The 115,343-nt window shown below is 43.2% G+C and carries 97 protein-coding genes, 1 pseudogene and 1 riboswitch (2 of these 99 only partly in view); of the genes and pseudogenes, 46 read left to right on the forward strand and 52 right to left on the reverse strand.

Annotation, left to right across the window (positions count from 1 at the left end; genetic code table 11):
- The 6 genes from thiB to rluA all read left to right on the forward strand — a co-directional run.
- Nucleotides 1–238 carry the 3' end of a thiamine ABC transporter substrate binding subunit gene (gene thiB, locus M1F05_RS16700; protein ID WP_206083715.1) on the forward strand. It extends 767 nt beyond the left edge of the window, so only the last 238 of its 1,005 coding nucleotides appear in the window; its start codon lies beyond the left edge, outside the window; it ends in the stop codon at nt 236–238.
- Entirely contained in the window at nt 214–1,818 is a 1,605-nt protein-coding gene (gene thiP, locus M1F05_RS16705) for a thiamine/thiamine pyrophosphate ABC transporter permease ThiP (protein WP_318825894.1), read from the forward strand. The genes thiB and thiP overlap by 25 nt, the downstream gene beginning before the upstream one ends.
- Complete coding sequence (gene thiQ, locus M1F05_RS16710) at nt 1,811–2,515, forward strand: thiamine ABC transporter ATP-binding protein ThiQ (protein WP_206083713.1); 705 nt, start codon at nt 1,811–1,813, stop codon at nt 2,513–2,515. The genes thiP and thiQ overlap by 8 nt, the downstream gene beginning before the upstream one ends.
- Before the next feature lie 62 nt (nt 2,516–2,577).
- A complete protein-coding gene (locus M1F05_RS16715; protein WP_375083673.1) occupies nt 2,578–4,929 on the forward strand; it encodes a DNA polymerase II in 2,352 nt (783 codons plus the stop codon).
- 382 nt (nt 4,930–5,311) lie between these two features.
- Entirely contained in the window at nt 5,312–8,218 is a 2,907-nt protein-coding gene (gene rapA, locus M1F05_RS16720; RefSeq protein ID WP_206083712.1) for an RNA polymerase-associated protein RapA, read from the forward strand.
- 228 nt (nt 8,219–8,446) lie between these two features.
- Complete coding sequence (gene rluA, locus M1F05_RS16725) at nt 8,447–9,097, forward strand: bifunctional tRNA pseudouridine(32) synthase/23S rRNA pseudouridine(746) synthase RluA (RefSeq protein WP_206083711.1); 651 nt, start codon at nt 8,447–8,449, stop codon at nt 9,095–9,097.
- A gap of 912 nt (nt 9,098–10,009) precedes the next feature.
- Here rluA and djlA read toward each other — a convergent pair.
- Entirely contained in the window at nt 10,010–10,825 is an 816-nt protein-coding gene (gene djlA, locus M1F05_RS16730; RefSeq protein WP_206083710.1) for a co-chaperone DjlA, read from the reverse strand.
- Nucleotides 10,826–11,006: 181 nt separating this feature from the next.
- Between djlA and lptD the strand changes: the two genes are divergently transcribed.
- The 6 genes from lptD to apaH all read left to right on the forward strand — a co-directional run bounded on the left by lptD (nt 11,007) and on the right by apaH (nt 18,069).
- Nucleotides 11,007–13,373 carry an LPS assembly protein LptD gene (lptD, locus tag M1F05_RS16735; protein WP_318826062.1) on the forward strand — a complete coding sequence of 789 codons (2,367 nt, stop codon included), beginning with the start codon at nt 11,007–11,009 and terminating at the stop codon, nt 13,371–13,373.
- Nucleotides 13,374–13,705: 332 nt separating this feature from the next.
- The gene (gene surA, locus M1F05_RS16740) at nt 13,706–15,058 is read left to right on the forward strand and encodes a peptidylprolyl isomerase SurA (protein WP_272516392.1); all 1,353 of its coding nucleotides are present in this window, start codon (nt 13,706–13,708) and stop codon (nt 15,056–15,058) included.
- Nucleotides 15,042–16,034 (forward strand): 4-hydroxythreonine-4-phosphate dehydrogenase PdxA, encoded by a 993-nt coding sequence (gene pdxA, locus M1F05_RS16745; protein WP_206083708.1) that lies wholly within the window; start codon nt 15,042–15,044, stop codon nt 16,032–16,034. Before surA ends, pdxA begins: the two co-directional genes overlap by 17 nt.
- On the forward strand, nt 16,031–16,840 hold the full coding sequence (gene rsmA / locus M1F05_RS16750; protein WP_206083707.1) for a 16S rRNA (adenine(1518)-N(6)/adenine(1519)-N(6))-dimethyltransferase RsmA: 810 nt from the start codon (nt 16,031–16,033) through the stop codon (nt 16,838–16,840). Before pdxA ends, rsmA begins: the two co-directional genes overlap by 4 nt.
- 18 nt (nt 16,841–16,858) lie before the next feature.
- The gene (gene apaG, locus M1F05_RS16755) at nt 16,859–17,236 is read left to right on the forward strand and encodes a Co2+/Mg2+ efflux protein ApaG (protein ID WP_047755704.1); all 378 of its coding nucleotides are present in this window, start codon (nt 16,859–16,861) and stop codon (nt 17,234–17,236) included.
- A 2-nt stretch (nt 17,237–17,238) separates the two neighbouring features.
- The gene (apaH, locus tag M1F05_RS16760) at nt 17,239–18,069 is read left to right on the forward strand and encodes a bis(5'-nucleosyl)-tetraphosphatase (symmetrical) ApaH (protein ID WP_206083706.1); all 831 of its coding nucleotides are present in this window, start codon (nt 17,239–17,241) and stop codon (nt 18,067–18,069) included.
- A 61-nt stretch (nt 18,070–18,130) separates the two neighbouring features.
- Here apaH and folA read toward each other — a convergent pair whose 3' ends face one another.
- Nucleotides 18,131–18,628: a type 3 dihydrofolate reductase gene (gene folA / locus M1F05_RS16765; RefSeq protein ID WP_206083705.1), complete on the reverse strand. Its 498-nt coding sequence runs from the start codon at nt 18,626–18,628 to the stop codon at nt 18,131–18,133.
- A 249-nt stretch (nt 18,629–18,877) separates the two neighbouring features.
- Here folA and M1F05_RS16770 point away from each other — a divergent pair, with 249 nt between their 5' ends.
- Nucleotides 18,878–19,492: a LysE family translocator gene (locus M1F05_RS16770; protein ID WP_206083704.1), complete on the forward strand. Its 615-nt coding sequence runs from the start codon at nt 18,878–18,880 to the stop codon at nt 19,490–19,492.
- 66 nt (nt 19,493–19,558) lie between these two features.
- Here the strand turns inward: M1F05_RS16770 and ftsP are convergent, their stop codons facing one another.
- The 7 genes from ftsP to nudF all read right to left on the reverse strand — a co-directional run bounded on the left by ftsP (nt 19,559) and on the right by nudF (nt 29,343).
- Nucleotides 19,559–20,977: a cell division protein FtsP gene (gene ftsP / locus M1F05_RS16775; protein ID WP_206083703.1), complete on the reverse strand. Its 1,419-nt coding sequence runs from the start codon at nt 20,975–20,977 to the stop codon at nt 19,559–19,561.
- Nucleotides 20,978–21,328: 351 nt separating this feature from the next.
- The gene (locus M1F05_RS16780; RefSeq protein WP_206083702.1) at nt 21,329–22,069 is read right to left on the reverse strand and encodes a 1-acylglycerol-3-phosphate O-acyltransferase; all 741 of its coding nucleotides are present in this window, start codon (nt 22,067–22,069) and stop codon (nt 21,329–21,331) included.
- A 97-nt stretch (nt 22,070–22,166) separates the two neighbouring features.
- Complete coding sequence (gene parC / locus M1F05_RS16785) at nt 22,167–24,422, reverse strand: DNA topoisomerase IV subunit A (RefSeq protein ID WP_206083701.1); 2,256 nt, start codon at nt 24,420–24,422, stop codon at nt 22,167–22,169.
- 34 nt (nt 24,423–24,456) lie between these two features.
- A complete protein-coding gene (gene parE, locus M1F05_RS16790) occupies nt 24,457–26,352 on the reverse strand; it encodes a DNA topoisomerase IV subunit B (RefSeq protein ID WP_206083700.1) in 1,896 nt (631 codons plus the stop codon).
- Nucleotides 26,353–26,439: 87 nt separating this feature from the next.
- On the reverse strand, nt 26,440–27,021 hold the full coding sequence (yqiA, locus tag M1F05_RS16795) for an esterase YqiA (protein ID WP_206083699.1): 582 nt from the start codon (nt 27,019–27,021) through the stop codon (nt 26,440–26,442).
- A gap of 6 nt (nt 27,022–27,027) precedes the next feature.
- Nucleotides 27,028–27,867: a 3',5'-cyclic-AMP phosphodiesterase gene (gene cpdA / locus M1F05_RS16800; RefSeq protein ID WP_206083698.1), complete on the reverse strand. Its 840-nt coding sequence runs from the start codon at nt 27,865–27,867 to the stop codon at nt 27,028–27,030.
- An 837-nt stretch (nt 27,868–28,704) separates the two neighbouring features.
- Nucleotides 28,705–29,343 carry an ADP-ribose diphosphatase gene (nudF, locus tag M1F05_RS16805; RefSeq protein ID WP_206083697.1) on the reverse strand — a complete coding sequence of 213 codons (639 nt, stop codon included), beginning with the start codon at nt 29,341–29,343 and terminating at the stop codon, nt 28,705–28,707.
- A gap of 309 nt (nt 29,344–29,652) precedes the next feature.
- On the opposite strand from nudF, the gene tolC reads away from it, so the two are divergent.
- The 3 genes from tolC (at nt 29,653) to M1F05_RS16820 (ending at nt 33,319) form a co-directional block, all read left to right on the forward strand.
- The gene (gene tolC, locus M1F05_RS16810) at nt 29,653–31,044 is read left to right on the forward strand and encodes an outer membrane channel protein TolC (RefSeq protein WP_206083696.1); all 1,392 of its coding nucleotides are present in this window, start codon (nt 29,653–29,655) and stop codon (nt 31,042–31,044) included.
- A 400-nt stretch (nt 31,045–31,444) separates the two neighbouring features.
- Nucleotides 31,445–32,149 (forward strand): DUF1190 family protein, encoded by a 705-nt coding sequence (locus M1F05_RS16815; RefSeq protein WP_047755625.1) that lies wholly within the window; start codon nt 31,445–31,447, stop codon nt 32,147–32,149.
- Nucleotides 32,150–32,155: 6 nt separating this feature from the next.
- Entirely contained in the window at nt 32,156–33,319 is a 1,164-nt protein-coding gene (locus M1F05_RS16820) for a glutathionylspermidine synthase family protein (RefSeq protein WP_206083695.1), read from the forward strand.
- Nucleotides 33,320–34,162: 843 nt separating this feature from the next.
- On the opposite strand, the gene ygiD is transcribed toward M1F05_RS16820, so the two are convergent.
- The gene (ygiD, locus tag M1F05_RS16825; RefSeq protein ID WP_206083694.1) at nt 34,163–34,987 is read right to left on the reverse strand and encodes a 4,5-DOPA dioxygenase extradiol; all 825 of its coding nucleotides are present in this window, start codon (nt 34,985–34,987) and stop codon (nt 34,163–34,165) included.
- Between the two features lie 1,010 nt (nt 34,988–35,997).
- Entirely contained in the window at nt 35,998–36,651 is a 654-nt protein-coding gene (gene ribB / locus M1F05_RS16830) for a 3,4-dihydroxy-2-butanone-4-phosphate synthase (RefSeq protein ID WP_206083693.1), read from the reverse strand.
- A 158-nt stretch (nt 36,652–36,809) separates the two neighbouring features.
- Nucleotides 36,810–36,960, reverse strand: a riboswitch (FMN riboswitch).
- 273 nt (nt 36,961–37,233) lie between these two features.
- Here ribB and M1F05_RS16835 point away from each other — a divergent pair.
- Together M1F05_RS16835 and ubiK are read left to right on the forward strand one after the other, a co-directional pair.
- Complete coding sequence (locus tag M1F05_RS16835; protein WP_206083692.1) at nt 37,234–37,932, forward strand: DUF3592 domain-containing protein; 699 nt, start codon at nt 37,234–37,236, stop codon at nt 37,930–37,932.
- Between the two features lie 179 nt (nt 37,933–38,111).
- A complete protein-coding gene (ubiK, locus tag M1F05_RS16840) occupies nt 38,112–38,378 on the forward strand; it encodes a ubiquinone biosynthesis accessory factor UbiK (protein ID WP_206083691.1) in 267 nt (88 codons plus the stop codon).
- 34 nt (nt 38,379–38,412) lie between these two features.
- Here the strand turns inward: ubiK and M1F05_RS16845 are convergent, their stop codons facing one another.
- The 4 genes from M1F05_RS16845 to M1F05_RS16865 all read right to left on the reverse strand — a co-directional run bounded on the left by M1F05_RS16845 (nt 38,413) and on the right by M1F05_RS16865 (nt 44,469).
- Nucleotides 38,413–38,769, reverse strand: a complete 357-nt coding sequence (locus M1F05_RS16845) for a type II toxin-antitoxin system HicB family antitoxin (RefSeq protein ID WP_206083690.1) — start codon at nt 38,767–38,769, stop codon at nt 38,413–38,415.
- Between the two features lie 360 nt (nt 38,770–39,129).
- Nucleotides 39,130–40,557, reverse strand: a complete 1,428-nt coding sequence (gene hldE / locus M1F05_RS16855; protein WP_206083689.1) for a bifunctional D-glycero-beta-D-manno-heptose-7-phosphate kinase/D-glycero-beta-D-manno-heptose 1-phosphate adenylyltransferase HldE — start codon at nt 40,555–40,557, stop codon at nt 39,130–39,132.
- Nucleotides 40,558–40,647: 90 nt separating this feature from the next.
- The gene (gene glnE / locus M1F05_RS16860) at nt 40,648–43,494 is read right to left on the reverse strand and encodes a bifunctional [glutamate--ammonia ligase]-adenylyl-L-tyrosine phosphorylase/[glutamate--ammonia-ligase] adenylyltransferase (protein ID WP_206083688.1); all 2,847 of its coding nucleotides are present in this window, start codon (nt 43,492–43,494) and stop codon (nt 40,648–40,650) included.
- 12 nt (nt 43,495–43,506) lie between these two features.
- Nucleotides 43,507–44,469: an inorganic triphosphatase gene (locus tag M1F05_RS16865; RefSeq protein ID WP_206083687.1), complete on the reverse strand. Its 963-nt coding sequence runs from the start codon at nt 44,467–44,469 to the stop codon at nt 43,507–43,509.
- Between the two features lie 280 nt (nt 44,470–44,749).
- On the opposite strand from M1F05_RS16865, the gene M1F05_RS16870 reads away from it, so the two are divergent.
- Both M1F05_RS16870 and M1F05_RS16875 read left to right on the forward strand, forming a co-directional pair.
- Nucleotides 44,750–45,364, forward strand: coding sequence for a TIGR04211 family SH3 domain-containing protein (locus M1F05_RS16870; protein ID WP_206083686.1), 615 nt, complete (start codon nt 44,750–44,752; stop codon nt 45,362–45,364).
- Nucleotides 45,365–45,376: 12 nt separating this feature from the next.
- A complete protein-coding gene (locus M1F05_RS16875; RefSeq protein ID WP_206083685.1) occupies nt 45,377–46,621 on the forward strand; it encodes a multifunctional CCA addition/repair protein in 1,245 nt (414 codons plus the stop codon).
- 40 nt (nt 46,622–46,661) lie between these two features.
- On the opposite strand, the gene folB is transcribed toward M1F05_RS16875, so the two are convergent.
- A complete protein-coding gene (gene folB / locus M1F05_RS16880; RefSeq protein ID WP_206083684.1) occupies nt 46,662–47,021 on the reverse strand; it encodes a bifunctional dihydroneopterin aldolase/7,8-dihydroneopterin epimerase in 360 nt (119 codons plus the stop codon).
- A gap of 107 nt (nt 47,022–47,128) precedes the next feature.
- Here folB and plsY point away from each other — a divergent pair, with 107 nt between their 5' ends.
- Together plsY and M1F05_RS16890 are read left to right on the forward strand one after the other, a co-directional pair.
- On the forward strand, nt 47,129–47,785 hold the full coding sequence (plsY, locus tag M1F05_RS16885) for a glycerol-3-phosphate 1-O-acyltransferase PlsY (RefSeq protein WP_206083683.1): 657 nt from the start codon (nt 47,129–47,131) through the stop codon (nt 47,783–47,785).
- A 277-nt stretch (nt 47,786–48,062) separates the two neighbouring features.
- Complete coding sequence (locus M1F05_RS16890) at nt 48,063–49,595, forward strand: PAS domain-containing methyl-accepting chemotaxis protein (protein ID WP_206083682.1); 1,533 nt, start codon at nt 48,063–48,065, stop codon at nt 49,593–49,595.
- A 59-nt stretch (nt 49,596–49,654) separates the two neighbouring features.
- Here M1F05_RS16890 and tsaD read toward each other — a convergent pair whose 3' ends face one another.
- Nucleotides 49,655–50,674, reverse strand: a complete 1,020-nt coding sequence (gene tsaD, locus M1F05_RS16895) for a tRNA (adenosine(37)-N6)-threonylcarbamoyltransferase complex transferase subunit TsaD (protein ID WP_206083681.1) — start codon at nt 50,672–50,674, stop codon at nt 49,655–49,657.
- A 454-nt stretch (nt 50,675–51,128) separates the two neighbouring features.
- On the opposite strand from tsaD, the gene rpsU reads away from it, so the two are divergent.
- From rpsU to rpoD, 3 genes are all read left to right on the forward strand, one after another.
- On the forward strand, nt 51,129–51,344 hold the full coding sequence (gene rpsU, locus M1F05_RS16900; protein WP_001144069.1) for a 30S ribosomal protein S21: 216 nt from the start codon (nt 51,129–51,131) through the stop codon (nt 51,342–51,344).
- Nucleotides 51,345–51,513: 169 nt separating this feature from the next.
- Nucleotides 51,514–53,259: a DNA primase gene (gene dnaG / locus M1F05_RS16905; RefSeq protein WP_206083680.1), complete on the forward strand. Its 1,746-nt coding sequence runs from the start codon at nt 51,514–51,516 to the stop codon at nt 53,257–53,259.
- A gap of 105 nt (nt 53,260–53,364) precedes the next feature.
- Nucleotides 53,365–55,302, forward strand: coding sequence for an RNA polymerase sigma factor RpoD (gene rpoD, locus M1F05_RS16910; protein WP_272516315.1), 1,938 nt, complete (start codon nt 53,365–53,367; stop codon nt 55,300–55,302).
- 227 nt (nt 55,303–55,529) lie between these two features.
- Here the strand turns inward: rpoD and M1F05_RS16915 are convergent, their stop codons facing one another.
- The 3 genes from M1F05_RS16915 to M1F05_RS16925 form a co-directional block, all read right to left on the reverse strand.
- Complete coding sequence (locus tag M1F05_RS16915) at nt 55,530–56,993, reverse strand: MFS transporter (protein WP_206083678.1); 1,464 nt, start codon at nt 56,991–56,993, stop codon at nt 55,530–55,532.
- 165 nt (nt 56,994–57,158) lie between these two features.
- A complete protein-coding gene (locus M1F05_RS16920; protein WP_206083677.1) occupies nt 57,159–57,557 on the reverse strand; it encodes a hypothetical protein in 399 nt (132 codons plus the stop codon).
- On the reverse strand, nt 57,558–58,889 hold the full coding sequence (locus tag M1F05_RS16925) for an MFS transporter (RefSeq protein WP_206083676.1): 1,332 nt from the start codon (nt 58,887–58,889) through the stop codon (nt 57,558–57,560).
- Between the two features lie 100 nt (nt 58,890–58,989).
- Between M1F05_RS16925 and M1F05_RS16930 the strand changes: the two genes are divergently transcribed.
- Complete coding sequence (locus tag M1F05_RS16930; RefSeq protein ID WP_206083675.1) at nt 58,990–59,889, forward strand: LysR family transcriptional regulator; 900 nt, start codon at nt 58,990–58,992, stop codon at nt 59,887–59,889.
- A gap of 50 nt (nt 59,890–59,939) precedes the next feature.
- Here M1F05_RS16930 and M1F05_RS16935 read toward each other — a convergent pair whose 3' ends face one another.
- The 8 genes from M1F05_RS16935 to M1F05_RS16970 form a co-directional block, all read right to left on the reverse strand.
- Nucleotides 59,940–61,235, reverse strand: coding sequence for an MFS transporter (locus M1F05_RS16935; protein WP_206083674.1), 1,296 nt, complete (start codon nt 61,233–61,235; stop codon nt 59,940–59,942).
- 93 nt (nt 61,236–61,328) lie between these two features.
- Nucleotides 61,329–61,790: a RidA family protein gene (locus M1F05_RS16940; RefSeq protein WP_206083673.1), complete on the reverse strand. Its 462-nt coding sequence runs from the start codon at nt 61,788–61,790 to the stop codon at nt 61,329–61,331.
- 9 nt (nt 61,791–61,799) lie between these two features.
- Nucleotides 61,800–62,960: a M20 family metallopeptidase gene (locus M1F05_RS16945; RefSeq protein ID WP_206083672.1), complete on the reverse strand. Its 1,161-nt coding sequence runs from the start codon at nt 62,958–62,960 to the stop codon at nt 61,800–61,802.
- A 15-nt stretch (nt 62,961–62,975) separates the two neighbouring features.
- The gene (locus M1F05_RS16950) at nt 62,976–64,043 is read right to left on the reverse strand and encodes an alanine racemase (protein ID WP_206083671.1); all 1,068 of its coding nucleotides are present in this window, start codon (nt 64,041–64,043) and stop codon (nt 62,976–62,978) included.
- Nucleotides 64,044–64,054: 11 nt separating this feature from the next.
- Complete coding sequence (locus M1F05_RS16955) at nt 64,055–64,714, reverse strand: transcriptional regulator (RefSeq protein ID WP_206083670.1); 660 nt, start codon at nt 64,712–64,714, stop codon at nt 64,055–64,057.
- A 265-nt stretch (nt 64,715–64,979) separates the two neighbouring features.
- Nucleotides 64,980–66,089, reverse strand: a complete 1,110-nt coding sequence (locus M1F05_RS16960; RefSeq protein ID WP_154633311.1) for an ABC transporter substrate-binding protein — start codon at nt 66,087–66,089, stop codon at nt 64,980–64,982.
- An 84-nt stretch (nt 66,090–66,173) separates the two neighbouring features.
- Nucleotides 66,174–68,375, reverse strand: coding sequence for a TonB-dependent siderophore receptor (locus M1F05_RS16965; RefSeq protein WP_206083669.1), 2,202 nt, complete (start codon nt 68,373–68,375; stop codon nt 66,174–66,176).
- A 233-nt stretch (nt 68,376–68,608) separates the two neighbouring features.
- A complete protein-coding gene (locus M1F05_RS16970) occupies nt 68,609–68,782 on the reverse strand; it encodes a hypothetical protein (protein WP_375083682.1) in 174 nt (57 codons plus the stop codon).
- A 379-nt stretch (nt 68,783–69,161) separates the two neighbouring features.
- Here M1F05_RS16970 and M1F05_RS16975 point away from each other — a divergent pair, with 379 nt between their 5' ends.
- The gene (locus M1F05_RS16975) at nt 69,162–70,721 is read left to right on the forward strand and encodes a S8 family serine peptidase (protein ID WP_206083668.1); all 1,560 of its coding nucleotides are present in this window, start codon (nt 69,162–69,164) and stop codon (nt 70,719–70,721) included.
- 26 nt (nt 70,722–70,747) lie between these two features.
- Here the strand turns inward: M1F05_RS16975 and M1F05_RS16980 are convergent, their stop codons facing one another.
- The 6 genes from M1F05_RS16980 to M1F05_RS17005 all read right to left on the reverse strand — a co-directional run bounded on the left by M1F05_RS16980 (nt 70,748) and on the right by M1F05_RS17005 (nt 76,637).
- Nucleotides 70,748–71,356: an ATP-binding cassette domain-containing protein gene (locus M1F05_RS16980; protein ID WP_206083806.1), complete on the reverse strand. Its 609-nt coding sequence runs from the start codon at nt 71,354–71,356 to the stop codon at nt 70,748–70,750.
- A 14-nt stretch (nt 71,357–71,370) separates the two neighbouring features.
- On the reverse strand, nt 71,371–72,147 hold the full coding sequence (locus M1F05_RS16985; protein ID WP_206083667.1) for an ATP-binding cassette domain-containing protein: 777 nt from the start codon (nt 72,145–72,147) through the stop codon (nt 71,371–71,373).
- Nucleotides 72,141–72,953 (reverse strand): ABC transporter permease, encoded by an 813-nt coding sequence (locus tag M1F05_RS16990; protein ID WP_206083666.1) that lies wholly within the window; start codon nt 72,951–72,953, stop codon nt 72,141–72,143. Before M1F05_RS16990 ends, M1F05_RS16985 begins: the two co-directional genes overlap by 7 nt.
- On the reverse strand, nt 72,950–73,933 hold the full coding sequence (locus M1F05_RS16995) for an ABC transporter permease (protein WP_404461248.1): 984 nt from the start codon (nt 73,931–73,933) through the stop codon (nt 72,950–72,952). The genes M1F05_RS16990 and M1F05_RS16995 overlap by 4 nt, the downstream gene beginning before the upstream one ends.
- Nucleotides 73,918–75,495, reverse strand: coding sequence for an ABC transporter substrate-binding protein (locus M1F05_RS17000; RefSeq protein ID WP_206083664.1), 1,578 nt, complete (start codon nt 75,493–75,495; stop codon nt 73,918–73,920). The genes M1F05_RS16995 and M1F05_RS17000 overlap by 16 nt, the downstream gene beginning before the upstream one ends.
- Nucleotides 75,496–75,749: 254 nt before the next feature.
- On the reverse strand, nt 75,750–76,637 hold the full coding sequence (locus M1F05_RS17005; protein ID WP_206083663.1) for an AraC family transcriptional regulator: 888 nt from the start codon (nt 76,635–76,637) through the stop codon (nt 75,750–75,752).
- Nucleotides 76,638–77,331: 694 nt separating this feature from the next.
- On the opposite strand from M1F05_RS17005, the gene M1F05_RS17010 reads away from it, so the two are divergent.
- The 8 genes and pseudogenes from M1F05_RS17010 to M1F05_RS17045 form a co-directional block, all read left to right on the forward strand.
- On the forward strand, nt 77,332–78,168 hold the full coding sequence (locus M1F05_RS17010) for an urease accessory protein UreD (protein WP_206083662.1): 837 nt from the start codon (nt 77,332–77,334) through the stop codon (nt 78,166–78,168).
- A 22-nt stretch (nt 78,169–78,190) separates the two neighbouring features.
- Entirely contained in the window at nt 78,191–78,493 is a 303-nt protein-coding gene (locus M1F05_RS17015) for an urease subunit gamma (protein ID WP_206083661.1), read from the forward strand.
- A gap of 8 nt (nt 78,494–78,501) precedes the next feature.
- Nucleotides 78,502–78,825, forward strand: a complete 324-nt coding sequence (locus M1F05_RS17020; protein ID WP_206083660.1) for an urease subunit beta — start codon at nt 78,502–78,504, stop codon at nt 78,823–78,825.
- A gap of 2 nt (nt 78,826–78,827) precedes the next feature.
- Nucleotides 78,828–80,531 carry an urease subunit alpha gene (gene ureC, locus M1F05_RS17025; protein WP_206083659.1) on the forward strand — a complete coding sequence of 568 codons (1,704 nt, stop codon included), beginning with the start codon at nt 78,828–78,830 and terminating at the stop codon, nt 80,529–80,531.
- A 21-nt stretch (nt 80,532–80,552) separates the two neighbouring features.
- Nucleotides 80,553–81,038: an urease accessory protein UreE gene (gene ureE / locus M1F05_RS17030; protein ID WP_206083658.1), complete on the forward strand. Its 486-nt coding sequence runs from the start codon at nt 80,553–80,555 to the stop codon at nt 81,036–81,038.
- Nucleotides 81,039–81,059: 21 nt separating this feature from the next.
- Entirely contained in the window at nt 81,060–81,725 is a 666-nt protein-coding gene (locus tag M1F05_RS17035) for an urease accessory protein UreF (protein ID WP_206083657.1), read from the forward strand.
- Nucleotides 81,726–81,736: 11 nt separating this feature from the next.
- On the forward strand, nt 81,737–82,354 hold the full coding sequence (ureG, locus tag M1F05_RS17040; RefSeq protein ID WP_125890373.1) for an urease accessory protein UreG: 618 nt from the start codon (nt 81,737–81,739) through the stop codon (nt 82,352–82,354).
- A 164-nt stretch (nt 82,355–82,518) separates the two neighbouring features.
- Nucleotides 82,519–82,659, forward strand: a pseudogene (locus M1F05_RS17045) (IS3 family transposase); the annotation flags it as partial.
- Between the two features lie 43 nt (nt 82,660–82,702).
- Here M1F05_RS17045 and M1F05_RS17050 read toward each other — a convergent pair.
- Nucleotides 82,703–84,067 (reverse strand): MFS transporter, encoded by a 1,365-nt coding sequence (locus tag M1F05_RS17050; RefSeq protein WP_206083656.1) that lies wholly within the window; start codon nt 84,065–84,067, stop codon nt 82,703–82,705.
- Nucleotides 84,068–84,582: 515 nt separating this feature from the next.
- Between M1F05_RS17050 and M1F05_RS17055 the strand changes: the two genes are divergently transcribed.
- From M1F05_RS17055 to M1F05_RS17065, 3 genes are read left to right on the forward strand one after another with little or no spacing between them, the layout of a single operon-like run.
- Complete coding sequence (locus tag M1F05_RS17055; protein WP_206083655.1) at nt 84,583–86,238, forward strand: signal transduction protein; 1,656 nt, start codon at nt 84,583–84,585, stop codon at nt 86,236–86,238.
- Nucleotides 86,239–86,260: 22 nt separating this feature from the next.
- On the forward strand, nt 86,261–87,088 hold the full coding sequence (locus M1F05_RS17060; protein ID WP_206083654.1) for an SDR family oxidoreductase: 828 nt from the start codon (nt 86,261–86,263) through the stop codon (nt 87,086–87,088).
- On the forward strand, nt 87,082–88,008 hold the full coding sequence (locus M1F05_RS17065) for a dihydrodipicolinate synthase family protein (protein ID WP_206083653.1): 927 nt from the start codon (nt 87,082–87,084) through the stop codon (nt 88,006–88,008). Before M1F05_RS17060 ends, M1F05_RS17065 begins: the two co-directional genes overlap by 7 nt.
- 38 nt (nt 88,009–88,046) lie before the next feature.
- On the opposite strand, the gene M1F05_RS17070 is transcribed toward M1F05_RS17065, so the two are convergent.
- The 5 genes from M1F05_RS17070 to M1F05_RS17090 all read right to left on the reverse strand — a co-directional run bounded on the left by M1F05_RS17070 (nt 88,047) and on the right by M1F05_RS17090 (nt 94,295).
- Entirely contained in the window at nt 88,047–89,054 is a 1,008-nt protein-coding gene (locus M1F05_RS17070) for a substrate-binding domain-containing protein (RefSeq protein ID WP_206083652.1), read from the reverse strand.
- Between the two features lie 148 nt (nt 89,055–89,202).
- Nucleotides 89,203–90,879, reverse strand: coding sequence for a dipeptide ABC transporter ATP-binding protein (locus M1F05_RS17075; RefSeq protein WP_206083651.1), 1,677 nt, complete (start codon nt 90,877–90,879; stop codon nt 89,203–89,205).
- A complete protein-coding gene (locus M1F05_RS17080; RefSeq protein WP_241016817.1) occupies nt 90,879–91,682 on the reverse strand; it encodes an ABC transporter permease in 804 nt (267 codons plus the stop codon). Before M1F05_RS17080 ends, M1F05_RS17075 begins: the two co-directional genes overlap by 1 nt.
- 59 nt (nt 91,683–91,741) lie before the next feature.
- On the reverse strand, nt 91,742–92,695 hold the full coding sequence (locus M1F05_RS17085; RefSeq protein WP_206083805.1) for an ABC transporter permease: 954 nt from the start codon (nt 92,693–92,695) through the stop codon (nt 91,742–91,744).
- Nucleotides 92,673–94,295: an ABC transporter substrate-binding protein gene (locus tag M1F05_RS17090; RefSeq protein WP_206083649.1), complete on the reverse strand. Its 1,623-nt coding sequence runs from the start codon at nt 94,293–94,295 to the stop codon at nt 92,673–92,675. Before M1F05_RS17090 ends, M1F05_RS17085 begins: the two co-directional genes overlap by 23 nt.
- Nucleotides 94,296–94,804: 509 nt before the next feature.
- Between M1F05_RS17090 and purB the strand changes: the two genes are divergently transcribed.
- The 7 genes from purB (at nt 94,805) to M1F05_RS17125 (ending at nt 101,564) form a co-directional block, all read left to right on the forward strand.
- Entirely contained in the window at nt 94,805–96,169 is a 1,365-nt protein-coding gene (purB, locus tag M1F05_RS17095; protein ID WP_206083648.1) for an adenylosuccinate lyase, read from the forward strand.
- 13 nt (nt 96,170–96,182) lie between these two features.
- Complete coding sequence (locus M1F05_RS17100) at nt 96,183–96,722, forward strand: GNAT family N-acetyltransferase (RefSeq protein ID WP_206083647.1); 540 nt, start codon at nt 96,183–96,185, stop codon at nt 96,720–96,722.
- The gene (locus M1F05_RS17105; RefSeq protein WP_206083646.1) at nt 96,719–97,519 is read left to right on the forward strand and encodes an amino acid ABC transporter substrate-binding protein; all 801 of its coding nucleotides are present in this window, start codon (nt 96,719–96,721) and stop codon (nt 97,517–97,519) included. The genes M1F05_RS17100 and M1F05_RS17105 overlap by 4 nt, the downstream gene beginning before the upstream one ends.
- 62 nt (nt 97,520–97,581) lie before the next feature.
- Complete coding sequence (locus M1F05_RS17110; protein WP_206083645.1) at nt 97,582–98,253, forward strand: amino acid ABC transporter permease; 672 nt, start codon at nt 97,582–97,584, stop codon at nt 98,251–98,253.
- A gap of 9 nt (nt 98,254–98,262) precedes the next feature.
- Complete coding sequence (locus tag M1F05_RS17115) at nt 98,263–99,024, forward strand: amino acid ABC transporter ATP-binding protein (protein WP_206083644.1); 762 nt, start codon at nt 98,263–98,265, stop codon at nt 99,022–99,024.
- Between the two features lie 45 nt (nt 99,025–99,069).
- Nucleotides 99,070–100,233, forward strand: a complete 1,164-nt coding sequence (locus M1F05_RS17120; RefSeq protein ID WP_206083643.1) for an amidohydrolase — start codon at nt 99,070–99,072, stop codon at nt 100,231–100,233.
- Nucleotides 100,230–101,564 carry an MmgE/PrpD family protein gene (locus M1F05_RS17125; protein ID WP_206083642.1) on the forward strand — a complete coding sequence of 445 codons (1,335 nt, stop codon included), beginning with the start codon at nt 100,230–100,232 and terminating at the stop codon, nt 101,562–101,564. Before M1F05_RS17120 ends, M1F05_RS17125 begins: the two co-directional genes overlap by 4 nt.
- A gap of 50 nt (nt 101,565–101,614) precedes the next feature.
- On the opposite strand, the gene hypE is transcribed toward M1F05_RS17125, so the two are convergent.
- From hypE to hypF, 12 genes are all read right to left on the reverse strand, one after another.
- A complete protein-coding gene (hypE, locus tag M1F05_RS17130) occupies nt 101,615–102,640 on the reverse strand; it encodes a hydrogenase expression/formation protein HypE (RefSeq protein WP_206083641.1) in 1,026 nt (341 codons plus the stop codon).
- A complete protein-coding gene (gene hypD, locus M1F05_RS17135; protein WP_206083640.1) occupies nt 102,641–103,753 on the reverse strand; it encodes a hydrogenase formation protein HypD in 1,113 nt (370 codons plus the stop codon).
- Nucleotides 103,737–104,033 carry a hydrogenase maturation factor HybG gene (gene hybG, locus M1F05_RS17140; protein ID WP_206083804.1) on the reverse strand — a complete coding sequence of 99 codons (297 nt, stop codon included), beginning with the start codon at nt 104,031–104,033 and terminating at the stop codon, nt 103,737–103,739. Before hybG ends, hypD begins: the two co-directional genes overlap by 17 nt.
- The gene (gene hypB, locus M1F05_RS17145) at nt 104,024–105,103 is read right to left on the reverse strand and encodes a hydrogenase nickel incorporation protein HypB (RefSeq protein ID WP_206083639.1); all 1,080 of its coding nucleotides are present in this window, start codon (nt 105,101–105,103) and stop codon (nt 104,024–104,026) included. The genes hybG and hypB overlap by 10 nt, the downstream gene beginning before the upstream one ends.
- Before the next feature lie 89 nt (nt 105,104–105,192).
- On the reverse strand, nt 105,193–105,534 hold the full coding sequence (gene hypA / locus M1F05_RS17150; RefSeq protein WP_206083638.1) for a hydrogenase maturation nickel metallochaperone HypA: 342 nt from the start codon (nt 105,532–105,534) through the stop codon (nt 105,193–105,195).
- Entirely contained in the window at nt 105,534–106,019 is a 486-nt protein-coding gene (gene hybE / locus M1F05_RS17155; RefSeq protein ID WP_206083637.1) for a hydrogenase-2 assembly chaperone, read from the reverse strand. Before hybE ends, hypA begins: the two co-directional genes overlap by 1 nt.
- Nucleotides 106,012–106,506, reverse strand: coding sequence for a HyaD/HybD family hydrogenase maturation endopeptidase (locus M1F05_RS17160; protein WP_206083636.1), 495 nt, complete (start codon nt 106,504–106,506; stop codon nt 106,012–106,014). The genes hybE and M1F05_RS17160 overlap by 8 nt, the downstream gene beginning before the upstream one ends.
- Nucleotides 106,506–108,209, reverse strand: coding sequence for a hydrogenase 2 large subunit (gene hybC, locus M1F05_RS17165; RefSeq protein ID WP_206083635.1), 1,704 nt, complete (start codon nt 108,207–108,209; stop codon nt 106,506–106,508). The genes M1F05_RS17160 and hybC overlap by 1 nt, the downstream gene beginning before the upstream one ends.
- On the reverse strand, nt 108,206–109,393 hold the full coding sequence (hybB, locus tag M1F05_RS17170) for a Ni/Fe-hydrogenase cytochrome b subunit (RefSeq protein ID WP_206083634.1): 1,188 nt from the start codon (nt 109,391–109,393) through the stop codon (nt 108,206–108,208). Before hybB ends, hybC begins: the two co-directional genes overlap by 4 nt.
- A complete protein-coding gene (gene hybA / locus M1F05_RS17175; RefSeq protein ID WP_206083633.1) occupies nt 109,377–110,363 on the reverse strand; it encodes a hydrogenase 2 operon protein HybA in 987 nt (328 codons plus the stop codon). Before hybA ends, hybB begins: the two co-directional genes overlap by 17 nt.
- Before the next feature lie 2 nt (nt 110,364–110,365).
- On the reverse strand, nt 110,366–111,484 hold the full coding sequence (gene hybO, locus M1F05_RS17180) for a hydrogenase 2 small subunit (RefSeq protein WP_206083631.1): 1,119 nt from the start codon (nt 111,482–111,484) through the stop codon (nt 110,366–110,368).
- Nucleotides 111,485–112,089: 605 nt separating this feature from the next.
- Nucleotides 112,090–114,366 carry a carbamoyltransferase HypF gene (gene hypF / locus M1F05_RS17185; protein ID WP_206083629.1) on the reverse strand — a complete coding sequence of 759 codons (2,277 nt, stop codon included), beginning with the start codon at nt 114,364–114,366 and terminating at the stop codon, nt 112,090–112,092.
- A gap of 460 nt (nt 114,367–114,826) precedes the next feature.
- Between hypF and M1F05_RS17190 the strand changes: the two genes are divergently transcribed.
- A protein-coding gene (locus tag M1F05_RS17190; protein ID WP_206083627.1) for an MBL fold metallo-hydrolase crosses the window boundary here: on the forward strand, nt 114,827–115,343 show its 5' portion. The gene runs 413 nt beyond the window's last position; only the first 517 of its 930 coding nucleotides appear in the window; its start codon is at nt 114,827–114,829; its stop codon lies beyond the right edge, outside the window.

Consider the following 115,343-nt stretch of genomic DNA (forward strand, 5'->3'; position numbering starts at 1 on the left):
GTTAAAAAACAGCCCACAGCCTGAACTTGCTAAGCAATTCTTGCAATTTGTTTTAACACCTGATTTCCAAAATACCTTACCGACCACTAACTGGATGTACCCTGTCATTGATATCCCTCTCCCAGACGTTTACAACCAACTCCCTCTACCAGAAAAAGCCTTACAATTTAGTTCACAAGAAGTGGCTAAAGAACGTCAAAATTGGACACGTTTATGGCAAACCGCCGTCAGTCGTTAATTAATCTGTCTTTATTGCCAGGAGTTCTCGCTTCTGGTTTATTAATTGCGATAGCGCTCCTCAGCTTTGGGGCGCTCTGGTTTTTTGCGCCTGAAATAGCCATTGATGACATCATCAGCGATAGTTATCTATGGCATGTCATTGGCTTTACCTTTTGGCAGGCATTTTTATCGGCTGTTTTTTCTGTGCTTCCCGCCATTTTCCTTGCGAGAGCGCTTTACCGCCGCCGTTTTTGGGGGCGGTCATTATTTATACGCCTCTGTGCGATGACACTTGTCCTCCCCGTTTTAGTCGCTGTTTTTGGTATTTTATCGGTATATGGACAAACAGGTTGGCTGGCAAAAGTTTGCCACTGGCTAGGCGTGGAATATCACTTTTCCCCGTACGGCTTAAAGGGGATTTTACTTGCGCATATTTTCTTTAATATGCCGCTCGCCACAAGGATGTTGCTGCAATCTTTAGAAAACATCGCCATTGAACAACGGCAATTGACCGCACAATTAGGTTTTAATGAGTGGCAGCAGTTTAAGATCTTAGAATGGCCTTATTTACGTAGGCAAATTCTACCAACTGCCGCACTGATCTTTATGTTGTGCTTTGCCAGTTTTGCCACCGTACTCGCTTTAGGTGGTGGCCCTGCGGCAACAACGATTGAGCTCGCAATCTATCAAGCGCTTAATTATGATTTTGACCTTGGTAGAGCCACAATTTTGGCGCTCATCCAATTGTTTTTCTGTATTGGATTGATGTTTATCTGCCAAAAAATCAATAACTTATTTTCTGTTGGTTTTAGCCAACAAACGCGGTGGGTAGACCCCGCAGATACCCTTTTTCGCCGTATTCGTGACTGTTTATTAATTGTGACGGCGATGCTATTGCTACTTCCCCCGCTGCTTGCAGTGTTTTTTGATGGTTTAAACGGGCAGTTATTCTCTATTTTACAGCAACCTGCATTATGGCAAGCCACAGGAACATCCCTTTTTATTGCACTATGCGCAGGTGTAGTCTGTGTGATTCTCACTTTGATGTTGCTTTGGAGTAGCCGTGAGCTGCGTTTGCGCCACGCAATGCGACTTGGACAAGCGATTGAATTAAGTGGTTTAATTATTTTAGCCATGCCTGGGATTGTACTTGCAACGGGATTTTTTATCTTTTTCAATGAAACCATTGGACTACCCGAGTCACCCTATCCCTTAGTGATCATGACCAATGCCTTGTTGGCTATCCCGTATGCCTTAAAAGTCCTAGAAAACCCAATGAGAGACACCGCGGAGCGATATAATCCTTTATGCCAATCCTTGGCAATAACAGGGTTTAACCGTTTTAAAATTATCGAACTCAAAGCGTTACGCAAACCTATTGCCCAAGCACTCGCATTCGCCTGTGTGATTTCGGTGGGGGATTTTGGCATCGTCGCCCTGTTTGGCAATGAATATTTCCGCACACTTCCCTATTATTTGTACCAACAAATTGGGGCGTATCGCACCAACGATGGTGCAGTAACAGCGATGCTACTGTTATTACTGTGTTTTTGTTTATTTAGCCTGCTCGAACGTATTTCAGGAAAACACCATGATTAAACTGACAAATTTAGACTACCAATATGATAACTTAACGATGTCATTTGATTTTTCAGTAACATCAGGGGAATGTGTCGCGATTATGGGCCCAAGTGGGGCGGGAAAAAGTACGTTACTAAGCTTAATCAGCGGTTTTCAGTTTCCCAAAACAGGCACGATAGAACTTAATGGGCAAGATCATACCTTTACCCCGCCAGCACAACGCCCTGTTTCCATGCTATTTCAAGAAAACAATTTATTCGCACACTTAACGATACGGCAAAATATCGGCCTCGGTTTGCAGCCAAGCCTGTGTTTAAGCACAAAGCAAATGCAGGTCGTCGAACAAATTGCAGCCCATGTCAGCCTAACTGAGTACTTAGACCGCTTGCCCGCACAGCTTTCAGGAGGACAGCGCCAACGTGCTGCACTGGCTCGCTGCTTGGTTCGCAATCAACCGATCTTATTACTCGATGAACCTTTTTCAGCCCTCGACCCTGCGCTTCGCCATGAAATGCTTACGTTGTTAAAAACAGTCTGTGTGGAAAAATCCATCACACTATTAATGGTATCTCATAATGTGGACGATGCCCTGCAAATCGCACCAAGAACCTTAGTGGTAGCTGCGGGTGAAATTGCCTATGACGGCGATACACAGATTTTATTGCAAGGGCAAAGCGCAGCCTCTGCGCTTCTTCGTGTCACCAATACCAATTAATACTGTATAAATTCACACCATTGTCGTATATTATTGGGGATACTAGCAAACCGAGTTGCCCAATGCCCCAACCAATGACCCCTGCACAACAAGGCTTTATCTTGAGCCGGCACTGGAAAGACACCCGCCACGGCGTCGAGGTCACGTATTGGCTTCTTACAGACACACACCCACAAAAAGTCACCATTCCTAATCAAAAAGCAATTGGCTTTTTATCCGCCTCAAAACTGCCGATTGTTCAGCATCTTTTAGATGAGCAACTAAATGTCAGCTACCGATTACTCGAACTCTCTGACTTTAAAAGGGAAAAAGTCTACGCCATCTATTGTCATCAATATCGCCAATTACAAAATATCGAAAAAAGCTGTAAAGAATTAGGTGTTGAGCTATTTGAAACGGATATTCGCCCTTGTGAACGCTATTTAATGGAGCGTTTCATTACAGCGCCTGTGTGGTTTTCCCGTAATTCCCGTGGTGAATACCAGCTCAAACCTTGTGAAGGTTATCGCCCGAACATTAAAGCCGTTTCTCTTGATATCGAAACCAGTCAACATGGCGAGCTGTATTCCATCGGGCTATCTGGCTGTGATGATAATGTGGTGTTTATGCTAGGCCCTGAGCAAGGCCCTGCATTAAATTCAGATCACCGCCTTGTGTATGTAAATAGCCGACCTCAATTGCTCGATAAACTCAATGAGTGGCTACAACAATATGACCCTGATGCCATAATCGGTTGGAATTTAATCCAGTTCGACTTACAGGTTTTGCAAAAACACGCAGAACGCTACGGCATTCCGTTGTTATTTGGCCGGCAAGGAACAAAACTTGAGTGGCGGGAACATGGCTTCAAACAAGGTGTTTTCTTCGCCTCAGCTCAAGGGCGGCTAATTATCGACGGCATCGATGCACTTAAAAATGCGACATGGCATTTTGCTTCATTTAGTTTGGAATTCGTCGCACAAGAACTTTTAGGGGAAGGTAAAGCGATTGATACCCCCTACGATCGGATGGACGAAATCAACCGTCGCTTTGCTCACGATAAACCCTCTTTAGCGCACTACAACATTCAAGACTGTATTCTAGTCCACCGCATTTTCGAAAAAACCGACCTAATGGCTTTCTTGCAAGAGCGTTCATCCGTTACAGGTTTAGTGCCAGATAAAATGGGGGGTTCTGTTGCTGCATTCTCCCATCTTTATATTCCACGCTTACATCGCCTTGGCTTCGTTGCGCCAAATTTGACTGAGCACAAAATGCAGTTAAATCCAGGGGGATTTGTAATGGACTCACAACCAGGGTTGTATGACTCCGTGTTAGTGCTAGACTACAAAAGCCTATACCCCTCAATTATTCGCACCTTTTTAATTGACCCTGCGGGCATGATTGAAGGGCTTGCTCACCCTGACCCACAACATTCTGTTCAAGGTTTTCGCCAAGCATGGTTTTCGCGTACAACCCATTGTTTACCTGATATTGTTAGCCATATTTGGCAAGAGCGCGATAAAGCCAAGAAAGAACATAACGCACCACTTTCTCAAGCCCTAAAAATCATTATGAATGCCTTTGCAGGAGTGCTTGGCGCAGAAGGTTGCCGTTTTTTTGACCCGCGATTAACCGCTTCGATTACGATGCGCGGCCATGAAATCATGCGTACAACTAAGCGATTGATTGAATCCCAAGGTTACCAAGTCATTTATGGGGACACGGACTCCACATTCGTCTGGCTACGCGATCAACACAGCGAGGAACAAGCGCAAAAAATTGGCTATGCACTGCGTGATTACGTTAATACTTGGTGGAAACAGCACTTAAAAGATGAATGGCAGCTCGAAGGCGTTCTTGAACTTGAGTACGAAACGCATTACCGCCGTTTTCTCATGCCAACCGTGCGTGGTGCGGAAATGGGCAGTAAAAAACGTTATGCGGGTTTAAGCCAAGATAAAATGATATTCAAAGGGCTAGAAACGATCCGTTCAGATTGGACTCCGCTAGCACAAATTTTTCAAAAAGAGCTCTACACCCGAATTTTTCATCGGCAAGCGTATCGTGAATATATTCGTGAATATATCCAAAATATTCGTGAGGGTAAATTTGACGACCGCTTAATCTATCGTAAGCGCTTGCGTCGAAAACTCACTGATTATCAACGTAATGTTCCACCTCATGTCCGCGCTGCACGTGCCGCAGATGACTATAATGTAAAATTGCAACGCCCATTACAGTACCAAAATGGGGGCTGGATAAGCTATATCATCACACAGGCTGGGCCTGAACCCCTCGAAATCGTGACAGCAAGGCCAGATTATGAACACTATATTTCCAAGCAAATCAAGCCAATAGCCGATGCAATTTTACCTTTTCTACAGGATGACTTTGATACCCTATTAACAGGCCAAATCACCCTGTTGTTTTAAAATTTATTATTCCACTGATGCTTTTTTAACAGGTGACGATAAGCCTCGGTTGAATTAATATAACGCCCCTTTGATATCCGCACAGCTAGACTGCACAAATAATGCGCGATAATCAGCAATACTCGTTATAATTCAATCAGCATTTCTTGCCTTATCTTTAACGCGATTTTCGCTAAGAAGAACAAGCAATGATGGGAGCCACTGCAATTTGAATTTATTAATGTGTATAATTAATCATCAGGTAATGACTGTTTTTACAAAAATCGAATTCTTCCTTGTGCAACAGATAATGAGTTGCACCAACACTGGGCGAAGACTCTGATAAAAATTGTCTTAAAAAATCTAAGAATAACTCACAAATTTATGGAATTAAGTTAAATCTATGCCATTTACTCTTGGTCAACGCTGGATCAGCGATACAGAAAGCGAACTTGGATTAGGCGCCGTTGTGGCTATTGATACCCGCATGGTAACGTTACTTTTCCCTGCAAGTGGTGAAAACCGCCTATACTCACGCAGTGATGCGCCCATTACCCGGGTGATGTTTAATGAAGGTGATACCATCACCAGCCACGATGGCTGGCAACTTCAAGTTGAAAGCATTGAAGAAGATAAAGGATTATTAACTTACATTGGTACGCGTTTAGACACGCAAGAAACTGATGTAAGCCTCAGAGAAGTGTTTCTCGATAGTAAATTGACCTTTAATAAACCACAAGACCGTTTATTTGCAGGACAGATTGACCGAATGGATCGCTTTGCACTGCGCTTTCGCGCGCGTAAATTTCAAAGCGAACAGGTTAAACATCAAGCCACAGGCCTACGTGGCATACGCGCCAGTTTAATTCCACACCAATTACACATTGCCAACGAAGTTGGCAAACGCCATCACCCACGTGTTTTACTCGCAGATGAAGTCGGTTTAGGAAAAACCATTGAAGCTGGGATGATCATCCACCAGCAACTCATTGCAGGCCGTGCTGAGCGCGTCCTTATCATTGTTCCAGATAGCTTACAGCACCAATGGCTAGTGGAAATGCTCCGCCGTTTTAACCTGCGTTTCTCGCTGTTTGATGATAGCCGTTATAGCGAAGCACAACACGATAGCGATAACCCATTTGAAACCGAGCAATTAGTCCTGTGTTCACTGGATTTTGTCCGTCGCAATAAGCAGCGTTTCGACCAACTAGTTGAAGCGGGCTGGGACATGATGGTTGTCGATGAAGCCCACCATTTACAATGGAGTGAAGCAGCGCCAAGTCGTGAATACCAAGTCATTGAAACATTAGCAGAAAATATTTCATCAGTCCTTCTGTTAACCGCAACACCTGAACAACTTGGCCAAGAAAGTCACTTTGCTCGTTTGCGCCTTCTCGACCCAAGTCGTTTCCATGAATATGCGGAATTTGTTGCAGAGCAGGAGAACTACCGCCCTGTTGCTGATGCCGTTTCATTATTGTTATCTGGCGATAAACTGACTAATGATCAACAAAACTTACTCAATGATTTGATCAAAGAGCAAGATATTGAGCCATTACTGAAAGCCGCTAATCTTGAAACGGAAGATTCCACTGCAGCACGCCAAGAACTGATTAACATGTTAATGGACAGGCATGGCACGAGCCGTCTGTTATTCAGAAATACCCGTAATGGTGTTAAAGGCTTCCCTCGTCGTGAGCTACATTCGTTAAAAATGCCATTACCGACCCAATACCAGACTGCAATTAAAGTCGCAGGTATTATGGGCACCAAAAAAGACACGGAAACCCGCGCGAAAGAGATGCTATACCCTGAGCAAATTTACCAAGAGTTTGAAGGGGAAAATGCGACATGGTGGAACTTCGATCCACGCGTTGAATGGTTGATGGGCTTTTTAACCGCGAATCGCAATGAGAAAGTCCTGGTTATCTGCGCAAAAGCGGCAACTGCACTGCAATTAGAACAAGTATTACGTGAACGTGAAGCAATCCGTGCCGCCGTCTTCCATGAAGGGCTATCACTGTTGGAGCGCGACCGTGCTGCAGCCTACTTTGCTTCCCAAGAAGAAGGGGCGCAGGTATTACTGTGCTCTGAAATTGGTTCAGAAGGCCGTAACTTCCAGTTTGCTAACCAATTAGTGATGTTCGATCTACCATTTAACCCTGATTTGCTAGAGCAGCGTATTGGTCGTTTAGACCGTATTGGTCAAAGTCGAGACATCAGCATTCATGTGCCTTTCTTAGAAAATACCGCACAAGCAGTGCTAATCCGCTGGTACCACGAAGGCTTAGATGCTTTTGAGCACACCTGCCCGACAGGTCGCGCCATTTACGATAAATACTACCAACCACTGCTGCAATTTATGGCTGAACCAACTGTCACCGAAGGGTTTGATGAGTTCATCAAAACATGCCGCGATGAACACGACAGCTTAAAACTGCAATTAGAACAAGGCCGTGACCGTTTGCTGGAGATGCATTCAAACGGCGGAGACGCAGGCAACCAGCTAGCAGAAGAGATTGGTGAAGGCGATAACGACACTGAGCTGGTTAACTTCGCACTAAACTTGTTTGATATTGTTGGTATTAATCAGGAAGATAAGAGCGATAACTTAATCATCTTAACACCATCCGACCATATGCTAGTCCCTGATTTCCCAGGTCTTCCACAAGATGGTTGCACCATCACATTTGATAGGGAACAAGCCCTTTCCCGTGAAGATACACAATTTATCAGCTGGGAACACCCAATCATCCGTAATGGATTAGATTTAGTGTTATCGAGTGATACTGGCAGCTGCGCAGTTTCTTTACTGAAAAATAAAGCATTACCTGTCGGTACGTTATTGACTGAATTAATTTACGTGGTCGAAGCACAAGCACCAAAAAACCTACAAATCAGTCGTTTCTTACCCGCCACACCAGTACGTTTGTTAATTGATTTAAAAGGCAATAACTTATCTTCTCAAGTGGAATTTGAAAGTTTTAACCGCCAATTAAATGCCATTAACCGTCATATGGCGAGCAAACTGGTGAATGCAGTGCAAAACGAAGTGCACTCAGTCCTGCGTTTGTCTGAACCGATGGTGGAAAAAGAAGCGAAATTACTGATTGAGAGCGCAAAAGATGCCGCTGATAAAGCGTTAACCTTAGAACTTTCTCGTTTAGAAGCGCTAAAAGCGGTCAACCCAAATATCCGTGATGAAGAGCTGGATATTATTGAAGAAGAACGCCAGCAACTGATCACCAATATCGACCAAGCCACATGGCGCCTCGATGCCATCCGCTTAGTTGTCGTGACGCATCAGTAAGCTATAACAATCGAACCATAGAACACGTTATGGTTCGATTGTGAATTTAAAATCTACAACTCGAGTGAGCTAAATCATTACGTCGTGTTTTTACGTAATAACAATAGGATTACCCTAAATAATTCGAGTTGTAGGTAGGCGGCAAGCAAAGATATCTCGGGGAGCATATGCCCCGAGTAGCTGAGCGACACCAACACCCCTACAACTTGAAGTATAACGGGTAATTGAATGATACCTTACAATCCACCACTTGAACCTTGGCTGCATGTCCTATACCAAGATGACCATATTATTGCGGTGAATAAGCCAAGCGAACTACTTTCTGTACCTGGAAAAGCACCTGAGCACCACGATAGCATTATGAGCCGTATTCAACGTGATTTTCCTGCCGCTGAATCCGTACATCGCTTAGATATGGCGACAAGTGGCGTCATGGTTGTGGCATTACACAAAAAGGCTGAGCGTGAGCTAAAGCGCCAATTTAGGGAGCGTGAGCCCAAGAAATTCTATATTGCTCGTGTCTGGGGACATTTAGAAAAAGAAGAAGGCTTGATTGATTTACCGCTAATTTGTGATTGGCCAAACCGCCCTAAGCAAAAGGTGTGCTTTGAAACAGGTAAGTCGGCACAAACGGAGTACCAAGTATTGGCGCGCGAAGAACAAGCTACTCGCGTGAAGCTTTCACCCATTACGGGACGTTCTCACCAACTGAGAGTCCATATGTTAGCTTTAGGCCACCCAATATTAGGCGACCGTTTCTATGCTCACGATGAAGCAAAAGCCTTAGCTCCACGCTTACAGTTACATGCTCAGGAGTTATATATCACCCATCCTGAATATGGCACGCCAATGCATTTTACCTGCCCACCGGATTTTTAACGCTAGATTTATTTGATCGTTTGATTAATTTTCCCGCCCCCTACCATACCCTAAATAGTTCGTGTTGCAGCTAGGTGGCAAGAGAGCAAATCCCTAGGAGCATACAAAAGTATGTGACTAGGGTTCGTGATACAACGAGCGCTACATGCAGAAAAATGTACATTGCCTGCTAGAGCAAATTCTCATTTTATTTGGATGAGTGAATTTTTTGTTTTCAATTATTCCCCTGATTTCCCCTAAATAGTTCGTGTTGCAGCTAGATGGCAAGAGAGCAAATTCCTAGGAGCATACAAAAGTATGTGACTAGGGTTCGTGATACAACGAGCACTACATGCAGAAAAATGCACATTGCCTGCTAGAGCAAATTCTCATTTTATTTGGATGAGTGAATTTTTTGTTTTCAATTATTCCCCTGATTTCCCCTAAATAGTTCGTGCTACCACACGGCGTCGATTGAGCGAATCCCTAGGAGCGTAGATAACTACGTGACTAGGGTTCGTGATACAACGAGCGCTACATGCAGAAAAATGCACATTGCCTGCTAGACAAATTCTCATTTTATTTGGATGAGTGAATTTTTGTTTTCAATTATTCCCCTGATTTCCCCTAAATAGTTCGTGCTACCACACGGCGTCGATTGAGCGAATCCCTAGGAGCGTAGATAACTACGTGACTAGGGTTCGTGATACAACGAGCGCTACATGCAGAAAAATGCACATTGCCTGCTAGACAAATTCTCATTTTATTTGGATGAGTGAATTTTTGTTTTCAATTATTCCCCTGATTTCCCCTAAATAGTTCGTGCTACCACACGGCGTCGATTGAGCGAATCCCTAGGAGCGTAGATAACTACGTGACTAGGGTTCGTGAATGAAGACAACAAAGTGGTAGTGCGAAATATGACGGGGAAATTTATTTGAAGCCGAGCTCCTTCTTGACTAAGTCATAAGCCGCTTGGATTGATTGCGCTTTCTGCTTCGCAATCTCCATCATTTCTGGTGGTAAACCTTTCGCCACCAGTTTATCTGGATGGTGTTCACTCATTAACTTACGGTAAGCACGTTTAATTTTTGTCGGTTCGTCGTTAGGAGACACACCAAGGACTTTACAAGCATCTTCTAAGGTTGGGCCATTAGATTGCTGATAATACCCCCCTGATTGCTGCTGGGAGTATCCTTGGCCAAATTGACGACCACTTTGAATCATATCTAAGAATTGCTCGAACTGAACTTTTGATATACCCAGCTCTTCTGCGATGATAAACAGCACTTTCCTTTCGTTTGGATGGAGGGAACCATCGGCAAAAGCAGCCTGTAATTGAATTTCCAGAAACATCTGAATGAGGTCGAAACGACCATAGCACGCCATGCGTAATTGTTTTAAAACATCACGTAATGGAAAGTTAGGCGACTTCCCTTCACGAAAGGCTTGTTGAGCGGCTTTTCTAGTTTCTCCGTGCAGCTGCATTCTATCCATCAAATTTGATGCGAGCTGAATGTCCGTCTCGGTTACACGGCCTTTGGACTTGGTTAAATGCCCTAAAATCTGGAAGGTGCTCGCAAAGAAAATAATTTGGCGATCACGTTTATTCATCGACCCGGCAAATTTACGTTGTATTGATGCTTTATCAAAGCCGTGGCCAATAATTAACCCCGCTAACGCCCCCCAAAAGCCTAATCCAGAGACGATTGCGAGTATTACGCCAATAATTTTACCCCAATAGTGCATATATCCCTCAATTCTTCAATGCTCAAAATGCAATTTTGCATTATCATACTATTCATTCTGCTCTATGCATAACTACCCGCGCGTAAAGTTTCTTACATTATACTGGCGCAAAGTGGTTGGCTAAGTTAGTCTTTGAGCGTTTGCTGGCTGTGCCAATGATGACGGAACCGCATATTTAATGATGAAAAAAAGCTATCCAACACTAGTTGCCACCCTTGTATGGGCGGCTATTTACAGTCAGCAAGCGCATGCTGACCTTGCGCAGCAGTGTATGCTGGGTGTCCCTGTTTATACAAAACCGATTGTAAAAGGCGACCCTAACAACCTGCCTATTAATATTACGGCTGAAGATGTTCGTGGTGAATACCCTAATTTTGTTGAATATGACGGAAATGTCGATATCCAACAAGGGAACCAAACACTAACGGCTGATAAAGTTAAATTAACGCAGACTGAAACTGCGGGGCAACCACCCGTTCGTGAAGTTACTGCCACGGGCAACGTTCACTATGATGACCCTCAAATTATCTTAAAAGGCCCTTCTGCTTGGTCAAATTTAGATAATAAAAATACCGACGTAAACGACGGTAACTACATGATGGTCGGTCGCCAAGGCCGTGGTGATGCGACGAAAATGAAAATGCGTGGCGAAAACCGTTATTCCATCATGGAAAACGGGACATTCACCACGTGTTTACCTGGCAATAATAGCTGGAGCGTTGCGGGCTCTGAAGTCATTATCGACCGCGAAGAGGAAGTGGCTGAGATTTGGCATGCGCGCTTTAAAGTCGGCGATGTACCGATTTTCTACAGCCCATACATGCAATTACCGATTGGTAATAAACGCCGCTCTGGTTTCTTGATCCCAACAGGCAGCTACTCGAATAATGATGGCTTAGAATTTTCTTTACCGTATTATTGGAATATTGCCCCTAACTATGATGCGACCATCACGCCTCAGTTTATGACTCATAGAGGTGTGAAGTTAAACAACGAATTCCGTTATCTCATTACACCAGGTACAGGGACTGTTGCCTTTGATTATATCAATCGTGACCGTGCTTATATCAAAGATAAAGACCGTGAAAAGCGTGCTGCTCGTGATAGCGATGACCGCTGGTTATTCTATTGGCGTCATTCAGGCACCTACGCGGGGCACTGGAATTTTGCATCTGATTACACCAAAGTCAGCGATCCACAATACTTTACCGATTTCAGCTCTCAATATGGTAGTACAACTGATGGTTACGCTACGCAAAAATTCAGCGCAGGCTATTCAGATACCAACTGGAATGCAAAGGTAACTCACAAACAATTCCAAATCTTTGCAGATAACCCGAACAAACGCGCTTATAAAGCAGAGCCTCAAGTTGACTTCAATTATTATAAAAATAATTTAGGTGCTTTTGATGTGCACACCTATGCACAAGCCGCTCGCTTTACCAGCGTGGGCAAAAATAACCCTGATGCAACGCGTTTACACATTGAGCCAGAAGTGAACCTGCCATTATCTAATGGCTGGGCAAACATGAATAACAGCATCAAACTGTATGCCACCCATTATGACCAAGATATTCCAACATCAAATACGGATACTAGCTTAGAGAAAAACGTTAGCCGCGTGCTCCCAATGTTTAAGAGTGATGCGAAAGTCGTTTTCGAGCGCGACCTTTTCCAAGGCAGCGATTATGTACAAACATTAGAGCCTCGTGTTCAATATCTGTATATTCCGTATAAAGATCAGGACAATATCAATAACTTTGACTCATCTTTATTGCAATCGGATTACAGTGGTTTATTCCGTGAACGTATTTACAGTGGCCTTGACCGTATCGCTTCTGCAAATCAATTTACTACGGGTTTAACCACGCGTGTCTATGATGATGCACTCGCAGAACGTTTTAATTTCTCTGTTGGGCAAATCTATTACTTTGAACGCCCACGTGCAGGGAACTCAAACCGCCCTATTGATGATAAGAGCAACACGGGTTCTTTACTGTGGGCGACAGATTCTATGTGGCGCATTGATGAAAACTGGGGCATTCGTGGTGGGTTACAATACGACCGCCGCCTTGGTAACGTCACAATGGGTAATGCCGTTGCAGAATACTGTTTAGATGCCGACCGTTTAGTTCAATTGAACTACCGTTTTGTTGACCGTGATTATATTCAAGCCACTTTCCGTGATTTAGATAAAATCGGTAAAAATCAGGAATTACCAGAATATCAACGCGGTATCTCTCAAGTCGGTACAGTTGTAAGTTGGCCGTTAAGTGAACAATGGGGCTTTGTCGGTTCCTATTATTACGATACAAAACAACAGCAATCTGCAAGCCAATTGGTTGGATTGCAATACAATACTTGCTGTTGGGCAGTCAACCTTGGTTATGAACGCAAGATTGTCGGTTGGCAAAAAGAGAAGTTCAGCAGCGAATATGACAATAAATGGTCAGTCAATGTGGAACTTAGAGGCCTAAATAACAATCATAGTTTAGGTAGTCAGAAAATGTTAGAGGCGGGCATCATGCCTTACCAACGTGCTTTCTGATGACAAATAACATCGTTTATTCTGAATAACATGTGACTTACTCTGAATAATTCGAGTCGCAGTTAGGCGACAAGTGAATGAGTCGCTAGGAGCATACATTAGTATGTGACTTGCGCGAGTGAGTGCAGTCAACAACACTGCAACTCGAAGTATGACTGTATTTACTCTGAATAATTTGAGATGTATTTACTCTAAATAATTCGAGGTGCAGTTAGGCGACAAGTGAATGAGTCGCTAGGAGCATACATTAGTATGTGACTTGCGCGAGTGAGTGCAGTCAACAACACTGCAACTCGAAGTATGACGAGTAAAACAACGTATTAGCCCGCATTTTGCGGAATCAAAGTCAATATTATAGGACCATTATGAAGAATTGGAGAACGCTTATTCTGGGACTGATGTTCGCAAGCTCTGCTACGTTGGCTGCGCCACAGCAAATGGATAAAGTGGCTGCGGTTGTCAATAACGGAGTTGTGCTAGAAAGTGACATCCAGAATATGATCAACACCGTTAAGCTGAATGCACAAAACGCACGTCAGCAGATCCCTGATGATCAAACTCTGCGCCATCAAATCCTTGATCGTTTGGTGATGGATAACATCATGCTGCAAATGGCGAGCCAAATGCAGATCAATATCCCTGATGAAGCAGTTACCGCAACCATCGCCGATATTGCCCGTCAAAATGGATTAACACTGGAACAAATGCAACAGCGTTTAACCGCTGATGGCATCAACATGAACCAGTACCGCAGTGAAATTCGCAAAGAAATGCTGATTGCAGAAGTTCGTAATAACGAAGTTCGCCGTCGCGTAACCATTTTGCCACAAGAAGTTGACTCCCTTGCTGAGCAGATGAGTTCACAAGCTAACTATGAAATGGGCGTAAATCTGAGCCACATTTTAATTCCACTACCAGAGAATCCAACACCAGAACAGTTAAAAACCGCGGAAGCGTTAGTGGACAAAATTTTAGCTGACCTGAAAAAAGGCGGTGACTTCGGTAAATTAGCCATAGCTTACTCTGCTGACCCTCAAGCACTCAAAGGCGGAAATATGGGTTGGTCGCGTCTGCAAGAGCTCCCTGTCGTATTTGCTGAACAGCTAAAGAATGCGAAAAAAGGGGATATCGCAGGACCAATCCGTTCAGGTGTCGGTTACCACATTTTACGCGTGAATGATGTCAGTGGTGGTAGCCAACCTATCTCTGTCACTGAGGTAAAAGCACGCCATATCTTGATTAAATCATCTCCAATTATGGATGATGCACAAGCAAGACAAAAACTGAATAAAATTGCCCAAGACATCCGTTCTGGTGCCGTGTCATTTGAAGATGCAGCGAAAGAAAACTCAGAAGACCCAGGCAGTGCATTAAAAGGGGGTGAACTTGGCTGGAATATGCCTGATATTTACGACCCAGCATTCCGCGATGCATTGATGAAACTGAATAAAGGCGAATTAAGCCAACCTGTTCCGTCAAGTTTTGGCTGGCACTTAATTCAGTTAGAAGACACACGCAGTGTAGATAAAACAGACGCTGCGCAAAAAGACCAAGCTTACCGTTTACTGTTCAACCGTAAATTTAACGAAGAAGCGCAAAGCTGGATGCAAGAACAACGTGCTTCCGCTTATGTGAAAATTGTTGATGGTCGCGATAACCAAGCTCAAGATGAAAAATCTAACTAAGCCGATTGTGATTACCCCTGGTGAACCTGCAGGGATTGGCCCAGACTTGCTTATCCAGCTCGCTCAACAGGCATGGCCTGTTGAGCTTGTTGCTTGCGCAGATCCCAACTTATTACTTGAGCGCGCTAAAACATTAAGTTTGCCGCTCACGTTGGGTAAATACGAGCCAAATGACGTACCTAAAGCACACACTGCAGGCCATCTATCTATCGTTTCTGTGCCATTAAATGCCTCGGTGAAAGCAGGAGAGCTTAATGTCAACAATGGCAACTATGTGGTTGAAACACTTGCTAGAGCCTGTGATGGTTGCTTAACAGGTGAATTTTCCGCCATTGTGACGGGGCCTGTGCATAAAGGCATTATTAACGATGCTGGTGTTTCTTTTAGTGGGCACACCGAGTTTTTTGCCGATCGTAGTGGCTGTGATCGTGTAGTTATGATGCTGGCAACAGAAGAATTACGCGTTGCCCTTGCAACCACACATCTCCCGCTAAAAGACGTTTCAGCCGCGATTACACAACAAAGCCTCCATGAAGTCATCACCATTTTACATCATGACTTGCAAACTAAGTTTGGCATTGAAAAACCGGTTATCTATGTCTGTGGGCTGAATCCTCATGCAGGAGAAGGCGGTCACATGGGTACAGAAGAGATTGATACCATTGAACCTGCATTGGAAAGTTTACGAGCACAAGGCATCCATTTAGTTGGGCCACTGCCAGCGGATACACTTTTCCAAGCCAAATATTTAGACCACGCTGATGCAGTTTTAGCAATGTATCACGATCAAGGTCTTCCTGTGCTAAAATACCAAGGTTTTGGTAGAGCGGTAAATATTACCCTCGGCCTACCATTTATCCGCACCTCTGTCGACCATGGCACAGCCCTTGAGCTCGCAGGTACGGGTCATGCAGATGCGGGAAGTTTTATCACCGCATTGACATTAGCTATCCAAATGACATCTAAGAATACATGAATAATCGAGTCCATCAGGGGCACTTTGCCCGCAAACGTTTCGGGCAGAACTTTTTAACTGACCAGTTTATTATCGACAGCATCGTTGATGCGATGAACCCTCTGCCAGGTCAATCCATCGTTGAAATCGGCCCCGGTTTAGGCGCACTCACTGAGCCAGTCGGTAGCCGCATTGAAAAAATGACGGTAGTCGAACTTGACCGTGACCTCGCGGCGCGTTTACACGTCCATCCGCAACTCAAAGATAAATTAACGATCATTCAGCAAGATGCCATGACCGTTGATTTTGGTGAATTGGCGAAACAAGCAGGTCAGCCACTGCGTGTGTTTGGTAACCTACCTTACAATATTTCAACACCATTAATGTTTCACCTATTCACATTCACCAACTCCATAGCTGACATGAATTTCATGCTGCAAAAAGAAGTGGTAAACCGTCTGGTGGCAGGCCCTGGCAGTAAAGCCTTTGGTCGCTTGAGTGTAATGGCTCAATATTATTGTCACGTCGTACCTGTACTTGAAGTGCCACCAACAGCGTTTACTCCCGCTCCAAAAGTAGATTCAGCCATTGTCCGCTTGATCCCACACCGTGAGAATCCATATCCTGTTAAAGATATTAAGTTCTTAAGCCGGATCACCACGCAGGCCTTTAATCAACGCCGAAAAACCATCCGTAACAGCCTTGGTGATTTATTTAGCGCTGAAGAATTAACTGAATTAGGCATCGACTTAAGCACCCGTGCCGAAAATATTTCTGTTGAACAGTACTGCAAAATGGCAAACTATCTTTCTAACCGATCAGAATAGAATGTTGAAGGAGGCACTATGCTTAATGAACCGAATGTAAGCATCCAAGTTCAGAGTGTCTATATAGAGAGCCAATCTCAGCCCGATATTGCCAGATATGTGTTTGCTTATACGATTTGCATTCGCAATTTAGGGCGTGATCCTATCCAATTAATGAGCCGCTATTGGCTCATTACTAACAGCGATGGCCATAAAACAGAAGTTCAAGGTGAAGGGGTTGTTGGTGAACAGCCAATTATTCAGCCTGGAACTGAGTATCGTTATACCAGTGGTGCGGTTCTTGAAACGCCAATGGGTACGATGGAGGGCTATTACGTGATGATTAGCACGCAAGGGGATAATTTTCATGTGGATATCCCTGCTTTTCGTCTGGCAATTCCAACACTGATTAATTAATTATGTCGACATATATAGTAGGTGATATTCACGGCTGCTATCGTGAATTACGTGAATTGATGGACAGTGTCAATTTTGACCCGCAACGAGACACACTATGGTTAACAGGTGACTTAGTCGCTCGAGGTGCAGAGTCGCTGCAAGTTTTACGTTATGTCAAAAGTCTAGGTGATTCTGCTCGTTTAGTCTTAGGCAATCACGATCTCCATTTACTTGGGATCTATTGCAAAATTAGCCGCAATAAGCCTAAAGATCATCTTGATGAATTATTGCATGCACCTGATTTGGATGAACTAATCAACTGGTTACGCCGCCAACCATTGCTGCAAATCGATGAAGAGCGGAAAATGGTGATGACCCATGCAGGGATAACACCACAATGGGACATTGAAACAGCCAAAATGTGTGCAAGGGAAGTGGAAGCTGTTCTCTCTAGTGATGCTTACCCTTTATTCATTGACTCAATGTATGGTGACATGCCAAATAATTGGTCTGATAGCTTGATGGGGCTCGCGCGATTACGCTTTAGCACTAATGCACTGACGCGCTTACGCTACTGTTTCCCTAACGGCCAGTTAGATATGATCTGCAAAGAAAATCCGAAAAAAGCCCCTGCGCCTTTAAAACCTTGGTTCGATTTGCCTAGCCAACTTCCTGAAGACTATTCGGTATTTTTTGGTCATTGGGCGTCATTGGAAGGGAAATGCACACCAGATAACGTATATGCAATGGATACAGGTTGTTGCTGGGGGGGGGATTTAACGCTGCTCCACTGGGAAACTAAGCAATACCATCACCAAAAGTCTTACCAAAAGAGTCGCAAAGAATCTTAATTGAATAAAATGCAAAATGGCGCCATTAAGCGCCATTTTTGTATTTGTAATCGATTAAAAATCAATCTCTTTTCGTCAGAATTTCGAAGCAATACCCGTGAGTATTATTTTCATCCGCTTCGTGATATTCCGTAAAGATAGAATCCCACCCATCGGGTTCATATGCAGGGAAATGTGTATCGCCAATCACTTCAGCATCAACATGCGTCAAATAAAGCTTATTGGCTAATGGTAGAAATTGTTGGTAAACCTTACCACCACCAATCACCATTACTTCTTCAACACCCTCTATCGCTTGCGCGGCGGCAAGTGCCTCTTCAATAGAAGTAACCCAAATAACCGTATTGTCCGCACCTGCTGGATGGCTGCTCAGTACGATGTTGACTCGCTGCGGTAAAGGACGCCCAATAGATTCATAGGTCACACGCCCCATAATCACAGGTTTATTTAACGTATTTCGTTTGAACCACGCGAGATCCCCAGGCAAATTCCAAGGCATCGCTTTTTCCATGCCGATAACCTGATCGATCGCCATTGCTGCGATTAAGCTAATATTCATTTACTCACCTTAGAAGCAAAATATAAAAATTGAGCACACTATACGTAAAGAGATTTGCTTCGTCGACTAAATTTAAACTTCCTTAAACAGCTTTGAATCACTTATACTCGAATTGCTAAAATTAAGACTAAAAATAACATTAAAAATCAAAAAAGAGCCTGTTTTCCTCTCTGAAGAGCCAGACATTCAGTAGATAATTGTTAAGCGCCAAAAAAGACCAAAACAGGGCTAAACAAAGAGATATGTATCATGTACGAAACCAGCATTATGGTGGCGACAATCGCCGCATTAGGGATGCTCTCACCAGGGCCCGACTTCTTTCTTATTGTCAAAAATGCCGCCCGTTACCAACGCTCTGCAGCACTCATGACCGCCTTTGGTGTGATTGCAGCCATTGCTTTACATATGTCTTATTGCGTTGCTGGACTTGCGGTATTAATTACCACCACACCATGGCTATTTAATATTTTAAAATATGCCGGTGCCGCTTATTTGGTATGGATAGGCGTTAAAAGCTTATTGCCTCAGTCTAGCAATTTGGCCGATTTGAGTACCACTAAACACGAAATTGTTTCATTTAAAAAAGCATTTATGCAGGGGTTTCTGTGTAATGTATTGAACCCAAAAGCGACGCTATTCTTTCTTGCCGTATTTACCCAAGTGTTGGATATCAATTCAACGTTTGGTGAAAAACTGTGGTTTGCTTTTATTATCTGGGGATTAGCCGTTATTTACTGGCCCATTCTGGTATTTCTTATCCAAAGTGCTCCTGTCAGAAAAGGGTTGGCGAAAGTGCAAAAATATGTCGATAGAGTACTTGGCGTGATTTTAATTGCCTTCGGAATTCGTGTTGCACTGAGCTAGTTAGCTTAATACATAAAAAAGCAGGTTCTGAATACAGTACCTGCTTTTTGTTTTGCCTATAAATAATTAGTATTGCATCGCTTCTTGTGGTGCAACTACCATCTGACCAACTGAGCCTAGATCCGCTTTTTCCAAGTTTTGGCTATAAAATAAAAATGGAAAATGGTTGTAGGATGGTTGCATCATTTGTACTAATAATTCAGTACGGCCATTCACCCAAACTGTATCTTTCCAACCGTAATCTTCAGGTGGCGTAGGTTGCCCATTCCGATTAATAATTTTAAAGCGTACACCCTCAATATGAAATGCTTGAGGTTCATTTGTGGTGACAATCCAACGCTCCCAATTTCCTTGGCGGCTGGTAATATCCACACGACGGGTATCAATGGCTGCATTATTAATACCAAAACCATCATTAAGGTGAATGTCTCTTTGTGTAATACTGGAGGTAACTTGCGTCTTATCTTCCGTCAATTGCGTTGGCAAACCATCGGTTACCAATGACATCAAACCTGTCGCTTTAATGGTCAACACATTCGTCGAAATTAAGCTATTCGAAGGCTCAAACAATCCTTTTAATCTATCCATAAACGTAGCAGATTCGCCAGCAGTAATACTCAGTTCCTGCGTTTTAGCCATATCAATTAATACTTCACGCCTTTCACCTGGTGCAAGAGGTAACTCTTGAACATTCACTGGAACCGTTAATAACCCTTGATCCGAGGCAATCATCGCAAATGGGCGACCATCACTGATTTTCATTACATAATTACGTGAATTTGATGCATTTAATAACCTTAAGCGTACCCAGCCGCGAGATACTTCAATATAGGGGTTTTGTACACCATTGACTAATAATGTATCCCCGAGGAAACCATTTTCATTGGCTTTATATTCAGGAACACCAAAGTTATCCAACCGTTTGTCTTGAATGATCACTGGAAAATCATCTACGCCATAATGGTTAGGTAAACGAAGGTTTTTTGTAACATCATCTTCGATAATCCACATACCCAACAACCCATTATGGATTTGCTGCCCCATTTTTCCTTGCGTATTTGCATGGTACCAAAGCGTCGCCGCATTTTGGCGAATTGGGATCACTGGAGACCAATCCGCATTAGGGGAGATTAACCTTGCTGCACCACCAATTTGCGTGCCAGGTATCTGCAGCCCACTGATGGTCATTGAAACCGCTTCGGGTAAACGATTGCTGTATATTAACTTGATATCATCGCCATTTTTGACTTTCACCGTCGGGCCTGGGGAAGAACCATTTATCCCCCATACATCCGCAGAATATTTTCCATCAAAAGACCAATGAACTTTTTGTAGTGTTAAAAAAAGCGGCTGTCCAGACCGAGATTCTAACAGTGGAGGAACAGGCAATGCCGTTTCACCTTCGGCACTCGCATTAATTGGCGCATAAAACACACACAGAGCCACCCCTACCGCTACTAGGGTTTGGCATCGATTGAATGACATAAATTCTCCGCTAAACAAACATTCCAGCGCATTTTATTTTTTAATATTCGAGATTTTCAGCCTATGAATTGGCTAATTTTAGATTGGCGCTAGTAATAATACGACTTAGAGACAACAATTTGTTACTTCGCTAATTTTGTGAGCCATGATATCGCGAAAAAAGATTAAATTCTAAAAATATCTTTCTAATATATAAAAATTTAATTAATAGAATTATAAATTGTATGGTTTATTAATTAGGGATGAATATATGGCAAAGAAATGGTTATTGGCTTGATGTTAGTTGGCACACACAGATAAAACTAAGGGCAATGATTTCCATCGCCCTTTTTATAGCATCCAATTAATTTATTACGGTTTTTTAGCTTGCTTATTCATTTCTTCCACTTCTAAATCAAGCTCTTTGATTTTAGCTTCCATCAATGAATGACAATACTCCGATAACTCCCTAACTTGATCACGGCTATAGGCTGAGGTATCGATAGGCTCTAGCATCTCAATAATAACATTGCCATTGTTCCAGCGATTTAGCTTAATTTTGCCCTGTGTACTAGATACACACACGGGAACAATCGGCACTCCAGCTGCTATAGCGGCATGGAAAGCCCCCGTTTTGAATGGGAGTAAACCGCGGCCACGGCTGCGTGTTCCTTCGGGGAACATCCACACTGAAATCTTACGTTTTTTGATTTGGTTTGCCACTTGAGAGATTGTGTTATGCGCTTTCGAACGATTCGCACGATCAATCAAAATATTCCCCGTGATCCAATATAAAAAACCAAAGAAAGGGATGAACACCAAGCTCTTTTTACCAACTGTGACTGTTCTAGGCAACACACCATTCGACATCGTGACCATATCGTAGTTGTTTTGGTGGTTACCAATATAAATACTTGGACCATAGCCTTTCGCCTTTTTAGGCACGCGGTTGATAACTTTTATACCAAAAACAACGGATAAGCGCCCAAACATATGACCGAATGTCATCACGTGTTTTGGATTACGTGGGCTGAATAAGCAATAAATGCCTCCGCCCACACAAACGAGGATGGTGTAGATAATAACAATAATCGCTCTAATAAGCGCTAACATACTAACCCCAAATTAGCGGAGCCTCAGCGCCCCGCGATGAATTTTAACCTTCGGTGCCAAATACAATGCCTTGATAGGGCACCCATCAAACTTATTGTTATACCTTATCTACAGGTTCGATATCGATACGCTCGATATTGTGCATTCCACGAGGCAAGGATGTCCCTTTACGGCCACGCTCCGAACGGTATTTCTGTAGATCTTCGGCTTTAAATTTCAGTTTTCGTTTACCAAAATGCAGCGTCATTGAAGCACCAACAGGTAAAAGCATCAACCATGTTAATACATCTTCACCACTTGCCGCTTGTGCGCCCGCAATATTGATAATTTTATTCCCTTTACCTTTTGAAAGCTGAGGCAAATCTGCCACAGGGAATATTAACATACGCCCTGCTTTCGTGATTGCCAATAACAAGTCTTCTTGCTCGTTATTTAGCTCAATCGGTGCCAATACTTTGGCATTTTCAGGTAATGAAATCAGTGCCTTACCGGATTTGTTTTTTGTCACTAAATCATTAAATGTGCAAATAAATCCATAACCCGCATCTGATGCCATCAAGTATTTTTGCTCTTCTGGCGCCATTAAGACGTGCTCAATCGTTGCGCCTGGTGGCAACGTTAATTTACCCGTAAGAGGCTCACCTTGGCTACGCGCAGATGGCAATTCCAGAGGATCAACCGAATAGCTACGCCCAGTGGTATCAAGGAATACTGCAGCTTGGTTTGATTTACCGCGGGCAGCACCTTTAAAACCATCACCCGCTTTATAGTTCAGGTTGGTTGGCTCAATATCATGGCCTTTCGCACTGCGCACCCAACCCATATCAGACAGCACAACTGTAATCGGCTCTGATGGCAGGATTTCATGTTCGCTCATCGCTTTCGCTTCTTCACGCTCTTGGAGTGGAGAGCGACGGTCATCACCATAAGCTTTCGCATCAGCCTGAATTTCTTTTCTAATTAACGTATTCAAACGACGCTCTGAACCTAAAATCGCTTGTAACTCATCACGCTCTTTCGCTAATTCGTCTTGTTCACCACGGATTTTCATCTCTTCCAGTTTGGCTAAATGACGTAATTTTAGCTCTAAGATAGCCTCTGCTTGTGTGTCCGAAATATTAAAGCGAGACATCAACACAGGTTTGGGCTCATCTTCAGTACGAATGATTTCAATAACTTCATCAATGTTTAGATAAGCAATTAATAAACCGTCTAAAATATGTAGGCGTCTTAAGACTTTGTCTAAACGATGGTTCAAGCGGTTACGTACAGTTTGACGACGATAAGTAATCCACTCCGTTAGTATCTCAACCAAGCCTTTCACCGCAGGGCGGTTATCTAAACCAATCATGTTGAGGTTAACGCGGTAGCTTCTTTCTAAATCCGTTGTCGCAAATAAGTGGGTCATCACTTGTTCAAGGTCAACCCGATTACTGCGTGGAACAATCACTAAACGAGTTGGATTTTCATGATCAGATTCATCACGTAAATCTTCCACCATCGGCAATTTCTTCGCACGCATTTGGCTAGCGATTTGCTCAAGAACTTTGGCTCCCGAAACCTGATGAGGTAATGCTGTAATGACCGCATTGCCATCTTCTTTTTCCCACACGGCACGCATGCGTACTGAGCCACGGCCGTTTTGATAGATTTTACGAATATCTTCACGGGAAGAGATAATTTCGGCTTCTGTTGGGAAATCTGGGCCTGGTATATACCCCATGATCTCATCAAGATTCAGGGTCGGTTTTTCCAGTAAGGCGACCAAAGCTTCCGCCACTTCACGGGCATTGTGTGGTGGAATATCCGTTGCCATCCCGACCGCAATACCCGTTGTCCCATTTAACAAAATATTGGGTAAACGTGCAGGCAACATTTTCGGCTCGTTCATCGTGCCGTCAAAGTTGGGTACCCAGTCAACAGTACCGTGACCTAACTCGCTAAGTAATACTTCTGCGTATTTAGATAAACGTGATTCCGTATAACGCATCGCGGCGAATGATTTTGGATCATCTGGAGCCCCCCAGTTTCCTTGCCCATCCACTAATGGATAGCGATAAGAAAACGGCTGCGCCATCAACACCATTGCTTCATAACACGCAATATCACCATGTGGGTGATATTTACCTAACACATCACCGACGGTTCTCGCCGATTTTTTGTATTTTGCACTATTACTGAGGCCAAGTTCCGACATCGCATACACAATACGACGCTGAACAGGTTTTAACCCATCACCAATAAATGGCAACGCCCTATCCATAATGACGTACATCGAATAGTTTAGGTAGGCACTTTCAGTAAAAGCATGAAGCGGTAAACGCTCCACACCATCATGAGTAATTTCACTCATTCAATTCGTTCCTTACTCTTTTTATCGCAGGATGTTAGACATCAATTTCAGCCATATCGCCTTTTTCTTGCAGCCAATTACGGCGATCTTCTGAACGTTTTTTCGCCAAAAGCATGTCCATCACTGCAAGGGTTTCTTGGTAGTTTTCATCATCGATGATCAACTGAACAAGGCGACGAGTATTGGGATCCAACGTGGTTTCACGCAATTGCAGTGGGTTCATTTCCCCCAGCCCTTTAAAGCGCTGAACGTTTGGTTTCCCACGTTTACGGCTTAACCTGTCGAGAACCGCATTTTTTTCGCTTTCGTCTAATGCGTAAAAGGTTTCTTTGCCTAAATCGATACGATACAACGGCGGCATTGCCATATACACATGCCCCGCTTTCACTAACGTTGGGAAATGGCGTACAAATAACGCACACAATAATGTGGCGATATGCAAACCATCCGAGTCCGCATCCGCAAGGATACACACTTTGCCATAACGTAGCTGGCTTAAATCTTCACTGTCAGGGTCGATACCAATCGCCACCGAAATATCATGAACTTCCTGTGAAGCTAGTACTTCATCAGAAGAGACTTCCCATGTATTCAGTATCTTACCGCGAAGCGGCATAATCGCTTGATATTCACGATCACGGGCTTGCTTCGCTGAGCCCCCTGCCGAATCCCCCTCAACAAGGAACAACTCTGTCATACTTAAATCTTGCGAGCTACAATCCGCCAGCTTACCTGGTAATGCAGGGCCGCTTGTCAGCTTTTTACGCACCACTTTTTTCGCAGCACGCATCCGACGTTGGGCGCTTGAAATCGCCATTTCTGCAAGTTGCTCGGCAATTTGCACATTTTGGTTTAACCACAGACTAAAGGCGTCTTTGACCACCCCAGAAACAAAAGCAGCACATTGGCGTGAAGACAAACGCTCTTTGGTTTGCCCCGCAAATTGTGGGTCTTGCATCTTAACTGAAAGCACATAAGTACAGCGCTCCCAGATATCATCCGCAGATAATTTTATACCACGAGGCAGGATATTACGGAATTCACAGAATTCACGCATCGCATCAAGCAAGCCTTGGCGCAACCCATTTACGTGAGTACCGCCTTGTGCTGTTGGAATCAAGTTCACGTAGCTTTCAGTGAGTAGCTCACCACCTTCTGGTAGCCATAATAGTGCCCATTGCGCCGCTTCCGTTTCACTGGAAAACTCGCCAGTAAAGGGTTTTTCTGGCAAGGTTTCTAAGCCATCAACGGATTCCATCAAATAATCCGTTAACCCATCACTGTAGCACCAGCTTTGCTCTGTATTATTGAGCTGATCCTTAAACGTGATTTTCACGCCAGGGCATAAAACCGCTTTGGCTTTTAAGTTATGAGTTAGACGAGAAACTGAAAATTTCGGGCTATCAAAATAGCTTCCATCAGGCCAAAAATGCACGCTGGTACCTGTATTACGCTTCCCACAAGTACCAATTACATGCAAATCTTCGACTTTATCACCATTTTCAAAGGCGATTTGGTAAACTTGGCTATCACGGCGCACAGTCACTTCAATACGTTTTGATAACGCATTGACGACGGAAATACCCACACCATGCAAACCACCTGAAAATTGGTAGTTTTTATTAGAGAATTTTCCTCCTGCGTGCAACTGACCTAAAATCAATTCAACTGCGGAGACTTTCATTTCTGGGTGAATGTCGACTGGCATTCCGCGCCCGTCATCAATCACTTCAAGGGATTGATCTGCGTATAAAATAACTTCAATGTGCCCCGCGTGCCCAGCAAGCGCTTCGTCGACACTATTATCAATTACTTCTTGAGCCAAATGGTTCGGCCGCGAGGTATCGGTATACATCCCCGGACGACGGCGAACAGGCTCCAAACCACTGAGGACTTCAATAGCCTCTGCGTTATAACTAGATTGAGTCATGTTGTCATTCTGCGGTAATTGGTGGTTAATTGAACTATTCAATCAGTGAGTTACTGGTGATAATAACAGTGTTCATGCGTTTTAGCACTATTTCTCTACTAATTGAAGAAAATGGACAATTTGAGAAAAGTAAGCGTCAAAACCAGTAAAGGCATGATTACCGTCAGGTTCCACAGTCTGTTTACACTTTGAAAGATAGGTAACAGCTTCGTGATAATCAAGTACTTCGTCACCCATTTGTTGTAACAGCCAAATTCGATGAGATGCAGAAAGCTGTTCAATATGCAGTGATTTTAGCTCGCCAATATGTTTTGGTTCCAGAACATATTGTTCATGAGTATAGGGATTAATATTGACACCCAAATAGTCTTTCAGCAAGTCAAACGGGCGTACAGCAGGGTTGACTACCACTGCGGGAAGGTGATAACGCTCTGAAAACCAAATCGAAAAATAACCGCCAAGCGATGAGCCAACTAAACCAATGCGCTCATGACGATGCTGTTGAATAATCTCATCCAACATCGCTTCGGCTTGCGCAGGGAAATTGGGTAATTGAGGCACAATCATATCAATGTGTGGATAATTGACCTCAATCCATTGTTTTAAGTGAGTCGCTTTTGCCGATAAAGGCGAGCTATTAAAGCCATGAATGTAAAGTAACGTGGCCATAGTGAATTAATAACCGTCTGAGTCTAGATCAGGGCTAAACTCACGTGTCTCTAAGCGATGCACCGTTGTCGTAATATGCCTTTGCCCTTTTTCGTTCACGCTTAATTCAAGGTATCGCCAACCAGGCGAAACAGTATCTAATGCAAAATTCGTACAGTGCGGCTTAAATTGCACGCAAGTCGATGGGGTCGCTAATAAACGAATTCCATGCCAATTTTCATCCATTTCCTGATGAATGTGCCCGCAAAGCATCGCTTTCACGTTCGGATAATTTTTTAAATAATCCGCTAAGATATGTGAGTTTCTTAAACTGTGCTGATCAAGCCATGTACAGCCCGATGGCAGAGGGTGATGATGCAGCATCACTAATGTAGTGCGTTGTGGTTCCGCATCTAAACTCACTTTCATCCATTCCAACTGCTGCTCAGAAAGCTCTCCGTGAGGGACGTCTTGCAATTGGCTGTCCAGCATAAGAATTTGCCACTCGTCACCAATCAAGATTTGCTTCGCACTCGAAATCCCAGCCACTCGCAGGCTTTCGACCATTGCAGGAGGATAATCGTGATTTCCAGGGAGCCAAACACAAGGTGCAGGAATACGTTCGATGCCTTTTGCAAAGTGTTGATAAGCTTTTGGTGATTGGTCTTGAACCAAATCCCCTGTCGCAACGATCAAGTCAATTGGGAGATTTTGTGCTGCGATAGCATCAAGTACCGCCTGATAGCTTCGATACGTATTTACACCTAAAAGGGTGTTTTCTGTATCAGCAAACAGATGCGTATCAGTAACCTGTAAAATTCTCACTACATTAGAGTGCTTTGCAGTCACTTCAAGCTGGCTATCCAAAAGTCTTCCTTTTCCATAAATATTGTTTATGCCTAATCTATTCTATTCATTACAACTATACAAAAACTCAACACACTTGCAGTTCACCTATCTAACTTATGAATTCTTTTCATAACACCCTAAAACAACACGCTGAATTACGCTAAATAATTCAAATTACAAGAAGGCGGCAATCGGAGCTATCCCAAGGAGCATACATAAGTATGTGACTTGGGTTGCGCAGTGTAGCCAACACACTTGCAACTTGCTGTAAAACCTAACTTATTACACGTATTGAACAACTACGCGCCCTAGCAATGCACTGAATTACTCTAAATAATTCGAGTTGCAAGAAGGCGGCAAGCTAAGCAAGCCCAAGGAGCATACATAAGTATGTGACTTGGGTTGCGCAGTGCAGCCAACACACTTGCAGCTTGCTGTAAAACCTAACTTATTACACGTATTGAACAACTACGCGCCCTAGCAATGCACTGAATTACTCTAAATAATTCGAGTTGCAAGAAGGCGGCAAGCTAAGCAAGCCCAAGGTGCATACATAAGTATGTGACTTGGGTTGCGCAGTGTAGCCAACACACTTGCAACTTGCTGTAAAACCTAACTTATTACACGTATTGAACAACTACGCGCCCTAGCAATGCACTGAATTACTCTAAATAATTCAAGTTGCAAGAAGGCGGCAAGCTAAGCAAGCCCAAGGAGCATACATAAGTATGTGACTTGGGTTGCGCAGTGTAGCCAACACACTTGCAGCTTGAAGTATGACGAGTAATTGAAGTATGACGAGTAATTAGTTAAATATCTGCTAATCAGCACACACTTCACTAGATTAATTGTTCTTTAAGATAGTTTCATCCATTTTTCATTAAGTTTTTGATAGTTGAGCTGTAGCCACTGAATGGCAATGACTGTTGCTGCATTATCAATTGTGCCATTTTCTACCCACTGGTATGCCTTTTCTCTGCTAATAACGTGAACTTTGATATCTTCGTTTTCTGAGGCTAAACCGTGGATACCTTCAGCTTGAGTGCTATCGACTTCGCCAACAAATACGTGCATGCGCTCTGTTGTCCCGCCAGGGCTTGAAAGGTAGCTGAGCGCTTTTTCCGCATGGCGGATCTCAAGGCCCGCTTCTTCTATTGCTTCACGGCGAATGACCTCTTCTGGGGATTCATTTTCTTCAATCATCCCTGCTACGGCTTCGAGCAACCACGGCGTTTCGCTGGTTTCTATTGCTGGAAAGCGAATTTGTTCAATTAGCACAACATTATCGGTTTGCGGATCATAGGGTAAAACAACACCCGCGTGACCACGTTCAAAAACTTCACGGCAAATTTCGTTACTCCATCCACCAGCAAACAATTTGTGGCGAAATCGGTATTCCATCATTTGAAAAAAACCGTTAAATAATTTACGCTTGGATATAATTTCAACATCATTTTTGCCATATTTAATTGGCTGTTCTATTTTATTTGTCATTGCATTCTCCAAACACACTGATTTCCATCTTAAGGAAATAATTGTGGATTAAAACTGTTTTTAAGGTTTTTTAACCTCAGATGAGGTAATGTTTAATAAAATTGAGACAAAATGGCACAAAAGGCTACCGTGAATTCAAACGAACCTCTGCTACAATAAGCGCCATTATTCAAATCTAAGAGCAACATAGGGTCTGTTTTTTTATGATTGTCTCTAAAACGCATATTTTTATATCAAAGGCCTCAATTAGGCATGGTACGTTTTAGGCAACAGGCTCAACTTAATTTGCTGTTTAATCAAGGAATCAAAATGAAGAAACTGCTTCCCCTTTTAATTGCGATGAGTTTTGTGGGTCTCAGTACCAATAGCTACGCAGACGATTTACTGCAGGTTTACCAAAAATCGAAAGAAAGTAACCCTGAGTTAAGAAAATCATTAGCTGAACGTAATCAAGCTTTTGAAAAAATTAATGAAGCTCGCAGCCCATTATTACCTCAATTAGGTTTAGGCGCAGGGGCAAGTTACGGTAGTGGTTACCGCGATGCGAATAACACCGAAAGTACCGGTTTAAATGCATCACTGAAATTAACGCAAACTGTTTTTGACATGTCGAAATGGCGTCAACTGACGATTCAAGAAAAAACGGCTGGGATTTCTGATGTCACTTACCAGACTAGCCAGCAACAATTAATTTTAGATACCGCAACTGCTTACTTTAACGTTTTAAAAGCAATTGACGCGCTATCTTATATTGAAGCCAATAAAGAAGCGGTTTACCGCCAATTAGACCAAGTTACTCAACGTTTTAACGTTGGCCTTGTGGCGATTACTGACGTGCAAAACGCCCGTGCAAACTACGATAGCGTTATCGCACAAGAAGTTGCAGGTCGTAACGACTTAGAAAATGCGATTGAAAAACTGCGTCAAGTCAGCGGTGTATACTATAACCAACTGGCATCTTTAAATATCGAGCGCTTTAAAACCACTGAGTTGGGCGACATCAACGCTATCTTAAAAGAAGCAGAAGAGCGCAACCTTAGCTTATTAAGTGCACGTTTGGCTCAAGACGTTTCTCGTGAAAATATCCGTTTAGCAGAAACAGGCCATATGCCAACGGTGAGTCTTGATGCATCAACCGCAGTAACCAATACCTATAACCATGGTAGTGGTTACAACAATAGCTTAACAGGTAAAGGTGCAAGCAACAGTTATAATGGGCAAAACAGCATTGGCTTAAACTTAAGCATTCCTTTATACACGGGTGGTGCAACGAGTTCACAAGTTGAACAAGCACAATACGGTTTCCAAGGTGCGAGTGAGCAACTGGAAAGTGTTTACCGTAACGTGGTTCAGTTAGTTCGTTCATCATTTAATAACGTCTCTTCATCTATCAGTAGCATCAATGCATACAAACAAGTGGTTGTGTCTGCACAAAGCTCATTAGATGCGATGGAAGCAGGTTACCAAGTGGGTACACGTACAATTGTTGACGTATTAACATCAACAACTGCGCTGTACCAAGCGAAGCAAAATCTGTCTAACGCACGTTATGACTATATGATTAACCAACTGAATATTGAATTTGCTCGCGGCACATTAAACGAAGATGACATTGCACGCTTAAATGCTAACTTAGGTAAAGAAATTTCCACTGAGCCAAGCAGCATTATCCGTAATACCAATGCCCCTAAAATTAAATAATTTGATCGTTTAGTTTTAGATAAATAGAATGACCCGCTGTTTTGGCGGGTTATTTTTTATCAAAGCATAAAGAAAACCCTCTAAATCACTCGTTTTGCTTCAATTGAATCAGTTAAAACAGTTTTCCCTTCCCTCACTTATAAAATTCAGTTAATTCTCACTTTAGTTATTATTAAATAGCTCAAAAAACAAGCTTAAATTAATTCATTGATATTCAATGGAAATACTCCATTTCTTTTTCAGTTTTAATCAACCTTTCCTCAAAAAAGAGAAGAAAGTTACAAAAATGATAATTTCAATCTATTTCCTCTATATTTCTGCTTTAATTTTCAGCGTTTATCCCCTATCCTAGAGGTAACTTATAAAACATCTTACTTAAATTTTATTCAGGGTAATTACCATGACCATGAAGCGTACTAAAGATATTAATCAAAACGCCTTCCGCAAGTCTTGGCGTTCATACCGTTTAGCGCCTGTTGCTGTTGCTGTCAGTGCCGTATTTATGCTTTCTGCCTGTGAAGAAAGCGATGAAACGGTATCTCTGTATACCAATGCACAAGATTGTAGCCAAGCGAACCCATCTCAAGCAGAACAGTGCACGTTGGCTTATAACAATGCATTACAAGAAGCGGCAAAAACTGCACCTAAATATGCAACACAAGCTGACTGTATTGCTGAATTTGGTGAGTCTATGTGTACTCAAGCCCCTGCCCAAGCAGGTCTTGCAGGTACAAGTTCAACCAATGGCGAGCAAACTGCACAAGCACAAAGCAGCGGCGGCAGCATGTGGATGCCATTAATGATGGGTTATATGATGGGTCGTATGATGGGCGGTAGCGCAGCATCTCAGCCGTTGTTTAGCTCGAAAAACCCAGCAAGTCCTGCAAACGGCAAATTTGTCGATGCATCAGGTAAAAGCTATGGCCCTGCGGTTGCAGGTGGTCGTTCAATGAGCGTACCAAAAACCGCAATGGCACCAAAGCCACCGACCACATCAACCGTCACTCGTGGTGGTTTTGGTGACACTGTTAATAAACAAGCGATGGCACAACGTTCGTCTTCATCTGCAAAATCAACTTCTTCTTCCCGCTCAATGGGTGGTTGATCAGTAATGAAACGAGTTCCCATTGTTGAGCGCCCAAATTGGCGCGAAAAAGCCTCCGAGTTTGGTTTTGAATTTCACACCATGTACGGCGAGCCGTACTGGTCTGAAGATGCGTATTATCAATTCACTATGGCACAGATCGAAGAGATTGAAGATGCAACCGCTGAACTGCATCAAATGTGCCTAAAAGTGGTTGAGCGTGTTATTGAAAGTGATGAATTACTCGCACGTTTTCAAATTCCTAAGCACTGCTGGGAATTTGTTCGTAGTTCTTGGAAAAGTGAGCAGCCTTCACTGTATTCAAGGCTTGATCTTGCCTACGACGGAGTTAATCCTCCTAAGTTACTGGAAAATAACGCAGACACGCCAACGTCTTTATATGAATCTGCATTCTTCCAATGGATCTGGTTAGAAGATCAAATTGAAGCTGGTAAGCTGCCTGAAAATGCGGATCAATTTAACAGCATTCAAGAACAGTTGATCGAGCGTTTTACTCAGCTTAAAGATCAACACGGTTTCCGTTTGCTGCATATGTCTTGCTGTCGTGATACAGAAGAAGACCGTGGCACAGTACAATATTTACAAGACTGTGCCAACGAAGCGGGTGTTGCTACCGAGTTCTTATATATCGATGAAATCGGTTTAGGTGAAAGAGGCGAATTCACTGATACGCAAGATCAGGTTATCAGTAATCTGTTTAAGCTGTATCCATGGGAATTTATGCTGCGTGAAATTTTTTCTACCAAACTGCAAGATGCTGGTGTTCGCTGGTTAGAGCCTGCATGGAAGAGCATTATTTCAAACAAAGCATTGCTGCCGATGTTATGGGAAATGTTCCCAGATCATCCTAACCTACTCCCAGCCTATTTTGCGGATGGTAAAACGCAGCCAGAGCTCGATAAGTACGTGATTAAACCACTATTTTCCCGTGAAGGTGCTAATATCCGTATTATTGAAAATGGCAAAGAAATTGCCGCTGCGGATGGCCCATATGGTGAAGAAGGGATGATTATTCAACAATTCCACCCACTACCGAAATTTGAAGGTAGCTATACCTTAGTCGGGAGTTGGTTGGTAAATGATCAACCTGCTGGAATTTGTATTCGTGAAGATAAAGAGCTGATCACCCAAGATCTGTCCCGCTTTTATCCACATACGATCATAGACTGATCAATAGCTAGATCACAAAAGCCCAAGCAATTGATTTTGTTTGGGCTTTTTTATGTCTTAAAAAAATATGACAACCTAAAATATCCGTACGGTTGGCTCGAAATATGACGACAATATTCCTATAAACACAACGAAGGCATTCCTCTAAATAGTTCGAGTTAGCGCAAGGCGGCAAAACAAAGCTATCCCTAGGAGCATACATAAGTATGTGACTAGGGTAGCTGCGTGAAGCCAACGTAGTGATTACTCGAAATATGACGACAATATTCCTATAAACACAACGAAGGCATTCCTCTAAATAGTTCGAGTTAGCGCAAGGCGACAAAACAAAGCTATCCCTAGGAGCATACATAAGTATGTGACTAGGGTAACTGCGTGAAGCCAACGTAGTGATCACTCGAAATATGACGACAATATTCCTATAAACACAACGAAGGCATTCCTCTAAATAGTTCGAGTTAGCGCAAGGCGGCAAAACAAAGCTATCCCTAGGAGCATACATAAGTATGTGACTAGGGTAGCTGCGTGAAGCCAACGTAGTGATCACTCGAAATATGACGACAATATTCCTATAAACACAACGAAGGCATTCCTCTAAATAGTTCGAGTTAGCGCAAGGCGGCAAAACAAAGCTATCCCTTGGAGCATACATAAGTATGTGACTAAGGTAACTGCGTGAAGCCAACGTAGTGATCACTCGAAATATGACGACAATATTCCTATAAACACAACGAAGGCATTCCTCTAAATAGTTCGAGTTAGCGCAAGGCGGCAAAACAAAGCTATCCCTAGGAGCATACATAAGTATGTGACTAGGGTAGCTGCGTGAAGCCAACGTAGTGATTACTCGAAATATGACGAGGAAGAGCCGACGATGACCGACAACATACTCAACGATGCCGATACAATTCCTTCAATCGGAGTGCTTACCTCTTCTTCACCATCCCAAGTGCCTAAAATTGGTAAAATAGGCAAGTAGTGTTCCACCGATGGGTTTGATAATTTGCCATCTTCCCTTTCTAACCCTTTAGTTAGTGGATGTGGGATCGCTTTACTTTGCAAGTTATCGTAGACAAACTGTTCAAAAGACAAAGCCCATGGATAAGGCTCTGCTTGGTCATTTTGCCAGTTCATAGCACGAAGATTGTGCACCACATTGCCACTGCCCATAATCAATACACCTTGCTCTCTGAGTATCGCTAACTTCTTGCCTAATTCATGGTGCCAAGTTGCAGGTTTTGTGCCATCAATGCTTAGCTGGATCACGGGAATATCTGCCTCTGGGTACATGCGTACTAAAATTTCCCATGTCCCGTGGTCAAGCCCCCACTCTTCCTTATCAAGGAAAATAGGTTCTGGTGCGAGTAAATCTGCAACTTGCTGGGCAAGTTCTGGTGAACCTGGCGCTGGGTATTCAATTTGGTATAACGCCTCTGGAAACCCACCAAAATCATGGATAGTTTTAGGCTTTAACATCGAGGTCACTGCCGTGCCGCGCGTATACCAGTGCGCTGAAATCACCAATATCGCGTTTGGACGAGGTAAGGTTTTGCCGAGCTGCTCCCATGCTTTGGTATAAGGATTATCCTCTATCGCATTCATTGGGCTACCGTGGCCTATGAAAATCGCGGGGATCTTGTTATTCACGACTGAAGTATTTACCGACATGATGATTTCAACTCCAACTCAATTAATTTCTGCTTACAGCATACGCTTTTGTGCAAAAAACACAGTGGCCTAATTATGAGTATGATCATCAAAAAAATTGAAAAGGCCACGAGGTGTGCAACTCAGTGGCCTTCATAAGATTCTATATGCTGAACGTACTATCAATAAATTAGCTAAAATTAGCCCATTTATATTTAAGTTTAAAAAACGAACTCTTCCTCAAAATACGACGAAGACATTCCTCTAAATAGTTCGAGTTGTGGCTAGGCGGCAAACGAAGTCATTCTTAGGAGCATACATTAGTATGTGACTAAGATGACTAAGATGACTAAGATGACTAAGAGAAGCCAACACCACCACAGCTTGAAATACGACGAAGACATTCCTCTAAATAGTTCGAATTGTGGCTAGGCGGCAAACGAAGTCATTCTTAGGAGCATACATTAGTCTGTGACTAAGATGACTAAGAGAAGCCAACACCACCACAGCTTGAAATATGACGAAGACATTCCTCTAAATAGTTCGAGTTGTGGCTAGGCGGCAAACGAAGTCATTCTTAGGAGCATACATTAGTCTGTGACTAAGATGACTAAGAGAAGCCAACACCACCACAGCTTGAAATATGACGAAGACATTCCTCTAAATAGTTCGAGTTGTGGCTAGGCGGCAAACGAAGTCATTCTTAGGAGCATACATTAGTCTGTGACTAAGATGACTAAGAGAAGCCAACACCACCACAGCTTGAAATATGACGAAGACATTCCTCTAAATAGTTCGAGTTGTGGCTAGGCGGCAAACGAAGTCATTCTTAGGAGCATACATTAGTCTGTGACTAAGATGACTAAGAGAAGCCAACACCACCACAGCTTGAAATATGACGAAGACATTCCTCTAAATAGTTCGAGTTGTGGCTAGGCGGCAAACGAAGTCATTCTTAGGAGCATACATTAGTATGTGACTAAGATGGCTAAGAGAAGCCAACAACGCCACAGCTCGAAATATGACGAGGATCAGCTCGCTTTCTTTTCATGCTGCAAACGATATTGTACTAAATCCTCGATAGTCACTACCGTCAAGCCATGTTGCTTACCAAAAGCCGCCACTTCTGGCGTACGCGCCATTGAGCCATCATCGTTGGTCAATTCACATAGCACACCCGCTGGCTTGAACCCTGCTAATGAGGCTAAATCGATAGACGCTTCTGTATGGCCACGGCGTGCTAATACACCACCTTCACGACCCCGTAATGGGAAAACGTGGCCTGGGTGGTTCAGGTCTGCTGGCACTGCGTTATCCGCAATCGCTGCACGAATGGTAGTAATACGGTCTGCAGCTGAAACGCCAGTGGTAACACCGTTTGCCGCTTCAATCGTCACAGTAAAGCCCGTTTGATTTTGGCTGGTGTTATTTTCTACCATCATTGGCAGTTCCAGTTTTTTGCGACACTCTTCAGTGATACACAGGCACACAATACCGCTGCTGTAGCGAATGGTGAATGCCATTTGCTCTGCAGTCATGGTTTCTGCTGCAAAAACTAAATCGCCTTCGTTCTCACGATCTTCATCGTCCAGAACAAGAACACCTTGGCCTTGGCGTAAAGCTTCGATAGCTTTTTCAACACGTTCGATTGGATTACCGAATTCGGAAAGTAGCGTATGATCCATGGTAAAAACCTCTTAAATAGTTATTAACTAGTTACCAGAATCAAGGCAGTCTTAGGATTACGAGAAATGATGAATAAATAAATCGCCCATAAGTGGCAATCTACCCATTCAGGTATGCAGAACATGATTGTGCATTACGGCACAAATATGCAGATACAGTTAATTCTCTCCCATCCGGACTATAACCGTCGGCTCCAGATTCACACTGGATCTGCTGACCTTTATCACTAAAATGATAAAGCGCTCGCGGGCTTCATGCGCGTTGCATGTTACCGCCGGTGGGGACTTTCACCCCGCCCTGAGATAAACGCAATTAATATAACGCCAATAATTCAACTACGCAACGGTGTCTTTCAAAACTGGCGAGCCTCTCACACTTTTGGCCAAAAAACATGAATAAAAACCTATAGTTATCAGGGGTAATTAAAATACAGGCATCACCTGTTACCACCAAGGCATAAAAAATCGCAATAAGACGTAAATTGTCCTAAATATCAGTCTAAACATCACACTTAACTAAAATAATTTATTGACTTGTATAATAATAACCAGCAATAAAAATGTCATTAAAGGAATACTAGGGTGAAAAAGTACCGTTTTATCTTTCCCATCTTTTTAGTCATCGGTCTCTTATTTTTGGTCGGAACTGCTTTTGCGCTTTATTCTGGTATGGATATGGCAAAAAATGGTATTAAAACAACAGGAATAGTCACCGATCTCGACATTAGTGTTTCGGAAGATAAATCAAAAACCTATTTCCCCATTATCGAGTTTACGACCCTAGAAAATCAACAAATTGAGTTTCGTTCATCAATGGGGAGTAGCGGTTATCGAAACAGCATCGGTCAATCCATTGATGTACTTTATAATCCAACAAATCCGCAAGATGCCATCATTGATTCACTCTTTGGTGTATATGGACTGAGTATCATTTTAGGTATTTTTGGCGGTGTATTTACGTTAATTGGTGGCATTCCTGTTATGTTCGGTATCACCAATAAGAAAAAAAGTACCCGTTTATTGCGCGAAGGTACGCCAATTCAAGTAAAAATCACAGGTGTTGAAGAAAATACTATGATCCAAGTGAATAGACGTTCTCCTTATCAAATTATTGCAGATGTCCATGATAAAAATACAAATACAATTAAGCGTTATAAAAGTGAGAATATTTATTTTGACCCATCCCCTTATATTGATAGGGAAAATGTGACTATCTATCTCGATAGAAGTAATGCCAATAAATACTATATGGACATCCGTTTTTTACCTGAATTGAAATAACGTTAAACTGACCATCTTGGGTAATTCCGCCTTCAAGGTGGTCATTTCTCCTTCAGTCTCATCCCCCTTGCCTCCTTGTGCTCCAAGTATCATAAGGAAACAGGAAAAGAGTTTATTACCGCGACAAGAGGTATTACACTACCCCCAACTCATTTCTCAAAAAATTTAAGGACCCGCGAATGCTCGATCCGAAAAAACTTGAACAAGTTGCTCGCCAAATTCAAGGTGCTTTACCCCAAGGCGTACGTGATTTAGGTGAAGATTTTGATAAAAAACTGCGCTCACTGTTACAGTCACAACTTGGCAAATTAGACTTAGTCAGTCGCGAAGAGTTTGATATTCAAACTCAAGTGTTGTTACGCACTCGCGAAAAATTAGCCAAAATGGAACAACGCATTAGCGCCCTTGAAGCCAGCCTAAGTACTGAAGAAAAAACAGCTGAGTAAACCGAACAGTGACGCCCTAATTGGCGTCACATTTTTATTTATTAGACACTAACTCGCGTTCTAATAACTGTACGATATACTGGTTTTTAGAGATATTATGCGCGGCTGTCGCAGCATTTAAATAAGCTTCCAAACGGCTAGGGTAACGTAACGTAAATGACTTCACCGTGCCTTCATCTTTAAATGGCGGTATTCCTTCCTCACGACAGCTTTCAATATAATCACTTAATGAGATTTGCCCTTCTTTTTTCAGCCCTTCAATACTATCGGAAACAAAATCGCAATAACCGCCCACATCCAAAAACTGGCCGCGAAAGGCTTTAATGTCCGCTTCATAGGTGACAGAAGCAGGATGCCCATTAATTGTCATGACATTACTGCTTTTAATCATATTCTACCCCTATTATATTTTCTAACCATTCACGTAACCCATTAACAGCGCCGTGATCCATTGCCATTTTTAATTTTACCGCCTAGATGATTGATTAAACTGATCACCTCATCCCATCTAATGGCTGATTTAGGTGGGATAGTCAGTATATCAACCATGGTTTTCCGGTGCTTAGCACTCAATTCCCTGATTTTGATCATCGTCTATTCCATGACGCCCTTAACTAATATCAAATTAAAATAAAAAAACAATGACGTCAACATGTGACGTCATTGTTTTTTAAACGTTGAATAATAAAAAACCCAGCTTTAGCAATATCACCAAAGCTGGGTTATCAATAATTAACGAACTAATCAGTGATTAGCTGGTTTTCATAATATTTTTAATAATGTTCGTCGTTGAAATGCCATCTTCGAAATTAAGCACTTTAACTTCACCACCCGCAGCCCAAACCTCAGCACTGCCTGCAATGTCTTCTGGGCGATAATCACCACCTTTAACCAGAATGTCAGGGAGAACTTCAGCAATTAAACGTTGCGGTGTGTCCTCTTCGAAAGCGACAACCCAATCCACCGCACCTAGTGCACCTAAAACCGTCATGCGCTGCTCTAATGGGTTTACAGGGCGTGTTTCACCTTTAAGTCGACGAGTTGATGCATCGCTATTTACCGCAACAATCAGTCTATCACCCAATTTACGTGCATTGGCTAAATAGGAAACATGGCCTGCGTGCAGAATATCAAAACATCCGTTCGTCATCACTACACGCTCCCCACGTTGCCTTGCATTGGCAACCGCTTGTTTGAGTTCGCTTTCAGTCATGACACCAAACCCCGTATCCGCACGGCCACGGATCGCGTTTTCCAATTCGATTGGAGAAACAGTGGATGTTCCTAATTTGCCGACAACAACGCCAGCGGCGGCATTCGCTAATGCGCACGCTTCATGTAGCGGACGACCAGAAGCAATTGATGCCGCTAATACACCAATCACCGTATCACCTGCACCTGTCACATCAAACACTTCTTGTGCCTGTGTCGGTAAATGTAATGGCGCTTCATCACGGCGAATAAGGCTCATGCCTTGCTCTGAGCGCGTAATCAATAATGCTTTTAATTCCAAGGTATTAAGTAACGCCATCCCTTTTTCTTCAACATCTTGATTTGTCTTGCAAGGCCCAACGATGGCCTCAAATTCAGACATGTTTGGCGTCAATAATGTTGCACCACGGTAGCGTTCAAAATTGTTCCCTTTCGGGTCAATCAATACAGGTACCCCCGCTTTATTCGCTAGCGCGATCATTTTTTCAACGTGAGTTAATGCCCCTTTCGCATAGTCAGATAGCACTAATGCACCGATGTGCGGCAACGCTTGCTCGATACGCTCTAAAACGGGTGCCACATCGACATTGTCGAAACCTTCTTCAAAATCAAGACGGATCAGTTGCTGGTTACGAGACAAAACGCGTAATTTTGTAATCGTTGGATGCGTTGGAATAGCAACAAAATCGCAGCGGACTTGTACAGCATTTAAGTTTTCTGTCAATGCTTTCGCCGCATCATCAATCCCTGTTAAGCCGACAAGGCGGGAATTTGCACCTAGCGATGCAATATTCATCGCAACGTTAGCTGCTCCGCCTGGACGCTCTTCAACCATCGTTACTTTAACCACTGGTACAGGGGCTTCAGGAGAAATACGGTTTGCGGGACCATGCCAATAACGGTCTAACATCACGTCGCCAACCACCAGCACACCGGCTTTTTTGTAATCCGGAAGAGTTACTTTCATCCTGCACTCCAGTTTTAAAAAGGAAATTTGATCATAATTAGCGAAATATTAGCATATTGCACTAATTAGCTAAATAAAATACGTTTTAACTCATTCACCAAGCCATTTTTTCCAGCTAGCTAACACTTGCTCACGTTGCGGTGCAAATTGGCGCATATCCACGCGACTTGGTAATGATTGCAAAGCTAAGTGATGAAGTTCATTGCGCATGGCGACGTATGCTTGGGTTAATGCGTTGGCTTCTTCTTCCGACATAAAATCGTACTGTGCCATCAGTTCAAAAATCCGCACGTTGTCTGACCAGCTTGTTAACGCCTTGTTTTGCGAAGCAAAACGTAATACTAAATATTGCGCAATAAACTCAATATCCGTGATCCCACCAGGGTCAGCCTTTAAATCAAACTCATTAGCTTGGTGGCTACCTAAATGTTGGTGCATTTTCACTCGCATATCCCGCACTTGCTGTTGCAGTGTGTGTGCATCTCTCGGCAAGCACAAGGTTTCATGGCGAATTCGGGTAAATTGCTGTTGTAATTCAGCGTCGCCAAACACCATCCGAGCACGAATAAGTGCTTGGTGTTCCCACGTCCATGCATCATTTTTTTGGTAATCATCAAAAGATTGAATGGTACTGACCAACATCCCTGACTCCCCCGATGGCCTTAAGCGAGCATCCACTTCATACAAAATCCCTGATGCCGTGCGCGTACTGAATAAGTGAATAATTCGCTGCGCAACACGCAAATAAAACTGCCTTGCATCAATAGCGCGTTCACCATTAGTGACCACATTTAATGGGCAATCAAACAGAAAAACCAAATCTAAATCAGAGCTATAGCCTAGCTCCCAACCACCTAACTTGCCGTAGCCTAATACAGCAAACCCATATTGCTTGCTATCACCCTGCGCTAAATGGGCAGGTTCACCGTAGCGTTTCACCATTTTTTGCCAGGCCTGATGAACAACGGCATCAATAATGGCTTCTGCAAGGTAGGTTAGGTGATCGCTCACTTTCATGACAGGCAGTACACCTGAAATATCTTCTGCCGCAATACGTAAAAGCTGCGCCTGTTTAAATTGACGCAACGCTTCCAATTGTTGCTCTTCATCTTCTTCAGGTACACGCATCAAATATTGGCGTAATTCGTCGCGGTAAGCCGTTAATGGAAGGGGTTGATAAAGGGATTTCGGGTCAAGAAGTTCATCAAGAAGTAATGGGTGACGAGATAGCTGCTCGGCAATCATTGGAGAGGCAGCACACAAACGGATAACGTGGGTCAGTACCTCATCAAATTCAAGCATCAACTCAAGGTAAGTCGTTCTACTCACGATGCTTAGCAATAGCGGTGTAATACGCTCAATAACTTGCCCTGCATCATCTCGCTCACCAATTTTCGCCAATAATTTCGGCATGAGTTCATCAAGCACATCGCGCCCTCTTGGCCCGATGGTTCGCTTGTTCAGGTCATGGCGGAACATTAAAATACCATGAATAATCCGCTGTGCAATGTCTTCATCCTGAGAGGGTAAATAGGCAGCAAGTTCTTCTTTGGACAGGTCGCTTTGCCATAACGTGATGTAAATTTCATCAAAGTTATCTGCATCTTCGTCATCATCATCTTGCCCAATTTGCTCAGCAAATATTTGGTGGACAGCCGCCATTTTTTGGCTTAAAGACGCGTAAAAGTCCGCCCAGCAGGCAAAATTCATCCCCCACGCTAAACGCGTTTGGTTGAGCGCATCATCAGGTAGAGTCTGAGTTTGTTGATCGTCGATACTCTGCAGTAAATTTTCTATTCTACGCAGGAAAATGTAGCTATCTTGTAGGATATCGAGCTGATTATCGGGTAATAAAGCGAGTTCGCGGATCCCCTGAAACGTGCTAAACAGCGATTGTGATTGTAAAACGGGTTCTCGCCCACCACGGATCAGCTGAAAAACTTGGGAGATAAATTCTATTTCACGGATCCCTCCAGCCCCCAGTTTGATGTTATTCACCAAACCACGGCGGCGAACCTCTCGCTCAATCATATTTTTCATATTGCGCAGAGACTGAATCACACTAAAATCAATATAGCGGCGATAGACAAACGGGCGCAGTAATTTGCGTAGGCCTTCAGCGTAATGCAGGCTATCGGGCCCCATAATCCTCGCTTTAACCATCGCATAACGTTCCCAATCGCGCCCTTGCTCTTGGTAATAATCTTCCAATGCGGAAAAACTAAATACTAGCGGACCACTGTCGCCAAAAGGCCGTAAACGCATGTCCACCCGATAAACAAAGCCATGGACAGTGACTTGATCGAGCATGCGAATCAGTTTTTGCCCTAAACGAGTAAAGAATTGAGCGTTATCCAATTCTTTACGGCCGCCTTGTGTGACACCGTTTTCAGGGTAAGCAAAAATCAGGTCAATATCGGAAGAAAAATTCAGCTCTCTTCCTCCCAGTTTTCCCATCCCTAGCACCAATAGCGGCTGTGGTTTTCCTTCGTGATTACAAGGGGTTCCCCACTGCTGACTATATTCCTGATACAGCCAGTCCCTTGCAGCAACAATCAAGGTTTCTGCTAACACACTCAGTTGGTAAATGGTGTCTTGTTGCGAACACTCTGCCAATACTTGCATCCACGTACAGCGCACTAACATTTGGTGACGAAACGTGCGCAGCACCTGCATTAAATGATCTTCGCTTGAAACAGATGAAACACTGTCCGCAAGCCAAGTTGCATAATATTGCCACTCATCGGCCTTTGGTGGATTCGTGCGGATATCCAATAAAAACCGTGAATGGGCAAGAACCTGTTTAAGTGCAAAATCACTAAAAGAGAGTACTTGTGCTTCATCTTCACTCAAAGGCAATAAACCAGGCGCTTGGTTAGCTAACTGATTTAAAACACGTTCTTTTTGGGCTTGCAGTAAATCAGGCAGTGGATGCATATTGTTCAAATCCTAGTGATCTTCTTGGTAGGTTAACGCACTTAACCATTGAATAAAGGCCAGCTTACATTTTAACCACTGACTGCTATAGCAAAAATCATCCGCACTCATGTTTTCATTAGCAATATCTAACTGTAATTGGTCTAACGGCGTATCATGGATAAAATGTGGGGCAGAGTTTTGATAGTGCACCAAAAAGGCTTGAACAAAACGCAGGAACTCGACAAAACCTTGGCGCGCATCATTTGCCCCTGCTAACCAATAGGTTTCATGTTGTTGGCACAGCAACTGCATATGCGTCAGCGATTTTTCAATCGGTTGCTCTTCGTAATCAAATAGCGAATCAGGGCGGGTTAATGGTGCTTTAGTTGGTGAAAGTAAGGAATAACCCCGAGCAGCTTTACTTAGGGAAGACAGGTACAGTCCATCAATATCAGCAAACTTTTTCGCTAAATTAAGAACATCCGCAATAAAGCCTTTTTTCAGTTCTAATTCAAACTCTTGAATAGGTAAATCTTTTGCACCTGCGGAAATTTCACCTTGGTCAAGCACCACTTCAATTTCGCTGTCTTCGAAAGTCACTAACCATTTTTCGCGGGTAAAATTGGTGCTAAACAATACACTCAATTCAGATTGCAATGCCGTAATATCAGTGCCTTCTGGCCAAATGTCTTCAGGAAAAGCGGCAAGGTTCAGTTCGGGGGAATCAATATTAACATTGTATTCAGGCCGCTGATGTAAACCACTAATTGCCTGCCCCGCCGTTTTCATCGTCATTTCATAGTGACCATCACAGCCACGAATACGCAGCCCCATATCCCATTGCCGCAATTGCCTATGCGGCGTGTCAAAATAAATATTCGTTAGCTTTGTTGGCTCACTATATTGATGGGGCAATGTCGATATACTCTGACGAACAGCCTCTATGGCCTCACTTTTGGCGGCTAATTTGAGTTCAACCTCGACGTGGCTCATACATATCCTTATTTGATAATTTCACTGTGCTCATATTACCCCAATCAAGCGATGCTGAGAAAAGAATCTGTATTGAAATCAAAAATTCTCTCTGTCAGATTTCTTTTAGAGAGTTATCTTGAAAAAAGGGTAAAAATAAGGGTAATTTAGGCAGTTAGGATAGTTCTCATTATCTTTTAGAGAACCAAGACATCGGTGTTTAGGGTTTGCACCCTGCCACTTTACTTATTAGTATTCAATGAATACCACATTCATTCACCACCAAAAGACTGTAAATACCATGCGAAAAATTCCATTATTATTAATTTCAATCATGGGGCTAGGCCTTTCCTTAAACACACAAGCAGCAGAAAAGCGTTATGTTTCAGATGACTTATCAACATATGTTCATAGCGGCCCTGGCACAAAATATCGTATCGTAGGAACGCTCAATGCAGGGGACGAAGTTGAACTGATTTCCACTGACAATAAATTTGCTCAGGTACGTGATGATAAAGGCAGGACAGTTTGGCTACCTGTTGACCAGCTTAGCAATAAACAAAGCATGAAAACCCGTATTCCAGAGCTGGAAGCCGAAAATCAAAAGCTCCGCCAGCAGCTCGATAATATTGATGGTACGTGGAACACACGCACTGCCGATATGCAGCAAAAAGTGGCAGACAACGACAATATTGTTCGCCAACTGAAAGCAGAAAATGAAAAATTAAAGAATGAATTAATCAAATCAGGTAAAAAACTCGAGATTGCCGAGGTGAACCTTGACGATCGCCGCCGTGAATTGATTTTACAATGGTTTATGTATGGTGGTGGTGTAGCGGGTGCTGGCTTAATTTTAGGTTTAATTTTACCACACCTCATTCCACGCCGTAAAAAACGTAATGATGGCTGGGCATAATAAGGTTATTCGATGAAAGTGTATCTGGTCGGTGGTGCCGTCCGTGACCAACTCCTAGGGCTGCCTATTTCTGATAGGGATTTTGTGGTCGTTGGCACAACGCCTGAGGCGATGCTTACAGAAGGTTTTCAACAAGTTGGAAAAGACTTCCCTGTCTTTTTGCACCCAGAAACGCATGAAGAATACGCATTAGCCCGCACAGAACGCAAAATCGGGGTGGGCTATACCGGGTTTAACTGCTATAGCGCCCCTGATGTCACTATCGAAGATGACTTATTACGTCGTGATCTCACCATTAATGCCATCGCACAAAGTGATTCAGGGGAGATTATCGACCCGTTCAATGGCGTAAATGACCTCGAAAAACGGGTTCTACGCCACGTTTCAGACGCGTTTGCAGAAGACCCATTACGTGTTTTACGAGTCGCACGCTTTGCCGCACGTTTTTATGAACAAGGCTTCACTATCGCCCCTGAGACACTGGCGTTAATGCAGTCAATGGCGATGACGGGAGAGTTATCACACCTAACAGCAGAGCGCGTTTGGGTTGAAACCGAAAAGGCTCTTAAATCAACCGCACCGCAAGTTTATTTCGAGGTTTTACGCCAATGTGGTGCACTCGTAGTGCTGTTCCCCGAAATTGATAATTTATTTGGCATTCCCGCCCCTGAAAAGTGGCACCCTGAAATCGATACAGGGGTTCACACTTTAATGGTGATGAAAGTGATTGCTATGCTGTCTAATGATGTGAATATTCGTTTTGCAGCATTATGCCATGATCTGGGCAAAGCCCTTACTCCACCTGATGTGTGGCCCAGCCATCCTAATCATGGGGAGGCAGGTATCCCACTTATTGAGCAGCTTTGTACTCGCCTTCGAGTCCCAATAGATGCGCGAGATTTAGCCTGTTTAGCGGCACGATATCATGATAAAATTCACGTAATCAATCGGTTATCGGCTAGTGATTTAGTCGCTGTTTTTGATGGTTTAGATAGCTGGCGAAAACCAGAACGCATTATACAGCTCAGTTTAATCAGCGAAGCCGATGCCAGAGGTCGACTTGGTCTTGAACAACACGCCTATCCGCAAGGCGAGTTTCTGCGCCAAGCATTTGCTATCGCGCAGTCTGTCGCGGTAAAACCCATTGTTGAGCAAGGGTTTAAAGGATCTGAAATTCGCCAAGAATTGACACGTCAGCGTATTGAGCGCATTGCTTGCTGGCAACAACAGCAGCAAATTATTGATATGAACCTATAGATATGGATGATGCTGGCGATAAAACACCGCCAGCCATCTTTTAAGCAGTTTTAGTGCCTCTTTCGATTACAACACCGACTTGGTGAGCGCGTGCAACTGCGCCTGGTTTAGCGACTTTAATGCGTACCCATGGACTATTGAATTTTGTCATTAAAAGTTGGGCGACTTCTTCAGCAACGCGTTCAACTAAACCAAATTTATTTGTTTCTAAATGGTTGATGAGGGTTTGGCTAACCTGTGCATAATCTAAGCAATGTTCAACATTATCGCTCAAAGACGCGCGCTTGTTATCCCATCCCATTTCGATATCGAGCACTAATTTCTGCTCAATAGTTTGTTCCCAGTCATATACACCAATCGTGGTGATGACTGATAATTGTTCAATAAATACGATATCCATCACGTCATTTTCTCGTTTATGTACTGAATTAATACCACTTCAGCAAAAATATGCGTATTATCCAAGACTGAAGTGAATATATGGCCTCAATCGTTTTGGAGTTAGCTATGAGTGCAACCGCGCTTGGCATGATAATCTTCGCTTATCTTTGTGGATCAGTTTCCAGTGCAATACTGATCTGCCGTATAGCGAGACTACCCGATCCCCGTCAACACGGCTCTGGTAACCCTGGTGCAACTAACGTCTTACGCGTTGGAGGTAAAGCAGCCGCCGCCGCAGTACTACTTTGCGACGTTTTAAAAGGGATGATCCCCGTTTGGCTGGCTTATTACCTCAATGTACAACCATTCTATCTTGGCTTTGTCGCAATTGCAGCCTGCCTTGGGCATATTTATCCTGTTTTCTTTCATTTCAAAGGGGGAAAAGGGGTAGCAACTGCATTCGGTTCTATCGCGGCTATTGGCTGGGATCTTTCAGGATTAGTTGCAGGAACATGGTTACTCACTGTCCTACTCAGTGGTTATTCATCTCTTGGGGCAATTGTTAGTGCTCTCTTAGCCCCCTTTTACGTTTGGTGGTTTAAGCCTGAATTTACCTTTCCTGTCGCCATGCTATCGTGCTTAGTATTAGTTCGTCACCACGGTAATATTCAACGTTTATGGCGCGGGCAAGAAAGTCGTATTTGGCAGAAATTGAAAAACAAAAAGCAAAAAACGAACAAAGAGATTGCTCAAGAAACCAAAGAGCAAGAACTCGACGACTAAATATTCATTCCTACTTCCTTTAAAAGAGCTGAAATCAGCTCTTTTTTTATACCTAATACTTGCTCAAAGTTTCCTAAAAAGCACCATAAAAATAACAGCAGCGTAAAATCCCTTCCTAAAACTGTACTAGTAGCAATTTGTGCTGTTGTTACATTTTCACTTTAACCAGCGCACACTTTTAAAAAAAAGTTAATTTATTGCAAATTTATTACTAATGAATATTTAAAAGCTGTCGACTATATAAAAGGAAAACTAAACAATAATAATGGTATTTATCATGAGCAGAACTCCTTATATCACTCAAAATGAACATATCTTAGATGAAGATATTACTCTAATGACAACTAGCGACCTGCAAGGAAACATTGTTCACGCTAATGATTTCTTTGTTCAAGTTAGTGGTTATGAATTAGATGAATTATTAACACAACCCCATAATATTATCCGACATCCTGATATGCCTAAACAGGCTTTTGCGGATATGTGGGCAACACTCAAACAAGGTGAACCGTGGACGGGGATTGTCAAAAACAGACGAAAAAACGGTGACCATTATTGGGTTAGAGCCAATATCATTCCCATGGAGCGCAAAGGCGTTATTACGGGTTATATGTCGATTCGAACTCGTGCTACTCGCCAAGAAATCGCTGCTGTGGAACCCCTTTATGCAGCAATGAATGAAAATAGAAGCCAAAAAAAAATCTTTAAGGGCATTGTGCTTTCCAAAAAATGGCCTTTTCACCTATCTACCCTCTCAACGCGGTGGCGAATTCGACTCACCATAAGCATATTATTTGCGTTTTGGATGGCGATAGCGAGCTTAGCTGGATTGCAAGACCTCCCATTACTCATTGCAAGCTTGTGTACCTTTGCCACCCTATTAATTGGAAATATTATCCTTGAACGAATTCTTGCCACTCCCCTTGAAAACATTATGACTCAAGCACTCGGTATCGCTCGCGGTAACCGTCACAGCGTCAATCATATGCAACGCACAGATGAAATTGGCCAGCTATTACGCTCTGTTGGACAACTTGGCTTGGTCTGTCGTTGGTTAATAAAAGATGTGTCAGAACAGGTGGATAACGTCCGCAAAGGTAGCCAATCCTTAGTTGCTGACTGCAATGAGCTAGATACACACACACTGCGCACGGTGGGTTATATGCAACAAACCGTCGCAACAATGAACCAAATGGCTGTTTCTGTGAAAATGAATGCAGACAACACCATTCAGGTTGACCAGCTGTCAAATGCAACCAGTGAAACGGCAGTGAGTGGAGGCGCGATGATGGAGGCCGTCGTTGGCACCATGGATGAGATTGTTCATAGCACCAGTAAAATTAATTCCATCACTGATGTTATTAAAGACATCGCCTTTCAAACCAACATATTAGCATTAAATGCTGCCGTAGAAGCCGCACGTGCAGGAGAGCAAGGCAAAGGGTTTGCGGTGGTAGCTAATGAAGTTCGCAGTTTAGCCAGCCGCAGTGCTAGCGCCGTCAATGATATCCGTGAATTAATTAATGACTGCGAGAAAAAAGTGAATTCTGGAAAAAATCAGGTGCACACTGCAGGGAACACAATGAGAAATATTGTAGACCAAGTGCAAAATGTGACCCAGCTAATCACGCATATTAGCCAAGCAACATCTGAACAAGCAGCGGGTATTTCTGATATCACCCAAGCGGTGAGCGAATTAGAAACGATTACACAGCAAAGCACACTACTGGTTGAACAAAGCACAGAGACATCTAATATGGTAAAAGACCGTTCGATACGCCTTGAAGAGGCAGTGATTGTTCTACATTAATTTTTGACTCTATAAAAAGGGCTGTTTCATCACAGCCCTTCATTTTGATATGCAGTACTCTATTTTTCTAACGGCGGTAATTCAGCCAGCGGCCAACGTGGGCGCACTGTCACGCCTAAACCTGTCGTTGTACCACCCTTAAGACGAATAAGCCCAGCAAGCGCAATCATCGCGCCATTATCGGTACAAAATTCAGGGCGCGCGTAAAATACTTCCCCACTACGTTGCTTCAGCACTTCTTCCATTTTGGCACGAAGAGCACGGTTAGCACTAACCCCACCAGCCATAACGAGACGTTTAAAGCCCGTTTGCTCAAGCGCACGCTTACATTTGATGGCAAGCGTGTCAACCACGGCATCTTCAAACGCACGCGCGATATCCGCGCGAGTTTGGTCGTCATCTGCATTTTCACGAATGGTATTCGCTGCGAAGGTTTTTAGGCCTGAAAAGCTGAAGTCTAAACCAGGTCTGTCCGTCATAGGCCTTGGAAAAACAAAGCGCCCTGCAGTGCCTTGCTGCGCCATACGGGATAAAACAGGGCCACCAGGGTAGTCTAACCCTAACAGTTTTGCCGTTTTATCGAAGGCTTCCCCTGCCGCATCATCAATGGATTCGCCTAATAGTTCATATTCGCCAATGCCTGTCACACTAATTAATTGTGTATGACCACCAGAAACCAGTAATGCGACAAATGGAAATTCGGGGCTCTTTTCTTCCAACATCGGTGCCAATAAGTGCCCTTCCATATGATGAACAGCAATAGCGGGTACATTCCAAGCAAATGCCAGAGAGCGCCCAACGGTTGCTCCAACCATCAAAGCCCCCACCAGACCAGGGCCTGCGGTGTAAGCAACTGCATCGATGTCTTCACGAGTTAAATTAGCTTCTTTCAGCGCCGCTTGAATCAATGGCACCGTTTTACGAATATGATCACGAGATGCCAGTTCAGGCACCACTCCGCCATAATCTGCATGGACTTTAATTTGGCTATATAATTGGTTGGCAAGTAAGCCAAGTTCGTCGTCATAAATTGCGATACCCGTTTCATCGCAAGAAGTTTCGATACCTAAAACACGCATTCCACTACCCTTGTTTATTTCATAGTCACAAGTCTATCACTATTTTCAACCTATACTCCAAATAATTCGAGTTGCAGGTAGGCGACAAGGGAAGATATCCCGATGAGCGTACAAAAGTACGTGACTCGGGTAGCTGAGCGCAGTCAACACCCCTGCAATTTGAAGAATTGCGAGTATATCGCGTAATTTATGTTGCCAAAAGGCTGACTTTCCTTGTTGTATAGTCTATAATCAACCCCCTGTAATAAAAATTTCGTGTGGCTAATTCTCATTATTGTCTGGTTTTGTTTGCTTTTTCATCGAACGAGCTACAAATCAGGTGATCTTGTGTGATTCAATTTTATACGGCACTTTACAAACCCGTACTCATTGAAGTAAAATTCCGCACCATTTTAAATGAAGGCTGGTGAATCCATACCAGCAACAAACCGATTTCTATCGAGGTGAGAGGCACATGCCGGTAATTAAAGTACGTGAAAACGAGCCATTCGACGTTGCACTGCGTCGTTTCAAACGTTCCTGTGAAAAAGCAGGTGTTTTAGCTGAAGTTCGTCGTCGTGAATTCTATGAAAAACCAACGACTGAACGTAAACGCGCTAAAGCATCAGCTGTTAAGCGTCACGCTAAGAAACTGGCTCGCGAAAACGCACGCCGTACTCGTCTGTACTAATTGATTGCGGTGTTAACCGCATTCATGACAGACGATAGCTAATACAAGAATTAAGTCACTCTTATCGTTATTTTTTTCTTGTAGTAGTCATAGCTAAGCAGTTAAAGGCCGTGCTTTCCTAAAGGAAGCGCGGCTTATTATCGTTCATCAACAGGCGAAAAAGAGGCTTATGGCTGGACGAATTCCGCGTTCATTTATCAATGACTTGTTAGCAAGAACTGACATCATTGATTTAGTCGATGCAAAAGTCCCGTTAAAAAAACAGGGTAAAAACCATCACGCTTGCTGTCCGTTTCATAATGAAAAAACGCCTTCTTTTACCGTTAACGGTGAAAGGCAGTTTTATTATTGTTTTGGTTGTGGTGCTCACGGTAACGCTATCGATTTTTTGATGAATTACGACAAACTCGATTTTGTCGAAGCAATTGAAGAACTTTCTGCATTACATGGCCTTGACGTTCCGTACGAAAAAGGAACAGGTACAAGCCAAATAGAATTACATCAACGGCAAAATTTGTATCAGTTGATGGAAAAAATTAACCAATTTTACTGCGCTGCCTTAAATCATCCCTCGGCAAATAAAGCCAAAGATTATTTAAGCCAACGTGGTTTGAGCGCAGAAATTATTGAGCATTTTTCCATTGGTTTCGCCCCCCCAGGCTGGGATAATTTGCTCAAGAAATTCGCAGTAAACCCCGACAGTCGCAAACAGCTTGATGATGCAGGCATGTTAGTGACCAATGATAATGGCCGTGTCTATGACCGCTTTAGAGAGCGCGTGATGTTTCCCATTCGGGATAGACGAGGTCGAGTTATCGCCTTTGGTGGGCGAGTATTAGGGGATGCATTACCCAAATATTTGAACTCGCCAGAAACAGATATTTTCCATAAAGGTCGTCAGTTGTTCGGCCTTTATGAAGCAACACAAAATAGCAGTGAATTAGCGAAGTTATTAGTTGTCGAAGGTTATATGGATGTAGTGGCATTGGCTCAGTATGACATCCGCTATGCGGTAGCATCACTGGGAACCTCAACCACCTCAGAACACATTCAGTTACTTTATCGTTCAACAGATACTGTTATCTGTTGTTATGATGGTGACCGAGCTGGCCGCGAAGCGGCATGGCGCGCATTAGAAACCGCCCTGCCTTATCTGACGGATGGCCGCCAACTACGCTTTATGTTTTTACCTGATGGTGAAGACCCTGATTCATTGGTACGCAAAGAAGGTAAAGAAGCCTTTGAGCAGCGCATGCAAACAGCACAAACGTTATCAGGCTTTTTATTTGATTCACTCGTACCACAAGTTGATTTAACCACCCAAGAAGGGAAAGCAAAATTTAGTAAGCTTGCTATCCCTTTGATTAAACAGATACCGGGTGAGACTTTGCGCCTTTATATGGCGCAAGAGCTAGGAAATTTTATTGGTATACCAGATATTTCTCAGGTTCTTGCTATTATTGATAGAGAGAACACCGAGCAAGTTAATTATCAGGCGCCAAAATTAAAACCGACAACAATGCGAATTCTTATCGCATTGTTAGTGCAAAATCCGAACTTTTCGGAGCTTGTTCCCTCATTAGAGGGAATTGCCCATATCCAAATGCCGGGGCTTTCTCTATTTCAGGAATTGGTCGATGTATGCCGTTCCACCCCCGGAATGACGACTGGGCAGCTGCTAGAGCGTTATCGAGATAATAATTTTTCGAAACAGCTTGAAAAACTAGCAACATGGAACGATATAGAAATAGAGGAGATAGCGGAAAATACCTTTATAGATGCATTAAATCATCTATTTAATAGCGCACTCAGCGAACGTTTCGACTATTTAATGGCGAAAGCTCGCACACAAAGTCTGACCCCGCAAGAGCGCGAAGAGGTGCACTTAATTACGCTGTCGCGAGTAAAAACATAATATAAACCCAAAATAGAATTAGTATATAAAACGGCTTAAGTGCCGCTAAACACAAGGCAGATGCCTGTAAAATGCTGCGAAAATAAAGGGCGTAGCAAATAATAAATATTTCCCTTTGTATGTTCTTGTTGGCCGAATGTTTCGCCGACCGACACCAATCTAAATACTCAGAAGTGTGGATACTGTCTTATGGAGCAAAACCCGCAGTCGCAGCTTAAGCTACTCGTCACCAAGGGTAAAGAGCAAGGTTACTTAACCTATGCTGAGGTCAACGACCATCTGCCGGAAGATATCGTCGATTCAGATCAGATTGAAGATATCATTCAGATGATTAATGACATGGGCATCCAGGTCATGGAAGAAGCACCTGATGCCGATGATTTGATTTTGGCTGAGAATACTTCCGATACGGATGAAGATGCAGCAGAGGCCGCTGCACAAGTTTTATCCAGTGTTGAGAGTGAAATTGGCCGTACTACTGACCCTGTTCGCATGTATATGCGTGAAATGGGGACTGTCGAACTTCTCACCCGTGAAGGTGAAATCGACATCGCAAAACGTATCGAAGATGGGATTAATCAGGTTCAGTGCTCTGTTGCTGAATACCCTGAGGCTATCACTTATCTTCTCGAGCAATACGACCGTGTTGAAGCAGGTGAAAGCCGTCTATCTGACTTGATTACTGGCTTTGTTGACCCTAATGCGGAAGAAGATCTTGCCCCTACTGCCACCCACGTCGGCTCTGAATTACCACAAGAAGAGTTGGATAAAGACGACGATGAAGATGAAGAAGATGAAGACGGCGATGACAGTGATAGCGATGACGATAACAGCATCGATCCTGAATTAGCGCGCCAGAAATTCTCTGATCTTCGTGAACAGTATGAAAGCACACGTCAACATATCAAACAATATGGACGCAGCGATGCAAAAACCGCCGCTGCGATTGAACAACTTTCCGAAGTGTTCAAAGAGTTCCGTTTAGTACCGAAGCAATTTGACTATCTGGTCAATAACATGCGTGAAATGATGGATCGCGTTCGTTTACAAGAACGTACTATCATGAAACTGTGTGTTGAACAGTGCAAAATGCCGAAGAAAAACTTCATCACCTTATTCAGCGGTAATGAAACCAGCGAGACTTGGTTAACAGCAGCAAAAGCGATGAACAAGCCGTGGTCTGAAAAACTGCTTGAAGTTGAAGAAGAAATTCTGCGTTGCCTACAAAGATTACGTCAAATTGAAGAAGAAACTGGCCTGACAATCGAACAAGTTAAAGATATCAACCGTCGTATGTCTATCGGTGAAGCGAAAGCTCGCCGTGCGAAAAAAGAAATGGTTGAAGCGAACTTGCGTCTGGTTATTTCTATCGCGAAGAAATACACCAACCGTGGCTTGCAATTCCTTGACCTGATCCAAGAAGGTAATATCGGTCTGATGAAAGCCGTTGATAAGTTTGAATACCGCCGTGGTTATAAGTTCTCAACTTATGCAACTTGGTGGATCCGTCAGGCTATCACGCGTTCAATCGCTGACCAAGCACGTACAATTCGTATTCCGGTTCACATGATTGAAACCATCAATAAACTGAACCGTATCTCTCGTCAAATGCTGCAAGAAATGGGCCGTGAGCCATCGCCAGAAGAACTGGCTGAACGCATGCTAATGCCAGAAGATAAAATACGTAAAGTTCTGAAGATTGCAAAAGAGCCAATCTCAATGGAAACCCCTATCGGTGATGATGAAGATTCACATTTAGGCGATTTCATCGAAGATACGACTTTAGAGCTGCCTTTAGACTCAGCAACATCAGAAAGCTTACGCTCTGCAACTCACGAAGTGTTAGCTGGCTTAACAGCACGTGAAGCGAAAGTTCTGCGCATGCGTTTTGGTATCGACATGAATACTGACCATACTCTTGAAGAAGTAGGTAAACAGTTTGATGTTACCCGTGAACGTATTCGTCAGATTGAAGCGAAAGCACTGCGTAAACTGCGTCACCCAAGCCGTTCAGAAGTTCTGCGCAGCTTCCTTGATGAATAAGAACACGTTATTCGAATAGACAAAAACACCTGCTAAGGCAGGTGTTTTTGGTTGTTGACAAAGCAGGATAAAAGCGTGGTTTTTCCTGCTTTGTGTTATCAGGCGAAAATCAATAAATTGATTTTCCTAGTTTATTTTCAAAACCTATCCAACCTGCAGTCAAACCTAATCGGTTTGTCAGCAGTCTGAAACACCTGCCAAGGCAGGTGTTTTTTTTCAGTGCAATTTTATTTCATTACTTTATTTTTCATCATTAAGCATAACGTTGCCATAATCGCGATTGCACCACCAAACATTGCCACATTGAATCCTGAAACAAAAGCAGAACGCGTCAGTTGTTCAACCAGCAACGATGGCATCGAACCAGAAGAACTATGAATCAAACGTTCGATTTCTTGAGAAGACATCGCGCTATTTAACCTATCATCATGGAGTAATTGGTTCACCGCACGGTGAGTCATTAATGTGCCTAATAGCGCTATCCCTAATGTCATCCCTGTCTGTCTTAATGCATTCATTATCGCTGATGCAATGCCTGAATACGCTTTTTCAACACTCGCCATCACTAAAGCACCAATTGCAGGCGTCGACATCCCCATTCCTGCACCTAAAACGAATAATATCAATGCAATGGGCAGATAATCCGTTTCAGAATTTACCTGCGTAAATAACAATGATGCACTCGCGATTAAAATAAATCCAACAACCATTAAATTACGTACACTTAAAAAACGGGATAATTTACCAAATGAAAATGAAAATATCGCCATCGCAATAAATTCTGGCGCCATACGGAGCCCCGCTTCAAAAGCACCCCACCCCTGGCCTTTTTGTAAGAATAGCGCGATAAAAAACACATTGCTGTAGGTGGCAAAACCCAGAGCAAAAGAGGCCATATTATATTGAAAGAAAAAAGGGTTTGTTTTAAAAAGGAAAAAAGGGAGTAATGGTTTCTCCACCCGTTTCTCTACCCAAATAAAGGCTAAAGCCGCTACTGTAAAAATAGCTAATCCACTTTGCGTGAAATAATTTCCCCAGCCTTTATCCCCCGCTTCAATTAAAGCAAAAGTAACACTACCTAACGCCACAATACTCAATAGTTGCCCTAAAGGATCAAAAGCGGCTTTCTCGGGATCAGCACTTTCATTGATCCCAATCCACCCTAACAATAGGGTCAGTAAACCAATTGGAATGTTGATTAAAAAAATCGTCATCCAATTAAAGGTATCAACCAAAAACCCCCCTAATATTGGGCCAATAATTAATGAAAGCGCGCTAACTGCTGACCAAATTCCAATAATTTTAATCCGTTCAATATCGTTGCTAAAGGCTTGAGTGATAATTGAAAGCGCACCAGGGATCAATGCTGCAGCTGCTATCCCTTGGATAACTCGGCCAATAATTAGCATCTGAGAAGATACTGAAAATGCACAAATTGCAGAGCCTAAAGTAAAGATCACAATTCCTATTAACCACACTTTTTTGCGTCCATAGCGGTCACTGATAGGGCCAACAGAAAGGATCAATGCAGATAGACATAGCGCATATGCATCAATAATCCACTGTAACATCGACAGACTCGCCCCAAGATCTTCACCAATTGCAGGGAGTGCCACATTCACGATGCTGATATCCAATGTTGCCATAAATGTGCCTAAACACACGGCAACGATCAAAAATAATCGTCTCATTTCATCTACCTCATCTTCGTTATGACTACATCATAGAATATGACCGACCGACGGTCAATTGAAATGAGAATGAATATCATTACTTATAAAATCAGCGAGTAAATTATTTTCTACTAAACATAAAAAACGGCCTAATCAGCCGTTGTTTATTAATAAAGGGAAAAACTAGTTATTTAAAACGGGGGTTTCATGCAGATATTCCCAATAACATTGGTTATCGACAACTCGAATACAGACTGTCGATGTCCTTAATGTTGTGAGCCCTTCATTTTCTTGTCGTTCCTGATATTGAATCCAACACCTTTCGCCAGCTTCAAATAACGGAATAACCTCAAATGGTACTGTCAGAAATGAGGGTTTTGTACCGACATTTTCGCTAAATAGCCCTGCCACCTCAGTTAAGCCAATTCGGTGCCCACCGATGGTGACCATTTTAAAGTTTTCAGTAAAACTAGCTAATAATGGAGCAATACTTTTATCACTATTGCGCCCCGTGAAAACATCTTCAATTAACACATGTATATCGACAACGCTTTGCAGTGCCTTTTGCATTGAATCACGCATTTATTTTTCCTTACTGACTGAAATTAATGAAAATAGCCCAAGAATAGAAGCAATTAAAAAAGTATATTGGTAGTTAGATAGCTGATCCGAAGATGGCATTAGACTAAATATTGAAATTAAAACGACAGCACCTACGCTGAAAGCGACTTGGCGATTAATATTCCACAGCACACTTCCTTGCAATAAATCTTTATCTTTGAAATCCATCAGTGAGCTGATTTGGGCTATATTTGCACTTAATCCGCCCCCCATACCCATGAATAAATACGCCATCACCAACAAACTTAATTGTGCTGAACTGGATACCCAATAAAGCAAAAATATTCCCAAGCTATGCAATACAATACCGAGAACAAATAAACATTTTTTCCCTATACGAAAATAAAGGCGCCCGCCAGAAACCATCGAAACAACAGCTCCTGCCGCATACAAAATCATAAATAATCCTGTTTGCCCTGCATTAAAGCCCAAATTAATTTGTAAGTTAAAAATATTGAGCAAATTTACCCCAGTAAAAATACCAGGCACTGCGTAATAAACAATAAAGGCATTACGCAAGTTACTATTTTTTAATAACTGAAAATTTAAAATAGGTTCGCGGCATTTTTTGGCATAGCTAAGGTAAAAAATAAATACCACAACTGAGGTAAAAAAACTGGTAAGAGCCAATGCAACACTGTGATAATCGTTATACAGCGAAAAAGACAATAACAAACAAAGTAAACTGATACTGACCATTATCAGGCCGAAAATATCTGGTTTTTCTCGTGATGCTTGCCCATCATTTTTTATCCAACCCCAAGCAAGCACTGCCGTTAATAAAGAAAATGGGATATTAGAATAAAAAATCCAATGCCAAGATAACGAATCAATAATTACGCCACCAATAGCTGGCGAAAAAGCAGGAGCAATAAGTGCCACTGTCATAATTAATGTCGATATACGTTGGCGATCGTTATTGGGAAATAACGCAAAAACGAGCGCTTGCCCTACAGGAATTAATAACCCACCAGCCATTCCTTGGACAAAACGCCAAAAAATCAAACTATAAATAGACTGGCTTGAACCACTTAGCCACACTGCAAGTGTGAAAAGTAACATTGAATAACACAGTAGTTTTTGATTACCAAACCGCCCCGCTAGCCACAAGCTGATCGGCATCACTAGCACTAGTCCTAAAATATACGCATTCGCAACCCATGCCACCTGTGATTGGCTAGCCGAAAATGATGATGCGATATCAGGCAATGCAATTGCTGACATAAAAATATTAATACAATCAATAAAGAAACCGAGTAAAAACACGGTCGCAATTTTATAACGATAAGACATACCCCCCCCTATAGCAGCAAAGAGTAAGGATTACTCCTTTCTTTGTCGATACAAGAGAAGTAAAATCATTGTTTAATAAAACAGAACAATAAATACCATTATGCAAAAAAATTTAAAAAAAATTATCAGTTTTCTTCAGGTCGTAGATTCAGGCTCTTTCACCAAGGCTGCGGATATTTTAGGGCTAAGTCGCTCAATGGTCAGTGTTGACATAAAGCAATTAGAAACTGAGTTAAATGTGAGTTTACTAACGCGAAATACCCGTAATATTGCCCTAACCGAGGTTGGGAAACATTTTTACGAAGACTTTAAACATATTCAAAGTCAAATTAATGAGGCCTTTGAAAAGAGCCAGAATTTAGGTACTAATATTTCAGGCTTATTACGCTTTTCATCAACAAGTGAATTTGGTCAACGCTTTATTCTTCCCTTGCTTCCTGAATTTTGCCGCCTTTATCCTAGGTTAAAATTACAATATTCCGTCAATTCATCTCTAGATGATTTAATTACAGAAAAACTTGATGTCTCTATTCGACTTGGTAATTTAAAAAGCTCATCACTCAAAATGAAAAAATTAGGTGACTACAATATTTATTTGGTTGCTAGCCCTGAATTTGTTCAAAAATACCAAATTAATCAGGTTTCTGACCTTGCACTCGTACCTTGGGTGAATCATTCGCTGTTAAATTGGCAAGATACCCAATATGTTATGCAAAATAACTGTGGAGAAAACTTCAGTATTCCCTCAATAACAAGTCAATATGAGTCCAACTCTGCTGCAGTTATCCACCAAATGGTATTAGCCTCTTTAGGCATCGCTATTTGCCCTGCTTGGCTGGTGAATGAGGATTTAAACGCTAAACGTTTAGTCCGCGTTCTTCCTGAATACCATTTACCCAAGCAAAACATTCAACTACTTTACCCGAGCACTTTTGTTTTACCCGCTAAGACACGGACTTTTATTGATTATTTGGTATCCAACATTCGAATTGAACCGTAAAAAAACCACCGATATTGGTGGTTTTTCAATTTATAACTACCCCTTAAAACTTAAGCATTCTGTAACTGCATCTCAGCTGGATCTTTAATAGGTTCATTCACAAAGAAGAAATAAACCAACGATGCTAAAAATGCCACTGTTGCACATACAACTAATGCCAGCGTAAATGAGTGTGTTTGGTCAACAATAATACCTGTGACAATCGGTGCAAATGAACCACCAATAAAGCCACCGAAATTCTGAATCCCACTAACAGAAGTAATTAGACGTGAAGGAACCGAAACTAAAATGAGTCCCCACGCAGATGTCCCAGCAAAATGAATAGAAAATAGCGCCATACTAATGCATGCAACTGCTGAGAAAGTGCTGTCTGTATATGCTGCGGGTAATGTAAATATTGCTGCAGATAATAGCCCTAAACAAATCATCCATTTACGGCTTTTCATTTTATCTGCGCCACGTTTAACAACATAATCTGCAACAACACCATTCACTAACATACCTAATGCACCAAATAAAAACGGTATAGCAGCAACCCAACCTGTTTTTTCTAGGCTTAAACCACGTGAACTCTCTAAATATGCAGGCAACCAAGTTAAATATAACCAAACCATGTAACCCACACCATTAAAACCGATAATCATTCCCCATAATGAGCGTTGTTTAAATAAAGATGCCCATTCTTTAAAAGAAACTTTATTGGATGATGAAGGCGGAGCACCATCATTTAAATAACTTAATTCTTCTTCAGTTAAATCTAATTGCTCACGGTTACGATAGAAAATGAACCATAGGATTGAAAGAATGATACCGCTGATACCAATAATAATAAACATGGTACGCCACCCAAACGCTAGCATTAACGCAATTAATAATGGTGGAGCTAATGCTTGTGCGAGTGTAGAGGACATATTAACAATCCCCATTGGTAAACCACGCTCACGAATATTATACCAGTCATTAACAACTTTAACGCCTGTTGGTAGATGAGGTGCTTCACCAATACCTAAGAAAACACGCGCAATGATTAAGTGAGTAAATGATGATAATAAGCCTGTAACAGTCTGAGCTAACGACCATAAAAATAAGCCAAAACCATAGATTTTTTTAACACCAAAACGTTCCATGACCATGCCTATTGGCAACTGGCATAATGCATAACCAAACGAGAAGACTGACAATAGCAGCCCCATTTGTGTTGCACTAAATCCTAATTCTTTACTTATTGTAGAGTTTGCAATAGAAAGAGATGCTCTATCTAAAAAGTTAATGATACCTGCTATCAGCAAGAATGTGAGCGCAATAAATTGCCAGCGCTTTAGTCTTTTACTCGCATGTAGTGACATAATTAAGTACCTTTAAGACGTAACAGGACCCTGCGGAATAATATTTACTCCGCAGATTTATTTTATTAATAATCTTTATTTTTTATCTATTATTTACGACTTTAATTTTAATATCAGTTCTATTTCCACTGGCGTATCAAAAGGTAATGTATTTGTACCTATTGCTGAACGCGCATGTTTTCCATTATCTCCAAGTATTTCAATTAAAAAATCTGAAGCCCCATTCATGACTTGAGGTTGGTTTTTAAAATCATTAGTACTCTGTACAAAACCTAATAATTTTATGCACTCGTCAATTTTATCTAAATCACCTAAATAGGCTTTTAATGATGAAAATATGTTAATAATGCACTGTTTAGCTGCTTCCTGACCTTGTTCGACAGTTAATTCTTTTCCTAATGTTCCTGTATGAATTAATACACCGTCTTTTTGACAGTCATGCCCTGATGTATAAAGTAAATCGCCATATTGCTTAATTGAGACATATGAAAACTTAGGAGCCCCTGGTGTGGCTAATGTAATTCCTTTTTCTTCTAGTTTCTTTTCAATATTCATTAATTATTCCTATTTATTTAGCAATATATTTGCCATGTCATAATAAATTTCTGCTGCAAGGTACAATTCGCTTATTTCAACAAACTCATCCTTAACATGTGCTTGAGCTAAGCCCCCAGGCCCCATAATTAGTGTTGGAATTTTGCTCGTCACAGAGAAAAAAGGTGCTTCACATGTTGCTTCAAATATCTGTGGCTGTACTGTTTTTTCTGCAAAACGACTGACTGTTTCTAAGGCTACCTGAGTGAGTTCATGGTCAACAGGAATATCTGATGCAGGAATAAACAAGTAATTATCTAAATGATATTCAACTTCTTCACCTTGGTTATATTCCGCAATTGCTTGGTGAATTTTTTGTTCAACCTTATGTTTATCTTCTCCTGGAACTAAACGCCTATCAATTTCAATATCACAATGTTGAGGTACAATATTTGGTGCTGTTCCCCCATTGATCGTGGTAATAATCATGGAAGCCTTACCTAACAATTGATGCTCTATTTCTTCAACAGAAGCACGATGTTGTTCTAATGCTGGTAGTATCTTTGCCATTTTAGAAATTGCACTATCTGGATACCGTGTTTTTGCTGCATGCCCCGCAGTTCCTTTTGTGCTCAGGTTATAACGACTGACTCCTTTATGCGCAATACAAACATCAAGTGAGGTTGGCTCGCCAATGATGGCGTAATCAGCACTAACTCCATCTTTAATATAGTGCAACATACCCAGATTAATTCTTTCTTCGTCAACATTAAAAACTAACGTTAAATCCCCTGAAAATACATCTTGGTTGCGCTTTAATAAAGTCGCAGCATACATCATAGCGGCAACCCCTGATTTCATATCAGCGGCACCACGACCGAATACTTTGCCATCTTTAATTACGGGTTCAAAAGGTTCAGTACTCCAACCACAGCCACAAGGAACCACATCAATATGTCCGTTAAATAAAAGATGTTTCCCTTTTCCTGTTCCCTTCAAATGGGCAATAACATTTGGCCTACCAGGAGCAACTTCTTGCATCTCAACATCAATATTTTCTTGCTTAAAATAATGATATATAAATTCAGCAACCTGCTGTTCTTCTCCTGGTGGATTTTCAGACTTATGCTTAATTAAGGCGCAAAGAAGCTCAAGCAACTCATTTTGTTGCTGACTATTTAATTTATACATTTTATTCTCCGATAATTAATATCGTGCGTCTGGTGTAATAATATGGTCTATTTCATTATTATTTAATGCGTATATTTTATTTGTTAAGTTTGGAATAACACAGCTATGGTTTGGAATAATATTTAATATATCTCCGATATTTAATTTTACTATCTCTGGATCATAACGAAGATAACCATGCTCTTCATTGAGTTTAACTAATTTAATATTTGGGTCTTCTACAATATAACCAAACCCAGCTTCTGCAGATTGATCTGAAGTTAATGTTTTCGTTCCTGCATCAACTGTTGCATAACCAGGAACAGGAATACTAACTATTGTTGTTCGGATGGTTAATGCACAATCTTTCGGTGTATAAATCCCCCCATAAATCGCATTCATATCACCGAAAATAAAATTACCCGCTCTCGATTCTGTAATCCCTTTTAATTCATCCGCATAAAAAGATGAGAGCGTTGAACCACCAGATGTACGTTGAATATCAATACCAATCGCTTCTAGCCTTTTTTGACATAATAACAGAAGCTCAGCCTCCGCTTTTGCGGCTTTGCGAATTTCAGGTTCTGTGCGATATTGGTAAATAGTACCCGCATAAGTAAACACACCTATTATTTTTAAATTGGATAGTTTTTGTATTTCTAATGCAAATGGCTCTAAATCTTCAAGTTGGATACCTTCACGATGTGCACCATAATCTACCGCAATATAAACTTCGACAATTTCATTTCCTTGAGTCGCCGCGGATGATAATTGCTTCGCACCTTTTACACTATCAACAATAGTCCTTAAATTAACGTACTTTGCTAACTCAACAAACTGTTGGCATTTTTCTTCTCCAACCATGGGGTAAGCTAAAAGAATATTTTCTATCCCACCTTTTGCCATGATGGTTGCTTCATGCAATGTGGCACAAGTTATCCCTTTAGCGCCACATTGTATTTCAAACTTAGCCAACTCTACTGATTTGTGTGTTTTGATATGTGGCCAATGTTCGATTCCCTGCTGTGTTAACTTGCCTGTCATGCCCCTGACATTTTTTTCAAGTTGCTGTAAATCCAACGCAACATAAGGCGTAATTGGCATAAAAACCTCTCTTATTCTTCATTATTGTCTTCCCCTTTTAATTCGCCCAAATAGGTATAAAGGGTATATTTGGAAATATTTAAAAACTCACAAATTTTCTCGCCTGCTTTTTTAATTAAAAAAGCACCTCTATCATCAAAGAATTTAATGGCATCCATTTTTTCTTTTTTCGTCATGTTGATAACAGGCACTTTTATAACTTGCATGCATTCCTGAATTAGATGATCCAAAATTTCATTTACGTCTGTCACAAACACTTCTTTGATTGGATCTTGCTCAACACTGTTTCTCTGGGTGATCCCCTGAATGGCTTTTTCCGCAGCAATAAACTCTGATATATCTTGGTTAATACAAAGAGCCCCAGACACTTTGCCATTTTCGTCACGTAAATAGATGGATGTTGAACGTAACATTTTCCCGTCTTTTGTTTGGGTGAAATAATTGTACTTATCACCATCCACATCTGTTCCACGTAACACTTCAAGCCCTAAATTACTACTTGGGTCGCCCACTTTTCGCTTAGTGACATGCCCATTGATAATCGCAACGATACTGCTTTCAAGACCTTTACTATGGTCATGCAATACCACCTCACAATTCTCACCAAATTGGCCTGCAATACCTTTCATCACAGCCAATAACATTTCAAAGTTGTCTTGGATTATTTTCATTTTCTACCAAACTTATTTTAAGCCTAACTAAATATTAGTTAGATCATTATGGAGACTCAATCGAGATTTGAGTAATTTGTGATCTATATCTTGATTTTAGCTAACAAAAATTCTGCTATTTTTTCTAACAGAAATAATAGCATTTTAAGAAAAATTACGGGAGGCTTGATACTACAAGGATTTTAAAGGAAAAATAACCTAGAGATAATAAAGTTCTGAATCTAACTTTTTGTTAGCTAACTGCGCCAACAAAAAGTTAGGATATTTATTTTAACGGCAATGTCACCCAAAACACGCCATCTGTGCGCAACTGGGTAAATTGTTGTTGGAAATCAGTTAAGTTTTGTTCAGGGTTTAATGTACTGAACCTTTCGGGGTGCATAAATTTTGCCATAGCTTCAATGGCAAATATGTTCATTGGGTTATTATAAAAATTGTGGTAAATCGCCATTACACGTTTTTCTTTTACCGACGTTAATGAAGAGATCCCTTGTCTATCTAATAATACCGCCAGTTGCTTCTGTGCATCTGATTTGTTTGCACGGTATCCTAACCTGACAGCAATTGAACGGCGGTTAAAATTATGCCAATCAGCTCCAGTTAAAAAATAAAACTCAGGGTTTAATGTAATAATATTCTCAATCGAACTATCAGCCCCTTTTGCAGGGAAACTGTCTGCTACAAGGTTATTTCCCCCCGCTAAAGACGCTAAAACACCATAACCTGAACGCCCATATAATTGGCAACAGTTATCTGCAAATAAGCCCGCATTGGCTTCAATGAGTACAGAAGGAAATGGCTCTGTCAGTTGGGATTCTATCGCTGACAATTTTTCTTGGTATAGCGCCGCAAACTGTGCAGAACGTTCTTGTGTACCTAATAGCTCTCCCAATAACAAAATACTTTTTGGGGTGTTTTTGACAATATCCATTCGAAAATCGATAAATATCACCTGAATTCCTGCCGCCTCAAGCTGCGGTAGAATTTGGCTATCACGCATCGCACCGTAATTGGCTTTATGCATAATAATCACTTCAGGAGCAAGCTCAATCAGCTTTTCAACTTGCAGCCCCGCTTCACGGGTTTTCTTCAAGGTTGGAATTTTTTCTAATTCAGGCAATACACTAAAATAGGCTTCTTTTAAATCAGGGGCATACTGCGTTAATGAATCACTCCATCCCGTAATACGAGAAATCCCCGATTTGCCCGCAGCGATATCTACTGGCAAAATATCACGACTATCCACTAAAAATAATTTTTCAACGGGAAGATTAACCGTCACTTTACGGTCTTGTAAGTCAGTGATCACTGTTGGCGTTTTTGCCTGCCCCCAGAAGCTCAGTAAACACAATAACCCTGTGAGAAATAATTTCATGGGGTACCTTTTACTTTAAATTTAATTAATTCTGAATAAATAAAGCCACCATTAAGTGGCTTTGTCATCTACTAAAACGTCAGATTAGAACGTCACGCTGTAGTTAAGTGCAAAGGTTCTGCCACGCCCTTTATAGTCATAAAGGTTTGGCGCGCCGTATTTCGGACTGTATAGCCCCTGCGCACGCTGTCCCCAAATCGTGGAGTAGTTTTTATCCAGTAAGTTTTCAACCGCAAAACTCACTTTACCGACGGGTAGCATATAACTACCTAATAAATCAACGGTATTATAACCATCCAGCTTTTTACCTGCGGCATCAGTTAGGTTAAATGTTTGCTGGCTCTGTAAGCGCAATGACCAATCATTCGGCTCCCACCCTACATAAGCGTTAACTTTAGATGGGCTGGCAAAGTCCACGCTCCATTTTTCCCAGCTACCATTGACTTTGGTTTCCGATTTTTGCAGGTTGAAGTTACTCCCCACATACCAGTCGGAGTCGTCAAAGAAGTAATCAATGGCACCTTCTACCCCATAAATGCGGCGCTTATCGGTCTTCATGTAAATGGTCATGTCATCTTTATTAATACCATAGCTTCTATCAGACAGGGAATAATAAGTGGCAACTTGGGTACGCAAGTTTTCACCAGTGTAGCGCCAGCCTAACTCAAACGAGTTAACTTTGATCCCTTTGACTTTGGTATCATTGATGTTAACGCTTTTATTTAGGTGATAGTGTCCATTGGCATCTGGGGTCTTCGCATAATCACCGGTTCCGTAATATTTCGCAATATCAGGGATTTCAAAACCTTGGGAGAAATTAAACCAGGTTTGTTGCTCTTCAGTTAGGTTAACCAGCAACCCTGCGTTAAACAGTAAATTGTTATAATCGGTTTTCCCACCAGGTACGGCATCTGCGGATTTACCATTGCCATTCGCAATAGCTTCTTGCTGTGCATAACCAACAAAATCATCCACTTTGTTTTCAGTATATTGGTAACGCACACCACCGCTTAAGGTAAACATCGGCGTGATGTCATAGCTGCTTTGTAAAAATGTCGCCATGTTTGTGGTGGTATAGCTTGGGTAGCGGCCAATTTGGAACGCTTTGGTGAGATCCATTCCCCCTGATTCTTTTGCACGCTCCAAATCAAAAAACATTTGGTTTGCACGAAATTGCTCGTGCTCCGCATCGACACCATAAGTTAGCGTCAATTCATCAAGGGGTTGACTATTAAATGTCAGCTTAGTGCCATAGAAATTGGTTTGTTGATCAGAGGAACTGATACTCGAAACCTCTTTTCCTGTTAACGTTGGGAACGGGTAAAATTTTTGTGATTCATCACGGTAGTAGACCTGAGCAACAAAATCTTGCCCAAACATATCTGCATTTGAATACTGTAAATTAAGCAAGTTACGCTCAGTGCCTGGTAAGCGGTCTGAACTTAATTTACCACTGTTATAGGCCTTACCATCCCCCTTCACTGCAGAAAAATCTTTGCCTAAATATAGGCCATGCTTACCATCAGACTCGCTTTTATAGTGCTGATAGGTCGCTTGAATCTGTTGTGTTTCATTTATTTTTACGGAGCCTGATGCCATCACATCGAGACGATCGGAAAACTGTAACCCTGTTTGGGTATTATCAATATTAATCGCGTCGCCTTTACCATCATACCAGCCACCATAGCGTTGATAGGCGACAGAAATACGACCATACGCATTTTCATTACCACCGCTCACTGCTGCCGCGACATTTTCATCATGATCTTTCCCGTTATTAAAACCTGTTTTCCCACCTAATTGCAGGGAAACTTGTTTTTCTTCTTGGCCTTTTTTTGTCACGATATTAATTAAACCACCGCTACTGCCGCCACCGTACATCGCAGTCGCACCAGAAATGACTTCAATATGATTGATATTAAAAGGATCAATCGAATCTAACTGGCGACTGTCACTACGTGAGGAGTTAAGGCGTACCCCGTCCACCATCACTATCATTGAGCGACCACGCATATTCATCCCGTAGTTTGTACGGCCTTGGCCGCTCACGCTCATTCCTGGAATTAACTGCGATAAAATATCCTTTAACTCTTTCCCACCCTCTGCTTGCTGCTCAATTTCGGCGTTATCAATGACCCAAGTGGTTTGTGCCATTTCTGAAACTGATTTGTAGCCACGAGTTGCAGAGACTGTAATTTTCTCTTCTTTGTTATCAGCGGCCAATACCGAGGGGGATATAAAAGGTAGCAAGCAAGGGGAGAGAATAAAAAGATGTTTTATTTTCATTGAGTTAAAACCTTTAAATATAATTATTGATACCATCGTTATCAGCGCCAGAACCAATAACGACACATGATTAAATCACCGCTAACTATATTGCGGAAAAACTATTCGCAATAGTAACTGATAATCACGTTCAATATAAGAATTATTATCATTACAGTAATGAATTAAAAGGTTATTTGTGTTAGGTAACGTTTTCAGCGCATCCTTGAGCATATGAGTGCGCATTCCTTATTTCATTTCACACTGACCACGGCAATGTAATTTAGCTTTCCACGGTTTTGTCGAAAATGGCGGAACATACGTAAAAATTGCGGGCGATTTTCTTTTTTTAATGCATTACGAATAATTTTCATTGCTCCCAATAGACCTTCATCATAAATCAACCCTTTTGGGGATAATAAGGTCATCGGCCCTGTGCTGGACATCACAGCAGTGGATAATGTCAGGTAAATGAAATAGCGATTTCCCGTTGTGGGACTACATCGCACAATGCAGTGAGGTAATTTAATTGATAAGACATATATTCACCTTAGTATTAACAATGTTTATCATTTCTATTTGAAGATAAAAAATAAGTGGAAGAAAACCGTTTCCCTATAACATTTGTCAAAACTGAAAATAAATTCAGCCTTATTAAAAATATAAATATTAATTTATATTAAATTCAAGCCAATTATTAACATTGTCATAAATACCTTTTTTATTTTAAATAATCACTCGTATTTAAATGCATTTTTATTTTAAAAATAATTCATTCCATATACTAATTTAATTAAAAGAGAAACTATGAATATTAAAACTTTCAAATTCATTGATATTTATACCAATGGGATTTTTGTTGAATTCAATAATAAAGAAAATAAATTATTATCAATTCATTTGCTTTTAAATGATGAAATTATAGAAAAAACCGAAACCACAGGTGAAAGTCATTTATTTTCTATCGATAAATCAGGCCACTATCGTGTAGAGATTAGCCTGGAGGCTGAAAACACAGCAAACATCCAATCAAAGGAAATTTATTTTCATATCAGTGAAGGTGAAAGAAAAAACAAAATTAAAACCACCACTAAAGAAAAAACAATCAATCAAAAAATAGCTGGTATTTCTAATTATTATTTAGATATAAAAGCAAAAAAGAAAAATTATGATAAAATAAAACAAGATTTAACTTTTTACTCAAAGCTCCCGACTTTAGAATTAAAAAGGTCATTAATTTATGACACATTAAATGAATATGATTATTTTACGTTCCATGGAGACGGTAAATTTGAAATCTTAGTTGAGCTAGCGGAACAAATAGAGAGTTTAGATTATGTCGAGTATTGTTCCGTCACTCCAGATACCACAGGGTATCTGGCCCCAGAACTGCCCGTAAACCCTGAGCAACTTGACGATATTGAAAGCGAAAGTGACGATTTTATTACCCCTGATTTTACGCCAAGACAAACTTACCTTGATGCGCCCAAAGGGATGAACATCCGCGATGCATGGGCAAAAAATATTAATGGTTCATCCGCAGTCGTACGTCACTTAGACTTTGGTGTCTACCGAAACCATGAGGATTTAATCGACTCAAATATCGTTGTGGTGAATAGCCGCCCAGAAAGTGAAGACTGTAATCATGGCACTGCATCAACAGGCTGTATCGTAGCAACGCTCAATAAATTTGGTGTTACAGGTATTGCCCATCACTGCCAATTTTACTTCTATGACACAGGTGACCTAGATTTAATCGTCAATCATGTGCAGCCTGGTGATATTGTCAGCCTAGATATACAGTTTAGTGTTGGAGGAAAACTGCTCCCTGCCACTGCAATACGTAGCTGGTGGGAACGTATGAAAATTATCGTGGATAAAGGTGCAACAGTTATCCTTGCGGCGGGCAATGGCGGATTGGATTTAAGTGAACCTGGCGTGATGCAGGATTTCGGTGATAGTGGCAGTATTTTAGTGGGTGCTTGTAACCACCAAAACGGAACACGGGCTTATTTCTCGAACTATAACCCAGAAGTTGCCTTTGTGAATTCTTGGGGAGACTGGAGTGTCACCACAACAGGTTATGGCTCATTACAAAAATTACCAGGGAACAACCGCAATTATTCAAATAATTATTCGGGTACATCCAGCGCTACACCACTATGCTCAGGTGCATTAGCGTTAATTCAAGATTACGCGAAAAAACAAGGGGCAATATTATCTCCGTGGCAAATGCGTACCGTTATTGCTGCATCAAATTATACTGAAGGTGTATCACACGGCATTGGTTGTCGACCCAATGTAGATTACTTGTTTGGTATCGTTGATAGCATCATCCGCAAGTCAGACTTACCCGAAAGCGCGTAGTTTACATATATTCAAGCCGCCGTCTATCACGTGGCGGCATTTCCCCCTTCAAGGGTTAAGACAGATGTACAAACTTTTTCAAGTAACGCTTTGTTATGACTAAAAATAATCATTCCTAAGGGGCGTGCTTCTGAAAGCTGAATTAAAAACTGCCAAATCTCTTTTTGTAAGTGCGCATCTAACTGCGCAGTAATTTCATCCGCAATTAAAATTTGTGTTCGTGGGTCAAGAGCCCGTAACAATGCAATCCGCGCCAGCTCCCCTCCAGATAACTCAGTAGGCCGTCTCTCCAACCATTGTGGTTTGATAGAAAAGCGTTCAAGCCAGTCTGAGTCAGGTTGCCAAGCATCTCGTAAACTCGCCCCTACCGTGCGATATGGATTAAAACTTTTTTCAGGGTGCTGGGGAACAAGTTGAATGGGGCAATAACCTTGCTTAGAAAGTGGCTTTCCCGTGAATAGAATCGAACCATTAGAAGGTGCTTGCCACTGTGCTAAAACGCGACCAAGCGTTGTTTTACCAAAACCGCTGGGTGCAGAGATACCGAGGCGTTCATTCGGCGCAAGGGAAAAACTAAAGTCCCGCCAAAGGGCTTTCCCACCTTGATCAATATTCAGGTTTTTAACCGCTAAAATAGGTTCGATATCCTTCATTTCATTGCCATAAATTGATGTTCTGGTAGTGCATTCCACAAGGATTGCAGCCATTTTCCACCACCGCCTTGTTTTAAGGTTTGGCTACTTAACACATCCTCTAGCGCCCCATTACGCAGTAATGCAACACGGTCAGCAAAACGCACCGCCATGGATAAATCATGAGTAACCCATAAAATACCTCGCCCATCACGGCACAAGGATTTCATATTTTCAAGCAGTTGCAGCGCATGTTCATCATCCAACCAAGACGAAATCTCATCCGCGAGGATATATTGTGCACGGGATAATGTTGCACTGCTTGCCAGTACTCGCTTTGCCATTCCTCCAGATAACTGGCTTGGGTAGCTATTCACCAAATTTTCTTGCAAGTTATATTGCTGAAGATGGCGCGCCACATCGTGCATTTTAATGTGTTGGCCGCTGAGTACTGCAGCCCTTTCAAGCTGAGGACCAATTTGGATCAAGGGATTTAGAGCACTAACCCCTTGAGGTATATAACATAACGAGTTGCCCCGATGCTGTGCCTTGTTTTCTTCCGTCAATGCATTGCCATTCAGACTGATATTTCCTTGGCTGCGCATATTATCTGGCAATAAGCCTAGAACACTTTGTAATAAAAGGCTTTTTCCTTCTCCGCTTCCACCAATCAAAGCGACCATTTCCCCTGGCTGAATATCGAGTGAAATGTCTTGCAGTAATGGTGACCATTGTTTACGCCCTAACCAACGAAATTTTGCGACATCAATAGTCAGCTTATCTAAGCTCAACATGTTGCCCCCTTTAGCCATAGCTGCGCCGCGGCTTTTGCAAATTGGTCAAATAACAACACTAACCCCATCAAAGCGACACCGGGAAACACCACCAGCCACCACGCCCCTGTACTGAGATAACGTAGTGCATCTGACAATAAAATACCCAATGAAGGTTCATGTGGCGATAGCCCAAAGCCAAGGAAACTCAGTGCCGCACTGTGAAGTACCGCGTGTGGGAACATCAACAACGTACCGACCATCCACTGCGGTAAAATCATGGGTAAATAATGGTAACGCCAACGGTAAACGGCACTATTGCCAATACGCTGGGATAGCATGATGTAATCCGCCTGCTTCACTCGCAGTAACTCGGAACGCAAAATCAGGGTAAGCTTAGGCCAGTGAGTGAGCGCAACCGCCCAGATTACCCCCATTTTTCCGCCGCCCAAAGTAAAGCAAATTAGTACGAGTAACAAAAGATGTGGCAATGCTAATAGTGCATCAATGACGCCGCGTACCGCGTAATCCATCACTTTGCTCACGGAAGACAACCCGGCCATCACTAAAGCGATAAACCCACTGGATACAGCCGCAATCAAACCAATTTGTAAGCTAGTCGCGACGCCTTGGAATGTTCTTTCGAAGAGGTCTCGGCCTAAATTATCCGTACCAAATAAATGAGCCCAAGAAGGGGCAAGCCGCCTATCCAATAGGTTCATTTCAATGTCGGCAGATGACAACCACACGGCATAGCTCGCTAAAATAACCAATAACGTTAGTGAGATAATTAATTTAAATAGCGCTCGATTTGGGTTGTAGGTCATGCGTCTCTCATCACTCCCTTATTCACTTTTTTCAATAAGACATCGGCAACCGTATTACTGAAAAAAATCAGAGTGGCACACAACATCACAATCCCCATCAATAAGGGGATATCGCCTCGTAAACCCGCATCGATGGTCGCTTGCCCCAGCCCTGGGTACGCAAACACTTTCTCAGCAAGAAGCGCCCCACTGAGCAATTCGCCCACAGACGCGAACTGCAAACAAATGGCTGGGGTGATAGCATGTTTAAGTACATGAAAACCTATCATTGACCAACCTTTATCCCCTTGCGCTTGGGCGTAATGAATAAACTCGCTGTTCATTACTTCCATTACTTTTGCTCGGGTGTGTAAGGCAATATTCCCTACGCCCAACATCCCTAACGCAATCACAGGTAAAACAAGGTGATGAAGTTTTTGGGAAAATGTCGCCGTTTCTTCATCTAAACCAATCGGCCATGCACAGCAAATCGGCGCCCACTGCAAGGACACCGCAAACAGCGAAAGCAGTAATAATCCGACCCAAAATACAGGGATAGATGCTAATAGGTAACTAAGGGTTGAAATCAGCTTATCTGGCCAGCGGTTGAGATAACGCCCTGCGACTAAGCCCAACACAAATCCAACGATACCCGAAAAAAGCCAAGCACAGATAAGCAGTGCTAACGAGGGAACAAGGCGATCCGCTATCACTTGCACAACGGGGGTGTTGTACAACATGGAATAGCCCATATCCCCTTGTAACATTTGTGAAAACCAGCGCCAAAATTGCACCCATAGCGGCTGGTCAAGCCCCCAGCGAGCCGCAATTAAGGCGTATTGCTCGGGGGGGACATGCAATAAATCATTACCGATATAGGCTTTTATTGGGTCGATAGGCGAATAGCTTAACAGGATAAAGATCCCTGCCGCTGTCACTGTCAACAAACAGATAAAACGCAATAAAAGCCCAAGAGTCGTCCGCATTACTGGCAAGTCCATGCCCATTCATCAACGTTATTTAACACTGACCAAGAGCCGTGAATTTCAGGCGCACTGGTGCCTAAATCTACACAATTATTCAGCAAATAAATATGTTGTAAGTTCATCAACCAAGCCCATGCGGCATCCCCTTTAATGCCCACGCCCGTTGTGCCATTCCAATCCACTTTTTGCCATAACGGGATAGCCGCATTTTGGTCTGGTTGGCGCAGTGCTTCTTCAATTAACTCATCAACCGCTGCATTTTTATAATAACCTGGATTATAGAAACCAACGCCTGCGGCTTTACTACTGTAGTTATGGACAATTTCCATTGGGTCTAAGCTGCCCCAACCAAACAAGGTTGGGTTGGCGTGCATATTGCGCTCAACGGTTTCCCAACTTCCCGATTTTAAATCTATTTCGATGCCGATAGGTTTTAAGCTTGAGCGGATAGCCTGGGCTAAATCACGGCGTGTGGTATCACCGCTGGCATACCAGAGTGTCAGTTTTGCCACTTTGCCGTTTTTTTCACGCAGGCCATCTTTATTCAGCTTCCAGCCCGCCTCTTCTAAAATAGATTTGGCTTTTTCGGTGTCGCCATCTTTAAAGGCGGAATCAGGGCTATTCCACGGTAGCCCTGCCACACCTGTATAAGCGGGAACAGCAAAACCTTCGAGGACAGATGCGGCTAATAATTTACGGTCAAAAGCGTAGTTAATCGCCTTACGCACCGCAACATCAGAGGTAATATCATTCCCCACAGGGTTACCCTGTGCATCTTTTCCACCTGCTGGTGGAATTGGGAAGGAAATACCACGGTTTTCCACACTATAGCGCTCCACTAACTTCATGTTTTTGACGTTATTAGCATTGGCAGCCACCGCTGCGGGAATACGGACAATTTCCAGCTGGTTACTTTGTGCCGCAGCAAAGGCCGCATCTTCATCAAGGAAGACGAAAACCATTTTATTGAAATCATTTTTTGGCCCAGCGTAGTACGGGTTTTGCTCAACAATTAATTGCTGCCCTGGCTGGAACGCCACTAAACGGTATGGTCCTGCGCCAATTGGGTTATGCGCATAGGTTTTTGCATCGTATTTATCAGCACAAACAATCCCAAGGGAGCCTAATACATTGATAAAAGTACTTTGTGGAGAAGATAAGGTGATTTTGACGGTTAATGGGTCAATTTCCTCAGCTTTTGCAAAATTACCCATATCCACTTTGCCGCCGCTCGCAGCGGCATTATTGTAGGTAAATACTACATCTTTTGCAGTTAATGGCGAACCATCTGAAAATTTCAATCCTTTTTTTAGCGTTAATGTCCACTCTTTCCCATCGGCATTGTGTTGGTAGTTTTCCAGCATATAGCTGTGCCATGAAAGGTCGGCTTTTTGTTTGAGTAATGGGCTGTGTAACAGAAGGTAGCTGCCGTGGCTCCACCCGAGCATTGGGTCAAAACCTTCAGTCGGTTCTGCACCAATCGCTAAACGTAATGTTTGTGAATGAGCTGGTTCTGCGGCCTGTGATGGCAGCGTCAGCCCCATTAAACACATAGCCGCAACGATATTTTTAATCATACATCCCTCGATAGTTTAGTTTTATTTTTATCACTAAATAAAAATGAAACATCATCAGGCAGTTAATGATATTGGTAACCATTAATTGCCGCTATTGGTGAGATATTCACTGTGCGTAGAGTAACAATGTTTAGTTATATTAAATTTTAAACCACGCTTTCTACGTTCTATATCAATAGAACTTCGAATTTAATGAATAATTCGTAAAAACTCAGCCCCTTTTTGATTTACCTTAATAAATCAAAAAGTAAAATTTACGCTTCCACGTCTTTATCAAATTCAATAGGCGTGGAGTTTAACGATAAATCAGTTATAAAAGACCGGTCATTAGACTGCCTTGATTGCAACCGAAATTGCGATGGCGTCATGGCGTATTTTTTCTTAAATACATCACAAAAATAGGCATTGCTACCAAACCCACATCGATGGCTAATTTGAAATACCGAATAATTTGAGAAGGTTAAATAATTTAATGCCATTCCCATTCGCACATCCAATAATAATTGGCGGAATGATACCCCTTCTCGATTAAGGTGCCTACGCAACGTCGATGGTGTGGTAAATAAGACCTTAGCAACATCCTCTAAGTGCCATTTTTTCTGCGGTTCTTGGGTAATTAAATGGGTAATGGCTTGGTTTTTCGGCTCATCATAATTAAAGCGGAAAATGTTGAGAATATCGACGCCCGCTTGGTATATCGCCAGTAAAATAAAGTACAGGCTTTGCTTCATTAACAACGCTTCTTGAGATTGGCTTTGTTGTTTTAATGGTAAACATTGCTTGAGCAAACTGAAATTATCACTGACCGTTTCAGGGGTTAATACCTGAAACGTGGGAACGTGGCTCGTTAGCGGCGCGCCTGACTTCATTAAGGTCTTTAATAATAAAAAGACCGATTCTAACTCTGAGTCCGCAATCGACAGTGTGTGCAGCTCAATCGATTGATTAGATGCGCACTCCATATTGCAGGAGACTTGGCTGTATTTTGGAATAATAAGCGTCAAATTAGACTGAACATCAATAGATTGACCATTAATCACCACATTCCCTTTCGCTCCTTGCAGCATGGCTATCATCGCGCTTTCAATATAAAACGCTTTTAACACCATTTGGTTTGATGAAAGAAAATATTTATATTCCATAATCTCAATAAACTTTGGTCAAAGTCAGAAATCATCTGCTAGAAAAAGCAGCTTGATGGGCAGACAGAAATACAGCCATTCAGATAAATAGCAAATAATTACGCTAGTTAATGGCTTCCGCTACCTTGCTAGAATGCGGCTCAGAATATAGTCCTGTTAAGTAAAAATCGCAATATAGAGATCCGCTCATTTTTTACTGTTATTTTATGCATTGTGCATTTTTCTAAATAAATTGCTATTTAATTGAAAGGCAATTTTCGATAGAAGGTGTAAAATCGCGCGTCAGATGAATACGAGCCTATAACGCATCATTATAGATAATTATTTTTCGTGTTCATTCACATCCTACCCTACTTGCATTGGCTTATACCACTTAGGGGCTGTTTATCTTTGCTGCTGATTTTTACAGCTAAAAAAGGTCAAAAAAAACAATTCAAAAAATAGATAAAAGTGTGTCAATCAAGCTGACTTATTATTTGAGTTAAGTATTGTGCATAAATACTGCCCTACGGGTTCGATTAAAGCACGTATCACTCATTTGATGCGACGTTGAGAGACTCTTGCCTAAAATGGCTTTAATTCGAATAAAAATTGACCATCAAAGATAAACAGCCCCTAAAGCCCAAACCATTCGGTGAGGGGTATAACTAAACATGTTCGCGTATTGTTCATTACCTGATTTGCAGGAGAAAGTATGTCTGAGTTTTCAGGATCAGGTTGGTTAGCTGAGATTTTTTTACGCTATGAACTCAAACGGGGTACAACACGCCTGACCGATAAACAACATATCGGCCCTTTAATGGTGCAAAGGCCATTTTACCCCGAACCAAGGGTTGCCCACACCTATTTACTTCATCCCCCTGGTGGTGTGGTGGGTGGAGATAAACTCCTGATTAATATTGACGTGCAGCCGTATGCCCATTCACTGCTGACCACCCCAGGTGCGACCAAATTTTATCGCAGCGCAGGCGGTATTGCCCGACAAGTACAGAATTTAACGGTTGCCGCTGAGGGCTTTTTAGAGTGGCTACCGCAGGAAAATATTTTTTTCCCTGATGCACAGGTTAGGCTAGAAACCCATATACATGTCGCTGCATCATCAAAATTTATCGGCTGGGAAATTCAATGTTTAGGCCGCCCTGTTTTGGGGGAATGGTTTGAAAATGGCGATGTGCGTGGGCGCTTTAATTTTTACATTGATGACACCCTTACGCTGACTGAATCCCTGTTTATCGATGGCACACAAAAACAGTCTGCTGTCATGCGTGAGTTTCCCATGATGGGGTCGATGTACATTTACCCTGCCAGTGATGAATTAAAAGAAAAAATCCAACAACATTTAGGTGATTTTTTATCCCCAACGGATAGCCCCATTGAGTATGGGCTAACGGATGTGGATGGCATTTTAGTTTTACGATTATTAGGCACGCAAACTGAGCCGATGATGGCCTGTTTTGCCCATATTTGGCAAACCACGCGGCAGTATTGGCTAGGTTATTGCCCTGAACCTCCCCGTATTTGGGCAACATAAATTTTTCGTTTTAGGAGCAAAAATGGAACTCACCCCAAGAGAAAAAGATAAGTTATTGCTTTTTACCGCAGGCCTTGTCGCTGAAAGGCGCTTAGCCCGTGGGTTAAAACTGAATTACCCAGAAGCCGTTGCCCTAATAAGCTGCGCCATTATGGAAGGCGCACGTGACGGAAAAACGGTCGCCCAACTAATGAGCGAAGGCAGAACGGTGCTCAGTGCGGAGCAAGTCATGGAAGGCGTGCCTGAAATGATCAAAGACATTCAAGTGGAATGCACATTCCCTGACGGCACAAAACTTGTGTCCATTCACGACCCAATTGTATAGGTGGCAATATGATCCCCGGTGAAATTAAAGTGAATCAGGCTTTAGGCGACATCGAACTGAATGCGGGTCGTGAAACCAAAACCATTCAAGTGGCAAATCATGGTGATAGACCGATTCAAGTCGGCTCTCATTACCACTTTTATGAAGTGAATGATTTTTTGAAATTTGAACGAGACAGCACGCTCGGTTTTCGTTTAAACATCCCTGCGGGTATGGCGGTGCGTTTTGAACCAGGCCAAAGCCGCACGGTGGAATTGGTGGCATTTAGCGGTAAACGAGAAATTTACGGCTTCCATGGCAAAGTCATGGGTAAATTAGAGAGTGAGAAATAACCATGAAAACCATCTCACGGCAAGCGTATGCGGATATGTTTGGGCCAACCCAAGGCGACCGTGTACGCTTAGCAGATACAGAACTGTTTTTAGAAATTGAAAAAGACTTCACCACCTATGGGGAAGAAGTCAAATTTGGTGGCGGTAAAGTCATTCGTGATGGTATGGGACAAAGCCAAGTCACTAGCGATAAATGTGTCGATGTGCTGATCACCAACGCCATTATTTTAGACCATTGGGGCATCGTTAAAGCCGATATCGGCATCAAAAATGGCCGTATTGCAGGTATTGGTAAAGCGGGTAACCCTGATGTACAGCCGAATGTGGATATCGTGGTTGGCCCTGGTACAGAAGTGGTCGCGGGTGAAGGCAAAATTGTCACCGCAGGCGGCGTCGATACCCACATTCACTTTATTTGCCCGCAGCAAGCCGAAGAAGGCTTAGTTTCTGGTGTCACCACCTTTATTGGTGGTGGAACAGGCCCTGTCGCAGGCACTAACGCCACAACGGTCACACCCGGCATTTGGAATATGTACCGCATGTTAGAGGCCGTAGATGAGCTGCCAATTAACGTGGGGCTATTTGGTAAAGGCTGCGTAAGTCAACCCGAAGCCATTCGTGAGCAAGTGACCGCAGGTGCAATTGGCCTGAAAATTCACGAAGACTGGGGCGCAACCCCGATGGCAATCCACAACTGCTTGAATGTCGCCGATGAAATGGACGTGCAAGTGGCAATTCACTCCGACACCTTAAACGAAGGCGGCTTCTACGAAGAAACAGTAAAAGCCATCGGTGGGCGCGTGATCCACGTGTTCCATACAGAAGGCGCAGGGGGCGGCCATGCCCCTGACGTGATCAAATCCGTTGGGGAGCCAAATATTTTGCCCGCCTCGACCAACCCAACCATGCCGTACACCATCAATACAGTGGACGAACATCTGGATATGTTGATGGTGTGCCATCACCTTGACCCGTCAATTCCTGAAGATGTGGCCTTTGCTGAGTCACGTATTCGCCGTGAAACCATTGCCGCAGAAGATATTTTGCATGATATGGGCGCGATTTCCGTGATGTCTTCGGACTCCCAAGCCATGGGGCGCGTAGGTGAAGTGATTATGCGCACGTGGCAATGTGCCCACAAAATGAAATTGCAACGCGGCACGATGGAAGGCGATACCCCAGACAGCGATAACAACCGTATTAAGCGCTACGTGGCGAAATACACGATCAACCCTGCGTTAGCCCATGGTATTGCTCATGAAGTCGGATCGATAGAGAAAGGCAAATTAGCCGATATCATCCTGTGGGACCCCGCATTTTTTGGCGTCAAACCTGCGCTTATCATGAAAGGTGGCCTTGTGGCGTATGCGCCAATGGGGGATATCAACGCCGCCATTCCAACGCCGCAACCTGTGCATTACCGCCCAATGTATGGCGCTCTCGGTAAAGCGAAGTACCAAACCTCGATGATTTTTATGTCAAATGCGGGGATTGAGGCGGGCGTCCCCGAAAAGCTTGGCTTACAAAGCTTAATCGGCCGTGTTGAGGGTTGCCGCAATATCAGCAAGGCCTCCATGGTGCACAACAGCTATGTGCCGCATATTGAGCTAGACCCTCAAACCTATATTGTTAAAGCCGATGGCGTACCGCTGGTGTGTGAGCCAGCCACTGAGTTGCCAATGGCACAACGTTACTTTTTATTCTGACCCCTGATTAAGAGCCAGAAAATGAAAAAATTTATTAAAGTCGTTCCACCAGAACAACAGACAGACACTGAATTGTCCCTATGCTTAACCATGGATGAACGCACCAAAAGTCGCTTAAAAGTCACCTTAAGTGATGGGCAAGATGCGGGGTTATTTTTACCCCGTGGCACCATTTTAAAAGAAGGGGATATTTTAGCGACAGAAGACGGTGAACAGGTCGCCATTATCGCGGCAAAAGAGCAAGTTTCCACCGTTTACAGCGATGACCCTCTGTTACTGGCACGGGTTTGCTACCACTTAGGTAACCGCCATGTTCCTCTGCAAATTGAAGCAGGCTGGTGCCGTTATTTTCACGACCATGTTTTAGACGATATGGCGCGTGGATTAGGTGCAACGGTCAGTGTGGGTCTGGAAAAATACCAACCAGAACCAGGGGCTTATGGCGGTTCATCGGGTGGTCATCATCACCATCATCATGACCACGATGATCACCATCACCACCACTAATCAGATTCAGGGAGTGTATCGATGCTAGCGGATTTGCGTTTATACCAATTAGTCAGCCCGTCCTTACCTGTGGGGTCATTTACCTATTCCCAAGGGCTAGAATGGGCGATAGAAAAAGGCTGGGTGACAACGCCAGATACCCTCGCCAATTGGCTAACGGCACAAATGACTCACGCAATCGCGACATTGGAACTCCCTGTTCTGCGGCAAATTCACGCCAATCTTTCACGCTCTGACTGGCAGCAGGTGACTTATTGGTGTGACTTTATTATTGCCAGCCGTGAAACCAAAGAGCTTCGCCAAGAAGAGCGCCAGCGAGGCATTGCCTTTGCCCGCTTGCTCCCCCAACTGGCGATTGAGCTTGATGCCACGGCATTAGCGTGCGTGAAAAAAACACAATTAATGGCCTTTGCCCTTGCCGCCACGCATTGGAACATTGACGTTGAAAAGCTGTGCACCGCCTACACGTGGGGCTGGCTGGAAAACACCGTGATGTCTGGCGTGAAATTAATTCCACTGGGTCAAAGCGCGGGGCAACATATTTTGTTTACCCTTGCCGAACGTATCCCTGAAATTGTGGCGCAATCTGCCACATGGACGGTTGATGATATCGGCAGTTTTACCCCTGCACAAATCATTGCCAGCAGTCGGCATGAAACCCAATACACTCGACTTTTTCGTTCATGAGAAAACACACAATGCAAGAATATAACCAACCCCTGCGAATTGGTGTCGGTGGCCCTGTTGGTTCAGGGAAAACCGCCCTATTAGAAGTTTTATGTAAAGCGATGCGCGATACTTACCAAATTGCCGTCGTGACCAATGATATCTATACCCAAGAAGATGCCAAGATCCTTACCCGTGCCGAAGCATTAGACGCCGACCGCATTATTGGTGTGGAAACAGGCGGCTGCCCGCACACCGCGATCCGTGAAGATGCCTCCATGAACCTTGCGGCCGTTGAAGAGCTGGCAATGCGCCACAAAAATCTGGATATTGTATTTGTGGAAAGTGGCGGCGATAATCTGAGCGCCACATTCAGCCCAGAGCTGGCGGACTTAACCATTTATGTTATCGACGTCGCAGAAGGCGAAAAAATCCCACGTAAAGGCGGCCCAGGGATCACCCATTCCGACTTATTAGTGATCAATAAGATTGACCTCGCTCCCTATGTTGGCGCGTCATTGGAAGTGATGGAAGCCGATACCGCCAGAATGCGCCCAGTGAAACCGTATGTTTTCACGAATTTAAAGAAACAAGTCGGCTTAGAAACCATTATCGAGTTTATTATCGATAAAGGCATGTTAAGGCGTTAATCGCTTTCGCCACAGAGAATAGGCTTATCTAGCCTGATTTTCTGTGGTTTTTATCCATATTCACTTCATGCTATACCTGATTCAGTAAAACAGAATGGGTACCGGTGAGAGGTTTACCAAACACACCGTAAAGCCCTGTCGTTCAGGCTGGGGAGGATGTCAATGAAGCTCAGAAGCTAATAACCGGATATATGATCGCATATTACAACCGAGTCAGGCCTCATCAATAGAGTAATGGATTCACGCCCAATAAATCTGAACGACTATTTTGGAAAAACTCGAAAACAGTGGCCAAATTTTATTGACCACTGCACGTTTATTTTATGGGAAATCAACTTATTGCTGATATTAATTTTTAACTTTTTCTGTTAAATCATCACTATAGGTTTCTTTCGTAGCACAGACGCAAGCTATTGTCACTAAAGCCATGCACGCTAAAAATGCAGAGATAGGCCATGAATTCCCCCCCGACCATACCAGTAAAAGCGTTGCAATCATTGGAGTAAGTCCACCCACAACATTTGCGAGTTGGAAACCTAAAGACACACCGGTATACCTGACTTTTGTATCAAACAACTCAGAGAAAAATGCGGGTTGTACACTAAACATCATTCCTAATCCGACTGAATAACAGAATGAGGTGGCGAACATAAACATTTTAACGGAGCCGCTATCAATCATCCAAAATAAAGGAAAAGCAAAGATAAAAGTAATTGTGGCACCCGCTAAATAAACAGGCCGACGCCCGATTTTATCCGATAACCAACCAAAGAATGGGAAGGTAAAAATGCCACAAAAACTCGCTAGCAATAAACCGTTTAATGCTGTTTCACGAGTGAAATCTAACTCACGAGTCACATACGACATGAAAAATGCCACAGTTAGCCACCCTAACACAATTTCCCCCATTCGCATGCCCATGGCTAGAAATACAGATTTACGGTAATGCTTTAATACTGTTAATACTGGGTATTTTTGTTCTTTCGTTTGGGTTGTTTCTTGTTGGCGTTGGTTTTCTTTAAACACTGGGGTTTCTTCAATATTTGCTCGGATATATAACCCAATAAATAATAACAAAATACTCACTAAGAAAGGCATTCTCCAACCCCAGGACATTAAATCATCCTCTGGCAACATGACAACTAAAGCAAAAACTCCCGTTGCAATAAACAACCCTAATACATTCCCTAATTGAACAAAGGTACCAAAAAAACCTCGACGATGACGTGGCGCATATTCCGTAATTAGTGTTGTCGCACCTCCCCACTCACCTCCGATGGCAAAACCTTGGCAAAGACGTAGAAAGATTAAGAGTAACGGAGCCGCATTTCCTATCGATTCATAAGAAGGGATTAATCCAATGCAAAAAGTGGATATTCCCATAATCATCAACGAAATCACCAACGATTTTTTACGGCCTATTTTGTCTCCATAGTGACCAAAAACGATGGCACCAATAGGACGACTCACAAACGTGATAGACAACGTTAAAAACGAAACGATCAATGCCATTAACGGCGATAAATTTGGGAAAAATAGTGTTGGAAAAACTAATGCCGCTGCTGTGCCATAAATAAAAAAGTCATAAAACTCAATGGTTGTTCCTGCTAGTCCTGAGCCAAGAACGGTAACAAGCTTACGTTGCTGCTTTTTTTCTTGTTCACTTTCTTCATGTACCTGAGCTGTACTTGTCGTGGGTGTTAGTAGTGTCATTTTCAAATCCTCTACACGGTGATTATCGGTGTGCTTGCATTCGTTATATTATGTAAATACCTTGTTATTTGCTAACTCGAGTTAGCTGATAATAGCAAAGGATATGATTGCTCAAAGTTATTATTTATAATTTTGTGATGACGATCTTTTAATCTCTTATAACAATTTGATTTATTAATCAAAAATATTTTATTCATTAATATAGCATTATATTTTCACTGATTTCATACAAAAAATTGAAGGTGAGCAAACTCAGCACAACAACTCAAACGAACACAACAGAAGAAAATTAAACAAATCATTAACACTTGAAGGGTATCAAAATAAAACCAAGCTCTTCGCAAAACAATAGATATAAAAATAAACACTTTAACTACAATGATTTAAAAAACCAACCATGATGTTCATCACATATTTAGTTTAAACAAATTGTGTTACACAACCAATAATAATATTTTGCTAACTCGAATTAGCACACTTGACACACTCAGCATTTATCATCAGGAGAGCTTCCTATGTTGACTTTTACTCCCCCTAACCGTCCAAAATTAATAACAACTCAACCCAATGAAGTATTATTGGTGACAAATGCTGACTTACGCGAACCTGCGAATGTGACCTGTTGGCCCACGCAGTCTCTGTATGAACAGCGCTTAGCCGATGCGCTAAACACCCTTGGCTACCAAGTCAAACGGGCGCACCCCGTGGATAAAGAAAGAGGACATGGGTTCATCAGTAACCAGCGAGAAGGAAGTGATATTTTTGCGCAAATAGCACCTGATGCCCCCGTTATTGTGTTATTAACGGCATGGCAATATTCACACCATATTGCCCCTTCATTAGTCCATCATCGCGGCCCAATTTTATTGTTAGCCAACTTTGATGGCACATGGCCAGGGCTAGTTGGTATGCTGTGTATGGCGGGTTGTTTAACAAGTTTAGGCTGCCATTATTCACGGTTGTGGTCTGAAACATTCACTGATGAATTCTTTATGAAAGGATTACAGACGTGGCTTGATGATGGTTTTCTCAATCATAAATTGGATTATTTATACCCGCTAAAAGCAACTGATGCCGTTATGGGAACCCCTGAGGGCAAAATCGGCCGTGAAATGGGCCAAGCCATGTTGCGTGATAAAGCTATTATTGGTTTATTTGATAGTTTTTGCATGGGGATGATTAATGGTGTTTTCCCACAAAAATCAATGATTGATATTGGAATGCCGATTGAATCCTTATCTCAATCCGCCTTGCTAGTAGAAATGCAAAAAGTACCACAATCCCTACGAGAAGCCTGCTTGGCATGGTATCAATCCCAAGGAATGACATTTAAATTTGGCACAAACCACAGCAACGAATTAACCCGTGATCAAGTATTAGAACAGTGTGCCATGATGATTGCGATGGCTCGGTTCACAAAAAGATTTGGTTTAAGCGCTGTTGGGGTGCAATACCAACAAGGCTTGAAAGATAGTTGTGCTGCTTCTGACTTTGCAGAAGGCGCTATCGGTAACTCTGCACGCTTCCCTATTCCCGATGAAAACGGTGAAATCATTGCTCCAAACTTGCCTATCACCTGTATTAATGAAGTGGATATGGGTAGCGCTATTCCGCAAGTCATTATGGCTAAGCTATTGCAATCATTAAATATTGCTAGTGAAACAACATTACATGACATTCGTTGGGGAAGCGAGTATGAAGGCACTTTCTATTGGGATTTTGAAATTTCAGGCGCAGTTCCATTTGCACACCTAAAAGGCGGTATTGCTGGGGCAACAGGTTATCGTCAGCCGCCAATGTTCTTCCCTTTTGGCGGTTCCACAATCGCAGGGCAAGGGAAAAAAGGCCGCTTTATCTGGGCTCGTGCCCACTATGAAGGGCTCCAAGTGGTTATGCATATTGGGACTGGTACCGCCGTTGAACTTCCAGATGCCGAATTTGAACGCCGCCGCTTAGCAACAAACTATGAATGGCCATTATTAAATGCTGTACTTGATGGTGTTTCCCGTGATTCATTAATGGCGGGGCATCAAAGTAACCACCTGTCGATTGCCTATGTTGATGAGGACGTTTTAGGTAACGTAGTCCAAGCCTTTGCAGCACAAGCGATGACGCAAAATATTCATGTTTTGATTGCTGGGGATGCCCGTCGATATTTTATCCATCAATAAATAAAAAAATAAGGAACATGTTATGACTGACCCTCTTTTCTCACTACAAGATAAAATAATTATTGTCACCGGTGGATTAGGGCAACTTGGCGTACAGTACGTCAAAGCCCTGCATGAGCGTGGGGCTAAGGTTGCTGTATTAGCAACCCACGTTACACAAGTGCGTCTGACTCAGGTATTAGGCTCATTGAAAGACTCTCCTCGCATCGCATGCTATGAAGTTAATATTACAGATAAATCAAGTATTAATGGCGTATTAGATCGCATTGAATCTTCATGGGGAACACCTGATGGTTTAGTGAATAATGCAGGTATCGATACCCAACCAAGCGCGCCACCTGAAGTATCAGGCCCATTTGAAGATTTTCCGGAAGAGGTTTTCCGTGAAGTAGTTGATGTAAATCTCGTCGGAACCTTTTTGATGACTCAGCAAGTCGGAAAACGTATGAGAAAGGCACAAAAAACTGGGTCCATCGTCAATATTGGTTCGATTTATGGTGTTGTGTCACCTGTTCAAGATATCTATAGCTATAAAAAGGAGGATACGGGTATTCCTTTTATTAAGCCTGTTGCCTATGCAGCCGCAAAATCAGGTATCTATAATTTTACCCGTTATTGTGCAACTTATTGGGGAAAAGAAGGTATTCGAGTGAATACATTAACGCTTTCTGGCGTTGCTAGGCAGGATCAAGATCCACGATTCCAAAAAAATTACACTGACCGCATTCCAATTGGTCGCATGGCTAATCCCGATGAATTTAATGGTGCTATTGTCTTTATGCTTTCTAACGCATCTTGCTATATGACTGGCGCAAACCTTGTTATTGATGGAGGCTGGACAGCATGGTAAATCAACAGCAAGACAAATGGGCTAAATTTCGCGGGATTATGTCTGCCATTGTGACCCCAATGCATGACAACGAAGATATAAATACGACAGCATTAGCCATGCTTGTGGAGCACCAAATCGCCCGTGGTGTTGAAGGGTTTTATTGCTGCGGGTCATCTGGTGAAGGTCCACTGTTACATTTAGATGAACGAAAACAAGTCCTTGAAACCATTATCACTAGCAGTAAGGGAAAAGTGCCTGTCATTAGCCACATTGGAGCCCCGAGAACTCAAGATGCCGTCGAATTAGCAAAACATGCGCAAAGTGTGGGGGCGAGTGCCGTTTCTTTAGTCCCTCCTTACTATTATAAATACAGTAATGAAGCGATCATTCGGTATTACCAACGTATTTTAGATGAAACATCGCTGCCTGTTATTTTGTATAACATTCCTCAGTTTACAGGGGTCGAGCTAGACCTTGAAATGGCAAAGACGTTATTTAGCAATGAACAAACATTGGGGGTGAAGCATACCTCTCACAACCTTTACGCCTTAGAACGTATGGTGGATAAGCACCCTGAAAAAGTTTTCTTTAATGGTTTTGATGAAATTTTTCTTTCCAGTTTGGCGGCAGGGACCACGGCAACAGTGGGGACAACCGTGAATATTCAGCCTGAACTTTTTCTCGCGGTTCGCCACTGTTTTGCTAAAGGGGATTTTTTCACTGCACAAAAACTGCAGCATCAAATCAACGATGTCGTTGAAACCATGGTCAATAACGGTATTTTTCAATCAACAAAATACTTGGCAGGACTAGAGCTCGACTATTTAGGCCCTGTAAGAGAACCGTTTATCCCCCTGAATATACAACAAAAACAAGCACTCGATAGCTTGAATTCCCGTTTACAAGAATATATCCACGCAGCACGTGCCTTAATCTAGTGAATCAATGAGCCCTTATTCTCGGGGCTCAGTCTCCCTTAGATATCCCTAGCGACCGATAAAGGCCGATAAATTAACGTCATTGGCACTGTTATTTTCACATTGCTCTTATCACCTTGAAGCTTATTTTGCATTAGATGAAAGGCATGTTGTGCCCATGCATCTTCATTCTGCCCCATGGACCAAACCGCATTTGGTAAAAAACCGAGCATGTCGCTTTCATCAAAAGTACCTATCGGAATTTCCTGAGGAATAAACCCATAAACCTGACGGAGTGCGCTCAATGTCCCTTCTAAGATAGGCAATGACGAAGTAATGAAAGCGGAGGGTGGTTGCTTATTTTTCTTTAAGAATTCATGCATTAAATGTTGCCCATCTTCTTTACGATTATGGCGCGCAGTTAAAACCCAGCTCTGCCGCTCTGGCATTTCATTTAAATAACCTTGTAAACGGCTCTGAATTGACGGTTGTTGGGTATCACCCGCAATAAAAAATAAAGGCTCAACGTTGACGGCCTTTTTAATGGACTGAACTAATGTTTTACTACCGCTATAGTTGTCACTTAGCACCAAAGGAACGTCCATTTCGCCGAAGTCTCGGTCTAAAAATATAATAGGCCGCTTACGGGCTAATTTTCGATGATGTAGCTGAGTTTCTAAAGAAGAAGGGACAATAAATAACCCATCAACATTGCGTTCTAACAAGCTCCGAACGACTTCTTTTTCGTGTTTAGGGTCACTATAAGAACAAGCAATAATCAGCTGATATCCTGCTTTTTGACAACAGGTTTCAAGTTTTTCAGCTAAAGTTGAGAAAAATAAATTAGATAACCGAGGAACAACAAGAGCAAGCGTGTCAGTTTTGTTTAGTTTCAAACTGCGAGCCGCGTAATTAACCACCAGCCCATGGGTTTCAACATAAGACTGAATCCGTTCTTGGGTCGCTTTGCTAATACGGTATTGCTCCGCTTTTTGACTTAAAACTAACCGAACCGTCGTCACTGATAGGTTTAAATCGTTCGCAATTTGCTCAACAGTTTTTGCCATAAGTTCGCTATAATCATTTATAAATAAATTTAAGTATAAACTAATTCGAGTTAGCAATATAGACTAGGCATACAACTGTTAAACTGAGTGCACGAAAAAACACATAAATGACCACGCACGCTGACACCTTCCTTTTGAGCAAAACAAGTCAATATACTGACGATAACAGCAATTGAGTATAAGGGTGCTTTGGTTGCGTAAAAATCGCATCAACGCTGCCCATTTCCACAATTTTTCCTGACTTCAGTATCACAATGCGGTGGCTAATATGCTGTACCACCCCCAAGTCATGGGAGATAAACACCATCGCCAACCCCAGCTTTTGCTGTAACGAAGACAACAAGTCCAACACTTGAGCTTGCGTCGTCACATCAAGGGCCGAGACAGGCTCATCACAAACGAGGATATCGGGTTCACAGGCCAATGCTTGGGCAATTGAGATACGTTGCCGTTGCCCGCCAGACAATGAGGCGGGCCTACGTTTCAATAGCTGACTATCGAGCGAAACTAAAGATAACAGTTCATTTATTCGCTGTTGTTTCTGCACAGCGGTGAGTGTCGAATGCAGTTCAAGCGGCTGCAACAGCACTTGCTCCACCGTATGTTGCGGATCAAAAGAACTTAATGGGTCTTGCACAATCGTTTGAATTCGCGGACGAAGCGCTCTACGCTGACGCTCTTTTAGCGTACTCCACGGCTGGTTAAGTAACTCAATACGGCCATTATTCGGTGTTTGCAATGCTAAAATCAGTTTGCCTAATGTCGTTTTGCCTGAACCTGATTCGCCAACAATACCGAGTGTTTCCCCCCTTTTAAGGGTCAAGGAAATATTATCAACCGCCTGTAATTTTTGCCCATTTGGTAATCGAAAAGCACGAGAGACCTGCTCAACGGATAACACCGTATCAGGTTCTGCACCCACTGATGATGAGCTCGCGGGTTCTGACCAATTTGCTAGAGGATCACGCCCTGTCAGCCAAGTTCCTCGTGAATGCCGGGTAGGCACAGATGACAATAATTTTATTGTGTAAGGGTCCTGGGGAGATTTAAGCACCTGGTGAACATCCCCACTTTCTCGCGGCCGCCCATGCTGCATCACTATCACTCGGTCGGCGATATCGGCGACGACCGATAAATCGTGAGTGATTAATAAAATGCCAATCCCTAACTGCGCTAATGATTTAAACTCTTCCAATATTTGCTTTTGAATAGTGGCATCCAACGCAGTCGTCGGTTCATCCGCAATTAATACCCGCGGTTGTCCCGCCAATGCAGATGCGATTAGCGCCCTTTGACGCAACCCACCCGATAATTCATGGGGGTACATTTGTGACCGATTAAGGGGGTCAGGTATTCCAACCATCTCGAGTAAGGCGTTAACTTTTTGGGGGATTTCGCTACGTGACGCTAATCGATGAGCCAGTAGTGGCTCTGCAATTTCTTGACCTATTTTGCGTAAGGGATCTAAAGACGTCAGAGCATCTTGTAACACAAAACCAATTTCTCGTCCGCGTATCTTTCGCCAGTTAGATTGGCTTTGATGGCGTAAATCAATTTCATGGCTTGCCCCTTGAGGGTCAGTGTGAAGCAGTGCTAAGCGTTTAGCAGAGACCTCTGCGTTATCCCCCGTAAGGCCGACTAACGTGCGAGCTGTTACGGATTTTCCTGAGCCCGATTCCCCAACTAATGCAATAATTTCACCCGCATGTAATGTAAAAGAGACCCCGGAAACTGCGTGAAAATTTTCATTTTGCGATAAAAAACGCACATGCAAGTCTTCAACCTGCAAAACCGCTCGGCCTTGTTCCGTGATGTTAGAATTCATTAAAATTCACCTCGCGCAATCAATCGCTGTATGCGTCTTCCCATCAATGTAATGGTGATCACTGATAATGCAATCACCGTTGCTGGCATTAAACTTATCCATGGCGCACTGTCTAAATAGTTTCGACCATCCGCAAGTAAAGCCCCCCATTCTGCGGTTGGCGGGGTAACTCCCAACCCTAAGAAACTCAATGCCGAAGCGGCTAACACCGCATGACCAACACCAATGGTAGCTAATATGAGTAACGGGCGCAGTGTATTGGGAATAATATGTCGAAAAATAATACGGTTTGCTGGCATTCCGAGTGCAACAGCATGCTCAACATAACCAGAGGATTTCACCAGTAAGACTTGCGAACGGACTAGGCGCGCATAACCTGCAATTGCCGCAATCCCAACCGCCAGCAATGTATTTTCGGGCCCACGCCCTAATACCGCTATCACTAATAACGCCAGCAATAAATCTGGAAAAGCCAACATGATATCGAGTAAACGCACCAGTGGTGTACGGATAAACCTCGGGGTCAATACAGCCGCATTGCCTAGTAAGATGCCGCCTAAACATGCAATTAATGTGGCACCTAAACCAATACTGAGTGATAGCGAAGTACCATAAACCACCCGTGTATAAACATCTCGGCCTAATTGGTCTGTGCCAAACCAGTGTTCAGTACTCGGAGGTTGCAAAATAGCCGTTAAATCAACCTCATCCGGTGCATAATGAGTAAACCAAGCTGGGAAAAACATCGCGAGCAACAATATCGTCAACACCATACTTGGTAACAATAGGCCACGATATTTCATGACAAATTGGGAGAGCACCCGCGGCCGCGCCACATTGATTCCATATACATCACTACTCATCAGATAGCCTCCTGTTTACGTAAGCGAGGGTCGATTAACAAATAAAGGCCATCAATCAATAAATTAATCACAACAAATAAAAAAGCAGAAAACATCACGAGCCCAAGTACCAACGGCATATCCCGATTTTCGATGGCGCCTAACATAATTTGACCAATACCCGCTCGCCCAAAAACCGTCTCCGTTAATACAGAACCTCCTAGCACCGACGCTAGCAATGTGCCGGTTAAGGTTGATATAGCCAATGCCGCATGGCGCAAGACATGACGAGCCCGTAGCATAAGTTCACTGACTCCCCGCATCCTAACCGTCGTGGCAAAAGGCTGAGCTAATGCCTCTTCCATACCATCACGCAGTACCTGACTTAACACGGCAATTAACGGTAGACTCAACGTAATCACCGGCAATACCAGTGATATCACCCCTTGATTGCCAGTGACAGGAAACCACTGCAATGAAAAACTAAAAATACTGAGCAGTAAAATACCAATCCAATACACTGGGGTACTCAGTAAAATGAGTTCTAAACCAACAATCAGGTCTTTCGCTTGATGCCGACGTCCTGCGGTTAAAACGGCATTAATAATCGAAACCAATAACGCAAAACCTAATCCGCCCAATGCTAAAGGCAAGGTCTCTTTTAACCCATTACCAATCACTGAAATAACAGGTTGACGGTATAAATAACTCTGACCTAAATCCCCTATCAATGCATGCCCTGAATAACTTATGTATTGCTGCCACAAGGGCTTGTCTAAACCAAATTGATGAATAATCTCCGCTCTGACGGTTTCATCAACTACCCCTTCGCTACCCGTTATGACACTAACTGGGTCACCCGGTATAAATTTAACCACCGCAAAAGAGAGTGTTGCCGCGCCCCAAAGCACGGCAATAATCATCAATAAGCGATAGCTAACTAACCGGAACTTACGGTTTAATCCATGCATCATAGAAATTCGGCTTCGCATTAGTCGCCCAGTTAATACCCTGAACTTGTTTAGAGACACCAAGCTGATAAGCTGGGATATAAAGTGGTACAACATAAGCTTGGTCAATAATTTCACGTTGGATTTCATGATATAGACGCTCCCGCTCTGCATCATTCGTTCCTACCGCCTCAGATAATTGCTTATCCAATGTATTCACACGAGCGTGGTTGTTACCTTGTGGTGGCGTAAATGCAGAATGGAATGCGGTACGCAAAATATCGGGTTCAGGGCGAACAAAGAAGTTTGATGCAATATCATAATTACTCGTCGCTGTTCGCTCATTGAATACCCCCGCATCAACAGGGTCAAATTGCAGGTTAAAACCCGCTTTTTTGGCCTGCTGCTGAACCGCTTGGAACAAGGTGACGTCTGCGGCTTCTACGTTCGTGGGTACATAGGTAAAGCGCACAAGCAGCTGCTGGCCATCTTTCGTGCGATAGCCCTCTTTATCTCGCTGGCTCCAACCCGCTTCATCTAATAAGCGCCCTGCTTTTTCAGGGTCATAACCCCATAAATTACGTACGGATGGGTCGTAATACAGCGTTGCAGGCCCTAACACATTATCGGCGGCACGTAATGAACCAAAAAAGGCCGCATTCACCGCGACAGAAGGGTCAATCGCACTTTGGAATGCCTTACGTAATTTCACATCTGAAAATACGCCCTTACCTGTATTCAAATACAATACGCGGTTAACACCAGGATTTTCATAAGTGATCACATTCAGCTTGGGGTTATTTTTAACTTGTTTAAAATTCACTGGAGGAACTGCATCAATGGCTTGAATTTGGCCGCTGTTTAGTGCTCCCAAACGAACCGAGGCTTCTGGCAAATATTTAAATTCAATGTGATCTAAATACGCGGGGCCTTGATGAGTCGCATAACCAGGCCCCCAATTATAGTCAGCACGCTTGGTTAACTTGCTGCCACTTCCCTTCACAAATGAATCTAAGAGGAATGGCCCCGAGCCCACCAAAGTGAAACTGGTATTTGGGGTATTCTTCAAATATGTCGGCGATTGAATGCCAAGGTACGGTAAGCTTAAGCCTTGTAGTAACGGTGCAAATGGTTCGTCATAGCGAATCACCACCGTATACTCATCGGGGGTAGTAATGGAAGTAATGGGACCTAATAATGATTTTGAATAATGGGAAATTGTTTTAGGGTCTAAAATACGCTCAAAATTGTACTTAACCGCCTCTGCATTAAACGGCGTGCCATCACTAAACGTGACATCTTTGCGTAAATGGAATACATATTCTTTATTGTTATCGTTGATTTCCCAGCTGTCCGCTAGCCACGGTGTAAAGCGGTTGTCCTCTGCTTGGCCCACTAATGAATCTAGCACATTTCGTGACACCACAGCGGCAACTGAATACGCTGTCAATGATGGATCAATAATTGGAGTATCACTGCCTAAGCCCACGGTTAGCGTTCCACCACTGACGGGGGTTTCTGCTGCGGCAAAACTTAAAGGTGCTGCCAATAGACTCAGTGCAACGGTGGCCGTTGTTAAAATATTGGCATTGTTTTTTTCAAAATAGGTATGTCGTTTACTCATCCTTTATTCCTTTTCAAATGGTCACCGCATAAATTGCGTTAGCTCTACTCTATGAATAGGAATTTAAAGAGAGAAAGAATAAAAAAAACTGAGTTATTTATTTTAATTATAAGGCAATTAAAAAACCGAACTAATTAATCACAATCAAAAACTCATTTAATACAATAAAATCATGTAAACTCAACTTATATCCATTAATTATAGCTAACTAAAAATAGTTATATATCATTTTCATCATTGATTAAATTTGTATTTTCTATTTTAAACGTCTATTCCCCCATAACCAGAAGAAATTATCAATCAACGATAAAACCCAAACAACAAATTGATAAGTAAACATTTTTATATTTTATAAAGATTCAGCAACCCTCAATGAATTATATTACCTCAATTAACATTCACACTTTCAATATAACTTATATTTTTTAATTCTTATCGTTTTATAACCACGGTGATATTTTATGAAAAAATCATCTTGTTAAATAAATTTAGTTATAAGGCAGAACAAAATGGCCTCACATCTTATCGACTTTATATTAATTGGTAATAACTTTGGCACTGAAGAAATGCGTCATGTTTGGTCGGAACATAACCGATTAAAAAGCCAAGTAGCGGTTGAAGTGGCACTGGCGAAAGCCGAAGGCGAACTCGGTTTGATCCCTACAGAGGCGGCGCAATATATCGAACAACACGCAGATGCAGATAAACTAAATATTGAAGAAATTGCGAGCCAAGGCGCGCAAATGAAGCATTCCTTAATGCCAACATTGATCGCGCTGCAAAAACAATGTGGTGAGGCGGGTGAGTACATTCATTATGGTGCAACCACGCAAGATATTGTGGATACCGCCACCATGCTACAGCTAAAGAGCGCATTTAATATCATCGAACGTGATGCAAAAGCACTCGTTACCGCTCTAGCCAATAGCGCCAAACGCTACCAAAACACGCCGATGGTTGGCAGAACCCATGGTATGCAAGCACTTCCAACAACCTTTGGTTTTAAAGTTGCCGTTTGGTTAGATGAATTTTTACGCCATCACCAACGCCTAAATGAAATTAAATCACGCGTATTAACCGGAAATATTAGCGGCGCTATTTGTACTTATGCCGCATTTGGCGAAACAGGCCCCGCTGTCGAAAAACGCACATTGGATATTTTAGGGCTAAGCACCCCGACTATCGGGTGGCAATCTGCGCGCGACAGGTTCAGTGAGTTTGCCTCTGTTTGTGCCTTAATCAGCGGCACTTTAGGGAAAATCGGGAACGAACTATACAACCTAATGCGTACTGAAATTAATGAAATTGAAGAGCCATTCTCTGCGGGGAAAATTGGTTCCACCACCATGCCTCATAAGCGTAATCCAGCAGCATTGGAAGGCTTGGCGAGTTTGACACACCCACTGCTCAAGAGCGTCTCCCTCATTTATGAATCCATGCATGTTGAACATGAAAGAGATGCCATGAGCTGGCGCGCAGAGTGGATAGCCTTACCTGAAATTTGTATCTACCTCTCCGCTCAGTTGAAAAATGCCCTTGCGGTTATTGAAGGTGTCACCGTCAACGAAAAGCAAATGCGCCGTAACCTTGACCTACAAGGTGGCTTATTACTGTCGGAAAAAGTGATGTTCGAATTAGGCACCAAAATTGGTAAACAAACCGCACACCACATTGTGTATGAGTGTGCGATGCAAGCCTATGAAGAGCAACGTACATTTAAAGACGTATTACAGGCCAATGAGCAGCTAGCTGGATTCATTTCTGAGCAAGAACTCGATGCATGGTTAGACCCGATTAACTATTTGGGTTCAGCACCTCAAAAGGTTGACCAAGTGATTGCCCACGCGAAAACACTTGGTTTATTAGCGGATTAAGAACGAGGTCGTTATGTACCAATACCGTCAATTACTGGCTACCGATGCAACTGCGTTTTACCAATTACTTCATCATGCTTACGCAGAAATTAAGCATCTGGGTATTCGTTTTGATGCGGCGACCGCTGACTTAGCCGCGATGACTCAACACCTCAATAACCACGCCGTTTATGGGATGTTTGAAGACGGTATTTTAATTGCCTCCGTCACCTTGCGTTACCCATGGAGCAAGCAACCCGGCCCATTTGGTTTACCTCATATTGGCTGGTTTGCAACCGCACCAACACACCGAGGCCAACAACTGGGTAAAAAAATATTGGCTTGGTTTGAAGATAACATTTTATCACAACAACTGCGTGCGCCAGCTTATTCACTGGGTACGGCACAAAGCCACCCGTGGTTAGTGGATTACTACCAATCTTTGGGCTTTCAGACTGTTGAAAAAAGGGACTTAGGCAAAGGCCACATCACTATTTTTATGCGAAAAATCATTGATCAACAACGTTATACACAATGGTTAGCAATTTCTAATCAACCGGAGAAAACACGATGAAAAAATATATTACGCTGATCGCAGGTCTCGTCGCGGCAACGACTTTGCTGACCGCTTGTGATAACAAAACAGAAAAAACGTCTGAAACACAATCCAGCCAAGAACTGCGTATTGGTGCCACGGGGCTCAGCTTCCCCAGTGCCTATAAAAAGGATGGTAAGCTCACGGGTTTTGACGTTGAACTGGCAGAAACCATTGCGAAAGATCTCAATTATAACATTGTCTGGGTTACCTCTGACTTTAGCGGCTTAATGGGTCAACTTGAGGCGAAAAAGCTCGATACTGTCGCGAATGTAGTGTCAATTACACCTGCTCGCCAAGAAAAATACGACTTCACCGCACCTTATAGTTATTACGGCAGCCAGCTCGTGACCAATAAATCAAATGAAGACATTAACACTGTCGATGATTTAAAGGGGAAAACGATCGCTGGGGTTTTAGGTTCTAACCACCTTGTGAACTTGAAAAAAGCCTTTGGTGACAATGGTGTCACGATCCGCACCTATGAAAGCCGTGACGCAGCTATGAATGATGCGATTAACAACCGCGTTCAAGCTTACGTCAACTCGCGCCCTATCTTATTAGCCGAAATCAAAGAGAACAACCTGCCATTAAAACTGGTCGGGGAGCCTTTAGTGATTGAAGCCGTCGGTTTCCCTTTCCAAAAAGATGAAAAAGGGAAAGAGCTGAAGGCGGCATTTGATAAAGAGCTAGAGGTATTACGCCAAGATGGCCGTTTAAAAGCACTGTCAGAAAAATACTTTGGTGAAGATATCACCGCTAAAGCAGCCAACTAATTAGTCTAGGCGCTGACCGGCCTTTGGGAACTCAGGCCGGCCAATATTGTAAGGCATGAATGATGAATTTAGATTTCGACTATATTGTGCGGATCTTTCCGCAAATTTTAAGCTACCTACCTGTCACGCTATTTCTTGCTATTGTTTCAATGGTTTGTGCGATGACATTAGGGTTGACGCTTGCACTACTGCGGATTACGGGTATCAAGGCGGTTGTTAAAATCGTCGATTTATACGTCTCCCTATTTCGTGGAATTCCAACGCTGGTACAGCTGTTTATTATTTATTTCGGCTTACCTCAAGCCTTTCCCATTTTTAATGGGATGGATGCGTTTACAGCGGCAATTATTGGCTTTAGCCTGAAAAACTCTGCCTATATGGCCGAAATTTATCGTGCTGGATTGACCTCCGTCGACTTTGGGCAGATGGAAGCAGGCTTATCGATTGGTATGCAAAAGCGCCAAATTTACCGTCGCATTATTTTGCCTCAAGCAATGCTGAACACACTGCCTGCAACGGGTAATACCTTTATTTCATTGATTAAAGATACCTCTGTGGCCTTTGCGCTTGGTGTCACAGAACTGTTCGCAGAAGGCAAAATGATCGCCGCTGAATCATTACGTTACTTCGAAACATTCATTGTTGTTGGGCTCATTTACTGGCTCACCGTGCTTATCTATAGCCGTTTACAAACGGTGCTAGAAAAACGCTTAAGCCAATCATTACAACGGTAAGGAATGATGATGATCCGTGTATCGCAACTGAATAAAAGCTTCGGCACCAATACGGTTTTAAATAATATTTCCCTCGATATCCAAGAAGGGGAAGTGGTCGCCATTATCGGCCCTTCTGGCTCTGGGAAGTCCACCTTATTACGCTGCCTAAACCTGTTAGAACACCCTGAATCTGGCATTATACAAATCGGCGATGTCACCTTAGATACGCATAAACATAGCGTAAATGATGCCTATGCATTACGCCGTCAAACCGCCATGGTGTTTCAAAATTACAACCTGTTTAAAAATAAAACAGCACTTGAAAATGTGACGGAAGGATTAATCACCGTTAAAAAAATGGCGAAAAGCGAAGCCGATAAAATCGGTTTAGCGCTGTTGGATACTGTCGGCCTAGCTGAACATAGCCACAAATACCCAGTCACGTTATCGGGCGGGCAACAACAGCGAGTGAGTATCGCCCGTGCCCTTGCCGTCAACCCTTTAGCCATTTTATTTGATGAGCCAACCTCGGCTCTCGACCCAGAAAGAGTATTTGAGGTGCTTCAGGTGATTAAATCCCTTGCTCAGCAAAAAACCACCATGGTGATAGTGACCCATGAAATGGAATTTGCCAAAGAAGTGGCTGACCGCGTGATTTTTATGGCGGATGGACAGATTGTTGAACAAGGCCCCGCAGAGCAAGTTATTCGCTTCTCTGAAAACCCACAAACACGCCGTTTTTTACGTCAATTGACTAATATCGAGCCAATCGACGAATTCAATATATAACCAAAAAAATCCGTAGGCACCTGCGCCTCAATGGGGAGAAACTTAATGAACATTAGCAGCCATGAGCAAGCACTTGCAGATAAAATTCAAGCATTTCGCCACGAAATGCACCGTTTTCCTGAATTATCGAATCAAGAACACCAAACAACGCAGCGTATTCGCGATGCGTTAACGGAAGCTGGGATTACTATTTTACCCCTTCCGTTAGCAACCGGGTTAGTCGCAGAGATTAAAGGCCAACAAGACGGCCCCTTAATCGTGTTACGTTCCGATATTGATGCGCTACCTATTGAAGAGGAGTCTGGTGTTGATTTTGTCTCTGAAAACAAAGGGGTAATGCACGCTTGTGGTCATGATTTTCATGCTTCCGCCGCACTGGGTGCCGCGATTTTGCTGCAACAAAATAGCGCCAATTTAAAAGGTACCGTGCGAGTTCTCTTCCAAGCCGCAGAAGAAACTGGCCAAGGTGCACCAGATCTACTTGCTACAGGGGCATTAGATGGTGCTCTGGCGATATTTGGTATTCATAATGACCCTACTTTGCCAGTCGGTGTAATAGGCAGTAAAGAAGGCGCGCTTACCGCTGGGGTTGATCGCTTCGAAATTAAAATTGCCGCGAAAGGGGCTCATGCTGCGAAGCCACATGAAGGCAATGACCCACTAATTATCATTGCTCAGATTATCAATGCGACGCAATCCATTATCAGTAGAAATGTTTCTTCTGATCAAAACGCTGTGGTGTCGATTACACAAGTTCACAGTGGCAGTACATGGAATGTGATCCCTGATACCGCTTATTTAGAAGGCACGGTGCGTACCTTCAAACAAGCCACCCGAGAGCAAATTGAACAGCGATTACGCCAAATTATCGCTGGGATCGCCGCCACATTTAATGCACAAATCGAATTAATATGGCATCCCGGCCCACCTTCGGTGGTTAACACTGGGGAATGGGTCGATTTAGCCCTGATCCAAGCTGAAAAATCTGGTTTTGAGGCTATCAGAGTCGAAGCAAGCCCGATTGGTGAAGACTTTGCTTTCTACCAACAAAAAATACCAGGCGCATTTATGATGATTGGCTCAGGTGGCCCCTATGCTTTACATCATCCAAAATTCCGTGTCGATGATAAAGCCTTATACCCAACCGCACGTTACCTCGCTCAATTAGCGGAAACAGTACTCAATGAATATCATGGTAAGGCGCAATGATTAGCGAACTAACCACGAGTTTGGCGGAGAAAATCCTTGGGGCCTCTCCGCCTCCTTCAGCCCAGCTCGCCGCAAAAAACGGCATTAAGGATTACCTCGCCGTCACACTCTCCGTGACGGAAGGCCATATTAATGATGCGGGGTGGCAACAACTGAGCGCTCTTTGGCCTGAGCGCGATCCCCGCAGTGTCGCGCTATTACTCGGGTATGCAGGGCATGCTCTCGACTTTGACGATTTTCACGCTAATTTTCGCGGCCACCCATCAACGGTTATTTTACCCGCACTATTCGCTTTAACACCGCAGCAAAATGAGCTTGATAACATACGGTTCTTAAATGCTTACTGTGTTGGTGTCGAAGTTGCGGGTCGATTAGGGCTAGCCATCACGAATCAGCATTACCAACTTGGTTTTCACTCAACAGGAAGTTTAGGTGCCATCGCCGCCACCGCGGCGCTATGTTATTTATTTGCCGCCGATTTAGAAACCACTACCTGCGCACTCGGCCTTGCCGCGACACAATCAACCGCATTGCGTGCCCAATTTGGTTCTGCGGTAAAGCCACTTCATGCGGGGCTGGCTGCACAATCCGCGGTCATCTCATTTCAATTAGCGTCGAGCGGTTTTTCTTCCCGCCCACATGGTGTGATTGATGCTTTTTTAGAAGCAATGAGCCAGCGACAAGCCATGCCTGAACTGCTTATCAAAGATTGGGGAAACCCTTGGCGTATTGAGTCACCGGGGCTTGAATTTAAGCCTTATCCAACGTGTGCAGGTACGCACTCAGCTGTCGCAGTGACTCAGGTGTTACGTGAACGCTGGTTAAGTAACGGAAAGCCATTAACCGCTCTTCTCGATAACCTTCAACGTATCGATATCGCTTTCCCATTGGGGGGAGATATTGCAGCCAATATCAGGGTGCCAGAAAATGGTATCGAAGCACGTTTTTGCCTTGAATACATTATTGCCGCCATGCTGATTAAAGGGGAGCTGCATTTATGTGATTTTACCGAGCCTGAGCTAGACCCACACATTATGGCGTTAGCTCAACGTGTTAACCGTAACCCTGATAGAAGTGTTCCCCCTGATGTGCTTGCCCCTGAAAAACGTTTTCATCAAGTCACACTGTTTCTTGCGGGTTCAACCCAGTTAAGCCACCGCTTAGACCGCCAGCAGTTTCTCAAATTACCCGTTGATTTAAGGCAAAAATGGCAAAACTGCCTGACAAATGCCACTTACCAAGAAATCGAAGCATGGCTAGAGCTCTGCCTTTTTAATACCCCGCAAAGTACGTCATCGATTAGAAACAAACTCATTGCAAGTTTGAATTAACTTTTTATATCAGGAATGCGGCTTAGCATTCCTGATATTAAAGCAAATGATTAGCAAATGCGTGGTAAAGGCTCGCTGTGAGGTAAATCTAATAACCTTGATGTCCCGAAGATCCCAACTAGTTTGACTTGTTTTTGCTCTGTCACACAGCCAATGGTTGCGGCATTTTGGCCTAGAGGATGGCGGTGCAATGCGGCTAACACTGCGCTTTCCGCTTCAGGTTTTACCACAATCACTAGTTTACCTTCATTGGCAAAATTCAGTGGTTCAAGGCCGAGCAATTCACATACGCCCCTAACCGCTGAGGCAACGGGTAAGTCAGCCTCGTTAATCGCCATTCCGCAGCCGCTTGCCTGCGAAAACTCATGCAAAATCGCCGTCACACCGCCCCGAGTGGCATCCCGTAATGCACGTACGCCCTCAATATTACGCAGTGGCTCAATTAATGGCGTCAATACCGCGCAATCGCTACTGAGTTGCGCCTCTAAACCAAGCTGCTCGCGCAGGTTTAAGATGGTCGCACCGTGATCACCTAACGTACCACTGACGATCACTTTGTCACCTGCTTGAATTTGCTGAGCTCCCCACTGAATTTCGCTTGGGATAACCCCGATACCTGCTGTGTTGATAAACACTTTGTCCGCAGCACCACGCTGCACCACTTTGGTGTCCCCCGTGACAATCTGCACCCCAGCCGCTGCAGCCGTTGCTGCCATTGATTCGACGATGGTGGCGAGCTCGGCTAACGGAAAGCCTTCCTCTAAAATAAACCCGCAAGACAGATATTTAGGGACTGCACCACTAACGGCAACGTCATTCACCGTACCGCAAACCGCTAATTTACCGATATTTCCACCGGGGAAAAAAATCGGGTCAATCACATAACTGTCGGTGCTGAACGCAAGGCGATCCCCTAATGTGGTGAGTTCCGCCAGCGAAAGTCGCGCTTGGTCTTCGCGCTCATTCAACGCTTGGTTAGCGAATGCTTTTAAAAATAGTTGTTCAATTAACTGTTGCATGGCCTGCCCACCGCTGCCGTGGGCCATCAATACCACATTGTTCGCATCATTGCTCATCTATGCCTCCCGACGATATTGATAATAAGCCGCACAAGCCCCTTCCGAAGACACCATTAAGGCACCAAAAGCGGTTTGTGGTGTACAGCGAGTGCCAAATAGTGGGCATTCATTGGGTTTACAGCGCCCCGTCAACACATCACCACACCGTGCTTGCGGGTCATCCGCCACTTGGTGTGGTTGTACGTGAAAACGGCGTTCGGCGTCAAAGGATTGATAAGCGGCGCTAAGCTGCACACCTGAGCCTGCAATCTCCCCTAAACCGCGCCATTCGCTGGTTTCTTTTAACTCAAATACTTCATCTAATGCCTTGAGTGCTAACGTGTTGCCTTGGTCAGCGACAATACGCTTATATTGGTTTTCCACCTCACAACGTCCATCCGCTATCTGATTCACTAGCATAGATATAGACTGCAAAATATCCAACGGTTCGAACCCCGTTACCACCAGCGGTTTATGGAAGTCGTCAGTAATAAACTGGTAAGGGTGTGCCCCAATCACCATACTGACATGCCCTGGAGCTAAAAAGCCGTCGATGCGAACATCTGGCTGTTCTAATAGGCTTTTTAAGGTTGGGATGATGGTGATGTGCTGGCAAAATACCGTGAAATTGTTCAGTTGACGGCGTTTAGCTTGTTGCAAGGTAATCGCCGTGCTTGGCATCGTAGTTTCAAACCCCAAACCAAAGAAAACGATTTGTTTATCAGGATGTTGCTCTGCTATCCCGAGGGCATCCAAAGGAGAGTAGACAATCCGCACATCTGCCCCACGGCGTTTTGCATCAAGTAAAGAGCCATTTTTACCAGGGACACGCATCGCATCCCCATAGGTACAAAAAATCACATTTGGCTGCTCAGCAATTTCGATACAACCGTCGATTCGCCCCATTGGTAAGACACAAACGGGGCAACCTGGGCCATGAACAAATTCGATTTCTGGCGGTAAAAGTTGGTCGATACCAAATTTAAAAATCGCATGAGTGTGCCCGCCGCACACTTCCATTAACTGCAATGGGCGCTGCTTAGCCCGTGGAATGTCATTCACACGTTGGCGGATATTCGCCAATAATACTTTTGCTAAAGCAGGGTCACGAAATTCATCGACGTACTGCATCTGTAGCCCCTGCATTTAAACCACTAAAATCGCCAACCTCATGGTCAAGCTGGCTCATCGCCGCTAAGGCATCTAATGTCGACTGCGCTTCTTCTTCGTTGATGATACTCATGGCGAAGCCCACGTGAACCAGCACCCATTGGCCTAATAACTCACTGGTTTCCCCTTCACAAATCAGGCCAATGTTAACGTCTCGCTTCACGCCACAGACATCCACTTGTGCCAGTTGGTGAATATCTTCACCCACCGCCACGATTTTTCCTGGAATGCCTAAGCACATAGCTGAGTCTCCAGCCATGCGAGCCATGCATCCATACCGTCTCCTTGTGTCGCTGAGACTTTAATCACTTGGATGTTTGGATTGACTTGTTTGGCATTAGCAATGCAGGCGTCCACGTCAAAATGCAGGTACGGCAGTAAGTCGATTTTATTGAGCAACATAATGTCTGCCGCGGCAAACATATGCGGGTATTTTAAGGGTTTGTCTTCCCCTTCGGTCACGGACAAAACAGCCACTTTATGGCGCTCGCCTAAATCAAAGCTTGCAGGGCACACTAAGTTCCCCACATTTTCGATGAATAACAAGCTATTATCATCCAAACCTAAGCGTGAGACCGCATCGTGTATCATCTGTGCATCCAAGTGGCAGCCTTTACCTGTGTTCACTTGGATAGCAGGCACCCCCGTTTCGCGAATACGCTGGGCATCGTTGGTGGTTTGCTGGTCGCCTTCCACCACCGCACAGTTAATTTTATCGCGCAGACGTAGCAAGGTTTCCGTTAATAGCGTGGTTTTCCCAGAGCCTGGGCTGGAAACCAGGTTTAACGCTAAAATATTCTTTTCTGCAAACGCTTCACGGTTATGTTCTGCTAAGTGATTGTTTTTATCTAAAACGTCCATCTCAATTTGCAGCATACGCTTTTGGCTGATCCCCGGTGCGTGTGTGCCAGCTTCACCCTGCCCGTAATCCAAATCATGGTGTTCGCCCGCAGGTTTAAAGCTATTTTCCGCCATGGCGTAAACGTGCTTATGCTTATGCTTGTGTTTCTGTTTTTTGGTTTTACCCTCAACAAGTGCAGGATCATATTGGTGATAATGGTTATGCACATCGCCTTGGTGGTAATAATGGTGATGAATAATGACGGTTTGGCCTTGGTTTTCATGGTCATGATGGTCATGATCGTGCTGGTGATCGTGCCCATGATGATGGTCATGCGCATTTTCATGATCGTGATGATGATCATGGCCGTGATGGTGGTCATGGTCGTGATGATGGTCATGGTGATGATGACTGTGCTCATCACCCTCGATTCTGCGCTCTCCCGATGCGCATCCACATGTACTACACATAAGTTTCACTCCCAACCGCTAAATAGTTAAATTAGATTAATACATAATCAAAATCGCAAGGTTGATGCACCTCAAAGTCACTTTGAAAACTATTCGACCTCTAATTCTTTGATGCGCAAGCTATCGCCACTTTCCACTTTTAAATTCAAACTTTGGCATTGTGGGCAAACGGATTGGTGGCTATCAATTTCCACCATTTCACTGCAATCCCAGCACCAAGCTTGTGCGGGACGATGCACCATATGCAATTGGCAACCTTGCGCGACAGTACCGCGACAAGCGATATCAAAACAAAAGCGAAATGCACTTTCTTCAACACAGGAAAGCGCACCTATTTCTAACCAAACTGCCGTGACTTTTTTCACGGCGTTTTGCTTGACTTGCTGTTCAATTATTTCGAGTGTGCTTTGGCACAATGAAACTTCATGCATTATGCTTCCTTCAAGTGGCGTTCAAATAACGCGCGGCGTGCTGGCGATTGAGGTACATTTGGGTCACTTACTGGCAGCGACAGCAAAATACGGCGGCAATCATCCGCAAGGTGAATACCTTGCTCAGGACTCAAACTTTTATCTAATGGCGACATTAACGAACAGGCTAAATATTGTGTTAGTCCGTCAAGTTCCCCAACGGTATAGGTCATTTCCCCATACGGTAAAATCAAGCCAATTTTGTCGCCGACAGTACGCTGCTCCCAATACTGGTCAGGCCCAGGTAAAATGAGGGCGCTGAGCATCCACGGGGTGATAACCGCACCAACCCATTGATTTTCAAACAAAGCGAACTCACTGGCGTAGACGGGCATCGAGGGGTGGAGAAAAGACAAATCGTGCATCGATTGCTCCGCCACCCGTTCAAATGCGGCCTCAACGAGAGGCCGTGGGTTACTTTGATAACCGTTAATGTCATCAGGCATGTAAACTCTCTTCTTTTGCCGTAATTTCCAAACCTTCACTTCGCAGCACGTCTACCACTTTTTGCAATGCAGGCTCTAACGCAGCTTGCCCTGTTGCGGTTAAACCAATGTGTGGCTCTAAGGACTCAGGTACGACGCCCACTAAGGTCAAACGTTGTGGAAATTCATCCGTTAAATGCAGAGCAGATAACACATCAGATAATCCTAGCTGGTGAGGGGAGATTTTACGGGTAAACAACGCAGGCACCTCGCCATCACGTAACACTAATAACGAGCCAGGTTGCTGGCTCGATAACACCACATCTGCAATGATTAAGTGGTCACGGGAGGCCATTGGGCCGATCAATTCCATTCCCGCAGTACCGCCATCAAGCACTTCCACACATTCAGGCAAGTGATAACGTTCTTCCAATGCTTCAACAATGCGCACGCCAATCCCTTCGTCGCTCAGCAAAATATTGCCAACGCCTAAGACTAAAATTCGCATTACAGCACCTTAACCTTAGTGACTTCCCCACCCTCAGGATCCACAATGTGCACCGCACAAGACATACATGGGTCAAATGAGTGGATGGTTCTCACTACCTCAAGTGGTTTAGTTGGGTCAGCAACAGGCGTTCCTACCAACGCTTGCTCATAAGGGCCTGGTTCGTCATTGAAATTACGTGGGCCAGAGTTCCATGTAGATGGCACAACAGCCTGATAGTTTTCAATTTTACCGTCTTTGATAACTACCCAGTGTGAAAGCAGCCCGCGAGGTACTTCCCCAAATCCAACCCCTTTAATCGTTGCGTTTTCTGGGAAATTTGGTTTTACAAAGGTAGTAAAGTCGCCTTTGCCAATGTTATCCACCAGTGCTTGCCACTGAATTGACAGTGTTTCATTCAGCACACAGCAACGCACGCTACGACCAATAATACGGCCTAGGGTGGAGTGCAGCTGATCGATACCAATGCTGTTACCCGTCAGTGTTTGATACAGGTTCACCACATCGTTAAAATGTTTTTCCGTTGGCTCGTGTTTTGCCGCCAGCTTGCACAGTAAGTCCGCTAATGGCCCCACTTCGACGGTTTTGTCATAGAAGGTCGGCGCTTTCACCCATGAATATTTACCGTCATCGTCCCAACCTGTGTAGTCAGGGTTTGTAGTGCCTTCCCACGGTGCTTGTGGCTCGTTTTCTTTGTACCACGCATGCTTGCTACTTTCTTTGATACCGTTGATCAAATACTCGTCCATGTGGCTGGTAATTGGGCGATAGGTACTGAAATCGCTATTTTCGAGGTAGCCACCCGGTAATAAGAAACTGCCATTTTTGCCGTCCATCGGCATTTCAGGCATACACATGTAATGCTTCGCCCCTTGGCCGACTTCTAACCATTCTGGGTAACCCGCTGCAATCACTGCTGCATCGATTTTGTATACCTGCTCGATAAAATCCCCTAAACGGTCGATAAAGGATTTCACATACATTAAACGCTCAAGGTTAAGAACACCCACGCCATCAAGGTTAATCGGGTTCGCGACACCGCCCACGGCGAGGTTTTGGATGTGTGGTGTTTTACCCCCAAGCAATGCCACAATGCGGTTTGCATCCCGTTGGCATTCAAGGGCTTGCAAATAGTGCGCAACCGCAATCAAGTTCACTTCAGGCGACAATTTCATCGCTGGGTGACCCCAGTAACCATTCGCAAAAATCCCTAATTGCCCGCTCGCCACCAGTTTTTTGATTTTGTCTTGTACGCGAGTAAATTCTTCTGCGCTATTGAGTGGCCATGTGGAAACCCCTTTGAGGATTTCTGCTGCTTTATTTGGGTCTGCATTTAACGCGGAGGTGATATCTACCCAATCTAGCGCCGATAATTGATAAAAATGGACAATATGGTCTTGAATGGTATGCGCCGCTAAAATCATATTACGGATGTATTGCGCATTAACGGGCACATCAATATTCAAAGCGCTTTCAATGGTACGTACAGATACAATGCCGTGAACAGTGGTACAAACCCCACAAATACGCTGCATAATCATCCATGCATCACGAGGGTCTTTCCCTTTGACGATTTCTTCCATACCGCGCCACATGGTGCCTGAAGCCCAAGCCTTGGTGACCTTTCCATCTTCAATTTCACAATCAATGCGTAAGTGACCTTCGATACGAGTGACTGGATCTATTGTTATACGTTGGCTCATGCTTTACCTCGGGCCTCTGAATGGCTCATCGTTGTTTTTTTCAATGCTGGAATAACGGGTAGTAGGCGGATCAGCAAGATATACGCGCAGACCTCAATTGCCACAAAACCCATTGAAATTAAAAGTTCTTCTGATGTTGGGAAGTAGTCGTAACCGCCCCCAGGATTAAACGCGACAAGGGAATAGCTCATTCGCCACATTGCCGCCCCGATTAACATGCTTAATCCGCTGATATATAACCAACGCGAATCATTTCGTAGCGATGGCATGCGGAAAATAATTAATGGGATCACCATTAACACGGTTTCTATCCAGAACATCATGGCGTAGAAGTCGCCATTAAAGATGTGGTGCAGTTTTTCGCGATAAATCAACTCGCCAAATCGACACACTAAGAACAACACTAAAAGCACTTGCAGAATTTGCGTTAGCCGCACAAACAGTGGCCGTTCATCTGCCCCCTGCCCTTTTAAGGCAGCTTGCAACAATGAGCCTTCGAAAATGACAATCGAGAAACCCATAATAAACGCGGTCAACAGCGAGAGCAGCGGCAACATTTCATAACTTTGCCAAATTGGATGTACCTTGTATCCCGCTGAAATCATTAATGATCCCATTGAGGATTGGTGCATCATTGGTAACAATGCCCCTAATGCGATGATAAAAAACATCGCTTTATTCAAGCGTTTTAATGAGACTTTCCAGCCAAAACGTTCACACAAGGCTGGGGCAAATTCTAACGCCATCACACCAATGTAAATCGTCATACACACGGCGGTTTCGAACAGCACCGAATTGGTGTTGAAGAAGCCTGGAATATAAAAATACGGCAAATTCCAGTAACGCCCCACGTCGATAGTGATGGATAAACCACCTAGGGAGTAACCAAATAAACTGGCCAGTAATGCAGGGCGAACCAGTGGGTGATATTCTCCGCGGTTAAACACATACACCGCCCACGCCAGTGCCCAGCCACCACAGGCAAAACCTGTCCCTATCAGCAAGTCAAAGGCGATCCAAATCCCCCACGGGTAACCGCCGTTAAGATCAGAAACCGAACCTAAGCCGAAAACTAAACGTTTGATAATCAGAATGACGCAAAGCAACACCAATGGCCCAAAGACCATAATTGGCCAACTGACTAAACGCCCGCCTAGCGGCTTTTCTTTATGATGCGTCGTCATTTGAGTCATCTCCTTCGTGTTTGTCATTCTTGGTATTGCGATACACCAAGAAGCTCAGCCCTGCTAGCGCCGCTAACGGCAACACCATGCCTTTGTATAGCGTGTGTTGAACATATTCAGAGCGCGCACCTGTCGAAAGCTGCTCTAATTCAGGCAAGCCAAGATGTTGATATGGCACGCCAGAGAGCACAATGACCTGCGTTCCGCCGCCTTCAAGCTCGCCATACACATGGTTTTCATACTTCGGCACTTTGATGACATTTGGATCATTACTATGCAGGGTTTGACGTGGGAAGCCATATTCATCCCCCACTTTGAGTGTTAAGCGTTTTTTTGCTTCGGCGAGCAACTCTTCCCGCGTACCGAAAATCACCGCCCCAGTTGGGCACACTTCCACACAGCCAGGTAAACCGCCTTTATCTAAACGCTCAACACCTTTTTGATTACATAGCTCGCACTTATGGATAGCACCAAACTTATCATCGTAAGCATATTTTGGAATGTTGAACGGACACGCCACCATGCAGTAACGGCAACCCGTACACACACTTGCATCGTAATGAACGATGCCCGTTTTCGGGTCTTTTTTCAGTGCTTGAACAGGGCAAACAGAGACGCAATTTGGGTCAACGCAATGCATACACTGCTTTTTAATGTAGGCGTAGCCGTCTTTTTCCTGATCTTTATTCACCCCCGTGCCGCTACTCCAGACCTGAATAATGTTGTTGGTGTATGGGGTAAGCTTGTCGTTGTTCGACCATGTTTGCTCCCCGACAGGATTACGCTCTGGGTGGTTAATATCTTGGCATTTTGTCACGCAGGCCTGGCACCCAACACACAAAGTTGAGTCGTACAGCATGCCAAGGGAGTTTGGAATTGGCGGTCGGTTTTCCGCTCCCGCCAAGCTTGGTGAGCTGCCCGCAAGGAGCGCTCCCCCTGCGGAGAGTTTAAGAAAATTTCGTCTATTCACGGTTATTCTCCCCGTGAGTCATGGTCTTGCTGGCGTTTTTGGCGACCTAATTCACGTACCGCCATCACACTCACCCCAGCGACTAACCCCACAACACCACCAATTAAGCCAACGGCGGTTGATGATATTTGCCCGCCTTCACGGTTATTTAAATCAGGTTTATCCGCCCGTGGCGTTGGATTTTCCACACTCGCAAGTTGGTGAATCGCTTTGTGAAAGCCGACGTTTTCTTCGTTACAGCCATAACAAGGGTGGCCAATCGCCACAGGCCATACACCGCCAACATCGCAGAACTGCAATGTTGAACAGTTGCCGTAAGTTTCAGGGCCCTTACAGCCTAAGTGATATAAACACCAACCTTCACGGTGACCATCATCGCCAAACTCTTTGGCAAAACGGCCTGCGTCAAAATGAGGGCGGCGCTCGCAGTGCTCGTGAATTAATCGGCCATAAGCAAACATTGGACGGTTTTTGCTGTCCAGTGCTGGCGGGCGATTAAACGTAATTAAGTGGGCAACGGTCGCAAGGAAGTTATGTGGATTTGGCGGGCAACCTGGGATATTAATCACCGGCTTATCTTTGATAACTTGGTTTAGCCCAACAGCGCCCGTTGGGTTATCACCCGCCGCTGCAACACCGCCCCAAGAGGCACAAGAACCGATTGCAATCACGGCGGCGGCATGTTCAGCCACTTCACGGATATGCTCAACAATCGGTTTCCCTGCAACCATGCAGTAAATACCGTTGTCTTTCAGCGGGATAGAACCATCAACGACAAGAACATATTTTCCTTTGTATTTTTCTATCGCATTATGCTTATTCTGTTCAACTTGTTCACCAAAAGCGGCAGATAACACCTCATGGTATTCCAGTGAAATTGTATCCAGAATTAAGTTTTCGAGGGTTGGATGGGTAGAACACAGCAGGGACTCGGTACAACCCGTACACTCTTGTGCGCCAATCCAGATGACAGGCGGACGAGCTGGGTCGCTAATAGATTCAGCAATTTGGGCCGCTGCTTTCCCGCTTAGCCCCATCGTTGCTGCCAACGCTGTACATAACTTCATAAAATCACGGCGGTTAATACCGTGAGGAGAATTAATAGAGTTATCTCCTATCATTCTTTTTTCCTATTATTATGGGTGGCTTAGAACCTATTCATTAAACAAATTTCGTTGATTATCCTTGCGTTAGAAATGCCACAAAACCCGACGTGCTAAATACGCTTACGCCTTACGCTTGTATCATTGCAATTCAAATTGACAACAAAACTGAGCTTAATGAAATAAATTCTTATTTAAGTAACCTGGTGCATATATATAAAATAGGATCCTATTCCTACCGATTTTTAATCACTTGATCTTCATCAAGAGGAAATAAGAAATTTCATCTTTTTTATATATTTGTTAGAAAAATCGATTCAGTTACTGGGAGGTAAAAGTGATACCTGAAATAAAACTCCATCGTTTATTATTCAATAATGCGCTATATATCACATTAATTTAAATATAAATTTCATTAATTATCATTGATATATAGGAATTCATTATTTGTTTATCTTTTAATTAAACGAAATTAGAGTATTATTAATAACCAATCCATTAATATAATTATTAATTATCTAAATAAGAATCAATATCAAAAAAAGAATATTTTAATTAAAAATTAAAATATACAAAAATCAGCCTAATATACACTCTAAAGGCCTTGCAATATTCCTCATTGGCTAACGCTTTAATTTTGCTGAGGCTATCGCCACTTGCCCTAATGCCAATCCACCATCCCCCATCGGGAACTGCCTTGCCGTTAATACCTCAAATTCATTTAAATTATTCATTAATAAATTTCGTAATAATTTATTATGCATCACGCCCCCCGATAGCACGATTGTCTTAATGCCATATTGCTGGGCAGATGTTTTCGCAAGCTGCGCAAACCCATTTGCTAATGCGACATGAAACGCATGGGCGCGTTGTGCTTTAGGCGCTTGATAAGCACACCATTCACGCCAAAATGTCGCTAAGTCAAGGTGTTGACCAACTAATGGCATCGTCACTGGGTGTGTCATAACCTCAGAGTTCATCGCCAGCGCTTCAAGCTGACACGCGGCCTCACCTTCCCAACTCGTTTGTACCGTACAAATACCCAGGGCAGCAGCAACAGCATCAAATAACCGCCCCGCGGAAGACGCCGTTGGGCAGTTGAGCCCGCGTTCGATAGCCTTTTCCAGTCCTTGCCAAGGGAACTCAAGAAGTTGAATTGCATCTGATTGCTGTTGCCAGTTGGGAACAAACTGTAACCAATGAGCCAATAAATTACGCCAAGGTTGCCTTGCCGCCATTTCGCCTCCAGGTAAAGCGACCGCGGGCAACCCACCTAAATATTGGCTGGATGTATAATCTACGAGTAAACATTCCCCACCCCAGAGACGTTGGTCATCACCAAAACCTAACCCATCAAGTGCTAAACCAATCACCTTATCTGTATTTCTTGGCAAACCGTGTTCCACCATAACGGCCGCAATATGGGCGTGATGGTGCTGAACTTGCACAAAGGGAATATCTAACTGTGCAGATAGTTGCTTAGCAAAGCGATGGCTGACATAGTTTGGGTGCATATCCCCAACCAATGCAGTTGGTGTAAAACGGTAAATTGACTCAAACAAATCAATCGAACTTTGGTATTGCTCAAAAATATCTAAGTCGTCCAAATCCCCAAGGTGCTGGCTTAATACCGCGCTTTTATCGCGCAGTAAACAAAACGTATTTTTCAGGTCAGCCCCTAACCCTAATATAGAGGGGGAGTTTTCAAACCCTTCAGGTAAATCTACAGAATCAGGTACATACCCACGAGCACGGCGTAACATTTCAGCCTCGCCTTGGTGATAACGAACTAAAGAATCATCAGCACGTTGCACAATATCGCGGTTATGCGTCAGGTAAAAATCGGCAATATTAGCTAAATCCTTGAACGCATTTTGCTCTGTAAGAACAGGGGGCTTCCCAGATGCATTCCCTGACGTCATGATTAACGGTTTTTTTACTTCCGCCATTAATAAATGCTGTAAGGGATTTGAAGGCAGCATCACCCCTAACTCAGTCAAATGGGGGGCGACAAACTGGCTTAGACCGCTGTTTTTCCACTGCTTGATTAAAACGATCGGCGCTGCGGGGCTTTTTAGCAATGAGGCTAGCCCATCACTCACTCTCACCCCTTGGTTTTTTAACCAATCTAAAGACGGGATCATCACCGCAAATGGTTTTGTTGGGCGATGTTTACGCATGCGTAGCGCTTGCACTGCATGGTCATCCGTTGCGTCGCAAGCAAGATGAAAACCACCTAACCCCTTAATGGCAATAATTTTACCCATGAGTAAATATTGCGATGCCGATATTAGCGCCCCTTCCTTCTCCGCCACCGTCAGCCCGAAAGCATCACTGAGCTTAATTTCAGGTCCACATACAGCACACGCATTGGGCTGCGCATGAAAACGCCTATCCGCGGGGGATTGATATTCCACCAAACACTCAGGACATAACGGGAAATCAGCCATCGCGGTATTTGGGCGATCATAAGGCATATGGCGAATAATCGTAAAGCGCGGCCCGCAATGAGTACAATTGGCAAATGGATAATGAAAACGGCGATTAGTAGGGTCAAAAATCTCTTGCTGACAAGCATCACAAGTTGCCGCATCGGGGATCACTTGCGTATCCATCTTCCCTTCGCCACTACGGCGAATGGTAAATTCATCGGGAAAAACATCCCACTGAAAAGACTGTGATTGAATACTCTCTATATGCGCTAAAGGAGGGCAGTGTTGTTGTAATAATTGGCTAAATTTAGTGATATCTGCATTTGCGAGTAGGCGGATTAATACCCCTTCACCATCATTACAGACATCCCCATACAGCTGCTGCTGATGTGCCAACTGCCAAACATAGGGACGAAAACCCACCCCTTGTACTTTACCTTTAACCCGAAGCTGTATTCCGTTGCTCACTTGCACACCCTCTTATTTCAATAGAAGCTATTTTCCCGCTAACAGCCTCAAAAAACTTCACGTGAGATCAAAAAAAGGTGGGATACACATAAGAAAATATGGGGAATTACATCGCTAAATTCGTTGATTCATTATATTTCCAATAACTCTAATTAATAAAACTTAATAAACTCATTCCTATTAGTTTTTAAATCTAATTTAAATTGCATTATTAAATAAACTCTCTTTCTTAATTAAATAATAAAGTCAGTTTATATAACCGTAGAATTCCAATGTCATTTAACTCACTGTTATTAATAGGTTAAATAAAAAACCTTATAATTAATCCTAAAGAACGATAGTCACATCACCCAAACAAAAGTAAGCTCATTCACATGTTAACAATTTAGCAACATATAGATTTTAATTATAATTATTCAATACCCGTGTAAATTCATTAATAATAAAAAGAGGTACTATTTTGAAAATCAAACCACTGTTTATCTCTCTATCTCTCGCGGCGGCATTATTCGGTTCAAGTTCTTTAGCTAATGCCGATGAAATTATTACCCTTGGAACAAAAGGTGGGCCATCCATATTAAGTGAAGCTCGCTTACCGCAATCGACAGCATTTATTAAAGGGGATAAAACCTATCTTTTTGATGCAGGATACGGCGCAACTTTGCGCTTAGTTCAATCCAAAGCCCCGCTAAAAAATATCGACTCAATTTTTATTACTCACCTGCACAGTGACCACGTTGCCGATTACCCTGCGTTATTATTAAATGCATGGAACAGTGGGCTAAACCACCCTGTTACGGTGTATGGTCCAGTGGGTACAGAGAGCATGACCAAAGGTGTTTGGGACACCTTTAAGCGCGATATTGATTTACGTATTAAAGATGAAGGCAAACCTGATTTACGTAATATGGTCACCGCCAAAGATATTTCTGAAGGTGTCGTTGTTGATAAAGACGGTGTAAAAATCAGTGCGTTGT

The organism is Providencia sp. PROV252, from assembly GCF_033676005.1.
GTDB lineage: Bacteria > Pseudomonadota > Gammaproteobacteria > Enterobacterales > Enterobacteriaceae > Providencia > Providencia vermicola.

Bases quoted from the DNA above. Each gene is read 5' to 3' on its own strand.
- thiP (WP_318825894.1), top strand. From the start codon at position 214: ATGGCAAACCGCCGTCAGTCGTTAATTAATCTGTCTTTATTGCCAGGA.
- thiQ (WP_206083713.1), top strand. From the start codon at position 1,811: ATGATTAAACTGACAAATTTAGACTACCAATATGATAACTTAACGATG.
- M1F05_RS16715 (WP_375083673.1), top strand. From the start codon at position 2,578: ATGCCCCAACCAATGACCCCTGCACAACAAGGCTTTATCTTGAGCCGG.
- rapA (WP_206083712.1), top strand. From the start codon at position 5,312: ATGCCATTTACTCTTGGTCAACGCTGGATCAGCGATACAGAAAGCGAA.
- rluA (WP_206083711.1), top strand. From the start codon at position 8,447: ATGATACCTTACAATCCACCACTTGAACCTTGGCTGCATGTCCTATAC.
- djlA (WP_206083710.1), bottom strand. From the start codon at position 10,825: ATGCACTATTGGGGTAAAATTATTGGCGTAATACTCGCAATCGTCTCT.
- lptD (WP_318826062.1), top strand. From the start codon at position 11,007: ATGAAAAAAAGCTATCCAACACTAGTTGCCACCCTTGTATGGGCGGCT.
- pdxA (WP_206083708.1), top strand. From the start codon at position 15,042: ATGAAAAATCTAACTAAGCCGATTGTGATTACCCCTGGTGAACCTGCA.
- rsmA (WP_206083707.1), top strand. From the start codon at position 16,031: ATGAATAATCGAGTCCATCAGGGGCACTTTGCCCGCAAACGTTTCGGG.
- apaG (WP_047755704.1), top strand. From the start codon at position 16,859: ATGCTTAATGAACCGAATGTAAGCATCCAAGTTCAGAGTGTCTATATA.
- apaH (WP_206083706.1), top strand. From the start codon at position 17,239: ATGTCGACATATATAGTAGGTGATATTCACGGCTGCTATCGTGAATTA.
- folA (WP_206083705.1), bottom strand. From the start codon at position 18,628: ATGAATATTAGCTTAATCGCAGCAATGGCGATCGATCAGGTTATCGGC.
- M1F05_RS16770 (WP_206083704.1), top strand. From the start codon at position 18,878: ATGTACGAAACCAGCATTATGGTGGCGACAATCGCCGCATTAGGGATG.
- ftsP (WP_206083703.1), bottom strand. From the start codon at position 20,977: ATGTCATTCAATCGATGCCAAACCCTAGTAGCGGTAGGGGTGGCTCTG.
- M1F05_RS16780 (WP_206083702.1), bottom strand. From the start codon at position 22,069: ATGTTAGCGCTTATTAGAGCGATTATTGTTATTATCTACACCATCCTC.
- parC (WP_206083701.1), bottom strand. From the start codon at position 24,422: ATGAGTGAAATTACTCATGATGGTGTGGAGCGTTTACCGCTTCATGCT.
- parE (WP_206083700.1), bottom strand. From the start codon at position 26,352: ATGACTCAATCTAGTTATAACGCAGAGGCTATTGAAGTCCTCAGTGGT.
- yqiA (WP_206083699.1), bottom strand. From the start codon at position 27,021: ATGGCCACGTTACTTTACATTCATGGCTTTAATAGCTCGCCTTTATCG.
- nudF (WP_206083697.1), bottom strand. From the start codon at position 29,343: ATGACAAATAAAATAGAACAGCCAATTAAATATGGCAAAAATGATGTT.
- tolC (WP_206083696.1), top strand. From the start codon at position 29,653: ATGAAGAAACTGCTTCCCCTTTTAATTGCGATGAGTTTTGTGGGTCTC.
- M1F05_RS16815 (WP_047755625.1), top strand. From the start codon at position 31,445: ATGACCATGAAGCGTACTAAAGATATTAATCAAAACGCCTTCCGCAAG.
- M1F05_RS16820 (WP_206083695.1), top strand. From the start codon at position 32,156: ATGAAACGAGTTCCCATTGTTGAGCGCCCAAATTGGCGCGAAAAAGCC.
- ygiD (WP_206083694.1), bottom strand. From the start codon at position 34,987: ATGTCGGTAAATACTTCAGTCGTGAATAACAAGATCCCCGCGATTTTC.
- ribB (WP_206083693.1), bottom strand. From the start codon at position 36,651: ATGGATCATACGCTACTTTCCGAATTCGGTAATCCAATCGAACGTGTT.
- ubiK (WP_206083691.1), top strand. From the start codon at position 38,112: ATGCTCGATCCGAAAAAACTTGAACAAGTTGCTCGCCAAATTCAAGGT.
- M1F05_RS16845 (WP_206083690.1), bottom strand. From the start codon at position 38,769: ATGATTAAAAGCAGTAATGTCATGACAATTAATGGGCATCCTGCTTCT.
- hldE (WP_206083689.1), bottom strand. From the start codon at position 40,557: ATGAAAGTAACTCTTCCGGATTACAAAAAAGCCGGTGTGCTGGTGGTT.
- glnE (WP_206083688.1), bottom strand. From the start codon at position 43,494: ATGCATCCACTGCCTGATTTACTGCAAGCCCAAAAAGAACGTGTTTTA.
- M1F05_RS16865 (WP_206083687.1), bottom strand. From the start codon at position 44,469: ATGAGCCACGTCGAGGTTGAACTCAAATTAGCCGCCAAAAGTGAGGCC.
- M1F05_RS16870 (WP_206083686.1), top strand. From the start codon at position 44,750: ATGCGAAAAATTCCATTATTATTAATTTCAATCATGGGGCTAGGCCTT.
- M1F05_RS16875 (WP_206083685.1), top strand. From the start codon at position 45,377: ATGAAAGTGTATCTGGTCGGTGGTGCCGTCCGTGACCAACTCCTAGGG.
- folB (WP_206083684.1), bottom strand. From the start codon at position 47,021: ATGGATATCGTATTTATTGAACAATTATCAGTCATCACCACGATTGGT.
- plsY (WP_206083683.1), top strand. From the start codon at position 47,129: ATGAGTGCAACCGCGCTTGGCATGATAATCTTCGCTTATCTTTGTGGA.
- M1F05_RS16890 (WP_206083682.1), top strand. From the start codon at position 48,063: ATGAGCAGAACTCCTTATATCACTCAAAATGAACATATCTTAGATGAA.
- tsaD (WP_206083681.1), bottom strand. From the start codon at position 50,674: ATGCGTGTTTTAGGTATCGAAACTTCTTGCGATGAAACGGGTATCGCA.
- rpsU (WP_001144069.1), top strand. From the start codon at position 51,129: ATGCCGGTAATTAAAGTACGTGAAAACGAGCCATTCGACGTTGCACTG.
- dnaG (WP_206083680.1), top strand. From the start codon at position 51,514: ATGGCTGGACGAATTCCGCGTTCATTTATCAATGACTTGTTAGCAAGA.
- M1F05_RS16915 (WP_206083678.1), bottom strand. From the start codon at position 56,993: ATGAGACGATTATTTTTGATCGTTGCCGTGTGTTTAGGCACATTTATG.
- M1F05_RS16920 (WP_206083677.1), bottom strand. From the start codon at position 57,557: ATGCGTGATTCAATGCAAAAGGCACTGCAAAGCGTTGTCGATATACAT.
- M1F05_RS16925 (WP_206083676.1), bottom strand. From the start codon at position 58,889: ATGTCTTATCGTTATAAAATTGCGACCGTGTTTTTACTCGGTTTCTTT.
- M1F05_RS16930 (WP_206083675.1), top strand. From the start codon at position 58,990: ATGCAAAAAAATTTAAAAAAAATTATCAGTTTTCTTCAGGTCGTAGAT.
- M1F05_RS16935 (WP_206083674.1), bottom strand. From the start codon at position 61,235: ATGTCACTACATGCGAGTAAAAGACTAAAGCGCTGGCAATTTATTGCG.
- M1F05_RS16940 (WP_206083673.1), bottom strand. From the start codon at position 61,790: ATGAATATTGAAAAGAAACTAGAAGAAAAAGGAATTACATTAGCCACA.
- M1F05_RS16945 (WP_206083672.1), bottom strand. From the start codon at position 62,960: ATGTATAAATTAAATAGTCAGCAACAAAATGAGTTGCTTGAGCTTCTT.
- M1F05_RS16950 (WP_206083671.1), bottom strand. From the start codon at position 64,043: ATGCCAATTACGCCTTATGTTGCGTTGGATTTACAGCAACTTGAAAAA.
- M1F05_RS16955 (WP_206083670.1), bottom strand. From the start codon at position 64,714: ATGAAAATAATCCAAGACAACTTTGAAATGTTATTGGCTGTGATGAAA.
- M1F05_RS16960 (WP_154633311.1), bottom strand. From the start codon at position 66,089: ATGAAATTATTTCTCACAGGGTTATTGTGTTTACTGAGCTTCTGGGGG.
- M1F05_RS16965 (WP_206083669.1), bottom strand. From the start codon at position 68,375: ATGAAAATAAAACATCTTTTTATTCTCTCCCCTTGCTTGCTACCTTTT.
- M1F05_RS16970 (WP_375083682.1), bottom strand. From the start codon at position 68,782: ATGACCTTATTATCCCCAAAAGGGTTGATTTATGATGAAGGTCTATTG.
- M1F05_RS16975 (WP_206083668.1), top strand. From the start codon at position 69,162: ATGAATATTAAAACTTTCAAATTCATTGATATTTATACCAATGGGATT.
- M1F05_RS16985 (WP_206083667.1), bottom strand. From the start codon at position 72,147: ATGTTGAGCTTAGATAAGCTGACTATTGATGTCGCAAAATTTCGTTGG.
- M1F05_RS16990 (WP_206083666.1), bottom strand. From the start codon at position 72,953: ATGACCTACAACCCAAATCGAGCGCTATTTAAATTAATTATCTCACTA.
- M1F05_RS16995 (WP_404461248.1), bottom strand. From the start codon at position 73,933: ATGGACTTGCCAGTAATGCGGACGACTCTTGGGCTTTTATTGCGTTTT.
- M1F05_RS17000 (WP_206083664.1), bottom strand. From the start codon at position 75,495: ATGATTAAAAATATCGTTGCGGCTATGTGTTTAATGGGGCTGACGCTG.
- M1F05_RS17005 (WP_206083663.1), bottom strand. From the start codon at position 76,637: ATGGAATATAAATATTTTCTTTCATCAAACCAAATGGTGTTAAAAGCG.
- M1F05_RS17010 (WP_206083662.1), top strand. From the start codon at position 77,332: ATGTCTGAGTTTTCAGGATCAGGTTGGTTAGCTGAGATTTTTTTACGC.
- M1F05_RS17015 (WP_206083661.1), top strand. From the start codon at position 78,191: ATGGAACTCACCCCAAGAGAAAAAGATAAGTTATTGCTTTTTACCGCA.
- M1F05_RS17020 (WP_206083660.1), top strand. From the start codon at position 78,502: ATGATCCCCGGTGAAATTAAAGTGAATCAGGCTTTAGGCGACATCGAA.
- ureC (WP_206083659.1), top strand. From the start codon at position 78,828: ATGAAAACCATCTCACGGCAAGCGTATGCGGATATGTTTGGGCCAACC.
- ureE (WP_206083658.1), top strand. From the start codon at position 80,553: ATGAAAAAATTTATTAAAGTCGTTCCACCAGAACAACAGACAGACACT.
- M1F05_RS17035 (WP_206083657.1), top strand. From the start codon at position 81,060: ATGCTAGCGGATTTGCGTTTATACCAATTAGTCAGCCCGTCCTTACCT.
- ureG (WP_125890373.1), top strand. From the start codon at position 81,737: ATGCAAGAATATAACCAACCCCTGCGAATTGGTGTCGGTGGCCCTGTT.
- M1F05_RS17050 (WP_206083656.1), bottom strand. From the start codon at position 84,067: ATGACACTACTAACACCCACGACAAGTACAGCTCAGGTACATGAAGAA.
- M1F05_RS17055 (WP_206083655.1), top strand. From the start codon at position 84,583: ATGTTGACTTTTACTCCCCCTAACCGTCCAAAATTAATAACAACTCAA.
- M1F05_RS17060 (WP_206083654.1), top strand. From the start codon at position 86,261: ATGACTGACCCTCTTTTCTCACTACAAGATAAAATAATTATTGTCACC.
- M1F05_RS17065 (WP_206083653.1), top strand. From the start codon at position 87,082: ATGGTAAATCAACAGCAAGACAAATGGGCTAAATTTCGCGGGATTATG.
- M1F05_RS17070 (WP_206083652.1), bottom strand. From the start codon at position 89,054: ATGGCAAAAACTGTTGAGCAAATTGCGAACGATTTAAACCTATCAGTG.
- M1F05_RS17075 (WP_206083651.1), bottom strand. From the start codon at position 90,879: ATGAATTCTAACATCACGGAACAAGGCCGAGCGGTTTTGCAGGTTGAA.
- M1F05_RS17080 (WP_241016817.1), bottom strand. From the start codon at position 91,682: ATGAAATATCGTGGCCTATTGTTACCAAGTATGGTGTTGACGATATTG.
- M1F05_RS17085 (WP_206083805.1), bottom strand. From the start codon at position 92,695: ATGATGCATGGATTAAACCGTAAGTTCCGGTTAGTTAGCTATCGCTTA.
- M1F05_RS17090 (WP_206083649.1), bottom strand. From the start codon at position 94,295: ATGAGTAAACGACATACCTATTTTGAAAAAAACAATGCCAATATTTTA.
- purB (WP_206083648.1), top strand. From the start codon at position 94,805: ATGGCCTCACATCTTATCGACTTTATATTAATTGGTAATAACTTTGGC.
- M1F05_RS17100 (WP_206083647.1), top strand. From the start codon at position 96,183: ATGTACCAATACCGTCAATTACTGGCTACCGATGCAACTGCGTTTTAC.
- M1F05_RS17105 (WP_206083646.1), top strand. From the start codon at position 96,719: ATGAAAAAATATATTACGCTGATCGCAGGTCTCGTCGCGGCAACGACT.
- M1F05_RS17110 (WP_206083645.1), top strand. From the start codon at position 97,582: ATGAATTTAGATTTCGACTATATTGTGCGGATCTTTCCGCAAATTTTA.
- M1F05_RS17115 (WP_206083644.1), top strand. From the start codon at position 98,263: ATGATCCGTGTATCGCAACTGAATAAAAGCTTCGGCACCAATACGGTT.
- M1F05_RS17120 (WP_206083643.1), top strand. From the start codon at position 99,070: ATGAACATTAGCAGCCATGAGCAAGCACTTGCAGATAAAATTCAAGCA.
- M1F05_RS17125 (WP_206083642.1), top strand. From the start codon at position 100,230: ATGATTAGCGAACTAACCACGAGTTTGGCGGAGAAAATCCTTGGGGCC.
- hypE (WP_206083641.1), bottom strand. From the start codon at position 102,640: ATGAGCAATGATGCGAACAATGTGGTATTGATGGCCCACGGCAGCGGT.
- hypD (WP_206083640.1), bottom strand. From the start codon at position 103,753: ATGCAGTACGTCGATGAATTTCGTGACCCTGCTTTAGCAAAAGTATTA.
- hybG (WP_206083804.1), bottom strand. From the start codon at position 104,033: ATGTGCTTAGGCATTCCAGGAAAAATCGTGGCGGTGGGTGAAGATATT.
- hypB (WP_206083639.1), bottom strand. From the start codon at position 105,103: ATGTGTAGTACATGTGGATGCGCATCGGGAGAGCGCAGAATCGAGGGT.
- hypA (WP_206083638.1), bottom strand. From the start codon at position 105,534: ATGCATGAAGTTTCATTGTGCCAAAGCACACTCGAAATAATTGAACAG.
- hybE (WP_206083637.1), bottom strand. From the start codon at position 106,019: ATGCCTGATGACATTAACGGTTATCAAAGTAACCCACGGCCTCTCGTT.
- M1F05_RS17160 (WP_206083636.1), bottom strand. From the start codon at position 106,506: ATGCGAATTTTAGTCTTAGGCGTTGGCAATATTTTGCTGAGCGACGAA.
- hybC (WP_206083635.1), bottom strand. From the start codon at position 108,209: ATGAGCCAACGTATAACAATAGATCCAGTCACTCGTATCGAAGGTCAC.
- hybB (WP_206083634.1), bottom strand. From the start codon at position 109,393: ATGACGACGCATCATAAAGAAAAGCCGCTAGGCGGGCGTTTAGTCAGT.
- hybO (WP_206083631.1), bottom strand. From the start codon at position 111,484: ATGATAGGAGATAACTCTATTAATTCTCCTCACGGTATTAACCGCCGT.